This is a genomic window from Crocinitomix catalasitica ATCC 23190, assembly GCF_000621625.1.
Classification (GTDB): domain Bacteria; phylum Bacteroidota; class Bacteroidia; order Flavobacteriales_D; family Crocinitomicaceae; genus Crocinitomix; species Crocinitomix catalasitica.
This window is the reverse complement of record NZ_JHXV01000008.1, coordinates 1-115343: the sequence shown is the minus strand read 5'-3', so window position 1 is coordinate 115343 and position 115343 is coordinate 1. Positions and strand designations below refer to the sequence as shown.

100 protein-coding genes (1 of these 100 running past the window's edge) are annotated in these 115343 nt (G+C 34.9%); 48 read left to right on the top strand and 52 right to left on the bottom strand.

Annotated features, from left to right (window positions below; translation table 11 throughout):
- From T367_RS25545 to mutY, 7 genes are all read right to left on the bottom strand, one after another.
- A protein-coding gene (locus tag T367_RS25545) for a PKD domain-containing protein (RefSeq protein ID WP_157454144.1) crosses the window boundary here: on the bottom strand, positions 1-2802 show its 5' portion. 531 nt of this gene lie to the left of the window's left edge; only the first 2802 of its 3333 coding nucleotides appear in the window; the start codon lies at positions 2800-2802; its stop codon lies off the left edge, out of view.
- 21 nt (positions 2803-2823) lie between these two features.
- On the bottom strand, positions 2824-3225 hold the full coding sequence (locus T367_RS0106415) for a hypothetical protein (protein WP_027419100.1): 402 nt from the start codon (positions 3223-3225) through the stop codon (positions 2824-2826).
- A 96-nt stretch (positions 3226-3321) separates the two neighbouring features.
- Entirely contained in the window at positions 3322-4365 is a 1044-nt protein-coding gene (locus T367_RS0106410; protein WP_027419099.1) for a sensor histidine kinase, read from the bottom strand.
- Position 4366: 1 nt separating this feature from the next.
- The gene (gene gldD, locus T367_RS0106405) at positions 4367-4939 is read right to left on the bottom strand and encodes a gliding motility lipoprotein GldD (protein WP_027419098.1); all 573 of its coding nucleotides are present in this window, start codon (positions 4937-4939) and stop codon (positions 4367-4369) included.
- Entirely contained in the window at positions 4929-6275 is a 1347-nt protein-coding gene (gene gldE, locus T367_RS0106400; protein ID WP_027419097.1) for a gliding motility-associated protein GldE, read from the bottom strand. Before gldE ends, gldD begins: the two co-directional genes overlap by 11 nt.
- A 21-nt stretch (positions 6276-6296) precedes the next feature.
- Positions 6297-6740, bottom strand: a complete 444-nt coding sequence (locus T367_RS0106395; RefSeq protein ID WP_027419096.1) for a single-stranded DNA-binding protein — start codon at positions 6738-6740, stop codon at positions 6297-6299.
- Between the two features lie 31 nt (positions 6741-6771).
- Positions 6772-7806 carry an A/G-specific adenine glycosylase gene (gene mutY / locus T367_RS0106390; RefSeq protein ID WP_027419095.1) on the bottom strand — a complete coding sequence of 345 codons (1035 nt, stop codon included), beginning with the start codon at positions 7804-7806 and terminating at the stop codon, positions 6772-6774.
- Between the two features lie 52 nt (positions 7807-7858).
- Here mutY and T367_RS0106385 point away from each other — a divergent pair, with 52 nt between their 5' ends.
- The 3 genes from T367_RS0106385 to T367_RS0106375 all read left to right on the top strand — a co-directional run bounded on the left by T367_RS0106385 (position 7859) and on the right by T367_RS0106375 (position 10556).
- Positions 7859-8197 (top strand): HU family DNA-binding protein, encoded by a 339-nt coding sequence (locus tag T367_RS0106385; RefSeq protein ID WP_169736035.1) that lies wholly within the window; start codon positions 7859-7861, stop codon positions 8195-8197.
- Positions 8198-8582: 385 nt separating this feature from the next.
- Entirely contained in the window at positions 8583-10088 is a 1506-nt protein-coding gene (locus T367_RS0106380) for an Rne/Rng family ribonuclease (protein WP_051568411.1), read from the top strand.
- A 6-nt stretch (positions 10089-10094) separates the two neighbouring features.
- On the top strand, positions 10095-10556 hold the full coding sequence (locus tag T367_RS0106375; RefSeq protein ID WP_027419092.1) for a regulatory protein RecX: 462 nt from the start codon (positions 10095-10097) through the stop codon (positions 10554-10556).
- 9 nt (positions 10557-10565) lie between these two features.
- Here the strand turns inward: T367_RS0106375 and T367_RS0106370 are convergent, their stop codons facing one another.
- Entirely contained in the window at positions 10566-11885 is a 1320-nt protein-coding gene (locus T367_RS0106370) for an amidohydrolase family protein (RefSeq protein ID WP_027419091.1), read from the bottom strand.
- A gap of 7 nt (positions 11886-11892) precedes the next feature.
- Positions 11893-14940, bottom strand: coding sequence for an amidohydrolase family protein (locus T367_RS0106365; RefSeq protein WP_027419090.1), 3048 nt, complete (start codon positions 14938-14940; stop codon positions 11893-11895).
- Positions 14941-14993: 53 nt separating this feature from the next.
- On the opposite strand from T367_RS0106365, the gene T367_RS0106360 reads away from it, so the two are divergent.
- Positions 14994-15446 (top strand): hypothetical protein, encoded by a 453-nt coding sequence (locus tag T367_RS0106360; protein WP_035842770.1) that lies wholly within the window; start codon positions 14994-14996, stop codon positions 15444-15446.
- 19 nt (positions 15447-15465) lie between these two features.
- Positions 15466-16665, top strand: a complete 1200-nt coding sequence (gene hflX / locus T367_RS0106355; RefSeq protein ID WP_035842767.1) for a GTPase HflX — start codon at positions 15466-15468, stop codon at positions 16663-16665.
- Between the two features lie 21 nt (positions 16666-16686).
- Here hflX and T367_RS0106350 read toward each other — a convergent pair whose 3' ends face one another.
- The 3 genes from T367_RS0106350 to T367_RS0106340 form a co-directional block, all read right to left on the bottom strand.
- Complete coding sequence (locus tag T367_RS0106350) at positions 16687-17949, bottom strand: LETM1-related biofilm-associated protein (RefSeq protein ID WP_169736034.1); 1263 nt, start codon at positions 17947-17949, stop codon at positions 16687-16689.
- 188 nt (positions 17950-18137) lie between these two features.
- Positions 18138-19373 carry a T9SS type A sorting domain-containing protein gene (locus T367_RS0106345; RefSeq protein ID WP_027419086.1) on the bottom strand — a complete coding sequence of 412 codons (1236 nt, stop codon included), beginning with the start codon at positions 19371-19373 and terminating at the stop codon, positions 18138-18140.
- Between the two features lie 103 nt (positions 19374-19476).
- Positions 19477-21126: a helix-turn-helix domain-containing protein gene (locus T367_RS0106340; protein WP_027419085.1), complete on the bottom strand. Its 1650-nt coding sequence runs from the start codon at positions 21124-21126 to the stop codon at positions 19477-19479.
- A gap of 442 nt (positions 21127-21568) precedes the next feature.
- On the opposite strand from T367_RS0106340, the gene T367_RS21610 reads away from it, so the two are divergent.
- From T367_RS21610 to T367_RS0106250, 19 genes are all read left to right on the top strand, one after another.
- Complete coding sequence (locus T367_RS21610) at positions 21569-22255, top strand: hypothetical protein (RefSeq protein ID WP_072032170.1); 687 nt, start codon at positions 21569-21571, stop codon at positions 22253-22255.
- 148 nt (positions 22256-22403) lie between these two features.
- Positions 22404-22955 (top strand): DUF1572 family protein, encoded by a 552-nt coding sequence (locus T367_RS0106330; protein WP_027419084.1) that lies wholly within the window; start codon positions 22404-22406, stop codon positions 22953-22955.
- Between the two features lie 380 nt (positions 22956-23335).
- Positions 23336-24325: an SPFH domain-containing protein gene (locus T367_RS0106325; protein WP_245593025.1), complete on the top strand. Its 990-nt coding sequence runs from the start codon at positions 23336-23338 to the stop codon at positions 24323-24325.
- Positions 24322-25239, top strand: a complete 918-nt coding sequence (locus tag T367_RS0106320; RefSeq protein WP_027419082.1) for an NAD(+)/NADH kinase — start codon at positions 24322-24324, stop codon at positions 25237-25239. The genes T367_RS0106325 and T367_RS0106320 overlap by 4 nt, the downstream gene beginning before the upstream one ends.
- A 24-nt stretch (positions 25240-25263) precedes the next feature.
- Positions 25264-25983, top strand: a complete 720-nt coding sequence (locus T367_RS0106315) for a trypsin-like peptidase domain-containing protein (RefSeq protein WP_027419081.1) — start codon at positions 25264-25266, stop codon at positions 25981-25983.
- A 4-nt stretch (positions 25984-25987) separates the two neighbouring features.
- The gene (locus T367_RS0106310) at positions 25988-26950 is read left to right on the top strand and encodes a hypothetical protein (protein WP_027419080.1); all 963 of its coding nucleotides are present in this window, start codon (positions 25988-25990) and stop codon (positions 26948-26950) included.
- 23 nt (positions 26951-26973) lie between these two features.
- The gene (locus T367_RS24840; protein WP_157454143.1) at positions 26974-27462 is read left to right on the top strand and encodes a hypothetical protein; all 489 of its coding nucleotides are present in this window, start codon (positions 26974-26976) and stop codon (positions 27460-27462) included.
- 113 nt (positions 27463-27575) lie between these two features.
- Positions 27576-27950, top strand: coding sequence for a hypothetical protein (locus tag T367_RS21605; protein ID WP_051568400.1), 375 nt, complete (start codon positions 27576-27578; stop codon positions 27948-27950).
- Between the two features lie 229 nt (positions 27951-28179).
- Positions 28180-28818, top strand: a complete 639-nt coding sequence (locus T367_RS0106300; RefSeq protein ID WP_027419079.1) for a type IV toxin-antitoxin system AbiEi family antitoxin domain-containing protein — start codon at positions 28180-28182, stop codon at positions 28816-28818.
- Entirely contained in the window at positions 28815-29678 is an 864-nt protein-coding gene (locus T367_RS0106295; protein ID WP_027419078.1) for a nucleotidyl transferase AbiEii/AbiGii toxin family protein, read from the top strand. Before T367_RS0106300 ends, T367_RS0106295 begins: the two co-directional genes overlap by 4 nt.
- Positions 29679-29746: 68 nt before the next feature.
- Positions 29747-30604: a hypothetical protein gene (locus T367_RS0106290; protein WP_035842764.1), complete on the top strand. Its 858-nt coding sequence runs from the start codon at positions 29747-29749 to the stop codon at positions 30602-30604.
- Complete coding sequence (gene hxpB, locus T367_RS0106285) at positions 30601-31257, top strand: hexitol phosphatase HxpB (protein ID WP_027419076.1); 657 nt, start codon at positions 30601-30603, stop codon at positions 31255-31257. Before T367_RS0106290 ends, hxpB begins: the two co-directional genes overlap by 4 nt.
- A 2-nt stretch (positions 31258-31259) precedes the next feature.
- Positions 31260-31949 carry an AAA family ATPase gene (locus T367_RS0106280; protein ID WP_027419075.1) on the top strand — a complete coding sequence of 230 codons (690 nt, stop codon included), beginning with the start codon at positions 31260-31262 and terminating at the stop codon, positions 31947-31949.
- Between the two features lie 315 nt (positions 31950-32264).
- On the top strand, positions 32265-32945 hold the full coding sequence (locus T367_RS0106275; protein WP_027419074.1) for a response regulator transcription factor: 681 nt from the start codon (positions 32265-32267) through the stop codon (positions 32943-32945).
- Positions 32942-34180 (top strand): sensor histidine kinase, encoded by a 1239-nt coding sequence (locus T367_RS0106270; RefSeq protein ID WP_027419073.1) that lies wholly within the window; start codon positions 32942-32944, stop codon positions 34178-34180. The genes T367_RS0106275 and T367_RS0106270 overlap by 4 nt, the downstream gene beginning before the upstream one ends.
- A 69-nt stretch (positions 34181-34249) precedes the next feature.
- Positions 34250-34615 carry a YgiW/YdeI family stress tolerance OB fold protein gene (locus tag T367_RS0106265; protein WP_027419072.1) on the top strand — a complete coding sequence of 122 codons (366 nt, stop codon included), beginning with the start codon at positions 34250-34252 and terminating at the stop codon, positions 34613-34615.
- A 10-nt stretch (positions 34616-34625) separates the two neighbouring features.
- Positions 34626-35876, top strand: coding sequence for a hypothetical protein (locus T367_RS0106260; RefSeq protein ID WP_027419071.1), 1251 nt, complete (start codon positions 34626-34628; stop codon positions 35874-35876).
- Between the two features lies 1 nt (position 35877).
- Entirely contained in the window at positions 35878-36762 is an 885-nt protein-coding gene (locus T367_RS0106255) for an SdiA-regulated domain-containing protein (RefSeq protein ID WP_169736033.1), read from the top strand.
- Positions 36763-36800: 38 nt separating this feature from the next.
- Entirely contained in the window at positions 36801-37313 is a 513-nt protein-coding gene (locus T367_RS0106250) for a DUF3124 domain-containing protein (protein ID WP_027419069.1), read from the top strand.
- A gap of 23 nt (positions 37314-37336) precedes the next feature.
- Here the strand turns inward: T367_RS0106250 and T367_RS0106245 are convergent, their stop codons facing one another.
- From T367_RS0106245 to T367_RS0106235, 3 genes are read right to left on the bottom strand one after another with little or no spacing between them, the layout of a single operon-like run.
- Positions 37337-37717: a group III truncated hemoglobin gene (locus T367_RS0106245; RefSeq protein WP_035842761.1), complete on the bottom strand. Its 381-nt coding sequence runs from the start codon at positions 37715-37717 to the stop codon at positions 37337-37339.
- Complete coding sequence (locus T367_RS0106240) at positions 37701-37985, bottom strand: hypothetical protein (RefSeq protein WP_027419067.1); 285 nt, start codon at positions 37983-37985, stop codon at positions 37701-37703. The genes T367_RS0106245 and T367_RS0106240 overlap by 17 nt, the downstream gene beginning before the upstream one ends.
- Before the next feature lie 54 nt (positions 37986-38039).
- Complete coding sequence (locus tag T367_RS0106235) at positions 38040-38474, bottom strand: RrF2 family transcriptional regulator (protein WP_027419066.1); 435 nt, start codon at positions 38472-38474, stop codon at positions 38040-38042.
- 91 nt (positions 38475-38565) lie between these two features.
- Between T367_RS0106235 and T367_RS21600 the strand changes: the two genes are divergently transcribed.
- From T367_RS21600 to T367_RS0106180, 10 genes are all read left to right on the top strand, one after another.
- Positions 38566-39114 carry a 5-formyltetrahydrofolate cyclo-ligase gene (locus tag T367_RS21600; RefSeq protein ID WP_051568399.1) on the top strand — a complete coding sequence of 183 codons (549 nt, stop codon included), beginning with the start codon at positions 38566-38568 and terminating at the stop codon, positions 39112-39114.
- A gap of 60 nt (positions 39115-39174) precedes the next feature.
- Entirely contained in the window at positions 39175-40281 is a 1107-nt protein-coding gene (locus T367_RS0106225; protein ID WP_027419065.1) for a sensor histidine kinase, read from the top strand.
- The gene (locus T367_RS0106220) at positions 40274-41599 is read left to right on the top strand and encodes a sigma-54-dependent transcriptional regulator (RefSeq protein ID WP_027419064.1); all 1326 of its coding nucleotides are present in this window, start codon (positions 40274-40276) and stop codon (positions 41597-41599) included. The genes T367_RS0106225 and T367_RS0106220 overlap by 8 nt, the downstream gene beginning before the upstream one ends.
- 159 nt (positions 41600-41758) lie before the next feature.
- Complete coding sequence (locus T367_RS0106215) at positions 41759-42070, top strand: hypothetical protein (RefSeq protein WP_157454142.1); 312 nt, start codon at positions 41759-41761, stop codon at positions 42068-42070.
- A 10-nt stretch (positions 42071-42080) separates the two neighbouring features.
- Complete coding sequence (locus tag T367_RS0106210; RefSeq protein WP_027419062.1) at positions 42081-43367, top strand: Glu/Leu/Phe/Val family dehydrogenase; 1287 nt, start codon at positions 42081-42083, stop codon at positions 43365-43367.
- 6 nt (positions 43368-43373) lie between these two features.
- Positions 43374-44489 (top strand): Rossmann-fold NAD(P)-binding domain-containing protein, encoded by a 1116-nt coding sequence (locus T367_RS0106205; RefSeq protein WP_027419061.1) that lies wholly within the window; start codon positions 43374-43376, stop codon positions 44487-44489.
- 7 nt (positions 44490-44496) lie between these two features.
- Positions 44497-44808 carry a proton-translocating transhydrogenase family protein gene (locus tag T367_RS0106200; RefSeq protein WP_051568398.1) on the top strand — a complete coding sequence of 104 codons (312 nt, stop codon included), beginning with the start codon at positions 44497-44499 and terminating at the stop codon, positions 44806-44808.
- Positions 44805-46199, top strand: a complete 1395-nt coding sequence (locus T367_RS0106195; protein WP_027419059.1) for an NAD(P)(+) transhydrogenase (Re/Si-specific) subunit beta — start codon at positions 44805-44807, stop codon at positions 46197-46199. Before T367_RS0106200 ends, T367_RS0106195 begins: the two co-directional genes overlap by 4 nt.
- Before the next feature lies 1 nt (position 46200).
- Entirely contained in the window at positions 46201-46632 is a 432-nt protein-coding gene (locus T367_RS23740) for a GreA/GreB family elongation factor (protein ID WP_169736032.1), read from the top strand.
- Between the two features lie 126 nt (positions 46633-46758).
- Positions 46759-47658: a YitT family protein gene (locus T367_RS0106180; RefSeq protein WP_084274328.1), complete on the top strand. Its 900-nt coding sequence runs from the start codon at positions 46759-46761 to the stop codon at positions 47656-47658.
- Positions 47659-47719: 61 nt separating this feature from the next.
- Here the strand turns inward: T367_RS0106180 and T367_RS0106175 are convergent, their stop codons facing one another.
- The 8 genes from T367_RS0106175 to T367_RS0106140 form a co-directional block, all read right to left on the bottom strand.
- The gene (locus T367_RS0106175; protein ID WP_027419057.1) at positions 47720-49570 is read right to left on the bottom strand and encodes a CHRD domain-containing protein; all 1851 of its coding nucleotides are present in this window, start codon (positions 49568-49570) and stop codon (positions 47720-47722) included.
- A 150-nt stretch (positions 49571-49720) separates the two neighbouring features.
- Positions 49721-50542 (bottom strand): anti-sigma factor, encoded by an 822-nt coding sequence (locus T367_RS0106170; protein ID WP_027419056.1) that lies wholly within the window; start codon positions 50540-50542, stop codon positions 49721-49723.
- Positions 50533-51084 carry an RNA polymerase sigma factor gene (locus T367_RS0106165; RefSeq protein WP_262485454.1) on the bottom strand — a complete coding sequence of 184 codons (552 nt, stop codon included), beginning with the start codon at positions 51082-51084 and terminating at the stop codon, positions 50533-50535. The genes T367_RS0106170 and T367_RS0106165 overlap by 10 nt, the downstream gene beginning before the upstream one ends.
- A gap of 16 nt (positions 51085-51100) precedes the next feature.
- Positions 51101-51679 carry a PhnA domain-containing protein gene (locus tag T367_RS0106160; protein ID WP_027419054.1) on the bottom strand — a complete coding sequence of 193 codons (579 nt, stop codon included), beginning with the start codon at positions 51677-51679 and terminating at the stop codon, positions 51101-51103.
- Positions 51680-51827: 148 nt separating this feature from the next.
- Positions 51828-52529 carry a hypothetical protein gene (locus T367_RS0106155; protein ID WP_027419053.1) on the bottom strand — a complete coding sequence of 234 codons (702 nt, stop codon included), beginning with the start codon at positions 52527-52529 and terminating at the stop codon, positions 51828-51830.
- A 22-nt stretch (positions 52530-52551) separates the two neighbouring features.
- Complete coding sequence (locus T367_RS24485; protein ID WP_027419052.1) at positions 52552-52716, bottom strand: DUF1328 domain-containing protein; 165 nt, start codon at positions 52714-52716, stop codon at positions 52552-52554.
- A 152-nt stretch (positions 52717-52868) separates the two neighbouring features.
- On the bottom strand, positions 52869-53897 hold the full coding sequence (locus tag T367_RS0106145; protein WP_027419051.1) for a type IV toxin-antitoxin system AbiEi family antitoxin: 1029 nt from the start codon (positions 53895-53897) through the stop codon (positions 52869-52871).
- 215 nt (positions 53898-54112) lie between these two features.
- Positions 54113-54517: a Fur family transcriptional regulator gene (locus T367_RS0106140; protein ID WP_027419050.1), complete on the bottom strand. Its 405-nt coding sequence runs from the start codon at positions 54515-54517 to the stop codon at positions 54113-54115.
- Positions 54518-54581: 64 nt separating this feature from the next.
- Between T367_RS0106140 and T367_RS0106135 the strand changes: the two genes are divergently transcribed.
- The 6 genes from T367_RS0106135 to T367_RS0106110 all read left to right on the top strand — a co-directional run bounded on the left by T367_RS0106135 (position 54582) and on the right by T367_RS0106110 (position 69541).
- Positions 54582-56834: a TonB-dependent receptor gene (locus T367_RS0106135; protein ID WP_027419049.1), complete on the top strand. Its 2253-nt coding sequence runs from the start codon at positions 54582-54584 to the stop codon at positions 56832-56834.
- Between the two features lie 2 nt (positions 56835-56836).
- Positions 56837-57043 carry a hypothetical protein gene (locus T367_RS0106130; RefSeq protein WP_027419048.1) on the top strand — a complete coding sequence of 69 codons (207 nt, stop codon included), beginning with the start codon at positions 56837-56839 and terminating at the stop codon, positions 57041-57043.
- 143 nt (positions 57044-57186) lie between these two features.
- The gene (locus tag T367_RS25660) at positions 57187-60567 is read left to right on the top strand and encodes a T9SS type B sorting domain-containing protein (RefSeq protein ID WP_027419047.1); all 3381 of its coding nucleotides are present in this window, start codon (positions 57187-57189) and stop codon (positions 60565-60567) included.
- A gap of 66 nt (positions 60568-60633) precedes the next feature.
- Entirely contained in the window at positions 60634-63951 is a 3318-nt protein-coding gene (locus T367_RS0106120) for a PKD domain-containing protein (RefSeq protein WP_027419046.1), read from the top strand.
- 29 nt (positions 63952-63980) lie between these two features.
- The gene (locus tag T367_RS0106115; RefSeq protein WP_084274327.1) at positions 63981-67397 is read left to right on the top strand and encodes a T9SS type B sorting domain-containing protein; all 3417 of its coding nucleotides are present in this window, start codon (positions 63981-63983) and stop codon (positions 67395-67397) included.
- A gap of 200 nt (positions 67398-67597) precedes the next feature.
- The gene (locus T367_RS0106110; RefSeq protein ID WP_027419044.1) at positions 67598-69541 is read left to right on the top strand and encodes a SpoIIE family protein phosphatase; all 1944 of its coding nucleotides are present in this window, start codon (positions 67598-67600) and stop codon (positions 69539-69541) included.
- Between the two features lie 210 nt (positions 69542-69751).
- Here T367_RS0106110 and T367_RS0106105 read toward each other — a convergent pair whose 3' ends face one another.
- A complete protein-coding gene (locus T367_RS0106105) occupies positions 69752-70150 on the bottom strand; it encodes a hypothetical protein (protein WP_027419043.1) in 399 nt (132 codons plus the stop codon).
- 222 nt (positions 70151-70372) lie between these two features.
- Here T367_RS0106105 and T367_RS0106100 point away from each other — a divergent pair, with 222 nt between their 5' ends.
- Complete coding sequence (locus T367_RS0106100) at positions 70373-71257, top strand: DUF6268 family outer membrane beta-barrel protein (RefSeq protein ID WP_027419042.1); 885 nt, start codon at positions 70373-70375, stop codon at positions 71255-71257.
- 160 nt (positions 71258-71417) lie between these two features.
- Here the strand turns inward: T367_RS0106100 and T367_RS0106095 are convergent, their stop codons facing one another.
- Both T367_RS0106095 and T367_RS0106090 read right to left on the bottom strand, forming a co-directional pair.
- Positions 71418-73283 carry a LamG-like jellyroll fold domain-containing protein gene (locus T367_RS0106095; protein ID WP_027419041.1) on the bottom strand — a complete coding sequence of 622 codons (1866 nt, stop codon included), beginning with the start codon at positions 73281-73283 and terminating at the stop codon, positions 71418-71420.
- Between the two features lie 302 nt (positions 73284-73585).
- Entirely contained in the window at positions 73586-74686 is a 1101-nt protein-coding gene (locus T367_RS0106090) for a glycosyl hydrolase 53 family protein (protein ID WP_051568393.1), read from the bottom strand.
- 212 nt (positions 74687-74898) lie between these two features.
- Here T367_RS0106090 and T367_RS0106085 point away from each other — a divergent pair, with 212 nt between their 5' ends.
- The 3 genes from T367_RS0106085 to T367_RS0106075 all read left to right on the top strand — a co-directional run bounded on the left by T367_RS0106085 (position 74899) and on the right by T367_RS0106075 (position 77334).
- Entirely contained in the window at positions 74899-75717 is an 819-nt protein-coding gene (locus T367_RS0106085; protein WP_027419039.1) for a universal stress protein, read from the top strand.
- 70 nt (positions 75718-75787) lie between these two features.
- Entirely contained in the window at positions 75788-76756 is a 969-nt protein-coding gene (locus T367_RS0106080; protein ID WP_027419038.1) for a formylglycine-generating enzyme family protein, read from the top strand.
- Positions 76757-76818: 62 nt separating this feature from the next.
- The gene (locus T367_RS0106075) at positions 76819-77334 is read left to right on the top strand and encodes a GNAT family N-acetyltransferase (protein WP_027419037.1); all 516 of its coding nucleotides are present in this window, start codon (positions 76819-76821) and stop codon (positions 77332-77334) included.
- A 13-nt stretch (positions 77335-77347) separates the two neighbouring features.
- Here T367_RS0106075 and T367_RS23735 read toward each other — a convergent pair whose 3' ends face one another.
- The 20 genes from T367_RS23735 to T367_RS21575 all read right to left on the bottom strand — a co-directional run bounded on the left by T367_RS23735 (position 77348) and on the right by T367_RS21575 (position 104694).
- Positions 77348-78370, bottom strand: coding sequence for an energy transducer TonB (locus T367_RS23735; protein ID WP_051568392.1), 1023 nt, complete (start codon positions 78368-78370; stop codon positions 77348-77350).
- 67 nt (positions 78371-78437) lie between these two features.
- On the bottom strand, positions 78438-79589 hold the full coding sequence (locus T367_RS0106065; protein ID WP_027419036.1) for a glycosyltransferase family 4 protein: 1152 nt from the start codon (positions 79587-79589) through the stop codon (positions 78438-78440).
- 2 nt (positions 79590-79591) lie between these two features.
- A complete protein-coding gene (locus tag T367_RS21585) occupies positions 79592-80812 on the bottom strand; it encodes a DUF1972 domain-containing protein (protein ID WP_035842798.1) in 1221 nt (406 codons plus the stop codon).
- 128 nt (positions 80813-80940) lie between these two features.
- Positions 80941-82068, bottom strand: a complete 1128-nt coding sequence (locus T367_RS0106055) for a glycosyltransferase family 4 protein (RefSeq protein WP_027419035.1) — start codon at positions 82066-82068, stop codon at positions 80941-80943.
- Positions 82069-82070: 2 nt separating this feature from the next.
- Entirely contained in the window at positions 82071-83312 is a 1242-nt protein-coding gene (locus tag T367_RS0106050; protein WP_027419034.1) for a glycosyltransferase family 4 protein, read from the bottom strand.
- A gap of 2 nt (positions 83313-83314) precedes the next feature.
- Positions 83315-85981 carry a nucleoside/nucleotide kinase family protein gene (locus T367_RS0106045; protein WP_157454141.1) on the bottom strand — a complete coding sequence of 889 codons (2667 nt, stop codon included), beginning with the start codon at positions 85979-85981 and terminating at the stop codon, positions 83315-83317.
- A gap of 148 nt (positions 85982-86129) precedes the next feature.
- Positions 86130-87416, bottom strand: a complete 1287-nt coding sequence (locus tag T367_RS0106040; protein WP_027419032.1) for an O-antigen ligase family protein — start codon at positions 87414-87416, stop codon at positions 86130-86132.
- The gene (locus tag T367_RS0106035; protein ID WP_027419031.1) at positions 87403-88515 is read right to left on the bottom strand and encodes a glycosyltransferase; all 1113 of its coding nucleotides are present in this window, start codon (positions 88513-88515) and stop codon (positions 87403-87405) included. Before T367_RS0106035 ends, T367_RS0106040 begins: the two co-directional genes overlap by 14 nt.
- Entirely contained in the window at positions 88506-89732 is a 1227-nt protein-coding gene (locus tag T367_RS0106030; protein ID WP_027419030.1) for a lipopolysaccharide biosynthesis protein, read from the bottom strand. Before T367_RS0106030 ends, T367_RS0106035 begins: the two co-directional genes overlap by 10 nt.
- Complete coding sequence (locus T367_RS0106025) at positions 89722-92001, bottom strand: exopolysaccharide transport family protein (protein WP_027419029.1); 2280 nt, start codon at positions 91999-92001, stop codon at positions 89722-89724. The genes T367_RS0106030 and T367_RS0106025 overlap by 11 nt, the downstream gene beginning before the upstream one ends.
- A 10-nt stretch (positions 92002-92011) precedes the next feature.
- The gene (locus tag T367_RS0106020) at positions 92012-92740 is read right to left on the bottom strand and encodes a polysaccharide biosynthesis/export family protein (RefSeq protein WP_027419028.1); all 729 of its coding nucleotides are present in this window, start codon (positions 92738-92740) and stop codon (positions 92012-92014) included.
- 19 nt (positions 92741-92759) lie between these two features.
- Positions 92760-93191 (bottom strand): response regulator, encoded by a 432-nt coding sequence (locus tag T367_RS21580; RefSeq protein ID WP_169736031.1) that lies wholly within the window; start codon positions 93189-93191, stop codon positions 92760-92762.
- A gap of 4 nt (positions 93192-93195) precedes the next feature.
- Positions 93196-93600 (bottom strand): hypothetical protein, encoded by a 405-nt coding sequence (locus T367_RS0106010; RefSeq protein WP_027419027.1) that lies wholly within the window; start codon positions 93598-93600, stop codon positions 93196-93198.
- Positions 93601-93738: 138 nt separating this feature from the next.
- Positions 93739-96564, bottom strand: coding sequence for a PAS domain-containing hybrid sensor histidine kinase/response regulator (locus tag T367_RS0106005; RefSeq protein ID WP_027419026.1), 2826 nt, complete (start codon positions 96562-96564; stop codon positions 93739-93741).
- A gap of 2 nt (positions 96565-96566) precedes the next feature.
- Positions 96567-97103, bottom strand: a complete 537-nt coding sequence (locus tag T367_RS0106000; protein WP_027419025.1) for a heme NO-binding domain-containing protein — start codon at positions 97101-97103, stop codon at positions 96567-96569.
- 10 nt (positions 97104-97113) lie between these two features.
- Positions 97114-98466 carry a sigma-54-dependent transcriptional regulator gene (locus T367_RS0105995; protein ID WP_027419024.1) on the bottom strand — a complete coding sequence of 451 codons (1353 nt, stop codon included), beginning with the start codon at positions 98464-98466 and terminating at the stop codon, positions 97114-97116.
- Between the two features lie 159 nt (positions 98467-98625).
- A complete protein-coding gene (locus T367_RS0105990; protein ID WP_169736030.1) occupies positions 98626-99933 on the bottom strand; it encodes a TolC family protein in 1308 nt (435 codons plus the stop codon).
- A gap of 10 nt (positions 99934-99943) precedes the next feature.
- Complete coding sequence (locus T367_RS0105985; RefSeq protein WP_027419022.1) at positions 99944-103096, bottom strand: efflux RND transporter permease subunit; 3153 nt, start codon at positions 103094-103096, stop codon at positions 99944-99946.
- Between the two features lie 3 nt (positions 103097-103099).
- Positions 103100-104224, bottom strand: coding sequence for an efflux RND transporter periplasmic adaptor subunit (locus T367_RS0105980; RefSeq protein ID WP_027419021.1), 1125 nt, complete (start codon positions 104222-104224; stop codon positions 103100-103102).
- A complete protein-coding gene (locus T367_RS21575; RefSeq protein WP_051568390.1) occupies positions 104221-104694 on the bottom strand; it encodes a MarR family winged helix-turn-helix transcriptional regulator in 474 nt (157 codons plus the stop codon). Before T367_RS21575 ends, T367_RS0105980 begins: the two co-directional genes overlap by 4 nt.
- 363 nt (positions 104695-105057) lie before the next feature.
- On the opposite strand from T367_RS21575, the gene T367_RS0105970 reads away from it, so the two are divergent.
- The 3 genes from T367_RS0105970 (at position 105058) to T367_RS0105960 (ending at position 107898) form a co-directional block, all read left to right on the top strand.
- Complete coding sequence (locus T367_RS0105970) at positions 105058-105822, top strand: T9SS type A sorting domain-containing protein (protein WP_027419020.1); 765 nt, start codon at positions 105058-105060, stop codon at positions 105820-105822.
- Between the two features lie 355 nt (positions 105823-106177).
- A complete protein-coding gene (locus T367_RS0105965; RefSeq protein WP_027419019.1) occupies positions 106178-106945 on the top strand; it encodes a hypothetical protein in 768 nt (255 codons plus the stop codon).
- Between the two features lie 278 nt (positions 106946-107223).
- Positions 107224-107898 (top strand): NRDE family protein, encoded by a 675-nt coding sequence (locus T367_RS0105960; protein WP_027419018.1) that lies wholly within the window; start codon positions 107224-107226, stop codon positions 107896-107898.
- Positions 107899-107937: 39 nt separating this feature from the next.
- Here T367_RS0105960 and T367_RS0105955 read toward each other — a convergent pair whose 3' ends face one another.
- The 5 genes from T367_RS0105955 to T367_RS0105930 form a co-directional block, all read right to left on the bottom strand.
- Entirely contained in the window at positions 107938-110445 is a 2508-nt protein-coding gene (locus tag T367_RS0105955) for a T9SS type A sorting domain-containing protein (protein WP_169736029.1), read from the bottom strand.
- Between the two features lie 351 nt (positions 110446-110796).
- On the bottom strand, positions 110797-111711 hold the full coding sequence (locus tag T367_RS0105950; RefSeq protein WP_027419016.1) for an oxidoreductase: 915 nt from the start codon (positions 111709-111711) through the stop codon (positions 110797-110799).
- 152 nt (positions 111712-111863) lie between these two features.
- A complete protein-coding gene (gene trxA, locus T367_RS0105945) occupies positions 111864-112220 on the bottom strand; it encodes a thioredoxin (RefSeq protein ID WP_051568410.1) in 357 nt (118 codons plus the stop codon).
- A gap of 252 nt (positions 112221-112472) precedes the next feature.
- Positions 112473-112865, bottom strand: a complete 393-nt coding sequence (locus T367_RS0105935) for a hypothetical protein (RefSeq protein WP_027419013.1) — start codon at positions 112863-112865, stop codon at positions 112473-112475.
- Positions 112866-112990: 125 nt separating this feature from the next.
- Positions 112991-113752, bottom strand: a complete 762-nt coding sequence (locus tag T367_RS0105930; RefSeq protein ID WP_027419012.1) for a hypothetical protein — start codon at positions 113750-113752, stop codon at positions 112991-112993.
- A gap of 145 nt (positions 113753-113897) precedes the next feature.
- On the opposite strand from T367_RS0105930, the gene T367_RS0105925 reads away from it, so the two are divergent.
- Entirely contained in the window at positions 113898-114758 is an 861-nt protein-coding gene (locus T367_RS0105925) for a DUF6159 family protein (protein ID WP_027419011.1), read from the top strand.
- A 125-nt stretch (positions 114759-114883) separates the two neighbouring features.
- Here the strand turns inward: T367_RS0105925 and T367_RS0105920 are convergent, their stop codons facing one another.
- Positions 114884-115180, bottom strand: coding sequence for a GIY-YIG nuclease family protein (locus tag T367_RS0105920; RefSeq protein WP_027419010.1), 297 nt, complete (start codon positions 115178-115180; stop codon positions 114884-114886).
- Positions 115181-115343 lie beyond the last annotated feature (163 nt).

Sequence of the window (115343 nt, the reverse complement as noted above, 5' to 3'; positions counted from 1 at the left end):
ACACTCATCTACCGTACCTGTTAAAGTATACGTTCTTGTAGCAGTTGGCGTGTATGATAAACCATCTTCAACCTCCATATCCCATGAATAAGTATCTGCACCTTCACCATAAAGAACGGTTGTTTCACCTAAACAAACAACAGAATCAGTCGCTAATGCAATTAAAGTATCCAAAGTAACAACTTCGGCAGTAATTAATATCCTACTACTTTCGCAGTTCGCTTCTCTAATATCCCAATCGAAGAAGTAATAATAAAAATCAAGTTCTTCCCCTTCAACATTTGACCCTGTTAAAGCAACCAAGCCCGGAATTTCATATGGATAACTTGGTGACCCATCATTAATTCTGAACAAATCTACAAGCGCACCAGTAACTTTTAAATAATAACCATCGTGCGGTAAAATATCAAAATTCAAATCAATTCGACTTTCACCTGCGGGAATATTTACAACAGTTGAATGTACAACAGCTCCACCTTCACTATCTAAAACTTGAATTGTTCTATTTCCAGCAGAACCTGCATAAACGCGCACTGATTCAAGAACGAAAGGTGCAACAGCGTCAAAAAACAAACCACGTGTATCATTAGCGGTAAAGAATCCTCCACCACCGAAAGTATTGTCCTCAGGACCTACAGATTGTAACGGACTTACAAATGTTTGTTGCACATAGAAATCACGTGTATCCATTATTGGAATAAGATATTCGTCACCAGTAAAAATTGGGGAGCCACCAACTTCATCATTAAACCATTCCAAATCACCACCAGTACCTGTCACATTCATTGTAACCAATCCAGGACCACAAATACTTACATCCTCTCCAACAGGTGCTTCAGGCTTATCAACCACGATATAAGAAACAATTATTTCACTATCATCACCAGCTTCGTTCGACACAGTTAAAGTTACAGTATAAGTACCACTTAATTCATAAATATGCGTTGGATTCTCTTCAGCTGAAGTTGTTCCATCACCAAATTCCCACAACCATTCAGCTGGTGAAAAATCAGACAAATCAGTAAATTCAACAATACCCGTACATGTTGAAGTCACATTCGCTATAAAACCAGCAATTGGCGGGAATAAAACATTCTCACCAGCACTAAAAATTAAATCAGAAACCAGTACAGCACCACTTGCTGATTTATCGAATAAGAATTTCACACTTTCAACTCGTGTAATATCGACATCTTCAAAATCAGCTAAAGGCAAACTAATCGTATTGTGCATAATACGCGGTAAAGTTGTACCATAATCACCAGGAGGAAAAAATAAAGCATCGCTATAATCTTCAACCGCTAAATCATAAGTAACGCCATCCAAATCTTGCAATACAACGCTAAAATTCAAGGGCACCTCAAAAGGTGATGATTGAAAATTAACGGAGGTTCTAAATTGTATCGCATCAAATTGAGATAAGTCCTGCATATAAACGGGCAAATCATTCTGATAAAAATCGTCCGGCGAATTCCAAGCCATCTCTATTTGCGACAATCCTAAAGTAACTACTCCACCATTTTTATTGTGTGGTTCTTGTGCTGTCCCAACTCCAATACAATATTGCTCACCAAAGTCATCGCCACAGATATCATAAGTAACTAAACCAGATTCTGAAGCTGCAGCACCAAGAGAATTAATATCTTCAGTTTCTTCGGTATCCAAGCGATTCAAGTCAACACGTTTTTGCATTGGTGGGTGAAAAGACATATAAATATCATCACCACTCAATGTTGAAGAGACAGGAGGGACGACATCCTCTACTTTAAGAATTGGATCAAATTCATCTTCACCACCAATATAAACACGATAAAATGCAGACGAATATGCTAAAAGTGCATTCCGTTGAACTTCGGGTGTATATCTTCTATTATCTGGACTTGAAGAACCGCAATGCGCATCAGATTGACCACCGTCGACATAACCCCAATCATCTGCTGCACCTGCTGGAAAAAGTCCTGGTGTCCAAACCGTATTAAAGTAATTGTGATTGGCACCCAACATTAGAATATTATGTTTTGCCGTCGTATCATCGGGATCATTATATCTCGCATCGTCATAAAAATGCACCCCTTGTAAATCACTAACATCTCCATCACAATAAGGAGCAATATTCATTAAAGCAATTCCATTTAATACCGGTCGATTAAAATCAACTGGTGCTAAAGTTAAAACAGCATGAATTCCATAAGGACTTCCTAATTCACGATTGTATAAAGCATGCTCAATTACGCCTTCACCTCCTCTAGAATGGCCCATCGTTCCGATATTATCCATATCCAATTTATCAACAAATAACTCATCAAAAGGATCACCACCAACGGTATTCCATTCGTCCCATAAATCTAAATGATATTGCAATAATTCACCCCGCGCACGCATTCCTCTATCACCTACACCATTGTCAGTCGAACTGATACTATTTGCAGAAACTGAAATTACGATATAACCATGACTGGCAAAATGTTCTCCTAAATAATCATATCCTTGGTAACTTGGAATCGGTTCGAATCCTCCGGTACAAGGCCAAGAAATATTAGTTGAACCCCCACTATAACAAGTAGAATGACGACCGTGTAGGATCAAAATCACAGGATATGGACCTTCACTCATATCTGTTGGATAATGCACAGAACCTGTTACTTCAATTAAGTCAGGAAAACTAGGCGCATCAAATTCTTCATCCCCAAAATCATATTCCAAATAAGAAACATCTAAATCACCGGGAAGACCAGGATCAGGTGTTTGTGCAAAAGAAATAAGCGCAAAAAACACTAAATAAATTGAGGTGATATTTTTCATAAAGTAAGCGTTAACAATCAATTATTTATTTTTAAAATCTTGCAATTGACCCAATATCCAATGCATGCCAACATAGCCATTGGTCAAATTCCCTTCTCCGTCTTGTTGTGTATTTGAATGGTAAAACCCATAAACCAATACAATTTCTGCATTCATTTTTAAGGCCTCAAAATCGTTGGTTGGAACTTTAAAGATTAGCCGGCTTAAATTACCATTGGGATGTTCGTTCAGTAAAAATGGTTTCGCACCAATATGTAGCACATATGAATTGGCACCGGCAATAAAAGATTCGTTTGAAGAAAAATAAAAATAAGTCTCATCACTATTCGATTGGATAGAATCTAAAAGGACGGTATTATCAATTTGGCTAAAAGAATAAGAAGCATTGAATAAAACAAAAATTACTCCTAAAATAAATTTCATGTAGGTTAATTAAGTATCGTTAAATGGTAACGCAAACTACACGTGAAGGGTTGTCAAATTACCAGACCAAAGCTTTAAATTACAAAAAAACTACAATTAAATTCTATCGAGCGTGAATGAAAAAGTTGAGCCAACACCAATTGTGCTCCGAACATTTATAGATTGTTCGTGTGCTTCAATAATATGCTTTACAATGGCAAGGCCTAATCCTGAGCCACCTACGTTTCTTTCCCGGCTTTTATCTACACGATAAAAACGCTCGAATAATCTTGGAATATGTTGTTCATCCATTCCTACCCCATTGTCAGAAACTTCAATTAAAATTTTACCCTCTTCAATCCGTTCGAAACGCACTTTAGTATATCCTCCATCAGTTCCGTAAGAAATTGAATTCGATATTAAATTGATAAAAACCTGTGCTAATTTATGGCGATCCCCATTAATAAAAATAGGATCATAGTGTTTGACAAAAGACAATTTTATATGTTTATCGTCAGCTTTACCTTCCAATTCTTTAAAAGACTGTTTTGCTAAGTCAACGATATCAATCTTCGTTTTATTCAAAGCAAAACGATCTCTTTCAAGGGTAGAAATATGATCAAGATCTTCCAATAAATTCGAAATACGATCAACACCAGTTAAAGCCCGTTCTAAAAAATCTCTATTCACCCGCTCATCTTCCAATCCGCCTTCTAATAAAGTTAAAATATAACCTTGTATACTAAAAACTGGGGTCTTCAATTCGTGTGCTAAATTTCCTAAAAACTCTTTTCTAAACTCAGCTTGACGTTGAAGGTCAATAATTTGTTTCTTCTGTGTTTTTGCCCACTGCGCTGTATCCTCAGTTAATTTTGTTAATACATCAGCGCTGATACTTAATTCATTTTTCTCTTCGTCCTGTAATTGTTTTTTACTGATGATACGATAAATCACTTTAATCTTATCATTAATAAAACGACCAACTAAATAAGTAAAGACGCCTAAAGAGAGTCCAAAAGTTATAAGAGGAATTAAAAATAGGGACCAGAGGCTAAAATCTAGCTTTGTAAAAGATTCAAATAATAACAAAGTAGAAAATACAAGTACTGAAAGTAGTGTACTCCCAATCAATATTAAATGTATGGGTTTTGACAGATTCATTTTAATTCCATTTGGCTGTACCAATCATATGATCAAAATCCTCTATCAAGTATTCCAAACTTGTTCGAATAGAATCATAATTCGGTTTAACATTAAAGTAAAGCGCACCTCTTAAGAAATGATTGGTACTATCCGTTAAGTAGAATTGGTAGGGAGAAGCTGCATCTCCGACAATCATATAATTGACGCCATAAATATCCCTTGTGGTATCGATTGTTTGTTTTTCTAAAATTTCATCTGCTTTAATACTATGATCATAGACCAATTTACGGGCATATTCTAAATGCATAAACAGATTGGTATCAATCGGTTGATATGTTAAAAATAAGGTGGCATTAAATCTTTTAATTTCAATATTTTTATTACAGTTCTCTTTATCAACGACTGAAAAATAGTCTGGCAATTCGAATGAATAATGGCAACTATCGTCTTGGTAGCTTTGGTAAGTCCGCTCTGGAAAGTCCAACCTCATAAATCCACGCGGTTTAGGATAATAATCCACCTCTTCGTCACAAGCTAAGATGCCGAAAAAACTCAAGAATACTATTCCTATTATGGTTAAATTAATTTTCATTTGTTTGCTGTTGAATTGTTAATTTGACACGTTTTATTTTGCGACTATCAGCAGCTTCAACGGTGAAAGTATAATGTTCAAAAACTACCCTTTCATTTTTCTTTAAAATTTTCCCTGCTTGCTCAATAATGAATCCTGCAATTGTATCAGACTCAGCTTTTGCCTCTTCAAATCGATCACCATCAATTTCAAGTACCTTATACATATCAATTAAGGCCGTTTTCCCTTCAAAGATGTAATTATTGTCATCTAATTTAGAATAAGTCAAATCCTCATCGTCGAATTCATCAGAGATTTCACCAACAATTTCCTCCAACACATCATCCAATGTCACAATTCCCGATGTACCTCCATATTCATCAACAACAATAGCCATGTGCATTTTTCGCTCTTGAAAACTTTTAAGTAAATCGTCAATTTTTTTATTCTCTGGAACAAAATAAGGTTCCCTTGCCAAGGCTTTCCAATCGAAATTTTCTTTCTCTTCAGCATAGGGCAATAGATCTTTGACAAATAGTACACCCACAATATGATCAAAAGACTCTTTATAAACTGGCACACGAGAAAAATGCGAATTCCCTTTTTTACCAACTACCCTATTTAGTAATTCATGAAAATTAAGATTCACTTCAACAGCCTCTACATCCATCCTAGAACGCATTACTTGTTTTACATCTTTTTTCCCGAATTCAACAATCCCTTGATATATTTCTAGATCTCTTTTATCATCCAATGCCTCACTCGCCAATTCGATTGCACCTGCTAAATCATCTGGAGACAAATCTTTTACCCTTTTTTTAACTTTTTTATTAATCAACGACGTTCCTTGAACAAGTCCCTTTTTTAATAGATTGATAGGAAAAGTATTCCCAATTACTTTTAGAGGAACAGCCATAAACAAGGCTACTTTTTGACCATTTTTAGCAGAATATACTTTTGGTATTACTTCACCAAACAATAAAAGAATAAGAGTAATTGCAACAACATCTATTAAAAACTTGATTAAAGAATCGACTTGATCAGGCGGAAATATTGTACTCGATAGATAAGAGCATAATATAATGATAGCGACATTTATAAAGTTATTCGTTATTAAAATAATAGCCAATAGACTTTTAGGTTTTTGCAAAAGCAAAATTGTTGTTTCAGCTGCTTTACCAGGTTGTTCGCCAATTTTTTCCTGATCGGATGGAGTTAAGGAGAAGAAGGCTACTTCAGCACCTGACACCAATGCTGACGCAAATAATAGGAGAATTATAAATACAATACTAAAGCTAACTGTTAACCAGATATCACTCCACTGAATTGTTGCAAACACTAATTCTAAAGAATCCATCAAAATTCAGTTTTTGTACAATTAAAACGGTAAATCATCTTCAGGCTCCGAAGTTAAATCCGCTGCTGGCGGCTGTACTGGGTTATTTTCAACCGAACTAGGATATTCAGTTTTTATATTATTTGCTTCAGCTCTCGATAACATTGTCATTTGATCCGCAACGACTTCAGTTGAATATTTCGTCTGATTATTTTCATCTTGCCAAGAACGGGTTTTCAATTTTCCTTCAATATAAACCTTCATTCCTTTTTTCAGATATGATTCAGCCACTTTAGCCAAACCTCTCCAACAAACAATATTATGCCAATCAGTAACATCACGACGTTCACCTGTGTTTTTATCAGTAAAAGTCTCAGAAGTAGCAATTGAGAAACGTGCAATAGAAACGCCACTTTCGAGGTGTCTAATTTCCGGATCACGTCCTAAATTTCCAATCAATATCACTTTATTCACACTACCTGCCATAACGTTTCAATATTATCTACAAATATAAGTATTATAGGGTGAAAATATCACGGTCCTCCATATATCTTATTAACAGTTGTGGCATTCCATAATCAATCAAGTCGATGTTTTTTACAAGAATTTCACCTTTTAATGTTTGATATTCGTCCACAAATACACGATGAAAAGTTGCAAATAAAGTCTGATGTGTTAACTGATGCTTCAAGGTAATATCAGTTATTGCGGTAATATCTCCAAAACGATTTTGAACTTCATCTCCAGATAAAATTTCCGAATCCGTTTCAATTAATGGAAATTGATATAAGCCTTTCCAAATATCGTTCTCATCACGTTTTAATAACACAACCTTATCTTTAACACAGAAAACAAAAAAGTGTAAGTAGCGCTTTCTCACTTTAATCTTCTTGGTTTTTATAGGAAATGACAACTGCGTACCTTCCTTTCTAGACTGACACATTAAGGCGACTGGACAATTTTCACAATCAGGAGATTTAGGCGTACAGACCAAAGCCCCTAACTCCATCAATGCTTGATTATGATTCCCAGGTTGCTCACGATCCAACAATTCGTCCGCTAAATCTTGAAACACTTTCTTACCGATTGTACTATCAATAGGCGTATCTACAGCAAAATACCTAGCCAAAACGCGATAAACATTCCCATCCACAACCGCATAAGGCAAATTTGACGCAAAAGAACAAATAGCCGCTGCAGTATATACACCTACCCCTTTAAGCGAGAGAACATCTTTATATGCTGTAGGAAAAACGCCATCATACTGATCAACAATCAATTTTGCGGTAAAATGTAAATTTCGAGCTCTACTATAATAACCCAAACCTTGCCAAAGATTGAGGACTTGATCTTCAGACGCTTCTGCTAAATCAAAAACGGTAGGAAAGTTTTCTACGAACTTTAAATAATAATTTAAGCCTTGATCTACCCTCGTTTGTTGCAATATTATCTCCGATAACCATATTTTATATGAATTATTAGTCTTTCTCCAAGGTAAGCTTCTTGAGCTTTGTCTAAACCATTGGTGTATTGATATTGAAAAATAAGCCATTAGTATAAAAAATACAAAGTTCTTTACTTTTTATTAAAACAATCCAAAGAATATGAATTATTTTTGTCATGATTTACAAAAGATTAAAAATAAAGAAGTTATGACCAAAGCAGATATTGTATCACAAATCTCAGACGAAACAGGAATTGAAAAAATCGCTGTACAGGCAACTGTAGAAGCTTTCATGAACTCAGTAAAAACATCATTAAGTAGCGGTGACAACGTGTATTTAAGAGGATTCGGCTCTTTTATCGTAAAAGAACGTGCAGAAAAGACAGGTAGAAACATTTCAAAGAATGAGTCTATTATTATACCAGCACATAACATCCCAGCATTTAAGCCTGCAAAGACTTTTATTGAAGAGGTTAAAGAGAAAGTTGCAGTAAAATAAGCAACTTTTGCATTTAGTAAATAGTTTTACTATCTTTGTCCTCCAATTTAAGGATGAAAAATTAAAAACTTCCTGATTTTCAGGGAGTTTTTTTTACATATTAAATAAAAGTTAAAGTATTAATTCATAAAAAAAATCTTTGTTATGCCAAGCGGTAAAAAAAGAAAAAGACATAAAATGTCTACTCACAAGAGAAAAAAGAGACTTAGAAAAAACAGACACAAAAAGAAAAAATAGTTCTTTAATAGAACTTTCATTTTGTATTTAATTCTTGAAAAACTTAACAGTAATTACTGTTAAGTTTTCTTGGTTTATTCTAATTTAAATTTTCAAGTCAGTGAGTTTTGAACTTATAGTAAATTCAAAACCCAGCGGAGAAATAGAAATGGCTCTAATGCGTGATAAAACGTTGATAGAGCTGCACGAGGAAAAAGTAGAAACAGACTTTGCCGTAGGCGATATTTACCTTGGTAAGGTTAGGAAAGTAGTTGGAAGTCTAAATGCTGCATTTGTAAATGTTGGTTATGAAAAAGACGCATTTTTACATTATTTAGATTTAGGCCCACAATTCAACTCCTTAGATAAATTTACTCAGGATACATTACGTGGTAAACAAAATGTAGCTGATTTACTTTATTTCAAGTCTGAACCAGACATTGAAAAGGATGGGAAAATATCCGATATTCTTTCTAGTTCTCGTGAAATTTTGGTGCAGGTCGCCAAAGAACCTATTTCATCAAAGGGTCCCCGACTCAGCTCAGAAATTACTGTTGCTGGTCGTTTTTTAGTGCTTGTACCTTTTTCGAATAAAATATCGATTTCTCAACAAATCAAGGATCTTGAAGAGAAAAAGAGATTAAAAGAAATAGTGAAAAGCGTACTTCCGAAAAACTTCGGAGTAATAATTCGAACAGTTGCCGAAAACAAGAAACTAGCGGAAATTGATAGCGATCTTAAGGATCTGTTACAACGTTGGCGAAAAATGCACGGCAATTTAAGGAATTCCAAATCTCCAAAAAGAGTTTTAGGAGAAATCAATCGTGCCTCTTCTTTGTTACGAGATACCTTAAATGCGAACTATTCAAAAATTCATGTCAATGATCCTGTATTATTGGCTGAAATGAAAGATTATGTTCAATTAATTGCACCTGAAAAAGTTGCAATATTAAAGGAGTACAAAGGAAAAGTTGACATATTCGAACAATTCGGGGTCAACAAAGAGATAAAGATATTATTCGGTAAAAAAGTGCCATTACCTAGTGGTGGTTACTTAATCATCGAACATACAGAAGCCATGCATGTGGTGGATGTAAATAGTGGAAATAGAAGTGCGAAAAATGATACGCAAGAAGACAATGCGATCACAGTTAATCTAGAAGCCGCAGAAGAACTTGCACGTGTATTGCGTTTACGTGATATGGGTGGAATTATTTGTGTTGACTTTATAGACATGCACAAAAGAGATAACAATAAGATGCTTCATGCTAAGATGAAGGAATTATTGAAACAAGATAAAGCGAAACATAGTATTCTTCCTCCAAGTAAATTTGGTGTCGTTGAAATTACTAGACAAAGAGTTAGACCGGTTACCAATATTGAAACATCTGAAGGATGTCCAACTTGTGGTGGAACTGGAAAAATTCAAGCGTCAATTATGTTCGCTGATGAAATTGAAAATACTTTGGATTACTTATTGACAAGCAAAAAAGAACCAAAAGTCACTTTAGTTGTTCATCCTTATCTCGAATCGTACTTTAAGAAAGGAATCATGTCTATTCAAAGAAAATGGTTCTTTAAATACAAAAAATGGATTACCGTTCAAGCCAATAATTCGAACCATATTTTGGAACATAAATTTTTGGACAAAAACGGAGATGAAATTGTAGTATAACTAATAGTGGTTCCTAAGTATACTATATACGAAGCGAAACAAAAAATTGAGGCATACTGTGCCTACCAAGAACGTAGTGCTTTTGAAGTTAGTAAAAAGCTTACTGAATGGGGAATTTATAGTGAAGACATCGATCAACTTTTAGCGGATCTGATTGTCAACAATTTTTTAAATGAAGAAAGATTTGCCCGGGCCTATGTCTCGGGCAAATTTCGTATAAAGAAATGGGGACGCAAGAAAATTCTCCCCGGTTTAAAGCAAAAGCAAATCTCAGATTACTCGATTAGAAAAGGAATGGAAGAGATTGATGAAGATGATTATTTGATTACTTTAAATGAGTTAGCAGCTAAAAAGAATTCAAAACCAACAAATACCCTCACTTGGGACGAAAAAGCGAAACTAACACGCTATCTGCAAAGTAAAGGATACGAATACGAATTGATTAATGCTGTTGTTTTTAAAGAGTAACGTCTTAATTTATTCCGTAAGCTGAATTTGGTACTTATCCGTATACTTTTTCGCCAATTGTTTTTGATGATTGTTGAGATCGATAAAACGGCCTTCAACCATTCCAATTACCACACGATTCGAACGCATATCAAGTGCATTCCCTTCCGATACAAATAGACTTGCATCTTTACCCACCTCTAACGATCCTATTCTATCATCAACGCCCATTATCTTGGCAGCATTTAAACTAATCGCTCCAACAGCTTCTTCCTCTGTTAAACCATACGCCCAAGCTGTTCCAGCTAAAAACGGCAAATTCCTCGCATTCATCGCTTCCATATCTCCAGCACCTTGTAAACAAAATGGAATACCTGTCATAGCTAAGACTGATGCTTTTTGATAATAACTATAAGTCATATCTTCTTCAAACTCCGGTAAATCATGAGCACGACCTAACATCACAGAAAAACCATTCTCTTTTAATCGATCAGCTAATAAATGGGCATCATAACCGCCAATAATAACTGGATTGTTAATTTTAAATTTTCTACCAAAATCAATTATATCGTTAATCTCCGAAGCGAAATCAGCATGAAAGTATAACCTAGCTTTTCCGTAAATTAAATTCCGCATTGCTTCATATCGCAGATCAATCTCCGCAGGATCTTTCTCATTTAAATATGCACTCGCAGCTTGATAAAAGTCTTCTATCTTTTGCTTGCTCTCAATATACTTTTCATTGACATTACTCGTTCCAGGTTCAGCCCACCAACCCGTTCGTTTGTATTTTTCTGGCCAATTCAAATGAATGCCATCATCCATTTTTAAAACTGCATCTTCCCAATTCCACCCATCTAACGCCATAATTGACGAAGAACCTGAAACAATTCCACCTCTTGGTGTTGCTTGGGTATACAGAACACCATTCGTCCGAACGGTATAGATTAATTTAGAATCTGTATTAAAAGCAGTTAAAGCACGTACATGTGCATTAAATTCTCCAACTTCTTTCGAATCAACCGTAGCGCGAACAGCATCAATCTCTGTTAAACCCAAAGTTAAATTCGTTGCAATAAAACCAGGATAAATATGCCGACCATTGATATCAATAATTGTATCCCACTCCGCTTTTGTTATTTGGTAAGTCAATGCATTTTTTACCAGTACTATTTTTCCTTTTTCTACACCAATGCATGAACTTGCAATCACCGATCCGTTACCGATATGTGCAAATCCGCCTTTGAATAGAATACGGTTATGTTTTTGTACTTGAGGCGAAGGAACCTGTGCCATCGCATGAAATGAAGTACAAAATAAAAATGCTGCTAATAAAAATCTAAGTCCCATATGCTTCTTATTCTCCTACTGTATCACAGTGATAATGTCTATTTTCTTTTCTTGTTGGAAGTTTGGTCTCCGCCCCATTTTTCTTTTCCTCCATCATCAATTTCATAATTCGACTTCGGTCCAATTGATCACGCGTGTTTAACTTAGCACTGCGGTTGATATCATAATATAAAACTCCTTCAATAAATGTTTGCTCCGCCTTAGCATGAACGGACAGTGGATTGTCTGACCAAATAACGATATCCGCATCTTTACCTACTTTAATACTTCCAATACGATCGTCAACATGTAAAAGGATAGCAGGATTTAAAGTCACCATCTTCCAGGCCTCAGTCTCAGAAACACCTCCATATTTTACAATTTTCGCTGCTTCATGATTCAATCTTCTTCCCATTTCAGCATCATCCGAATTGATTGCTGTTACAATCCCCATACGATGTAACATTGCAGCATTATACGGAATAGCATCATTCACCTCGAATTTATAAGCCCACCAATCTGCGAAGGTTGATGCACCTGCCCCATGCAATTTCATTTCTTCAGCGACTTTATATCCCTCTAAAATATGCGTAAAAGTATTCACTCTAAAATTCATCGAATCCCCTACCTTCATCAACATATTAATCTCACTTTGAATGTATGAATGACAAGTAATGAATCGTTTTTCATCCAAAATTTCATTCAATGCCTCTAACTCCAAATCTTTTCGAGGTTTAATTACTGCCGCTTTCTTTTTATTCGATAATTCATTAAATGCATCCCATTCGATTTTATAAGCTTTCGCTCGAATAAACGCATCGTAAAATACTTGTTCCACTCCCATTCTTGTCTGCGGAAAACGAACAGTATTGTGATCACCCCAATTCGATTGTTTTACGTTTTCCCCCAAAGCAAATTTTATAAAACCAGGTGCATCCTTCATTAATAATTCTTCAGGTGCAGTACCCCATTTTAATTTGATCAATGCTGACTGTCCGCCAATAGCATTTGCCGAACCATGCAACAACTGAGAAGTTGTAACCCCACCAGCCAATTGTCTATAAATATTAATATCATTCGATCGCACAACATCAGCGATGGATACTTCAGCCGTAACAGATTGCCCACCTTCATTCACACCTTTACTAATTGCAATATGTGAATGTTCATCAATAATTCCTGAAGTTACATGTTTACCTTTTGCATCAATCGTAATTGCTCCGTTCGGAATTTGCACTACCGACTTATTAACGGCTTTTATTTTTCCTTCATGAATCAATAACGTCGCATTCTTCACTATTCCTTCAGCCTCGTTCGTCCAAATTGTCGCATTGGTAATGAAATAAGATTTAGCAGCAGGAATCGTATCAAAGCCATAAGCCATATTCGGGAAAAAGATATTATTCACTGCAGAGGTATCTACCGTAAAAGGTTTTTTCTTAGATAAATCTTCAACAAATGGTTTACTTCTAATAGCACTCCAATCCACCCAATCACCTGTTGGTAACATTGCTTTACCGTGATAAACACCCAAAGTTGGATTAAAAGAGCCGTTTAATTGAATAAAACCGTCATAATGACCTTGCTTTTCAATAAAACTAAAACTGCATTGTAAACCGTCAAATTCCATTTTTGTATCCATTGAAACAGTATCCATCTTAACAGTTCCATTGGCTTGTGTTGTTTTATCATATCTATTAACCTTTGATTTTAACTTGTCTAAATCACCGGCAATAATTAATTGATAAAGATTATTATCAAGGTTAATATCATAAGTCCCACGCACTTCAACTTCTTCAATATTCTTAAGTCGATGTCTTTCTCCACGAATCCAATTTTCATAGATTTCACCATCCTTAAATACATCACCTTTCACTAGAATCAAATTCGCCCATTTTCCAACATCAATTGTACCTACCGCATCGGCAATATCCAAGAAATTTGCAGGCTGTTCAGTTAAAGCTTTCAAGGCATCCATTGGAGATAAGCCATGCTTTACTGCCAAACGTAAATTTTTAAGAAAGTCACTTCTATCTTTTAATCCTTCTGCAGTCAAAGCAAATTCAATATCATTCTTCGCGACGATATAAGGATTATACCTTTTCATCTCCCAATCCTTTAGATCCGCCAATGTCACAAATCGCGATAAATAAGGATCAGACATATCATAAGCAACCGGGAAATTCAACGGTAGAATCAAACGAACTCCACTTGCTTTAATTTCAGCGATACGTTCGTAATCATCACCACCTGTACGAACGATTGGCTTCAATTTCAATTCGTCCGCTAATTTTGCGATTCTTAAGACCTCTAATTTATCTGCCGCCTCAAATATCTGTGGTAATTTTAAGTTTTCAATTCCTGCTCTATACGAATCATTATCCACTTGCACAGCGTCATTATTAGCATACCAATCAGCATCTAAATTAAACTGTCTGATTAAAGCTATTGCCCCCATTTGAGAAGATGGATAAGTCTGTTTAGAACTCCCTTTAGAAAAAGAATAGTGATTGGCCGCTTGATTTTTTATGAATTGATTATACCTTTGTTGATCATCCAAGGTTAAACAAGCTGCCGTTCCGCGAAGAACACCATCATTATGATGCGTAGATATCGTTCCAAAACCTTGCGAAATATATTTTTCATGATCCTTAATTTCTTTAATTGAAATGGCAGAAAAAGCATCAAACTCAGGATGAATAGACTCGTTCCAATAGAAAGGACCAATTTTCAACGTATTTAATTGCGGTTTTCTCGTTTTATTCGGCACTACCTTTTTAAACCCTTCAGTTGCATAAGCATCAATAAAGGAAGGATAAATAGTGTATCCTTTTCCATTTATTTTCACAGCATTTTTAGGTATAGCAGGATTGGTTCCAACGGCTAATATTTTACCATCCTTAACTACTACGGTACCTTTTTCAATTGTAGTAGTGGATGAAACAATAATTTTAGCATTCGATATTGCATATACAATATCAAGCTGAGCTACACCATTTTCAGGTTCGGTTTGTTGCCCTATTGCAAATACTGGTAAAAGCGCGATTACCAATATTAAAATAATATACTTCTGCATAAAATGTTCAAATAAGCCGATTAAACAGTAAATTTGTCCAAAAATAGTCAATTATGAATACATTGTACAAGATATTAAACCCTGCACACTCTGGCTGGAGATGGATTGTTTTGATCCTATTGGTTTTAGTTATAATTGAAGCGCATAAAGGTTGGAAAGGCAATAAAACTTTCACTGATAAAAATAAAAAATTAGCATTGTTCGCAATGATTGCATTCCACATTCAATTTTTAGCGGGCCTTGTACTATATTTTGTTAGTCCAAAAGTTGCTTTTATAAGTGAAACAATGAGCAATAAATTATTGCGTTTCTTTACAGTTGAGCATAGTTTAATGATGATAATTGCGATGATTTTGATCACTATTGGTCATTCAAAATCAAAGAAAGCGACACTTGACACACAAAAATTCAAATCAATTGCTGTATATTATACCATCGCATTCATCATAATCATGATTGCTATTCCATGGCCGTTCAGAACGGCGCTTGGTGGAGGTTGGTTTTAATTAAAAAGAGAGGAAATACATGTCTACAGGATTTGCACCCATTGAGTCAGCTCAGGAATTTGCAGTATTAATTGGAGTAATCACTTCGCGTCAAACCGAAGAGTTAGCAAATGAATATCTGGATGAATTAGAGTTTCTTGCAGAAACTTCTGGTGCTGAAACAAAAAAGAAATTTTTACAGAAAATAGATCGTCCAAATCCCAAGACCTATATTGGTTCTGGTAAAATAAAGGAGATCAAAGAATATATTGATGCCAATGGTGTTGATATTGCGATTTTTGATGATGAGTTATCACCATCACAATTGCGTAATATTGAGAAAGAATTCGAAATTAAAGTTCTTGATCGTAACAATTTAATTCTAGATATTTTTGCTAGTAGAGCAAGAACTTCACATGCCAAAACGCAAGTTGAATTGGCACAATATCAATATTTATTACCGCGTTTAACTGGTCTTTGGACACACTTAGATAGAACAAAGGGTGGTATTGGAATGCGTGGACCTGGGGAAACGCAAATTGAGACTGACCGTAGAATCATTAAGGAGAAAATCTCTCTACTACAGGAAAAGTTGAAAAAGATTGACAAACAGATGAGCGTTCAACGCGGCAACCGTGGCCAATTGGTTCGTTCTGCTTTGGTTGGATATACCAATGTTGGTAAATCTACAATCATGAATCTCTTAAGTAAATCGGATGTATTTGCGGAGAATAAATTATTCGCAACTTTAGATACAACGGTTAGAAAAGTTGTGATAGACAACCTTCCTTTTTTGATGTCTGATACCGTTGGATTCATTAGAAAACTGCCGCATCAATTAATCGAATCCTTCAAGTCTACTTTGGACGAAGTTAGAGAGGCAGATATTTTAATTCATGTTGTTGATATTTCACACCCTAGTTTTGAGGACCAGTATACTGTTGTAAATGAAACAATTGCTGAGATAGACAAATCGGTAGCTGATAAACCAATGATTGTTATTTTCAATAAGGTTGATGCTTATAATCCAAAACCAGCCGATATTGGATATCATCCGGATGGTAAAGATTTCGCCTTAGATGCATTGAAGAAGACTTGGATGGCGAAATTAAATGATACGGATTGTTTATTTATTTCAGCTCAGGAGAATATTAATATTGATGAATTAAAAGCATTGCTTTATAAAGAAGCCAAAGCGATTTTCCAGGTAAGGTATCCTTACCATAATTTCTTGTATTAAAATTTGAGTTGGATTTAACCCTTATTCTTCCTCGTCGTCAATCTGATTGTTTCTAAAAGCAGTCGGTACTAAATCTGGAATAATTTTAAGGATAATTGGTAGCAATAAACTTCCGCCAGGTAACATAAACAGGGTCAATGAAGGAATGGTTCGCGCTAAATCCTTTAATTGATTTTTAGCTTTTTCTTTTTCCTCTTTCGTTAATTCTTCAGTCGTTGATTTTGCAATCAATGCCAATAGTTCTTTGCTGTCTTTTAACTCGGTAGCCAATTTCTCTTTATTTCTCCCTAGAATATTTCGCCAACGTTCAGTCGCACCATCCATTAATAATGTGCTGTCTTTTTTCCCTGTTAAATAAGGAACAGCTTCGTGGTTCTTCATCACAAATGATTGAATGGCAATAAAGGAAGCATCCTTTTCTTCTTCTGCAATACCTAAACGTTCAGTTAAATCATTCAAAAATTGATGCTCAGCTTCGTTCACTTGTCGATCACCCCAAACAGTAAGTACTGCCAATTCTAGAATATATCGGTTCAATGCCCATGAGCGGTCGAATTTAAAATCAATATCGTCCAATGTTTTTTTCTGATCCCAAAAATCTCTTGCTTGATCTCTTCCACTTTTACTAAGATCAGCAGATGCTAAAAACACATCAAAAATTGCTTTTTCAGGCTCTTTTATTTCATATCCGGAATGAGCAGCTGCAGCAACAACCTTCACTAGCTCAAGAGCAACAACTTCTCGCTTAATTTTAATCCGATGCGTATCATGACCTTTATGATATTCATCGTAAAGAATTAAATCATGAAAAATCAAACTATTATAAAGATAAGTCGTCCAAAGTTTATTAGAAAAACTTGTTTTAATATCAATTCGTTGATTGATGATGGACTCTAGCTTTTCGTAGACCGTTGCATCCTTAAAATTCAACCAACTTTTTTTTGAGCGTTCAATTTGTGTCTTCTCATAAAACTCAACGAATCGGCCCAAAGAAGCTTCGAGGCTTTCAATATCGAATTCACCTTTTTTAAGATGATCAACCAAGATTAACCCTTCCAATAAAAGCACACGAAAAGTCTCATCCTTCGACCAGCCTTTCATGATTTTCGCATCCAGAAATAGTAAGTTGGCGGGAAAGCCATACATGATTCCTGTAGGCTGTAAATAGGCATAGAATAATTCCTCAGGCGAAAGTAATGCGCCTGGATATCTATTCAAATTCTCTTTATAGTTTACGAGGATGGAAAAATACTTCTTAATCCATCCACGTTTACCTGGACTCATTTTCATTGATTATACCTGTATTTCATAAGGCTAATCAAAAATAAGTAAATATCGCTTAGCAAATCACAACATTTTTTATAATTGCGTTAAACTTTCAACGATTTAATTGCTTAAACCATCTTTTTATAATAGAAAACGAGACAGTCAAAGGACAGTCTCGTTTCTGACAATTTTATTTAATTCTTAGCTTAATTGAGTTGAACCTTACTATTTCCAACAACCGTACCATGCTGATTTTGAAATTCAACTAAATACAAACCTGCACTATAATCAAAGAGTGAGATTTGAATAGTATGCTGGTGGTTTGTTTCAATAATCTCCACAACCTCTCCTAAAATATTTCTTATTTTGATCTTTTCTACAGAACTAGAAAAGTTAAAAGTAAATACACCATTTGAAGGATTAGGGAAAGCATTAATATATTGCACTTCATCCGTTTCTGGTAAACCGACAAAAGATGTATTTTTCAGTACCATTTTATTAGACCCAGCAATAAAAGGTGTACCATTTGGAGCAAAAGACAACTCATAAAAACCACGTAGTTGACCTTCTAAAGGATGTGCATTTGACTCCCATGTTTCACCGCCATTTTTTGTCGATAACAAAACAGGAGATTGAAGACAGCTACCATCTCTACAATCTAGTCCGCCAATTGCATATCCAAAATCCTCCGTTAAAAACTCAATATCATTGAATTTAATACCTTCAAAGTCAGTACTGACATATTCATAAGTCAGCCCCCCGTCCGTTGTTTTACCGATTTCACCATAGTCATTCACACAAAAACCCGTTGTTGGAGTGATAAAAAAGAAGTTTAACAAACCCGCATGATAAGTATTTGTCCAAGTTGCACCCCCATCATCAGTACGAAGCAATTTATAATCTGTATTCAGTGCAAACCCATTATCTTCATCAAAGAATTGAATGGAATAGACATTAACATCCAGATAAGGCGTTGGGAGAACCACCCATGATACACCCGCGTTTGTCGTTTTAACTAAAACTCCTTGCCAAGTACTGACATAACAGATTTGATCGTCGATCCAATGCATATCAGAATAAGCATAACCAGAATGAGATGACGTCCATGTTACTCCCCCATCTGTAGTTTTTAACACATCTCCTCCATCTCCCATATCGTTACTTGTAATAATCCAACCATTATCTGCATTAAAGAAATGTATACTTTTGACCCAATCAAAAGACCCTATGGATAATGCATTCCAAGTTTCCCCTCCATCAATAGACTTCACTAGAGATCCTCCATATCCTCCAGCATAAATAACATCATTTGTTACTGCGTCAATTCCATATAAATGATAACTCGAAGGTGTTTCTGATATGGTCCATTGAGCATGTACCCCGACATTGCAAATGAGTAATATCATTGCCAATAATAATTTTGTAAAGTTTGCTTGTTTCATGTTGTTTAGTAATTAAGTTTGAGAAATAAATATACTTACAAACCACTTGAATTTAACAGTTTAGTGCACCTGATGTATAAATCAGGAAGTATTAAAAATAAAATTAACGTTGCTTTACACCCGCATTTTTTCTAAAATAAGAAGGTGTAAGCCCTGTATTTTTCTTGAATGCGACATTAAATGCACTCAATGATTTGAACCCAACCAATTCCGCTATTCCTTGAATACTATATTGTGAATAATCTGAGGAAACCATATATTTTTTTGATAATTTAATTCTACAAGAATTTATATAAGCATTAAAATTTTGCTCATATGTTTCATTAATCACTTGAGATAAATAAGTGCGACTAACGTCTAATCTTTCTGCCACAACATCTAACTTCAATGCTTGATCTTTAAATATTTCTTCCTCCACAATTAACTGCAAAAATGCAGACAAAATTTGATTCTTTTTTTCATCTTTTAAATTAGAATTTGCATATTTATCCGCCTGACTCAATTCTTTATCATTGAGCATTAAGTTCAAATCCAATAGATGTTGATTTGAACGATAGTATTTTCGTAAGAGAACGAATAAAAAACCGCCAAAAATTAAGGTTAATAGACAAATAAAGAGTAGACCATAGAGTCGCGTATTTATTTTAACAACTTCCCTTTCGGCATTTTTTTGCTCTATTAGAGAAGTAGAAAGTTCATTTTCTAATTCGTTAACATCATATAATACTTGAAAAGCGATTAAATCTTGTTTGCTCTTTTGGTCTGATATAGAATCCATTAAACTGTTGTACTCTTGAAGAAATGCCAATGCAATAACTTCATCGCCCTGACTTTCATAAACCTCACTTAACCAATGTACAAAGTTCGCTTCAACACTAATATTATTCATTTCATGACTCAATAAAACACCTTTATTAAAGAATTGTATGGCAATGGATATACTATCAACGTAATAATAGTAAATACCTAATTTTCGTATTAAGTATGTACTGTCAATTCGGCTCCCTTCTCGCTCTATAAACTCCTTAGACTTGAAAAGGTAATAACGACATGAATCATAAATACCTTGATCTAGATAAATATCGGCATATTGCATATAATTAATATTGAGCCAATATTCATTTCCAGTTTCTTTATTAATAGCTTCAGCTTGACGCACATAATATAAAGCACGATGAAAAGAGTCTATTTCAACAAAAAGTCCAGCAATATTATTAGATATAGCAGCCATTCCCTGTTTGGATTTCAATGCGACAGATAAGTCTAAAGCAGTTTTAAGATGTTTATAAGACAAACTTCTGTTGTGCATATCACCATAAATTGAGCCTATTAAACTATGTGTTTGTGCCACTTTTAAGGTATCGTCTTTTTGCTCATAATACCTCAACAATTGATAACTCTTGATTAAGGCATTATCATATTCTTGATTGTCGTAAAATGCATTGGCGACTAATTGGCTAAGCCTTACAACATCTTCAATTTGACCCAACTCCCCGCGTAATTCAATTGCTTTTTTGTAATAAACTATCGCAGCTGCCGAAGAATAGGATTTCAGGTGATCTGCTTTTCTTTCAAAACTATTCGCCAAATTAGCAGAATCGTTTAAGCTTCTATACAGGTCAATAGATAAGTCGAATTGATCAGGTTTAATATCTTCATTTTCAATTGTTTGAAATAAAACACTATCCCTGACTTTAGAGAACGAATTAACATTAATCCCAATTAGGAAAATTAGAACAATTATGATTTTCATGTATTTATAGTATTGAGTAACTAATAAATAAGTATGTCAATAAATATAACTAATATTCCTTAAACACCTCTTTACGATTAATTTTCAGATATCAAAACTAACATGAACAAAATCCATCACTAATTATTTTCATAGATATAAAACATCAACCACCACCTTAATTTGATTCCTTTTTAATTGTAATTCCAGCAAATAAACCATTTAATATTTCTGACCTTAAAGTAGGCGCTAATGTGACTTTTGAACAAGATGAAGTTTTCGACTACATTTTTTATTATACTGTTGGAACAAATGACGGAATTAAATGGGAAAGATTATAACTGAAGAATAATAAACATATCACTTTATTCCGAATACAAATGAAGCCAAGCCCATTTAGAAACCTGACCAATGTCATAGGAAAGCGTGCAAACCCTTTATATATTTGGTAAAACCAAAAAAAATGGAAATTCTAAAACTTACCGATAAGAATATTCAAGACGAACATATTTGCTGCGCTATAAGCGACAAAAAATGTCAGGATGGATATGACGCGAAAAAAGACTGGCTAAAAAAAGAATTTAAAAACGGTTATAATTTTCAAAAAGTTGATGTTCGAGGAAAGGTTTTTATCGAATACGTTCCGATAGAAAATTCATGGCTTCCATTAACAGGAAAGAAATTCATGGTCATTAATTGTTTTTGGGTCTCTGGCCAATTCAAAGGAAAAGGTAACGGCAAAAAATTACTCGAACAATGCATGGCTGATGCCGAAGGAATGGACGGAATTATTGCGGTTTCAAGCGACAAGAAAAGACCATTTATGACCGATCCCAAATTCCTTAAACATCACGGATTTGAGATTATTGATGAAGCCAAACCTTATTTTAAACTGTGGGGATTAAAAACAAATCCCAAAGCTGAATTCCCAAAATTTATTGAAAGTGCTAAATCAGGAAAGTGTCTCAATAATGGTGGAATCACTGCTTTCTATTCTAATACTTGTCCTTTTACAGAATTTTACACCAACACGTTGTTGCGGACTTATGCAAAAGAGAAAAATATTCCCATAGAAATCCATCACATTCAATCTCAAGAAGACGGCCGAAAGATGCCCATTCCTTGGATCATTAATAGTGTTTTTTATTAAGGAGAATTTGTCAGCTTAGAAATGAAAGTAGAAAGACATTTAGATAAGCTAATTGGATAAGTGGAGTAGTGATATTTTATTGTTATTTTTAGGAAGCAATGGCAATAATATAGCCTTAAAATATTAGAATCATACTATTACAAGAAACATGAATAGTTATTTAGAAAGCGTAAAAAAACAGTTCGAGTATTATAAAATGCTTGGAGAAAAATCTTTTGAGCAAATACCAGAAGAGAAATTGTTTTGGCAACTGAATGAAGAAAGTAATAGTATTGCAATGATCGTAAAACATCTACACGGAAATATGCTTTCCCGCTGGTCTGACTTCTTAACAACTGATGGCGAAAAAGAATGGCGGAAAAGAGATGAAGAATTTGATAACGACATCAAAACCAAAACAGCATTATTATCCAAATGGAATGAAGGTTGGGCATGTTTATTCAATGCAATTACTCCATTAACGGACAATGACCTTGAAAAGGAGATTTACATTCGAAATATGGGACATTCAGTAGCTGAAGCAATCAATAGACAGTTAGCTCATTATCCTTATCATATCGGCCAAATTGTGTTTATTTGTAAAATCATCCAAAATGACAATTGGACATCACTCTCTATACCCAAAGGAAAATCAAAGGAATATAATAAAGACAAGTTTTCTAAACCAAAAAGGAAAGAACATTTTACAGATGATTTATAGCGGTAAGTATAGCCATCAGTGAAAACAAGCCATTCATGCATCCTAAACCATCCTGGAATAACAGTTAAGTTGATCCAGTCCTGAACACACCCGTCAATTACAGACTAACCTTCATTTATTTTTTCCATATTAAGCACACTGTAGTTTAGCAATATTAGATAGGAAAACTTATATTTGAATATACAACCCGAATACCTAACTTGAATACTTTTTAGCGACGATCAATTTTTTCAAGCTTTTACAAATGAATATTAAAGTTAATTTAGTTTAACGGGTAACCATTTTAGCATGTTTTATTTGGGTGTTATATGTCATTAAAAAACTGTAATTAAAATATAGAAAAGACCATGTTTGGAATTAAACACATAAAATTTGACTCAATGACCTATGTTCTTCATTTCATAAATGGGAATATAAAGAAAGAAGGAAGAGGCCTATCCTTTTTCTATTTTGCCCCTAAAAGTTCTATAGTTGCAATACCAATGGGAAGTAATGATTTACCATTTGTTTTTAACGAGTCGACTAATGACTATCAAACAGTAACAATTCAAGGCCAGATTAGTTATAAAATAAGTAATCCAAAAACTCTAGCAGACGTTTTAGATTTTACTGTTCAAGACAATGGACAATACAAGAAAAATGACATTGAAAAACTAAATCAACGAATTATTAATGAAGCGCAAACTGCTACATCCGCATTCATACATGGCATAAAACTGAAAGAATCTATTCGATCCGCCAAATCAATTGAGGTTAATATTACTGAAGGCCTTAAGTCCTCAACAGCAATTGGAATGTTAGGTATAGAGATTCTTGGCGCTAATATTCTAGCTATTCAAGCAACACCTGAAATGGCTAGAGCGTTAGAAACTGAAACGAGGGAAAAGTTACAACAAGAGGCTGACCAAGCAGTTTATGAAAGACGAAATTTTGCGGTAGAACAAGAACGTATAATTAAAGAATCCGAACTAAATACAGAAATCGCAGTTGAGGAAAAACAGAAGCAAATTGCAGAAAAGAAAATGGAATCGGATGTTCAAAAATCTGATAATCAAAGAAAATTGAGAGAAATGAAGCTAGATGCCGATATCTCGGTTGAAAATCAACGAAAAGAACTAATTGAGCAAAAAACCGACAACGATAAAAAAGAAGCAGAAACAAAAGGTTATGTTTTAGAAACAACCCTAAAACCTTATCGAGATATGGATTGGAAAACATTAACTGCTTTAAATAATAACGCAGATCCACGATTTAACATTTCACTTGCTTTTAGAGAATTAGCTGAAAACGCAGGTAAAATCGGGAATTTAAATATAAGTCCTGATTTACTAGATTCCATTTTAAACGAAAAAGGAACTCCTAAAAAATGAGTTTCGAATATGCTATAATTGTAAAGAGTAAAACGCGTTTAGAATCACTTATAGAAAGATTTAACACAAAAGCTCAAGCCAAGTTTTACATAGAAAGACTGGGAGGCAATTTTGAAGAATATGAAATTGAAGATGACATATTTAAAAACGCATTAAATTCTTTGCAAACTCAACTTTCAAAAGTAATTAAAAACAAAACGATTGATAGGCAGTTTGTGTCTTCCTATATTTTCTCGAGCAAGAATATTATAATTGTTATTGGACAAGATGGACTTGTAGCCAATACGGCAAAATACTCAAACAACCTTCCTATAATTGCAGTAAATCCCGACACTGAAAGATATGATGGCGTATTGTTACCTTTTAATACAACGAATTTTATTGAAGGCGTTGAAAATGTGCTTACGGATAATTACAATTCAAAAATTATGAGTTTTGCCGAAGCAAAATTAAATGACGGACAAAAATTATTAGCCTTTAATGACTTATTTATTGGGGCTTCTTCTCACGTTTCAGCGCGATATAAAATAACTTATAAAAACAAAACTGAACAACAATCCTCAAGTGGCATTATAGTTTCTACACCGGCAGGTTCTACCGGTTGGTTAAGCTCAATTTTTAATATGGCTTATGGCGTGACAAATATGTTTGAAAAAAATCTGACATTGAAACAACCCAAACTAAAAGAAAACGATTTACTTTTTGCCGTAAGAGAACCTTTCAAAAGTATTAGAACACAAACCGAATTGACTGCTGGAGTTTTAAGGAGTGATACTTTGACAATAGAATCATTTATGCCGAATAATGGAATAATTTTTAGCGATGGTATTGAAAAAGATTTTTTAAATTTTAATAGTGGTTCGATTGCAACAATCGGCATCGCTAAGGAAACAGCTAATATTGTAAAAAAATAAAGCCACACTTTTCAAATACAAATTATGAAATACTTATTTATAATATTCCTTATACCTTTTATTAGTTGTAACAATTCACAAAAAAAAGCCGAAAAAGAAAACTGGAAAACTGACGATTACATCAATCAAAAGCAAATATTATTGACCAATGAGTACAGATTTGGACAATCAAGTAGTTCAGGTGCAAGTGCATTTTTAGTTGAATCAAAAAACAATACATCAGTAATATGCACTGCCAAACACTTGTTAGGAGATGCAATGGGAATTTCTCCTGAAGTAAGCAGTGAAGATTTTAGTGAAAAATTAGATTATTGGATCACTTACCCTCGTAACAATAAGCTTTCAAATGACACGTTTAAAATCACTGAACTTATTAATAAAGAAATTAATTCTACTGATATTATTTTAATGGAATATGACAATATCGATGCTAACACAATACAGGTTTTAAAACCTCGGTTAACTACTATAAAAAAAGGAGAGAAGCTTGAAATAATTGGATGTGAACATTCAGATTTCTCATGCCATCAAAAAGAATATAATGCTGTAATGAACGAATATGACATTAACGGTGTAATGATTATTAAATCCACAAAAACATTTGATGCAAGCGGGTTTAGCGGAGCACCTGTAATTGATAAAGATGGCTTTGTTGTAGGTGTTTTGTCTGGAGCGGCAGAATTTGAAGGAGAATATTTTCTATGGGTCGAACCTTTGACTAAAGTTAAACAGTTCTTTAATTAAAAATATGAAAAGACGCATTACGATTGTATTCCTATGCATTGTATCAATAGGCTATGCTCAAGACTTCAACTTCAAGCCTGTTTGGGACAAAGGAGACGAAAAGCAAATTACAATAACGCAAATTGAAAAAGAATATGAAGATGATATTTTAATCTCTGACACTACCATTTATAATAGCGCTAGTCTTAAAGTCCTAAAAGTGGATGAGGAAAATTACACACTTGAAATTCTTTTAGAAAATCAAGCATTAAGAATTGCAATAGAATTCTACGACAAACTAGATGAAGAATTAAAAGATTATCAAGATTTGAAATTGATATACAAGATTAATAAAGAAACATCAGATGCTGAACTTCAAAACTGGAAGGAAGCCCAGAAATTCATGAATGAAAGCTTCAAACAAATAACAAACGTCCTTGCGGACAAAGCATCAGATATTGCCCCATATATGAACATAATGCTTATGCCTTTAATGGAGGTATTTGAAAGCAAAGAAAATATTGAGGCATATATGGAAGATAATATTGGCTATATATTGATTCCTTTTAACAAATATTTTAAAGTTGGTGAGACAATCACCACGACTGAAACTGGAGAGAATCCATTTAATCCGATGCAACAAATTTCAGCAACGACTTTACTTACTCTTGTATCAGTAGACAAGGAAGCAAAAACTTGTCTGATTCATCAAGAAGTTGAACTTGATCTAACTGAATTCATTGAAATGATGAAAGGAATGATGCAACAAATGTCTCAATCTTTCGGAGCAAACGACAGTATTACTGCTGTAAAAGCCAAAGAAATGGATGCGTTTGAAATGGATATCGAGAACCTTCAGGTTATCACTTTTGACTACCAAACGACCTGGATTACAAAAGTGGTCGGCACAAGTATGGTTTCAGGGACCGATCCTAAAAAGGGAATAAAGACAAAAACGGAAGTTATCACGACAACAGAAATAAAATAAAGTCTACAACATCGAGCAACATCTTGAAAAAGTCATTATTCATATTATTCATCACACTTACTACCCATTTGTTCACTCAAACAGATAGCCTAAATTGGAAGTTAAAGTTAAATGAGTGCTCCGCCTCTTTAGGTTATATTTTCCAAAAAGAACATGTTTTTGAATTTGGGATAAAGTTTGATTATTACAATCAAAACAAGAAATTTAACATACGTCAAAGCCTTTCTTTAATAGCCGGCGCACAACTGACTAGCCATACCAAAACAAAATACATAGCCCCATTTGGAACATTACGGTACTTACATCCTTTTAGTGATATGATTGGTGGAGTTATCACCACCTCCTACTCGTTTAGAAAGGAACTTGGTGTAAATAGCAATATCATTACACCTGAAATCGGAATCAATATCAACCAAGTCGCAACTTTTAGTTATGGTTATAATTTTTTCATAGACAATAGCAATCCTTGGTTATCCCATCACCGCTTTGCGTTGCGATTGATGTTTCAATAAATGCTTTCAATCGATCATTTAGAGAACTAACTTGCCTGTTTGATGACGTTTAAGTGAGTCAAAAATGCAAATATTTAATTAGTTTAGTCTTAATAAATTACAAGTACTAACAGATGAATAAAATAGAATCCGAAATAATAGATAGCACAGATAACAAAAATCAAATATTGTTAAGTGCAGCAATTGCGTGGTGGGAAAAAAAGCGCGTCTTGTTCAATCTTTTTGTTGGTTTAACTGGAGTATTCGCAATGACATTGGTCATCACTACTTTTGGAATTATTGACCTTATCGATTTAATCTTTTATGGAATTGCGGCTAATATTTTTTATTGTTTAGGTTTTGTGCTGGAAGCTTTAAACTTGCATTACTTGAAAGGAAAGTTCAAAATTGACAATTACAGGTTATTCTTATTTATAGTTGGAACAACCTTTAGTTGTATAGTAACATTTTTGGGCTGCATTATATTTTATACGATTCAATTTCCTTAAAACTAGTGGTATTTTAGAGCGATCCTTTATAGCACACAAGTAACAACGCTCACACACGGAATTCGGCATTACGAACAAGAATAATTTCGATATATAAAGAATATTAGTGTAGTTTTATTAGTGCATAAACGGAATAATTCCGATTATAGAGTCGTTTTTTCGCACAATTTTGCTATATTTGTATAGGTTAATCGGAATTTTTCCGATTTTAATATGCAATAATCACAGTATGAATTTTAGAAAGGCCATAAAGGAATATGCTGAAGCTCCTATATCTAGACATTTAGTTTTAGAATTACTCAGTGTGTATAAACGTCCTAATGATAAAATTAGTGAGCTCATTAAAAGCGAAGAACTTATTCCCGTTAGAAGAGGTCTATATATTACAGGGCCAATATTGGACTTACCAACACCAGAACCTTTTTTAATAGCAAATCACCTTAGAGGGCCGAGTTATGTATCCTTAGAGTCGGCTTTATCATATTGGAATATGATACCTGAAAGGGCATATGAAATCAGTTCTGTTACCATAAAAACTTCTAAATTATATCATACGCATTTAGGACGGTTTAATTTCCAACAATTAAAGATTCCTTATTATTCTTATGGCATAAAAAACATAACATATTCACCTAAGCAAACCATGTTAATTGCTTCACCCGAAAAAGCTTTATGCGACAAAGTTGTCTTAACCCCTAAAATCTATCTTCGAAGTATCAAACAAACAAGAGATTTTTTAATGGAAGATCTTCGCATAGACATTGAAGTATTAAGCACATTAGACATAAAAATGATGGAATTATGGATCGAAAAAGCGCCTAAAAAAAATAGTCTTAAAATGCTGATTAAAACATTGAAAGCATTATGATAAAGGAATGGATAGAGGAATATAATCCTCAAAACGAAGAAGAAATATTAGCGGCATTACGGGAGATAATGCAAGAAATTACTTTAGCCGGTTTATCAAGAACTAATTTTTTTGAAAAAGCGGCATTTTATGGAGGAACAGCGCTCAGGATTTTTTATGGATTGGATAGATATTCAGAAGATTTGGACTTTTCATTACTCAAACCTGATCCTAATTTTTCAATTGAGCCCTATTTCGACGCCATTCTTGATGAGTTTAAATCACTTGGACTTACTGTTAATATAAAGGAGAAGAAAAAAACGAAAAAAACTGCCATTGATTCTGCTTTTCTAAAAGCCGAAACAATTTGGCAAGAAATTGTACTTGAAGACCTCATCAAAGAAATTGGAATTCGTTCCAACAGGACTTTGAAGATAAAATTAGAGATTGATCGACAGCCACCGTTAAATTTTAAAACCGAAGAAAAGTTATTGCTCCGTCCATTTTCATTCTACGTAAGATGTTATACAAAACCAAGTTTATTTGCAGGTAAAATGCATGCCTTGCTATTTAGAAAGTGGCTAAACAGAGTCAAAGGAAGGGATTGGTATGACTTAGAATGGTATGTCAAAAAAGGAATTCCTTTGGATGTCAACCATTTCTTAACAAGAGCAAAAGATTCAAAAGATTGGCACGGCGATAGTATTTCTGATAAAGAGATAATCGATCTATTAGACTCCAAAATCAGATCAGTTTCTTTCAACAGTGTCAAAGATGATGTTGTAAGGTTTATTCAAAATGATAATGTTTTAAATATTTGGAGTCCAGAATATTTCAGAGATCTAATAGAAAAAATTAAGTTTGATAATACCTTAAATTAAAGATTATTCAACTTATTCACTGCCCTTTCGCTAAGAATTCTCTAATTTTACAATCATCTTAAAAAAGCATGCACAAAAAACTCATTTTTATCTTATTTACGCTTTGCCAATTCGTTTTATTCGGACAGGCCAAAATGACTAAAATTGCAGAATTGGATGATGATTTAGAAGAAACATCAGGATTGGTTTTGTATCAAGACAATTATTTTATTTCACATAACGATGGTGGGAATAAAGCGGAATTATTTATTCTCGATCTATCTGGTAAATTGATTAAAAAAATCAAGATTACCAATGCTGATAATGACGACTGGGAAGACATTGCACAAGACAACAAAGGAAACTTATACATCGGTGATTTTGGCAACAATGACAATAAGCGCAAAAAATGCCAGATCTATATCCTCAAAAAAGGGTTTATCAAGAAAGGCGAAGTTGAAGTCGATAAAATAAGTTTTAGTTATGAGGATCAAAAGGATTATCCCCCTAAAAAAAAGGATTTGAATTTTGATTGTGAAGCCATGATTTGGAAAGATGATCATATCATTTTATTTACAAAAAGTCGTGCGAAACCCTATAAAGGTCGAACAAATATCTACCGATTGAAAGCTGAACCAGGCAAACAAGAAGCCAAACGCATTGGTAATATGAACCTCTGTCAAATGGGCTGGCGCTTCTGCTCAATTACAGCAGCAGACTACGATAAGAAAACAAATACATTAGTACTCTTAACCTATTCTAAAATATATGCCTTCACTGATTTTGAGGAAAATGATTTTTGGAACGGTAATATCCAGAGTTATACATTAGAAAAACCCCGCCAAAGAGAAGCCATTTGTTTTGGAGGAAAGAATGAATTCTTCATCACAGACGAGAAGAAAAAAGGATTTGGCGGTGGAAACTTATACAAAATAGACATTAAATGAAGGCAATAATATTTGATATGGACGGCGTTTTGATTGATTCAGAACCGTTGTGGAAAATTGCAGAAATTGAGGCCTTTGCAAAGGTGGGACTCGACTTAAAAACGACAGACTGTGAAGAGACCGTTGGTATGAGAATTGACCAAGTGGTAGAGATGTGGCACAAACGTGTAGGTTGGACCAATAAGACAGTTGAAGAAGTAACCAATGATGTTGTTGATATTGTTGTGCGAGAAATCAAGAAAACGGGAACAGCTTTGCCAGGCGTAATTGAAACCTTAAAACAAACTGTTGACAGTGGTTATAGAATCGGTTTGGCTAGTTCGTCATACAATAGAATAATAGATGCGGTAGTGGATCAACTCGATATTCGTAGATACTTCGACATCCTCTACTCTGCCGAAGACGAACCGCATGGAAAACCTCATCCTGGTGTTTTTATTACTTGCGCGAGTTATTTAGGTGTTCGACCGGAAGAATGTATAGTGATTGAAGATTCTTTTAACGGAATAATTGCAGCCAAAGCAGCACGCATGAAGGTCATTGCCATTCCAGAATTAAGTCACCAAAAAGATCCACGAATTAATTTTGCTGACCATGTTTTAAAAAGCATGGAAGAAATCAACATTCAAGAAATTAATAATTATTTTGCATAAACATGAGTAGTTTATACCTGACAAATATTGCACCTGTCGATTTAGCGGATGTGGTTTTCGAACCTAAGATTGAAGAATTGATCAATACTTTTATTGCAGAGTATGATGCTTCAGAAGTACTGGCTAAGTACGAATTACCTGTATCGAATAAGCTATTTTTATACGGCGCTTCAGGTTGTGGTAAAACAATGACCGCAAAAGCATTGGCTAAAAGGTTAGATAAAAAGATATTCATTATCAATTTGAGTTCAATTGTCTCATCAAAACTAGGTGAAACGGCAAAGAATCTCGCATCATTATTCAATAGCGTACAACATAAAAAAGCAGTATTGTTCTTTGACGAATTTGATTCGTTGGGTCGCATTCGTGACTATGACAATCAAGACAGTGCTGAGATGAAACGAATTGTGAATACGATTCTACAGTTAATTGATTCTTTTCCTGCAGACAGCATACTTATTGGCGCAACTAACCAAATTGATTTAATTGACCAAGCACTCCTTCGAAGGTTCGACATGAAAATCGAATTTAAAAATCCTTCAAAAGAGATACTCGATGCGTACTACGATAAATTATTAGCCAAGTATCCAAAAAAATATACCGAGATTAAACGCATCTACAGCATATCATTTGCAGAAGCCAAAACAGTTGTTTTGACCGGCGTTAAAAAGAATATCATTAAAGCGATTTAGGCTCATTAGCTAATCTAGCCATTCATTCCAGTGCTAGAAATAAAGCAATACTTTTTGCGACTAAAAGGCAGTTAAATTGAATTGAGTAGCGAGTTAATTCCAGACGCACTGGACTTAGTCAAGCATTTTAAAGCATTGGAAATGAAATGTAAAATCTTGTTTGCTGTTTAAACTATTTTCTTTTACAAAAATGCTAAATGTAGTTCGACTGATTTGTAAGCTACCTTTTATTATTGTCAATTTTGAAGTAAGAGAAACTATGTTTCTCCCAAATTCCTCCTAAATTTAAACTTAGTTTCGTAAAAAATTAAAGCAATGAAGATTTTACTTGTCGAAGACAATCATAAATTAAGTGAAGGAATTGTGCAAGCTTTAATGAATGAAGACTTTGTCTGTGAAGCTGTTTATGATTTTCAATCGGCTGAAGAAAAAATTGCATTGTACCAATATGATGTGATGATCATCGACATTAACCTTCCCGACGGCAGTGGATTAAATCTGATTAAAAAAGCGAAAGAATTTCAAAGTGAAGCTGGAATCATAGTTATCTCGGCAAGAAATTCTTTAGACAATAAAATTGAAGGATTAGATTTAGGTGCAGATGATTACCTCACCAAACCTTTTGATTTGGCGGAATTGATTGCGAGAGTAAAATCAATCATGCGCCGAAGAAAATTTGAAGGATCTAATTTAGTGGAATTCGAAAGTATCAGCATCGATTTGAGGCAACATACGGTAAGCATCAATAATAATGCAGTTAACTTAACAAAAAGTGAATTCGACATCTTGTTATTTTTCATTTCAAATACCAACCGTGTATTAACTAAAGAAAGTATCGCTGAACATATTTATGGTGACAATATGGACATGGCAGATTCGTTTGATTTCATCTATTCTCATATCAAAAACTTGCGTAAAAAAATGATAAATGCTGGCGGAGCGAATTATATAAAAGCCGTGTACGGAATTGGATACAAAATGAGCGCGGCAGAATGAAATTAATTCAACGTACATATCTCCATACATTAAAATGGTTAATTCCTGTGATGTTAATCGGTTCTGTTTTCTGTTTCTATATGATAGAATATATAGCACATGAAGAGACAGATGAATTTCTAACCTACGAAAAGGTTCGTTTGATGGAATATTATGATGCCAACCAGAGTTTACCAGACTTCCATAAAGTAGCGGACTTATACGAAACAGATAAACCAATTCAAACCTATTTCCGAGACACTTTATTACTCGAGCCATTGGATAACGAGTTAGTTCCACACAGAGAATTACACTTCACACTACAACACAAAGACAAATATTTCCATATTGTATTGCGCCATTTAATGTTGGGCAGTGACGATATTCTTGAAGGCACAATTATGATTGTTGCAGGTGTAATGTTATTGATGGCAATTGTTATTGCTTTAATCTTAAGAAATATTACCGGTCGAATTTGGCGACCATTTTACAATACAATTACGCAATTAAATCAGCATCAATTACAACAACCTGTTCCAACTTTTAGCAGCGGTGGAATTGATGAATTTGAATCCCTCAATAAAAGTTTAACAGACATACTCGGTAAGATAGAGCGAGACTTTACGAATCACAGGGAGTTTACCGAGAATACATCACACGAATTGCAAACTCACCTGGCGTTAATTCGTAACAATACAGAAGCTTTAATTAATCAAATTGAGGATAAAAACCCTGAAGAGGTTGCGCATCTTCAGAAGATCTATACAGCTGTAAATGATTTAACACAGGCCCAAAAATCATTGAATCTATTGACAAAAATATCCAATCACGAATTTCAACAAAACGAGTCCATTGACTTCAAAGAAACGATTGTACAGTCCCTTGATAAATTTGATGAAATGGTGAAAATGCGATCCATTCGTGTGGATAAAAAACTGGCGCAATCGACACATGACATAGACAAAGGCTTGGCAGACATTCTGATCAATAATCTTTTAAAAAATGCGGTAAAACACAATATTGAAGGTGGATTTATTGAAATTGAATTAAAACCGAACGTTTTAGTAATTACTAATTCCGGTCAAAGCTTTCAAAAAAATCCGGACGAATTAATGAACCGTTTTACCAAAGGTAGAGATGGCAATATGGGCATTGGCTTATCCATTGTGAAACAAATTTGTGATCGATATCAATATAAAATCACCTATACCATTTCACCGAATAAAATTCACCGTACAGAAATTCATTTCAGCTAAAATTCATTTCTCCCAAATTCCTCCTAAATCACATTGTAGATTTGTTGTATAAATAAATAATTATACAAAATGAAAAATCTAGCAATCATCACAATTAGTTCAATTATACTATTATTCAATAGTGCTAATGCACAATACAACGGACCAAGTAACACATCTAAAACAACTACTGTTGAAGCGATTAAAAAGAATGCGTCACAATTAGACAAGACAGACGCATTAGTTAAAGTAGAAGGATTTGTAATTCAAAAAATAAACAAAGACACCTATTGGTTTCAAGATGCAACAGGAAAAATTTTAGTGGAAATTGACCAAAAAGACCTTCCTTCTTTCCCTTTTGACGACAAAACGAAGTTAATCATCATCGCAGAAGTTGATTATGATTTATTGGAGGAAGTAGAATTAGAAGTAGAAACAATACAAATAGCTCAATAAAAACATCACAATGACTAGAATATTTTTGCTCGCACTTATAGGCTTTATTGGTACCGTTCACGCACAACAAGACAGATCTAAATACATCAAAAAAGTATTGACCTTTTGTCCTGATGCAGATATCACCGAATACGAATCTAAAACAGATTATGTAGAGGTAGAATTCTTATGTGACGGTGAAGTATTTGAGATGGGGATTGATCAGAATTTCAATATTATTTTCAGAGAAAACGAAACAGAAATTCAACCGGTGATTATGGGAATTATTCAGAAAAAATTGAATAAAAAGCATACGGGATGGTTATTGGACGAACATGTTTTAGTCACAACAGAGGACACGAGTTATTATCGATTCGAAATCATTAAAGAAGGAATAGAACAGAATGTTTATTTCAGTTTAGAAGGTAAGAGTTTTAAACCTAAAGGCATTGTAAGTTTAGAACCTTGGAATGAAGAGAATTTAAAGTCAGCTGTTATTATGCAACAGTCACCTTACCCCTTTTTAACCCCTACAACAACCTACGACTTACCCGATTTATTGCGAGAAATATCAGGTTTAGCCGTTTTAAATGATTCGATTATTTACGCTGTTCAAGACGAATTAGGGATTGTCTTTAAGTATAATTTAAAGAGCAATCAAATTGAGGAGATGAAGAAATTTACCGACATTGGTGACTTTGAAGATTTATATCTAAACGGTGATGACCTTGTTGTACTCAGAAGTGATGCAGCCGTTTTCAAAATCAATAAAAACAAAAATGCATCACAAGTATTGCCGATTTTCCTTCCGATAAATTCAATGAATGTAGAGGGAGTTTATTTCGATAAAACAACCGGAAGAACACTAATTGCATCGAAAGAAGCACTGTTGAATAGGGCAGCAAATGAACGTCATATCTATTCGTTTGATTTAACGAATATAAACAATAAGCCTAAAATTGAACTAACGATTAATATTGATGATATTGCATCGTTTTTAACTGAAAAATACAATTTTGATCACAAACAACCCGTTCAATTCAACCCTTCTGCGGTTGCCATTCATCCCGTTACTAAAAATCACTTTATTCTATCAGCGAGTCATCGTTTATTGATCGAATATCAGCAAGGAAAATTAATTGCGGTTTACCCGTTACCTGCAACAATTTATTATAAACCAGAAGGTTTATGTTTTACGAATAATGGTGATCTATATATCTCAAGTGAAGGATCCAAAGATGGGTTATTCGCTGGGCAAGTATTTTACTTTAAATCAAAATAAAATGAAGAAGACTATTATAACAATTTTTGTCTCTGCAGTAATGTTTACTATATTTATCGGCATGTCAAGCAATGTTGATAAAGTTTCCAACTATAAATTACATGCCCCCTCAAAGACTTATAAGTTACCTAAAATTCTACATGAAATTTCAGGACTGACCGATATTAGTCATGATGAAATTGCCTGTGTACAAGATGAGCATGGCATTATTTTTATCTACAATTTAACGACTGGCGAAATCACTGATCGCATTAAATTTGGCGAGGATGGTGACTATGAAGGAATCACACATATCGATGAGGACATATACATCCTGCGAAGTGATGGTGCAATCATTGAAATTAAAGATTATAAATCATCTTCAAAATCAGCAAAGATTATAGAAACCAGTATTACAGCAAAAGACAATGAAGGTCTTTGTTACGATCACAATACAAATCAACTTTTAATCGGTTGTAAATCGAAAGTGGGGAAAGGAAAAGAATTTAAAAACCTGCGTGCGATTTACGCTTTTGACCTCACCAAAAAGAAATTAAGTAAATCCCCATTCTTGGAGATAACCCTGAGCGATGTGATTGATTTTGCAGACAAGAACAAGATAAAGTTGCCGACAAAAACGAAAGATAAAAAAACAAAGTCAGCGTTAAAATTAGGAATTTCAGCTTTAGCCGTTCATCCACAAACAGGTGATTTTTACATCCTATCAGCAGTCGACCATATGATACTTATTTGCGATAATAAGGGTAAGATTAAAACGGTAGAGATGTTAGATGAAAAATTATTTCCACAGGCTGAAGGCATTACATTTATGCCAAATGGTGACATGTTAATTTCTAACGAAGGTGTGAACAAAGAGCCAACCATCTTTTGTTTCAACAAAGTATAAATTAATTTTTTGTATTTTTAGACAAAATAACGACCTAAATGAACCAGAAATTAATCATTCCATTATCCGTTTGCTTAGGGTTTCTAATTAGTTGCTCAGGCAGCCTTCCCACGGAACCTAACCTGCATGACTTTTGGTCTAATCGAGTTATTGAGAATAAAAATATAAATGCGCTTTATCAAGCCAGTTCATACCTATCTGTTTATTCCGAGATATACAGTAATAACGAAAAAACTACGCATAATTTAACGGTTACTTTAAGTATGCGGAATACTTCATCTATCGACACAGTATTTATTCTAAGCGCGAATTATTTCAATACAGAAGGACATTTAATTAAGTCTTATTTTGATCACCCAATTTACATTCTTCCACTTGAAACAGCCGAACTGGTCGTAACAGAAAAAGGGGGTACAGGTGGCAACTTTATTTTTGATTGGGCGACAGAAAACTCAAAATTAGAACCGATATTTGAAGCCGTGATGATATCAACTTCCGGGCAACAAGGAATTTCATTCGTTACCCAAGGAATAAAAAGAACGAGCGAATAAAATTCTATAAATTAAAGGTTGCGTTATTTTTTCAAGAATGCCAACTTTAATTGAAACATTTCCGCCATTTTTTCGGCACGTAGTTTCGCTTCTTCTGCGATTGTTCCTGCAAAATTTTCATCAACCGTTTTTGTAAATAAATCCAACCAAATTTCAAAATGCTCAGTGCCTATTGGTAAGGATTGATGTTTATTAAAAGGACTTCCGCTATAACTGGGCACATGCAATAAAATTGTTTGCCAAAACTTATACATCCTTTCTAAATGTATTGGCCAATTATCTTTTATAACCCCATTAAAAATTGGACCAATAGTGGTATCGTTCCGAACCTTACTATAAAAAGTATCCACCATTAATTGAATGTCCTTTATATCTTTGATATCCGACCTATAAGATGACAGCATGCGCAATGATTAGAATAATATTAATGAATGTTGCAATATAAAAAGTGTATACACATAATTTAGGCGACCCTTGCGCAATACAAACAGCATTCGATGCCATTGTAGCCACCGCACTTATTGCTAAAAAGAACGGACCCGAATCGACCTTTAGAATCAACAAAGCAGCTGCTGAACCTATACATGACCCAATCACGAGATACGCAGACATCACGCCATATCTATATCGGTCAAAAAATTTGATTTGATTTTCGAATATCATGGTTTTCATTTTTCGTAAATAATATATTAAGACCTTTTTGTCCTTTATTTAAATAATTTTTTTTTATCGCCTTAAAAAAGCAGATCCATCAACAATACCTTCTGCCATTTCATAAATTTTTGTGGTGTGTAACATCAGACTCAATTTATTTCTAACCTCTAAAAATTGAAAATGTAATGGACAAGGATTATCTGCATCACAAGCCTTTAAACCAAGTCCACAACCTTGATAAATCTCATCTCCATCAATTGATTTTACAATTTTATCCAACGTTAAATGATATAAATTTTCAGGTGCAATTTCAAAACCTCCATGCGGTCCTTTCGTTGAAAGAATTAGATTATGTCTTGCCAGTTGCTGTAAAATTTTTGCCGTAAACGCTTCTGGCGAATCAATCTCTTTTGCAATAACTTTCAAGCTTGCCCTGTTTCCAGACAAAGACTCCTGTGCTATATATACCGTAGCACGTATTCCGTATTCACAAGCTTTTGAAAACATAATTAAAATTTGAAACAAATTTAGCACTTTTTATAAATCGGACAAAACTATCCGTTAATTTTTTAATACATTTGAAACAAATCTCAAAAACATGATTGAAGACAGCAAAAAACAAATACGTGAATCAATGCTAATTCGCCGTGCTCAATTCAAAAAAGCCGATAAAATCATTTATGATTCATGGATCTGCGATCAAATCGAAGCCATTATAGATGAACAAGAATATCAAACCGTTCACGCCTATTTACCAATGGGCAAAGAAATCGATATCTCCCCTTTACTTGAGCGTTTATTAGCAAAAGGAATTAAAATAATCACACCAAAAACACTTCCCAAACGCAAATTAGAGAACAGAGTACTGACCTCTTTAAAAGATATAGAAAAAGGTGTTTTTGGCACTACGCATCCAGCAGAAGCTAATATATATGACGGACCATTTGATTTAGTGATCATCCCTGGATTAGCATTCGACAACGATTTATTCCGTTTAGGCTATGGCGGAGGGTATTATGACAATTTTTTAGACAATCATCCTGAGAGTTTTAAACTGGGTATTTTTTACCCGTTTCAAGAGATTGACAAAGTACCAACTGAGCCACATGACATCAAACTCGATAAAATTCTAGTTAACAGAGATTAATTTATCAAAAGTAGAAAGCAGGCTTTATTAGAATATTGTATTTTTGATAAAAATGAATTCATGCTAGACAAAGAAACGAATAAAGACGACCTTACATTAAAATTGCAAGAACGTGTCAAAGAATTGACTTGTCTTTATAGAATTTCAAGGATTGCTAGAGAACACCGCGACTCATTAGATGAGATGATCAATCAGATTCTCAAAGAAATTCCAGAAGGTTGGCAATATCCAGCTTTTCTTGATGTCAGCATTAAATTATTGGATAAGAACTACGGAAACGCTAGAAAAAAAGGTCATTTTCAAAAAATGCCTTTAGCCATTGATGGCAAAGAAGCCGGAGAGATTATCATTTCATACAAAGAACATATAGACACCAATAATATTGTTCCTTTTTTAAAAGAAGAGCAAGATTTAATCGAACAAATTGGTCATGAAATAGAAGCCATTGTTGCTTTATATCAAAAGAATCAACAAGAAAAAAAGATGAACGATCAATTGCGTAGAAACGATCGTTTGAATCTTCTTGGTGAAATTACTGCAGGTATCGCACACGAATTAAATACGCCACTCGGCAACATTCTAGGCTATGCCGAATTAATGCAGACACAAGACAAAAAGAATGCAGACTTAGGGAAGATTATTAAATCAACTTTACATGCCAGACATATTGTAAAAAAACTAATGTTCTTTTCATGTGATATGCCATCTCAATTTAAGATGACACAGATCAATGCACTAATTCTTGAGAACATAGATTTATTACATCTGCAATTGGCAGAAGCGAATGTTCATATCGACTTTAACTTAGAAGAAAATTTACCGCAAGTAAAAGTTGATGCCATCCAATTTTCTCAAGTATTATTCAATTTGATTTTAAATGCGATTGCAGCCATGCCGAATGGAGGACCGATATCTATCAAAACAACACATACTAAAAAATATATATCATTAAAAATAAAAGATAGCGGTACAGGGATCGATCCTAAAAATATGCAAAAAATATTCGAACCTTTTTACTCTACAAAAGAGGCCGGTTCTGGAACGGGATTAGGACTTGCCGTTACTTATGGCATCGTTCAAGCACATCAAGGTGAAATCAGTGTTATTTCAAACCTAGGTGAAGGCACTGAATTTACAATCCAACTAAAACTTAATAAAGATGCTTGATCCCCAACTTACGGTATTGGTTGTCGATGATTCAGTCGACATGCTTGAAATTTTGAGGAGAAATCTGAACGACCTTGGATTGAACCCGATTGTTTGCAGTGGCGTTGTAGAGGCGATTGACATCTTAGAGTCAACAAAAATTGATTTAGTAATCACCGATTTACATATGCCTAAAATTGATGGGCGACAATTGGTCAAATACATTTCACAACATTTTAATATTACGCCAGTCTTGGTTGTTACAGGTTATCCAGACGTGCGCGCAGCTGTTGATGTAATGAAATTAGGGGCTTTAGAATACTTGATTAAACCATTTACCAATGACGAACTAAAAGAGGCAATAGAAAATGTATTGGGTAATAAAATACAAGAAATTACAACTGCTATTAGTACAGAAAAACTAAGCTCTTTTCACGGTATAATTGGTGTGTCTGACGTGATGCAAAAATTGTATCAAACTATTGAACGAACAAAAAATAACAAAGCCACCGTACTAATTACGGGGGAAAGTGGAACGGGTAAAGAAATGGTTGCAAGAGCCATTCATTATAATTCGAACTTCTCCTCTGCCCCATTTGTTCCTGTAAATTGCGGCGCTATTCCAGATCAACTTTTAGAAAGCGAATTATTTGGACATATAAAAGGAAGTTTTACGGGCGCCTTTACAACGAGAGCCGGTTTTTTCCAAGCGGCCAATACAGGAACATTATTTTTAGATGAAATTAGCAATGCATCACTAACCGTTCAGGCTAAATTATTACGGGCTATTCAGGACAAAGAAATAACCATGTTAGGGGCAACAAAGTCTCAACAAATAGACGTTCGTATTATCACTGCATCCAATAGTAATTTATTAGAGATGATCGATAAACAAATGTTCAGAGAGGATCTTTATTACCGTTTGAATGTGGTAACTGTTGAAATTCCACCATTGCGTGATCGAAGAGAAGACATTCCTCATTTATTCGATTATTTCAATAAAAAATACAGTAACGAACAGAAAAAGGCTGTGCTTAAAATCAGCAAACCTCTACTCAAAATATTGATTGATTATGCCTGGCCTGGAAATGTTAGAGAATTAGAAAACTTCGTATATCGTTTAGTTATTATGACTGATAAAAAGATAACGATAGAGGATATTCCTAATCATATGAAAATGCAATCTCCAACGAATGAAATTCCAGACACAATGATGACGTTAGCCGATATGGAGAAAAGGTATATCCAAAAAGTATTGAATGCGACAGGTAATAATAAAACAAAAGCTGCGCAAATTCTGAATATCGATCGAAAAACACTTCGGGAGAAGCTAAAATAGACTGGTACGAAAAGTACCACCCGAGGAATTTCACCCCGATTTAATTCAAAAAAAACACTTCTTCTAAAAAGTACCTTCGTTATCGTGCCAATTTATTAACAATTGCTTAACAGGTACTTACCCGCAATTCTCAACTATAATCGCTACAACAACCATTGTTTGGCATCCATTTTGAATAATGGTAAAGCAATGGAATCGAACACACAGCTCATCACACAATCTGGACTCTGTCCAAATTGCACTGCACACCAATTTTGTCTATTCGAAATTGCGGCATCTGCACCTATCCATCAATGCGAATCTTATGAATTAAAAGCAATGGATAAAATAGAACGAATTATAAAAACTGCAGCGCCAAACATAGCAACTGCCAATACAATTCTTGGACTATGTGGAAATTGTGAATTAAAGGAGACGTGTAATTTAAGAACGCCAGAGATGGTAATTTTTTCTTGTGAAGAATATAAATAATAAAGAAATAATGGAAGTAAAAGAAGTAAACGCTGCCAATAAAAAGGGCATGTATGAAAATGTAATGAGACAATTTGATCACGCTGCTGATACAATGTCTCTAAGTCCTGGAATTAGAAAAATTTTAGCTTCAACTAACAACGAAATCGTTGTACATTTTCCTGTGAAACTTGACAATGGCGAAATTGAAGTATTTACTGGATACCGTGTTCAACACAATAATGCATTGGGACCATACAAAGGAGGTTTAAGATACCATCCTACGGTAGATATAGACGCTGCTAGAGCTTTAGCAATGTGGATGACATGGAAAACAGCTTTAGCTGGACTTCCTTATGGAGGTGGCAAAGGTGGAATTCAATTGAATCCAAAAATCTATTCGAATAGTGAATTAGAGCGAATCACAAGACGATTCACTTTTGCATTAGGAGAAAATATTGGACCTGATCATGATATTCCTGCACCAGATGTAAATACCAATGCACAGATTATGGCTTGGATTTCTGACACTTATTCTTCCACTAAATCTACGTCGATCAGACAAAAAAACTTACATGTTGTTACTGGAAAACCAGTAGGATCGGGAGGTTTAGAAGGTAGAGATAGAGCAACTGGATTTGGTGTTGTTTCTACGATTAAATCATGGGCGAAAGCACATAACCAAGACTTAAACGGTAAAAGATTCATTGTACAAGGATTTGGAAACGTTGGATATTGGGCTTCGTACTTCCTTGAAAAAGAAGGTGCAAAACTAATCGCTGTTCAAGATGCAAGTGGAACAATGATTAATAAAAACGGAATTAATCCTGACGAATTAAACGCACACTGTACAGAGACGAACGGTTCTATATCGGCTTTTAAAAATGCAACATTCATTGATTCAGAAGAATTCTTTGGTATTGAGTGTGACATTATTATTCCAGCTGCATTAGGCAATCAAATCACAATGGACAATGTAGACAAAATTAATACGAAGCTAATCGCTGAAGGTGCAAACGGACCATTAGATACTGAAGCTGAAAAAGTATTATTAGAAAAAGGTATTGATATCATTCCTGACATCCTTTGTAATTCAGGTGGTGTAATTGGTAGTTACTACGAGTGGTTACAGAATAAAAGAAGCGAGAACTGGAAAATGGATGACGTTTTAAACTTAATTCAAGACAAAGTTTCAACTGCATATTTTAAAACTGTTGACATGGCAAAACTTCATTCAACAGATATGAGAACAGCAGCTTATGTAGTAGCATTAACGAGATTAGAATTAACATATAAAGAACGTGGGGTATTCCCATAATTTGAAATGAAGAAAATAGGAATCTTAAAAGAAACCGAATTAAAAAAAATTGTTGCCTTAACCCCTGCAAATGTTAAGCTTTTAGATAATCAGACCATCATATACGTTGAAAGCGGTGCGGGCCAGAACGCTGGATTCACCGACACTGCATATGTGGAGGCTGGGGCAACAATAATTTCGGACAGAACAAAACTCATTGAAGCAGTGGACATCATTGTTACTTTTTCTAGTCCTGTCCAATTTAAAAACATTAATAAAAATATAACCGTAATCGGATTTTTCGATTGCTTGAATGATTTTTCTGTTCTGTTACCCTTCAAAGAAACTAATGTTGATCTTTTTAGTTTAAACTTTATACCGAGATCCTCAATAGCGCAATCCATGGACATACTGTCAACAATTGCTTCAATTGCGGGGTATCAGGCAGTATTGCGGGCATCATCCTTTTTCTCTTCGGTGGTGCCCATGATTACTAGCGCAGGAGGCACTTTGCCTCCTGCTAATTTTTTAGTTATTGGTGCTGGTGTTGCAGGTCTTCAAGCTATTGCAACAGCAAAAAGACTAGGGGGACGTGTAAAAGCTTTCGATATTAGACGAGCAACAAAAACTGAAGTAGAAAGTTTGGGTGCAAGTTTTATTGAAATTCCAGGCGCGACTGAAAATGAAGCTAGCGGAGGTTACGCTGTTGAACAAGATCCAGAGTATTTAGAGAAATTAAATGCGCAATTAGCGATTGAAATCGGCAAAGCTGATATGATTATAACTACAGCTCAAATTCCAGGGAAACGCGCACCAATCTTGATAAAAAAAGAAGTAGTAAAAACAATGAAACAAGGTTCTGTAATCGTCGATTTAGCCGCTTCAAATCAAGGTAATTGTGAACTAACTGAACCAGGAGAAATCGTCATTAAACACGGTGTTACAATTGATGGGCGTGTTGCACGTTTTGCTGAATTCAGCGTAGCAACTTCAACTACTATTGGCCAGAATTTCACATCCTTTATTCAATACCTATTAAAAAATATTGATAAAGAATCAGACGAAATTTTAACCGCGACTAAAGTGATCAGCAACGGTCAAATTATTCACCCGAGGCTATTAGAGGCAATCGAACAAATTTAAAAACAAAATGATAGAAGAGTTTTACTTATCCCCAATAGACGGATGGTATATATTAGTATTCAGTATTTTCATTGGAATTGAGGTCATTAAAAATGTACCTGCAGTTTTACATACACCTTTAATGTCAGGTGCAAATGCAATCAGTGGAATTATTCTCATAGGCGGAATAATTCAACTGCTTAGCGCACCAACTGATGCGTATATGACAATCGCAATTTCTAGTACAGCCATACTAATTGGTGCAATCAATGTTGCCGGTGGTTTCTTTGTAACCCACCGTATGTTAGCCATGTTTGCCAATAAAAAAAGTACAAAATGATCGGAATATTAAATTTTTCATTTCTAGCTTCAGCAATTGGTTTCATTCTAGGTTTAAAACTAATGTCCGCACCAAAAAACGCAAAGTCTGGAAACATTGTAACTGCAATTTCAATGGGCATCGCCATCCTGAGTACTACAATTGCTTATAAAATTGGTATTGACAATTTTCAAAACCTAATTATTCTTGTTCTAGTATTAGGAATAGGAACATTTATCGGCCGCTTTTTGGCTTATAAATACCAGATGACTGAAATGCCCGAATTGGTATCCTTATTTAATGCCTTAGGTGGTTTATGCGCCGTAATTATTGCAATAAACGAAGGAATAATAGTTGGATTGATCAATTCCAGCTCAATGAATTTAACCGTTTTATTATTGAGCATCGTTTTAGGCGCTGCATCTTTCTCCGGAAGTATTGTTGCTTATCTAAAATTAGGCGGAAAATTCAAATTGAAATTAGGCAATACAAAACTATGGTCAAACATTTCAGTCTTATTAATAATAGGATTGATAGTTTCCTTTTTTGTTCTGACCAATTTTATAGGTGTAGCTACATTTTTACTACTACTCAGTGTTATTGCTATGCTGTATGGTGTATTCTTTGCAAGTGCAGTTGGTGGAGCAGATATGCCAGTACTGATTTCATTGCTTAACGCGGTAACAGGTGTCGTAACTGCATTTTCGGGACTACTATTCGAAAGTCCGATTATGTTGTTAGGCGGAATATTTGTTGGATCAACGGGCGTATTCTTAACGGTACAAATGTGTAATGCAATGAATCGTTCGTTACTTAAAGTATTAAGCGGTCAATCAAGTACTGGAAACATTCCAACAAAAACAGGCGAACAAGATGTTGCACTGGTTACCCCTATGCCAGCATCACAATTGGCTTCCGTTCTCGCTTATTCAGAAAACGTAGCAATCATTCCAGGTTTCGGTATGGCTGTTGCTCAGGCGCAAAAAATATGTTTTGAACTACAAAGCAAACTACAAGAACAAGGCACAACGGTAAAATATATCATTCACCCAGTTGCCGGTCGTATGCCTGGTCATATGAATGTTTTATTGGCTGAAGCGAATATAGATTACGATCATATTGTTGATATGAATGATGTGAATGACAATATGAATCAATTTGATATGGCACTCGTTATAGGAGCAAATGATGTTGTAAATCCTGCAGCATTAACAAACCCTAATAGTCCAATTTATGGAATGCCTATCATCAAAGCATTTGAAGCGAAACAAGTATGCGTGCTTAAAAGAGGTATGTCTACGGGTTATTCTGGTATTGAGAATCCTTTGTTTGAAAAAACCAATTGTAAATTATTATTTGGAGATGCCAAAGAGAGTTTACAAGCAGTATTAAATGAACTTAAAAAGATTTAAAATGCAAAGCGGTAGATTATGTATAACAAGAGAAAATAAAAATTTGATCATTAATTTGATTGAAAACTCATTCACTATTGATCCTATCGAAAAGCGAAGCCATCAATTATTTTTACGTGAATTAGAACAAGCTGAACTTTTATTCGCTTCAGAAATTCCAGCGAAAACAATTCAATTTAACAGTATTGTATCCATCAAAACATCATTTGGTATAAAACGAGGTTTAAAAATTGTACTACCTGAAGAAGCAGATATCAGTAAAAACAAGCTTTCGGTTTTATCTCCTGCTGGAGCAGCCATTTTTGGCAAGAAAGAAGGTGATCAAGCATTGTGGTACTTCAACTCAACAAGTGAGGAACTAACTATCGCAAGAGTTGACAATAGCAACAATGCAGATAAAAACTTCTTAAAAGATTGCTCCTATTATGAGTAAATGAATTCCAAAATGGGAATGGATTAAAATCCATTCCCATTTTTTTTCATAAAAAACTCGATTATATGGAGTAAAAAACCAAAAATATTCTTTAATTCATTAAAATTTAAATCTTTTACTGAATTCATGGATAATTATCTCACCGCAAAACAAAAATTCCGTCGCCGTATTTCTAATATGAAAATATTGCGAGACATCTTTCTAGTCTCGGTAGGAATTATTATAGCTGGTTTCGGTCTAAAAGGCTTTCTATTACCAAACGGATTTATTGATGGTGGTGTAACTGGAATTTCATTATTAACTCAAATTCTGACTGGCGTTTCCCTATCTTATCTGATTATCCTTATCAATTTACCTTTTATGATATTGGGTTATTTTCAATTCGGTCTGAGATTCGCTGTTAAAAGTTTTATTGCCATTATTGGCTTAGCATTGGCTTTACATTTTATCGAATACCCAATTATAACGGAAGACAAATTATTGATTAGTGTATTTGGCGGATTTTTTCTAGGCGCAGGAATCGGATTAGCCGTTAGAGGTGGTGCGGTATTAGACGGCACAGAAGTTTTAGCTATTTATTTAGGTAGAAAATCAGGTCTAACAATTGGAGATTTAATTCTGATGTTCAATATTGTTATCTTTTCAACCGCTGCTTACTTCTTATCAATAGAAGTGGCGCTCTATTCAATCTTAACCTATCTAGCAGCTTCAAGAACAGTAGACTTTATTATTGAAGGGGTTGAAGAATACATTGGTGTTACAATCGTTTCCGTACATTTTGAAGAAATTAGAAAAATGATTACGGAAGAATTAGGACGAGGCGTAACTATTTATTCAGGCCGCAGAGGATTCGGCAAGCAAGGAGATAGCAGTACTGAAACTGACATCATTTATTCGGTGATTACGCGTTTAGAGATTTCAAGGATGCAGACTGAAATTCAAAAAATTGACATCAATGCTTTTATCGTAATGAACAGTGTAAAAGATTTAAAAGGTGGGATGATTAAAAAAAGAAGGTTGCATTAAAAAACCCATCCAAAATAAATTGAATGGGTCTTAACACAACTAACCTATGAGAATAGGTATTTTAAAACTTTGTAATTTTTTGAACAGCAACTATTTCTTTTTCAGACATTGCATAAACAACATACAAACCTCTTTCTAAATTAGATAAATCAATTTGCATCGTTGAATTTTGGTTACCAATAGTCTCTTGATAAACAATAGCACCAGTCATATTTCTAATTTCTAAACTGCCAGTTTCTACAGATTGGTTTAAATTAATATTTAAACTATTCGTAAATGGATTAGGATAAACACTTATCACATTTTCTAAATCGATATTCTCAAGACCTAAAGTTGGTGCATCATAACAACCCATTCCACGATCTACTTGACCTCTTATTTCACCACTTGGATTTAGGTCCGAATGTAGATTAACATACACTGCTTCATTTCTAAACATTAAAGATTGAGTCGCTGAGAACGGACTATCCATATCTTCATTTGTCCAATATCCAAATGCAGCATCTTCAGTTGCACCACCAGTAAAAAACGAACTTAAATTAAAGATCACATCTCCATCAACATCTGCAGCAGCATTGTGAAAATGTGCAGCCGTTACCGGTCCTTCTAAATTTCCAACAACATACATAAAGTGCACATTAGATTGGTTTCGATCAATAGAAACAATTCCTGATCCATATCCCGTAGAAGTTGAAGCTGTCACCTCTTGTTCAGCATTCACTAACGAAGTATAACCTTCTCTTGCTAAACGATAAACCTGACCTCTAATTTCTCCACCTGGATTTAAATCAGTATGCAAATTCAAATATCCTTCTCCATGTAATAAAGTATTGATCATATCAGCTGTTAAATCGGCACCAGTAATCATACCTTGAATTCTGTTTCCTGCTATATCATCAGTTAATCCAATTATCACATCACCCGACTCACCTGCAACCGCTTCATGAATATGTGCTCCTGTTATTTCATCACTCAATCCTGAAGCCATCACATCATACCATAAAGTATCTAAAGTAGCACTTATACTAAGTGAAGCGACTCCCATCGCGTCTGTCATCACAGCGGGAACTTCTTGCTCGCCATTTAACCACGCATCGAATGCAAATGCTTTCATTGATAACTGAGCTCTGATCTCACCGCCTGGATTTTCATCCGTATGCACATTCAAATAAACTTCATTCGACATTAATTTCTCCAATAACAATTCAGAAGGGACAAAATTCCCTACAATAGAATTACCCATAATATCCATTGTTAAATTTTCTTCAACATCACCAGTTTCACCAGCTGCTGCAATATGAAGATGTGCACCCGTAATTACACCACTTAAACCGTCAGCAATAAACTGATAATTAATCATCGATTGATTTTTAGACAATGTAAACACACCTAATCCTTGTGCATCTGTAATTACCATTGGTACTTCCTCACTACCTGAAGCATCTGCTACAAAACTCCAATCGGTCTCTAAAGTAATTTGACCTCGAATTTCTCCACCAGGATTTGCATCCGTATGAATATTTAAGTAGACTTCTCCATTAATCAGCATCGCGATTAATTCAGTTGTCAATTCTGCACCGCTCACTGAGTACATAATTTGATTACCTGTGATTCCAGTACTCACATTAACAACTGGATCTCCATTCACACCTACTGCACCTGAATGAATATGAGCAGCAGTAATTGGACCACTTAAATTATTTACAGCGATATTGATACAAAGCTCATCTCTGTCTTCATTCAAACTAAAGCTACCTACACCAACTGCGTCAGTAACTACTGCAGGCACTTCTTGATCCCCTGTCATTTTTGCTGTAAATAACAAATGACCTTCAAGGTGACTTGCGAATGTTGAACTGGCAAATACAGCCAATCCTAAAATTGTAAAAATAGAACGTATAATATTTTTCATCATTTAAACTTTTTAATTATTAATATTGATTTCAACATACCTACGCCTCATCTTTAGTTACGGATTGCACACAACTAAAAAAAATGTAATAAAAAAAATAACCCGCTCAATTTGAGCAGGTTATCAGTAAAACTAATTTAAAATAATTTTTTATACGTTTCCGATTACCATTAATTGATCTAATGATGGTGCAATACTTCCGCCTTTAGGCTCGATTGTAATTGCAAATGCTTGACCACCATCTACTGCTTTCATTTCTAATAAAGCAATACTAGTTTCATCGTCGATATTAAAAACGCCCATATCCTGAGGTGTACCATCGGCAATAACCCATAATTGATAATCTTTACCAAGACCAGCCTCTGGTAGTTTGGTTGCATCTAATAATACTCTCTTATTCGATTTATTCCAATAAACACTTGCTAATTTATCTGGATGCGCTTCCGTACCATTCATTACAACTTTCACTGTTTGCAAATCACGTAAGAAATCTAATTCTTGCGTAGCAGCCAATTGTTTTGATTCAATGTCAGCAAGCGAATTTTGAATCGTATTTATTTCAGTAGCTTTTTCAGAAAGTTTCGCGTTCACCTTATTCATATCACTGAATAAAAAGGCACTATAAAAACCTAAACCGACGAGTAATAGAATACTTGCAGCAGCAAGGTTTCTATAAATTTTATTCGTTTTTAAAGGAATAATATTATCCTCAACTTTTGATAGTGGCGTATTTTTATGTTCCTGAGGTGTACTTTTTATGGCTTGCATCAATTTAACTTTCAATCCATCAGGTGGATTTACAGCTGCTTTTTTTGCCAATAATTCAATTGTATCTTGTAAAGCTGTTAATTCAACTTTTATTTCAGGATAAATATGAGACATACATTCGACCTCTTGTCTTTCTTGACCAGATGCCGTTCCGAAAACATAGTTCTCTAATATTCCCGATTTTATATATTCTTTTATATCCATGTTGCAAGTAATATAAAAAGCTCCTTCAAATTTTTTATCGCTGTCCTCGATCTAGTTTTCACTGTTCCAAGAGGAATGTTTAATTCATCGGCAAGTTCAACTTGTGTGTATCCCTTAAAATAAAGATATTCAATTATTTCTTGCTGATCCTCAGGCAAAGCCTTTAGTAAATCTTTAATTCCGATATGATCCGTCTTTTGAGAAGATTTTTCTTCGTTACCAAGATCTACGATATTTTCACTTGTTTGGATTGGAATGGTCGATACTTTAGATATTTTACGGTATTTATCAATAGCTGTATTTCGAGCAATATTAAGGATCCACGTAAAAAATGTTCCTTTTGATCTATCAAAGGATCCAATTTTTTTCCAAATCTTTATAAATGTCTCCTGTACAACATCTGCAGCGATATCATCATTCTTAACAATTTTTGAACTTATACCGAACAAAGCAGGGGAATATGCATCATATATTTTTTCGAAAGCAGAATAATCTCCTTCTTTCATTTTCAATAAGATGCTATTTAAAGTTTCCTCCGTCAAAATTGAATTTTATAATTTACGTCTTCTTTACGTATTGCGTTAAAATAACTACTTGTTGGCCTTCAACACGTCCTTCTATATGCTCTGCATTATCATGTACCAATGAAATTCTTCGAACTGCTGTTCCACGTTTGGCAGTAAATCCACCACCTTTAACATTTAAATCTTTAATCAAAACAACATTGTCTCCTGATTCTAATTCTACTCCATTAGCATCAACATGTTTTATCTTATCTTCTTCCGCATCGGCTTCGCCTGTAGCAGCTGCCCATTTTAGTGCTTCATCTTCCAAATAGATCATGTCTAATAAATCTCTCGCCCAACCTTCGTCAGTTAATCTATTCAACATTCTCCAAGCCATCACTTTTACAGCATCAACTTCACTCCACATGCTATCATTTAAACATCTCCAATGATTGACATCCATTGGCTCTGTTTCTTCAATTTGTCCGTGACAATTTTCACAAACAATTATCGTATCATCTATTGTTCCTTGCGCAAAAGGTGGAACTTCGTATGCTTTTAAATTCTCTGCACTTGTGCAAAGTTCACAGCTATTTCCTGAACGTTCTTTTAATTTATCTTCTAAACTCATAATCGTATTTTTAAACTAATTTCTAACACTCTAGGCTAGCAAAGCTAATATAAAATTTAGCTTAAAATTCAAGATACGAGCATATCGTTTAAACAATTTATCCCCATTTAAGAGATTGAAGGAAGTTATGGTCTACTTGTTTAAAAATCTAGAATAGTTTTCGTGTCAGAACGACATTCCCATTTTCATCCTTTATAACAGCTAATGAAATATTCCCATTTACGCAAGTGTTAAAGGGTATTGATTCCTGTTCAGACAGATTCGTTTGTTCTAAAATTATTTGTCCAGTCAAGCTGTATACTTCCAATGAAGCCCCAGAAGGAACATTGTTCAACATTAACAATAAACTTGATTTATTCCAATGAATAGCTGGTGTATTTAAATCTACAACATCGTCAATTCCTGCACCAATAAAATCCGTCATGCGGAAATAATATGTAAGCCAAATTGTGTCGTTTGGAAAATCCAAAGGAAATACTTTAAACCGTGCAGAACTGGTTCCAGCAATACCCTTATGATCCATTCCATAAATCAACTTATTTGCCCAACCGGGTGGATAAGTCAATAAAAAATCCGCACTATCATTATGCTCAACAATAGGGTAGTAATTCTCAGGGTCTGTGAATACTAAATCCCAATCTGATGGCCAATCTTCGGCTTTCTGACAAATCCATCTCATCTCCAAGTCCCTTTCAGCATAATTAAAAATCTCAAAATAACCATGTACAACACCCACATCTGTAGTTCTATCTACAAATACTGTTGTATCAGAAACACCCCAAGTAGCCGTAACAATCTGTCCATTAACTAAAAAAGGCAAGAGTATAAATACAGATATTAATAATTTCATATTTAAAATTACTTAAATATTTCTAACCTTTCCTAAAATAACCGGTCAATACATTTATAGCTAATAAAATGATAGCAATAAAGAATACGATTTTCGCAAAATAAGTTGCACTTGCAGCTATTCCACCAAATCCAAAAATTGCAGCTACTATTGCCACGACGAGTAATACTATTGATAATCTAAACATAATTCTAATTTTTATGGTTCGATTATACTAATACATCAATCAGTCCAAGCTAATGGATAGCTAATTATCAATAAGTTAAAATAAATAAAGATCTTAAATCGGGCTTATATTACCCGAAAAATGTGTCGAAATTCCCCAATTTTCCATTGGAATTATACTGCTTTTAATATTTTTGAAGGATTTGTACTTTCTTCGATATCTGTAACAATATCTTTTAAGATTAGATTCGCTTTCTCAATAAACTTACCTTGTGTCTTATCCATTAAATCGGCATACATTAATAATTGAGAAGTTATTTTTGACTCCGTAATTTCTTTCCAAAACTTATCGTAAACATGAATTTTACCTAATTTATCTGGAGTTAGTTGAAAATAGGAATTCACCGCATTTTGCTTTTGATTCGAATATATAGTAAATGTAGAAGGTTTAATAGTAGTATCGTCCATCGCTAAAGCACATTCCCCACCAAAAACAGTTTCTTCTAATTCGGTTAAATTGCTCCAATCTTGATTAAAAGTTTCTGATGTAGATGAAAATGATTGTCTATAAAGCAAAGGTTTAAGATTCGTTAAATAAGCTTCACACCAATGTTGAACAAGCTCTTCCACTTTTGCCAATTCCAACCGGTCTTGATCATTCGACGTTAAATAATTCTCCGCTTTTAAAGCTGCCATCACGTTTGGAATGGTACCTAAGGCAACATCTGAAGAACGCGCTATTTCGCGATAAGGTTTATTTAATAATTCTGGCTGATTTAGAAACTGGAACAACACTTTTGTACCTGTTTTGGTAAAAGCTTTACTCGAATAGGTTTGTGTTTCAGATTGATTCAACTTCCCTTCAACATGTACATGAATTGAATTGTGTTTAAAAGAAATATTTCCAGCTTTATCGATATAATTAATGCCTTGCTCAATTAGTAACTCTTTCGCATTAGGAGCAATGTAATTCGCAATGATTGTCACATTTCCTAATTGCTTTTTTTGGTGAAATATTTTGTCAATTTGTGTAGCTCGCACTTCATTTTTGGTCTCCACATACACCATTGCACGATTCAAATCAAAATAACTATTTAATCCTGAAGCTAGCTCCCTTGTGGAATCCCATGATAATTGTGAACCGAGGATTGAACGTAGATGTTGAAAACCAATCTCAATTATTTTTTTTTCCTGTTGTGGCATACAGTGTTGAATTACGTGAACAATGTTGAATTTTAAACAAATAAATATATTTATTTGCAGTTATACAAGCGTTTTTATGTGTTCAAGTGATTAGTTTTCAAAAGCATTATGTTATTAACCAAAAACTTTTGTATACCAAGTAGGGACTCACTGGATTTGCTAAAATAGGTAGCTTGACCTGTAAAAGCATAGGATAAATATACAATTATTTATTTTCAAATACAAGTATTACAAATACCCACAGCTTGTATTTCTAACGCGTCGATTTTAAATCCCTCTAAGTCAATTTTCGGAAATTGTTGAACATCTAAACAGAATACCTCATCACAAGATGTACATTTAAAATGAAGATGATTGTGTGTATGTGATTTCTCAGAACAGTCATTACTACAGAGTGCCATCTTTTTTTCGTCGTTCGGCAATGTTATCTCATGAATAACACCCTTATTTTTAAACGTTCGCAATGTACGATACAAAGTAATCCGATCAAAATCACCCAAATTTGCTTCAATTTGTTCTAACGAAATAGCATTGTCAAACTGATCAAAAATGGCCAAAACCATTAATCTAAAATCAGTAACGCGTAGTTTTTTATTCTTTAAAAGATTTAATTTATCCATTTTTGCAACTTTGTTGCATAAATTCATATATTTGCAACATCATTGCAAATATAGCGATTATTAAATGACAAATTATAAACTAATATATTCCTTTTTCCTATTCTTCTTAACACAAACGTTGTGGAGTCAAACGTATAATGGCGTTGTTATAAGTGCAGAAGCAGAAAATCAACCCATTCCATTTGCGGAATTACAGTTCATTCAGCTGGATACCATATACAAAGCAAATGAAAACGGTACATTCATTATTACTAATCTTGCACCTGGTAAATATTTGATTGAAGTTACTGCCAAGGACTTCGAAACAAAAACATTTACAATTCAGTTAATAGAAAATTTTCCGTTAACAATAGAACTATATGAATTCCATAGGCATTTAGACAAAGTAATTGTTTCAAATTATGGTGTTTTACAAGGAGACAATATCACCAATATCGAATCGCATAAATTAGAAGACCTGAATGGTATTGAAACAAGTAATTTAGGTGATGCACTCAACAACATCCCTGGAGTCACTCAAAGTGGAATTGGCAATGGGGTGAAAAAGCCGGTAATCCGAGGCCTTTCGAGTAGTAGAATCGTGACATACGTGAATAATTTACGGATACAAAATCAACAATGGGGTGAAGATCATGGATTGCCTATCACATCACTTGGAATAGGAAAAGTGGAGGTTATTAAAGGACCAGCATCCTTATTATATGGCGCTGATGCCTTGGGAGGTGTACTTTACTTTATTGACGAGCCTTATGCCGTTGCAAATACAATTAGCGGCTATGCCAAAACAAAATTTGATTTAAATTCACTCGGATCGAGTAATGAATTGGGATTTAAATGGGCTAAAAAACAATTAAAACTCAACCTTTTCGCTGAATACGACAATTTTGCTGACTTTACCATTCCTTCAGGTTCGAAAATTTTGAATTCAAGATACAATCAAGCCTCTATCAAAACAGCTATAGGTTATCAATTAAACAAATGGACACTAAACATTCGTTACACATATTATAGCGGGCGAATAGGTTTACCCGGACATAGTCATGAAGCCAACCCCGACCCTACTTCTTTTCAAACCGCAACACAGAATAGGACTGACAATGCGCCAGCACAAGTCGTACAAAACCATTTTATTTCCGTCGACAATAATTTTTATCTCGGCAATCATACATTATACTTAAACTTTGGTCAAACATTAAATGCTTTAAAGGAGTATGAAGAAAAAATAACCGTTCCAGATATTATTCTCCAACTCAACAACAGTCTAATCAATTTAAAATGGAAATATAAAATCAATAAAGCGTTCCAACTTATTTCTGGAGGCCAAGGCATGTATCAAAATTCGATCAACGGCAAAAATGCAGTCGAGTATATCATTCCTGACGCGACAACAACAGATATAGGCATCTATAGTTTACTTCAATTCGAACATAAAAAATGGAAATTCCAAACTGGTGGAAGAATTGACAATCGCCATATAACAACGAATGCTACATTTACAAATTTTAATGCCTTTAACGGAAACTTTACAGGTTATAATTATTCGGCTGGCGCTGCACGAATTACAAAAAAGACAAACTTAAGGTTGAATATTGCTTCCGGTTTTCGAGCACCGACAACTTCAGAATTATTATCAAACGGACCACATCACGGTGCCGTTAGATATGAGATTGGAAATGAAAATTTAAAAATAGAACAAGGCACACAAATCGATTTTAGTTTTGGCATACATTTAAATGATTTCGAATTTATTGTCAATCCATTTTACAATCAAATTAATAACTTCATCTATTTAGAAAACACCAATTTAAAAGAGGATGACCTAACAATCTATCAATACAATCAGGCAAATTTCGCTCAGCTTTACGGAGCAGATATTGGCATTCATTTCCATCCACACATTGCACATTGGCTTCATTTTGAAAGTAATTTAACCAATGTATTCGCTGAAGATAATCAACGGAACCCTATTCCGATGATCCCACAAAGCAGAATCAATTCTCAAATCATAATCAATCCGAATATGGCTTCCTTTTTTAAGGTGACCGCTATTACTTTACAGCACCTTTATTATTTCAAACAGAATCGAATTAGTCAGAACGAAAACATTACAAATGATGCCCACATTCTAAATTTTGGCATTCAAACAAAATTCGGTAAAAACGAAAACCTATTCTTTTCAACGGGTGTAAGAAATATGCTTAACACGACCTATTATAACCATTTATCCGCGATAAAAGATCTTGGCATTCCGAATCCTGGAATCAATTATTATTTCGCACTCAAATATGCTTTTAATCATAAACTAAAAATAAAATAAAAATGAAAACTTTAATTTACACTGCAAGTATTATTGCTTTAACAACATTTGCTTCATGCAAAAAATGTGCAGAATGCCATTATGATTTCAATGAGTCGGAAATAGAGTTAGGAGAATTCTGTAAAGATGATCTAGAATCAATCGAACATGACGGTTACTATGACAGCGCTACAGACAGCACATATGAAGTTCATTGTCACGAACATTAACATAAAAGCTTAAATATTCTATAGCTGCGTCAACTTTTCCGCCTTAATTTTCGTCTGTTAGCTAGAATAGGTATTCATACTACTTATTTTTAACTACATTTAAGTTTAGAAAACCTAACTCTTAGCGAGAAAATTAAATAATCATGTCTAAAATTCTATATAGAATTTCGGTACGATCACAACGACAGCCAACTATACTTTTATGGTTAATTTTTTGTTGTATATCCAGCACACTTCATAGTCAAGTTGTTGCCGGAGATGCTTATTTAATTGGTGCACAAGTAGAAATCGGAATAGACGGAGACGCAGGACATGAAGGCGCCGCAGATTGGCCTGATCATAATTCAAGAGGAGGCGTAACAGATGTTATATTTGGATTTGTTGCCAATCCAACTGATGACGGTTGGGTCAATTATAATGGTGATTATTTTACAGCAGGTACTCCAGAAAATGGATTCGGTGTTGAAATCAATGGGCGAAATTATAGTAACAATGCTTGGAATCATAATACCACTTCAACGCATTTACAAGAGATACCCAAACGACCTGGCACCAACATAACCCATTCGCAAGTTGATTCGTGTTTAACAGTTTCGTGGGAAGGCATGGTAGCTGGCGTTGTAATAAATGTGAAATATCATTTGGTAAAAAATAAACTTTATTACAATACAGAAATCACCATTACTAACGAATCCGGTAGTGATATTAACGATTTTTATTACTACCGTAATTTAGATGCTGACAATAACGAGCCTTTAACAGGTAACTTCAATACAACAAACACAATTATTGCACAGCCCAATGACGAATGCCTAAAAGCATTGGTTTCAGCAGAACAATCAACACCGTGGGATTCTTATGTTGGTATTGGTAGTTATGGTGAAAATTTCCGCGTAAGTCATGGCGGATTTTCAAATAGAAGCGGTTCTGACATTTGGAATGGCATTGGTTTAAACAGTACAGTGGGCTTAATAGAAACTGGTGACTTTGCTATTTCCTTGGCTTATAAAGAAGCGATATTAAGTGCGGGGGAAACGATAAATTTCAGTTATGCTGTCGTACTTGCTTCATCACAGGTTGATGCCTCATTAGCCAATTTATATTATGTAAATTATGAAACGCCATTTGTAAGTGGTGGCGAAGTAAATTGTTTAGAACGAATCATCGTCACTTCTTGTTTAGGCGCTCCGATCACACTAAACGTTGAAGGACCGGCAGTCGACGAATATAATTGGACATGGTCAACTGGTGACGAAGGAGAATCTATATTATTCTACCCAGAAGGAAGTGGTCCTATCTATGTAACAGGCGTTCCAATTTCCCCTTGTCTTTCAAGCTCTATTACCAAAGAAATATTTATTGAACTAAGTGAAGGTCCTATCATTCAAATAGAAGATCCAGGACCAATTTGTGAAGAATTCAGTTTAGACACATTGGTCATGTACGATGTAAACGGAGGAACAGACATTACGTGCATTTTTCTTACAGAAGAACCTGATTCTGCAACCCAAGTCGAACCATTATTCCCTGGACCAGTTGTTTATCCTGACGATGAAGTCTGGCTTTTATGCAGAGATACGATTACAGGATGTTATTATACACAATTAATTGACTTAAATTTTATTGGTATTGATCCCGCAGGAAAAGATACAATAATGGAAGTTTGTGGAGGTTTTGGTGCCATATACAATTTACACTTTATACTCTCTGATACGGATAATTCAAAAGGTAGATACGTCGATTTAAGCGGTACGGGAAAACTAAACGATTCGACAGGTATTTTTAACGCCGTCACACTTGAGGGGACTTTCGAATTTTTATATATAGTTGATGGCGTCGGTGACTGCCCAAGTGATACAGCGCATTACATCATAACTGTACTCCCCAACCCAAACGCTTTATTTGAATATGAGGTTGCTGGACTCTCATCAAACGATGGCATTGCAAGTGCCTGTATAAACGATACAGTATTTTTTACCAACCTCTCCTGGGTTGACCCGCCGCAATATATCGAATCCTTCCAATGGTCTTTGGGTGAAGGCGAATTTTCGGAAGAACTCCACCCCTGGAAATTATACACAGAAGACGCCAATCATTCAATATCCCTCGTTGTAGTTAGTGACAATGGATGTATCGATAATCACTCATTGCCAATAAAAATATTTGACTCTCCTAAAATCACACCATTAATCACCGATCCGCAATGTTTTGGGTTCACAAATGGATCGATTGAAGTAACAACTGATGTGAATATAGAATTCTTTAGAGTCGTCATTACAGACGAAGACAGAAATATATTAAGTGACGGCCCAGCTTTACTCGAAGGCTTAGGTCCAGGAACATATTATATTGATCTTTATCATGATAGAGGCTGTAATGGTTCCGACACTGTTACCTTATACGAACCCATTGAACTTGATATTTTACTACATTTTGCTAACCCACCATGTGCTAACGATTCAGGTTATGTTGTTATTGATTCTGTAACCAATCAAAGTTTTAATAACCCAATCTATTACGAATGGGAACCAAACCCTGCTGGAATTGAAGGATTTGAAGCAGATTCGTCCTATTGGATGAAAGCAGGTGATTATACGGTCACCATAACAGATTCGAAAGGCTGTAAACAATCGGCGGACATAACATTAATTGATCCTCCACCATTCTACTTTACCGAATGGGGATGGGACACAGCATATTGTAGATTGTACAATTATCAAAGTGGAAACGGAATTGTTTATGCTGCCGCAGCTGGAGGCGTCCCGAATTACCACTATGAATGGACTTATGATTATGATGGTACCACCTCAAACAACACAACATGGGGCGGTCGAAATCCAGGCAACCACACCATTCGAGTCACAGATGCCGGCGGTTGTGTTTTAACAAAAGTAATCTATGTTGACTCTGTAAACCCAATAGCATCATTCACAATGTATTCAACGGATCTGAATGAAGATTGCGAAGGAACAGCACCAGTAGAGGTTGAATTCACCAATACCTCACAATATTATGCCAACCCTAACAACCCAATTTCTGACACAACTTTCTTTTGGGATTTAGACCGAGGAATTGAAGAAGATTGGATAATTACACATGATTTTTACGAAAAATTCGATACAATTTATGAAGCAAATGGTGAATCTTATACCGTTAATGCATGCTTGATTGCAATGAACAAAAATGGTTGCCGAGACACGACATGTAAAACGATAACAATTTTTGAACCACCAATATTTACACCGATAAATGTATTTTCTCCAGATGGCGGAGGCGAAAACGACTATTTCACATTCGAACATTTTTCGAAAGGCATTGATGAGTTTAATTGTATAATTGTCAATAGATGGGGAGTACAAGTAGCTGAAATTAATGACATTCGAGGACATTGGAATGGACTTGATTATAGAGGCGTTAAATGTACCGATGGTGTTTATTTCTACACCTATTTAGCAATTGCCGATAATGGAACTAAGTTCGAAGGACAAGGGAATGTTACAATTATTAACTCCGGAAGAAAATAAGTTCAAAAATTGACCGAAAATCACAAGAAATATCAATTCAATTGTAAGTCGATTTTAATAATCTTAGTGTGCTGTTTTTCCATAACCAACCTCACCGCACAAATTGTAGATGACAATGCTTACTTAATTGGCACATTCGCAGAAGTAGCAGTACACGGTGAAGCTGGGCATGAGGGAACCGCAGATTGGGCAGACCACAATTCGAGAGGCGGGAATGAGGATGTACCATTTGGTTTTGTTGCCAATCCAATTCCTGATGGATGGGTCAACTACAATGGTGAATATCTCACAGCAGGAACACCCGAAAACGGATTCGGCATAGAAATAAATGGACGAAACTACAGTAACAATGCGTGGAATCCTGCGACATTATCGGCATACATGCAAGAAATTCCAAAACGACCTGGAACAACCATAACCCATACGGTAGACGCTAGTTGTAGAATTGTCGAATGGCAAGGAGTCGTCGAAAATGTAATCATCACTGTCCGCTATCAATTGAAGACGGGTAATAGCTATTACAAAATGCATATTTCATTAGAGAATACTGGACCATCAACCTTAAGAGATGTGTATTATTACAGAAATATCGATCCCGATAATAACCATGCACTAACCGACGAATTCAACACCACAAATACTATTATTTCACAACCAGGACCAGACTGTATAAAATCATTAGTTATTGCCCAACAAAGCGCTCCATGGAATTCTTTCTTAGGGCTCGGTTCATTGGAGGATAACTTTAGAGTAAGCCACGGTGGATTCGCAAACAGAAGCGGATCTGACATTTGGAATGCAACGGGTTTAAATGGAGATGTTGGAGATAGAGAAACCGGAGATTTTGCTATATCAATAGCTTATAAAACAGACATTGCAGCAGGAGAAACAGTAGACTTCAACTATGTAGTTGTAACCAACGAAAACGCTGTTGAAGATGCTTTTAAGAGTATGTACTACTTGTCTTACGAAACAGAAAACGAATCAGGAGAGGCTGCTTATAGAGGCTGCATATACGAACCTTATGGAATTGTTGTCTGTCCAGAATCATCGTTAACTGCATATTTACACGGACCTTTTATTGATCAATATGAATGGAGTTGGGAAGATTCAGAATCAGATTCGACTTCAGCTGAATTCGTCATTTCCGGCGCTACAAATATCACAGCAGTTGGAACTCCAATTTCCGATTGTCTATCAGGAACTATTGTCGTAGAAATTCGAGTTGCAATGGCTGCTGGCCCACCAATCGATTATGACGATCCAGGACAACTCTGTGGTTTTCTGGATTTAGACAGCTTGTTTATAAATGTAGATGGAGATAATAACTCATGTGTATTATTAACCGAACAACCAATGCAGGCAAATCAAACCGAACCCGCATTTTTAGACACAGTTATTCGAAGTGGTGATATTGTTTATATATCATGTACTGATACACTTACAGGTTGTTATAGTTTCAAAAAAATTACGTTAAATTTTACAGGTGAAGGCAGCGCAGGACCTGATTCGAGTGGAACCTATTGTAGTGGAGCGGGAACAATGGTAGACTTAAGTGGTCTTTTGGGTGATACCGCAAATCTTTATGGGAGATATGAAGCTTTGGATATAGGTGGTACACTGAATGATAGCACAGGAATTTTCAGTGGAACAGGCTTACTTGGTGAATACAGATTTTATTATATTGTTGACGGAAAAGCACCATGTCCAAACGATACTGCTCTTTTCACAATAACACTCGTACCATCACCAAATGCAAGATTTTATTACGAAGTGAATGGTTTATCATCCCTTGATAGTGTATTAGAGGCATGTATTAATGATACCGTTGATTTTTTCAACACCTCCTATATTGACCCTCCTCAAGTCATCGATCGGTACAGTTGGGATTTTGCCGACGGGACGAATTCCGCAGAAGAAAATCCGAGGCATCGATTTACTGGTGCTGGAAATTTTGCCGTCACCCTTTATGTTTTCAGCGAAAACGGTTGCGCTCATGCGTATGTGCGATCCATAAAAATATATAGCAAACCAAATATTGAAACAATTATAGAGCAACCACAATGTTTCGGAGACACTAACGGAAGTATTCTAGTCACCTCTGATATCGATATTAGTCTATTTGACTGCATAATAATGGATGAGTTTGGTACAATCATTAATGATGGAAATGTTTTCATGGACAATTTAGGTCCAGGCAAATATTATATTGAATTGAACGAAGACGCAGGTTGCAATAATGTCGACTCGGTTTTATTTAGAACTCCAAATGAATTAGATATGCTATTCCATATCGGTCAACCTAAATGCTTGGGAGACTCAGGTTATGTAGTAATTGATTCTGTTAGTTACGAAAGTTTGAACAATCCAATCACCTACGAATGGATTCCAAATCCTGCTGGTATTGGTGGTTTAGGTGCTGATTCTTCTTATTGGATGAAGGCAGGCGATTATTCTGTAATCGCAACCGATGCCAAAGGTTGTACAATTTCAAAAGATTTTAAACTAGTCGACCCACCTCTCTTCTACTTCACTGAATGGGGATGGGACACAGCTTATTGTAGATTGTATAACTATCAAAGCGGGAATGGTATTGTGTATGCAGCCGCTGCCGGAGGCATACCGAATTACCATTATGAATGGACTTATGATTATGATGGAACAATATCTAATAATTCTACATGGGGTGGCAGGAACCCTGGAAATCATACCATACGAGTTACTGATGCTGGTGGTTGTGTTTTAACAAAAGTAATCCATGTTGACTCTGTAAACCCAATAGCATCTTTCACAATGTATTCAACTGATTTGAATGAAGATTGCGAAGGAACAGCACCAATAGAGGTTGAATTCACCAATACCTCCCAATATTATGCCAATCCTAATAACCCAATTGCTGACACAACTTTCTTTTGGGACTTAGACCGTGGCATTGAAGAAGATTGGATAATTACACATGATTTTTACGAAAAATTCGATACAATCTATGAAGCAAACGGAGAATCCTACAACGTGACCGCTTGTTTGATTGCGATGAATAAGAATGGATGCCGTGATACAGTCTGTAAAACCATCACTATTTTTGAACCACCAATATTTACCCCCATCAATGTATTTACGCCGAACGGTGGCGGTGAAAACGATTATTTTACTTTCGAACATTTCTCTAAAGGAATCGACCAATTCAATTGTATAATTGTGAATAGATGGGGCATTCAAGTTGGAGAAATAAATGACATTCGAGGATATTGGGATGGACTAGATTACCGTGGCATGTTATGTACAGATGGAGTCTATTTTTACACCTATGTAGCCATTGCAGACAACGGCACCAAATTCGAAGGTCAAGGCAATGTTACAATTGTAAATTCCGGAAGAAAATAGTACATTTATAAAACCCTTTCAAAATAAAAATGATCAAGCAAATACTCATAGCAAATATTAAAAACGCACGCAATATATCGGTGCTAATTTGCTGCTTGATTATTCCCAACGTTCAGAGTCAAATTGTCGCTGGAAATGCATATATGATTGGTGAATATGTTGAAGTTGGTATTGACGGGGAAGCTGGTCATGAAGGAGCAATTGATTGGCCTGGAAACCATTCAAGAGGCGGGGTTACAGATGTAAAATATGGTTTTGTTGCAAATCCTCAAATTAATGACTGGGCTACTTTTGATGGAGATTTTTTCACCTCCGGCACACCGGAGAATGGATTTGGAATGGAGATCAATGGAAGAAATTATAGTAATAATGCTTGGAATCATTTAACACTTGTAACGCATCTACAGCAAATTCCAAAACGACCAGGCACAAGCATTACCCACACTAAAGTCGATTCGTGTATCACGGTTGAATGGGAAGGCAAAGTTGCTGGCGTTGCTATAAATATAAAATACCACTTAATTATTGATCAAGTAACGTTTGATGGTCCCGAATATGACCCATTATATTACACAACAGAAATCACCATTACAAACGAATCTGGAAGTGATATTGAGGACTTTTATTATTATAGAAATTTAGATGCCGATAATAACGAAGCCTTATCGAGAAACTTTAATACAAAAAACACCATTGTTGCACAACCTGACGAAGACTGCTTAAAAGCATTGGTTTCGGCCGAACAAACAACACCTTGGGATTCGTATGTTGGCATAGGAAGTTATGGTGAGAATTTCCGTGTAAGCCATGGTGGTTTTTCAAATCGAAGTGGTTCTGACATATGGAATGGTACAGGATTAAATAGTGATGTTGGCGATATTCAAACCGGTGATTTTGCCATTTCTTTAGCCTATAAAGAAGCGCTTTTATCAGCGGGTGAAACAATCAATTTTACTTATTCAATCGTACTCGACGAATCAAAAGTTGACGCTTCATTATCAAGTTTATATTATATCGAATATGATTCTTATTTTGGTGCAGGTGGAGAAGTAAACTGTCTTGAATACCTCACGCTTGACGGATGCTATGGAAATCTAATGCAATTCAATATTACCGGTCCTGGAGTTGATGATTATAGTTGGGAATGGAATGTTGATTATGACAATGACACATCTTGGTTAATGCCTCAACACCCTGTTACCTATCCATTTGATTGGGTAACTGTGGAAGGAACTCCTCTTACTGAATGTTTAACTACTCCAATAAAAAAAGCAATAAAGGTGTTTCCATATGGCGGTTTCTTATTGGTTATAGAGGATCCAGGTCCAATTTGCGATGAATTTAGTTTAGACACTTTCGTTGTGTACGATGATTATGGAAGTGAGCATATGGAATGTGTTTATTTAACGGAAGAACCGGATTCTGCTTGGCAAATGGAACCAGCTTTTGACGGCCCAGTTGTCTATCCGGGTGATGAAGTTTGGATGCTCTGTAGAGATACTGTAACAGGATGTTATGCTTATGAATTATTAGAATTTTATTTTATAATAGATAATGCCGCGGGCAGAGACTCTTCTATTGAAGTTTGTTCTGGTTTAGGCGCCATATACGATTTACACATGCTCCTTCAACCTGACGACAACAACAAAGGGCGATATGAAGAAATCACATCCTCCGGAAGGTTTAACGATTCAACCGGTGTATTAAATGCCATAACTCTCGAGGGAACATTCGAGTTCTTATATATTTTAGATGGCGTTGGTCATTGTGCAGGTGACACCGCACATTACATCGTTACAGTTTTACCTGCTCCAGATGCTTTATTCGAATTCGAAGTTGGTGGACTATCCTCCAACGATGGTCTTTTAGATGCTTGTATTAACGACACGATTTACTTTACTAACTTGTCTACTATTGCTGATCCGCAGTATATAGAATCATTCGAATGGGACTTTGGTGATGGCACATTCTCGGATGAATTACATCCGCGTAAAATATTCGACGAACCAGGCCTTAAACTATTCGTTTTAAAAGTAATTAGTAATGCTGGTTGTGAAGACAATTACAGCTATATGGTTAACATCTTTGATGTTCCTGAAATAACAACAATCATTGCCGATCCACAATGTTATGGTTTCACAAATGGATCAATAGAAGTTACAACAGATGTAAATATCGATCTTTTTAGAATTGTCATTTCAGACGAAGACAGGAATATATTAAGTGACGGTCCAAACTTACTTGAAGGCCTTGGCCCAGGAACCTATTATATTGATTTATATAATCGAGGTGGTTGCAACCAATCTGACACTGTCACTTTATATGGTCCGGTAGAACTTGATATTCTATTGCATTATGCCAACCCGCCATGCCTAGGTGATTCAGGCTATGTGGTCATTGATTCTGTAACCAATAAAAGTTTAAACAATCCGATATCATACCATTGGGATCCAAATCCGGCTGGAATTGAAGGTCTGGATGCCGATTCATCTTATTGGATGAAAGCAGGAGATTACACAGTCACTGTTACAGACTCAAAAGGTTGTATTCAAACAGCAGACATCACTCTAGTGGATCCTCCTCTATTCTATTTCACCGAATGGGGATCAGATACTGCTTATTGTAGATTGTACAATTATCAAAGCGGAAATGGTTCTGTCTATGCGGCTGCCGCAGGTGGTCGTCCGAATTACATTTATGAATGGACGTATGATTATGATGGAACAACATCTAATAATTCGACATGGGGTGGCCGGAATCCTGGTGAACACACCATACGAATTACTGATGCAGGTGGTTGCATTTTAACAAAAACTGTTTATGTTGACTCAGTTAATCCAATTGCCTCGTTTACGATGCAATCAACTGATTTGAATGATGATTGTGAAGGAACTGCTCCAGTAGCAGTTGAATTCACAAATACTTCTCAATATTTTTCGAATCCTAATAATCCATTAGCTGACACAACTTTCTTCTGGGATTTAGACCGTTCAATTGAAGAAGATTGGATGATCAGTCATGATTATTTTGAAAAGTTCGACACGATGTACCAAGAATTAGGAGAATCTTATCATATAAATGCTTGCCTGATAGCGATGAACAAGAATGGATGCCGTGATACAGTCTGTAAAACCGTCACAATTTTTGAACCACCTGTATTTACACCTATTAACGTATTTACGCCAAATGGTGGCGGTGAGAACGACCATTTTACTTTCGAACATTTCGCAAAGGGAATTGACGAATTCAATTGTATAATTGTGAATAGATGGGGCGTGCAAGTTGCTGAAATAAGTGACATCAGAGGACAATGGGATGGACTTGATTACAAAGGTGAAATGTGCACGGATGGCGTGTATTTTTACACCTATATCGCGATTGCTGACAACGGAGACAAATTCGAAGGCCAAGGCAATGTCACCATTGTAAGTTCGGGTAGAGAATAGACAAAACGAACATAGAATTACTTTATATCCGAATAAATATTTAATTCGAACATTATTTGCTCCCTCAGCAAATCACTGAGCAGAAAACACTTAGTTAGGTTAACAAATTGTTCTTAAAAAATTAGTGAATCAATTAATATTCGCTTAACACACATAACGTTGATTCGACTTTACTTTTACATCTAATATTTAAAAGATGTATGCTAAAAAAATTGACGATAAAAGGTAAAATCCTGCTATCAATGTTATCGCTTGTTGTTCTAGGATTTATATTAATTTTCGCTTTTATTGTCTATGAAAAAAAGAAGGATTCAATTGACGTTTTATCTACCCAACTAAATACAATCAGTAATTATTTCCATGACGCGTTACAATTTAAATCTGACTTTTTACTTTATGAAAGAATTAATCCTGAATTCTTTATAAGTGGCCGGAGTCATTATATAGACAGTTCTAAAAAAGCTATCAATAATTTTTCGCAAAAGCTTCATAATTTCTCAATTCACCGCAAATATTTAACGCACGAAAACGATGAAATATTAGTTAAAAAACTGAAATCCTACATTTCAAAATTCCAGGTAGAAATGGACTCGTTGGTCATATTAACCTTAAACCGGGGATTTGAAGACTACGGTATCGAAGGTAAAATGCGATGGTTTGCCCATCAAATGGAAACAGAATACAAAGAAATAGTTGAACCCGCAGACATTCTAACACTAAGAAGACATGAGAAAGATTTTATTTTAAGAAAAGAATTAAAATATAAAACAAAATTCGAACAACAATACCAACGAATTTTCAATAAAATAAATACAAATTCGACCATTAATACGAATAAAGAAACCCATTCTCTTACCACTTTAAAAATGTATCTCACCTATTTCGATTCGTTGGTAAAATTAGAAGGAGCAATCCGTCTTAAAAATGGCGGCTTATTGACAAAAATAGATAAAACAGGAAAGGTCATTCAAAAGAGTTTACAGCAAATACAAACACTTGCTACAGCTGAACAAAATATGCTCCTTGTCAATTTACGCAGTCAATTTGTATTAGGAATAACACTCTATTTTATATTCATTATTGCAGTCAGTTTTAAACTGTCTAGCACCCTTACAAAAGGAATTAAAAAGCTATCACAGAATGTCAAAAGTTTTGTTGAATCGAATTATAAAATAACCGCTAATTACAATGACTTTAAAGGACAAGATGAAATTGCTCAATTGGCAAAGAACTTAAAACTATTAGAAGATGAGATTGTCATCCATTTTAGCAACTACAAAACCAAAGTGAAAGAGCGGGCAAAAAAAATACTTACTCAAAAAGCAGCAATCGAATCTAAACAATCCGAAATCAAGCAAAAAAACAAAGATATTCTAGCAAGTATTCGTTATGCTCGTAAAATCCAAGACACCATTTTACCAAAACCAATTGCGCTTGATGAATTATTACCGAAACACTTTATTCTATATAAACCTAAAGATATCGTGTCAGGAGATTTCTATTGGGTAAAACAGGCTCAACAAAAGGTATTTATAGCAGTTTGTGATTGCACTGGACACGGTGTTCCTGGTGCATTTATGAGTATAATCGGCAACAACTTTTTAAACCATGCAGTGAATGTAAAAAAGATGGTTGAGCCGAATGAAATTCTACAATTCTTAGATACCGAAATGTCAAATGCTTTAAGCCAAAGCGATAATAACCAACACAATTACCCAACAAAAATCAGGTTAAATGATGGAATGGACATTGCATTAATCAGTATAGATTATAAGACTAAAGAATTAAATTTCAGTGGTGCCCAACGCCCATTAATTATGATCCGGAACAATCAAATCACCGAGATAAAAGGAGATAGATCACCTATAGGTGGACACATCACTAGCGCAAAAAATAATTTTCATTTACACCGATTTAACATTGAAAAAGACGATCAATTCTATCTCTTTACAGATGGATACGCGGACCAATTCGGTGGACCAAACAATAAAAAATTTAAACACAGATATACTAAACAGCTACTTCATTCTAATCATCAAAAAACAATAAAAGAACAAGGTATTATTATACAAGAAACGCACGAATTGTGGAAAGGACAAAATGAACAAGTCGACGACATTTGCATGATCGGACTACAGTTTTAATCCCCTAGGTTTAATTTAGATATATTTTTCCTCAAAATTCGAATGTCTCTTGGTTTAGAATTTTAAACCCAATTCGACAATTTTAGTTTTACCAAATTTACATCAGATACCGCAAAGAAGTTTCTAAAATAATGATTCAATGAATTGACACAAAACAAAAAGCCCCATCGATCAATTGACCAATGGGGCTTTTCTGTTAAATCTAAATAATTATATTTTCTTAAACTCAGAAATTGTTGGAGATCCAAATAAATTTATTTCAAGTTTTAAATCTGTATCGGTTAAATCAAGAATTTTACTTGACAATTCGAATGATGCACCTTCAAAATCAGTTTTAATAACTAAAGTTTCGCCATCGTCTTCAATCTTATATTCTTCAGTAATCGTTGATTCAGCATCAGTCATTGTAACATTACAATACTCTTCTTTTCTTAATTTACAATTATCAAAAGTATAAGTCACTTCATCTTCAGCTTCTATAGCTTCTCCATCAACTTTTACTAGCTCCCATGAACCATCTAAAGTTTTAACGGCTTTTTGATCTTTATTACAAGCTGCAACGATTAAAATCAATGCAAATGGAAGGATTAAAAATAATTTATTTTTCATAAGTTTTGTTTTTTGCAAATTTACTTAAAATAAAAAGAACGAAAATTTAAATATTTGTTAAAAAATCTAAATCCTATTTCCTTCTATCTTTAAACATTGTCGTTCATACGATTTAAAAATTCATCAGCCATTTGCGAAAATCGCAAATCCCTTCGCAAGCGCGCTCTTTTCAATTCCTAAACCCTCTGATCATGATCTACTTTTACATCAAACAAAAAGATTATGAAAACTTTATTAATCGTTATTATAGGATTTATTTTTACAAATGGTTTCGCTCAAAACTCTATTGACTTGGCGAATGTATATTGGAGAACTTCACCAGCTAATAAAATAGAGAATTCTAAAGAGCAAATATTTATGAATATGGTAGCAATTGATTTTAAATTGCCAATTGTTTTAGACGATAAAAATATTTTAATTTTCGGGACAGAATACCAACAGACAACTTTGCAATCAACGAATAGAGAATTATATGCTGAAAATTTTAGTTCAACAGCTTTACAAATTGGATATGAACATAGATGGAATACAAAATCCAAAGTATTGTTAATGTCATTTACAAGACTTAATTCGGATTTCGGAAACTTCTCTATCAATCAATTACAACAAGGAGGTTTAGTTTTAGGAACAACAGCACGCACTTCAAATTTTGATTGGAAATATGGGATGTACTACAATGCCGAATTTTTCGGTCCAATGTTCGTTCCTTTATTCGGATTCAACTGGAAAATGAATGAGAAATGGAGATTAAAATTAGTGATTCCTTTAAATTTCGAATTGTCGTATAAGCCGAATACAACATTTATTACTGGACTTAGATTCGATGGGGTTAATGCATCATACCGAACAAAGCGGAATAATTATATTGACAAAGCAGACAATAATCTATGGTTTTTCGCTGAGAAAAACATCGGTAAAAACATATGGTTCCATGTAAAAGCTGGTTATTCAATATTGAGAAAATACAGAACCTATGAAGGTGATGAGCAAATGAATTTTAAAGTAGGACCAGTTAATTTCGGAGATCAAAGAACAGGTGCTACATCAAGATTTGAAAACGGATTGTCTTTAGAAGCTCGTTTCATTTATAGATTACCGTTGAAATAGGAGAAAGACGAAAAGATGTTAAATGATATATATTAGCGCGGAAACAATTACTTGAGCCCGTTAATGCTAAATAATCGTTTTGATTCGCATTGGAATAGGGATCATAAAAAATGGTGTGACTGAAAACAACCACACCATTATTTTATCAAATATAATATTGTCACTCACTTACTTTTACCAGTCTAAACACTGCAGTCTCTCGATCTGAAACGATATTTACAAAATAAACACCGACAGGTGCATCCAGATCAACAATAAATTGATTACTTGTAGTTTCAACATTTGCTAATACTTTACGTCCATTTACATCTGTCACATTTAATAAAACACCATTCAAGTTTTGCGTTCGTTCAATTATGAACTGTCCTTTCGTTGGATTAGGATATAAATTAAAACTATTCACCAATGTATTTTTGTCAATCCCTGCATTTACAACACTTTTACAATCAGAAGTATCACGGCAATCACCATTTGTAATGATTACGGCATAGCTCCCATTTTCATCCGCAATGAATTCTCTATCGTTTGCATCAATAATAATGTCAAAATCAGGACATGTTACCCATTGGTAAGAAACATCTTCTGCGTTAGCCGTCAAGATTGTTCCATCCTGGTTAACCGTCACATCTTGTTCGAACAGCGTTAAGTTTATTGTAATTACACTATCACAACCAACATGATTTGGAATAATATCTTCGATTGTGTATTCGCCCAATTCGGTATAAATTTCGTCTCCACTCGGAACAACATACGCGTTACATGTCTCAATTGTAATGGTACTTGAAGAGATCGGTAGAATTGTTAAATTAATTGTCAAAATACTATCACATCCTCTAAAGTTTCTAATTGTATCATTAACGACATAAGATCCTACTTCTGTATAAGTCACATCTCTACTCGGAACACTATAACTTCCACATTCTTCGACTGAAAACTCACTATAACTTGGACCAAAAATCGTTAAATTTATAGTTATCACACTGTCACAACCGAAAGTATTTACCAATGTATCCAATACATCATATGTCCCAATATCGGTGTAAGTTTCATCACCACTTGGAACAGTATAAGAAGCGCATCTTTCTCTTTCGACAGTACTCGTTGTTTCAGCCCCTTTAGTTAGGTGAATAAATAATATACTATCACAACCCTCTTCAGAAGCTAAAGTATCAGTCACAACATACCTTCCAACATCTGCATACGATTCATCACCACTCGGAACTGAGTATTCATCCTCACATGTACTCACAGAAATTATACTCGCTATAGCAGGACCACCTATTCCTGCTCCATCAACCCAATTCGAACTTTCACCAGTCAAGTCAAAAAATAAAAGGTCACCATCATTGCCATTCCCACTTGCATCTTCGGCAATCACAACACCAGCATTATCTGCTCCGCCCACACCTTCGTTCAGTTTATAATAAGCCATCAGACCTTCAGGAATCACACAGAATTCATTGTTCATCATTGCATTTATTTCCGCCTTTGACCTCACAATATTCCAAATACGCACCTCATCAATACTTCCATCAAAAGCACGATCAACGTCGGGATAATGCCAATTGCCGATTACTAGATTATTATCAGTACCGGCAATATCTACGGTAACATTTGAAGAATCAACAGGTATACCATTCACATACAATCGTAATTTCGCACCATCGTATGTCGCAGCAACATGTTGCCATTCACCCAAGACTAATGTGCCAGCATCTGTTGTCAACTCATTCCAAGCTCCTGAACCAATATTCACGTTCAATTTTCCATCGTCTCCACAACGAATCATATAGCCATGATTCACATCATCGTCCTCTTTTACTATGATTCCTCCACGCCACACTTCTGCTCTCCAAGCCCTAGGCTTTATCCACGCTTCAAGTGTTAGACTTGTCCCTGTAATTCCGACAGTAGCATCATTTCCACAATTAATACGATCATTGTCTCCATCTATATCGATTCCATTCTGTGCAAAAAGCACAGGGAAAGCCAACAAAAAGGAATAAAATAAAATAATTTTTTTCATAATTAATAAAGTTTGGTAGCTTAAAACTAACCATTTAAAACGATTTAGAAATTATTTTAACATAAATAAAGCAATATGAAATATTATAAACTTTATATCTGATGATTGACAGAAACGGATAGCTAATGCTAAATAATTTTATTCATTTTTTAGCATCAAATAAAACTAAAAATCTTATACTCCTTAAGGTTTCATTTCGCCATTTATGATTACATAAAAAACACGATTAGATTCATGGACCTTCCACAAACTATAATCATAAAAACTCAAGACTGGGAATTAGAAACTATACACTCTAAAAACTATGATCCATAAATTGCCGACCACACTTCTTTTGCTGGTCTTTCAACACCATCTTCATTTAAGAGACCAGTATCACGCCAAATCTTACCTAAATCTTTAATATCATCAGGAAAAGTTTCCCATAAAGCATCAAAATCGCGATGTGCCCACCAAATAATAAATTCATAATCATGATTATTAGCATTGACCAATAAAGTCTCTAGATACGCAGCCTGCTCTTCCGGATCACTTTCTATAGACAAACTTAAAGCAGCCACCTCCAAATCGTTCGCTATATGACACGTTTCTACAAAAGCGATTGGTTTAGCTGTGTGTTTATGCAGAAAGTCGAACGCCTTTTGAAAATCCTTTTGCTTACTCATCCCTATAAAAAATGGATAAAAACTAATAGCAGCAAAGTCCATTTGCGCGACCAAAGCATCCACCTGGGTAATATATCCTTCATGATCTGCTAGATTTGATTCATACCAATTATGTAACGTAACTGATTCAGCAATTTTTATATTTGGGTATAAACTTTTTATGCGGACCCTGACATTATTCATAAGCGCTCTAAAATCATCCCAGAGATCGGGAGAATTAAGCAATAAATCGTTCGATTCAATAGATGCGACTAAATAATCAGGACGAAACTGATCAATTAAATATATCAGATATGCCACATATGCATCTTCAATATGAACATCATTCATAGCGGAATAAGTGGGTGATTCATTATCCATCCCAACTTGAATATCATCCCTTGCCGAATTCAAAATACTAACGGATAAAAGCATATGCTTATCAATTGGTCGTCTTGCCGCTTTTCCTTCAATATTGGCTCTAAAGTCTTCCGGTAAAAATGTACCTGCAATCAGTTCATCCCAAGGAATTCTATCGTCGACATGTTCGGTATAAATATCTCCATTTGCGAAGATAAAATCGTAAGTATCATTTACTGCCTCCACTGTAGGTCCATAAGGCCAAGCTGTAAACCCCATTTTAAAGTTTCGCTCATCTATAACCTCCTCTGGACTATCCTTTTTACAAGCAGTCAACAATAAGACCATTGCAAATATTATGAAAACTTGTTTTCCTTTAAAATTCTCTATTATTATCATGATTTTTAACGATTTAGTCACAAAATACCATTTTCATCCTTAAAAAACAACTCAATTAGTAATTCCAACCTCTTTACACTGAAGTACTTTAATAAAAATTGAAGCGGCTTTAAGGTAGGAGAACTGATAAAAATCATGCTGAGAAATGATTTCCATAAAGTTGATCTATAAGAAATAACCTAACTTTATATTAAACTTTAAAGTAAGAAAAGATGAATGTAGTTTTAACAACAGATTTTTCATATGGCGCAAATAAAGCCATTCAATATATTATACAATTATTTGGGACTGAGCATGTAGAATATGATTTATTAAATGCTCTTGAAATAAAACGAGCAGGTGCTACTTTCAGTCGAGATTTTATTAGCGATGTAGATGATTATCATGAAGATGCTTTAAACGAATTGAAAGCATCTTTGATCAAAAAAAACCCAGGATTAGTCATAAATTCGAGTGCTTTACCGGGATCATTAGTTGCGGTAATTGATCGATTTACACAATTAAAAAAGATTGATGTTATCAGTTTGGGTGCGAATGGATCGAGCAATATATATGAAGAAGTATTAGGAAGTAGCACCAAAGAAATTATTGAATACAGTAAAATCCCAGTCCTTGTTGTACCTGTTGTTACACCAATAAAGAATCCAAAAAACATATTAATTGGCATTGATTCGAATATTGCCAAAACAAAAGATTCATTGCTGAAATTTATTCAAAACATCAATCTAAATGATGTAAAAATCACACTGATTAATATCCAACTCAAAAATCAACTTCCTGCAGAATTAATGGAAGCATTAAAATATGATTTACAAAATATTGATCAATCGTTACAAATCGATATTATCGAAAAAGCGAGTAATGAAGCAAGTATTGATAATCAAATATTAGAATTTGCAGAGCAAAATGATATGGATTTAATTATCACGAGTCCTCATAATCACTCACTTTTTCAACGCTTATTTATGAAAAGCACTACTAAAAACCTTGTAGAGAAAACACATTTGCCTTTGCTAGCATTAAAGGGGTAAGAAGATTAAAGATCCAACTTTTGTAACCAAATAAATCTCAAGCATTATAGCATTAACCAAAATCCTATTTATGCTTAGACGACTACTTTACAGTGGTTTAATATTTGTTTTACCACTACAATTATCCGCGCAAGCCCCTGTTAAAGAATTATCAAAGACAGCTGAAAAGCTAGAGAAAAAATTCTTGAAGAATGATATTTACGTAAAGATTCCGGCAGGCACTTTGACTAAAAACATAGAAGCAGGAGAAACTGAGCTGGTTGAAATCGATAACTATTTCATGTTAAATAGAGAGGTCACCAATATAGATTACCGCGAATTCCTTCATTATTATAAAGAACGAGACACTGCTAAATACAGTGCATACATGCCTGATTCGACAGTTTGGCGAACTAAAAACACATATATGGAGCCTATGGTGAACCTCTATTCCAATCATCCGGCTTATTACAATTATCCTGTTGTTGGCGTAACCTATAATCAGGCGAAAGCTTATTGTGCTTGGTTAACAGAAATAATCAATAATAATACTGACAAAATTTTCAAAAAAGTACTTTATCGATTACCAACCGAAGATGAGTGGATATATGCTGCCAATGGCGGAAAGGACAATTCGATTTTCCCTTGGGAAAGTGATTTTTTAACAACTGCAGACGGGGATTTCAAAGCCAATTGCATCACTTTCTCACCAGAAAATATTTACCGTGATACCTTATTCCAAAAAAATGAGTTTGGAGCATTTGAAGAAGTTTATATTTACCGCACACATCCAGGCGGATTCAATGGTGTGCGTGGCGTTTTAAACGATGCTTCAGATTTAACAGCACCAAGTAAAAGTTATTACCCTAATGGATTTGGTTTGTACAATATGGCAGGCAATGTCGCTGAAATGGTTGCAGAACCCGGAATTACGCATGGTGGTAGTTGGAAAGATCCGGGGTACTATTTACAAAACAGCATTTCACAATATTATACCGACGTGAATAAAGGCGCCAATAATATTGGTTTTAGATACATAATGGAAGTCATAGAATATTAACCCGCTTTGGACAGTCTATAAATCATTTAATACTACTTATGTTTGCAGTATAAACATCAAGAATGATTCGCATAGCAAAGCCCAAAAGTCAAGACATACAAGCTTTAACAGCGCTTGCAAAGAAAACCTTTATAGAATCGCACGGTCATAGCGCACCTGAAAGCGACATTAAAAACTACCTCAGCAACCACTATACAATTGCAAAATTTGAAGAGGAATTAGCTGATCTAAAAAACAATTATCACTTACTATTTATTAATGAGGAATTGGCTGGATTTTCTAAAATCATTTTCAATCAACCTATTGCTGCGGTGTCGGATGACAAAATCACAAAGTTAGAGCGAATCTATATTCTTGAAAAATTCCACGGGCAAAAACTAGGTCTTTCCTTATTCAATTTTAATTGCGAATTGGCAAAGGCGAATCAACAAAAAGGCATTTGGTTATTTACATGGATTGAAAATAAACGCGCCATTAATTTTTACGAAAAATTAGGATTCGTTGTTGTTGGCGACCATAATTTCAAAGTCTCCGAAACCCATTCAAATCCGAACTGGCAATATTATTTGGCTTTTTAACTGAGATCGACACTTAGCCCAAACGAAAACTCAACGGCATTGTAAAACGTACCCTTACAGTTTGACCTTTAGAAATACCTGGTTCCCAATTCGGCATTTTATTCACTACCCTTATCGCTTCCTTGTCAATAGACTCTGAAACACCTTTTATTACTTTGGCATCCGATATCTTTCCACTTCGTTGCACAACAAATTCCACATAAACCATTCCTTGTTCACCTGCTTCCCTTGCCTTTGATGGATATTGTACATTATCGCGGATAAAAGTAAACATCGCCCGTTCTCCTCCGGGATAAACAGGATCTTGAAATTCTATTCCATCAAATTCTTTTTCATTCCCAGCTTCATCCCACCAAGTTGATTGCGGTTCATTCTCTCCCTTATAAATATGATTAGCTGAACGATTGCCGTTTTCGTAATAATAAGTCCATTCACCCGAACGACTGCCATTGCTAAAACTACCTTCGTAAGCCAATTCACCATTCAAATGCCATCCTTTCCAAGCGCCATCTTCTTTACCTAAAAGAAATGAACCTGATTCAGTTTTGCGCTTGTTCTCCCATAGTTCATAAGAACCGTTCAATGTATCTTCCGAATAATTACAACGCTTAATTAAAGCGCCATAACTTTCCCAATATTCCCAAAGTCCATCTTTCAAACCTTTTGTATAACTGCCCTTCACAGTTACTTTCCCCCATTCGGGTTGCGTTTCCCAAACACCAACTTTATAGTTATTCTCATAATATCCTCTTGAAAACTCTCCTTGATACGAATCAAATTCAACAAAATAGCCATTTTTAATCTCCATTTTATCCGATAAATAAGTACCACTCAACAATATTTTCCCATCCATTTTTGATTTTTCCATCCAAAATGATCCGTCTGTGTGGCGAACTGTTCTAACCATCCGACTTGCTTTCCGCTTACTTGTTTTTTCGCCGTAATAATCGGTATACTTTACAGTCGTATCCGACTTGGCAGCTTGAACAAAATGAGGAATTAGCAGGATTAAAAAGAGTATAAGAAAATTTTTCATGGAGACAAAGATAGTTGGTATTCTTTCACTATCCAATTACATATAGAGCAACATAGAAATCGTAGGATTAAGAAGACTTTTTCAAAACACCCAAGCTCATTTGTTTATTCAACTCCATTAAACGATAGGTTTTGTTTTCATTAACCTCAAGGACTTCATCATAATAAGCAGCAACTCTATTGGCATGTACTTTTATATAATGATTAAAAATCACCCCATAACAAACTATGGCTGCAATAATGAGCATGATTAAGACATTGACAAACGTAAACTCCAATTGAATCAGTGTAAAAGTTAAAATCAAAAACAGTGCAGACAAGCTCACAAAAGTCAATGCTATTTTAACAGAGTTAAAACCACAGTTTCCTAATATATGATGAAGATGAGTCCGATCTGCTTGAAAAGGGGATTTTTTATGAGTAATACGTTTAAACATTACCCGCAACGTATCCAATACAGGCAATAAAAGAAGTGCTGCAATAATGAGTACGATAAACTCGGTATCCATTCCCATTGCTTTGAAAATAGATTTGCTTTGTACTATATGTAAAGATAAAAATGCAATTGTAAATCCTAAGAAAAGTGAACCTGTATCCCCCATGAATATCTTTGCATTTTTAAGGTTAAACTTCAAAAAAGCCAACACACCTCCCAACAATGACAAGACATACAACAATGTATTAAAGTCACTACCTATTGCTAATATCGCCACAAAGATGACCAAAACGAATACTGCAAAAGTTCCTGCTAAACCATCAACGCCATCTATTAGATTAAAAGCATTCGTAAAACCAATTATAAAAAAGAAAGTGATCATATAGTTGCCTATAAAACTAGCATCTGAAAACACTGGCACAACACCAATATAGTTGATGGTTAAGACCGCTGCGATGATTTGAAATAAAAATTTAGTCTTCGCAGTTAAGTCTTTTCTGTCATCAATAAATCCAATCATCAACAAAACTAAACTACACAAATAGGGAATTACAAGACTTGAATGTTGCATTAAAAAGTAGGCTCCAATCAATGACAACAAACCGAAAACAAGTCCTCCAGAAGATGGAATTGGAGCTATGTGATGCTTTCTAAAATCTGGAATATCCATAAGATTTCTAACTTTCAAAAAGGCGATATACTTAGGATAGAACCAAAAAGCCAGCAGCAATGAGGAGACTAATACTCCTGGAATTAACAAATAGATGACGTTCAAATTTTCCATGGTTACGAATTAGAGGATTCATAAAACAATTTTGATCTGTCGAGATGCGCATATCCTCTCTCTAACAATTCAGGATATTCGATAGGCATCTCATTTTGTAAATTCGGCTTCTCGTAGGCAAAATCAAAAGACTCTATAATACCAGCATACCTTTGACTAATGTGATGCCAAGTATAATTCACCATTGCAATTTTATATAATTTATCAGCGATTTCAGCATAAGCATCAGCTGAAGTATTTTGCATCAAATCAATCAGTTCCTTTTCATTTCTAAAAAACAGACCTTCTTGTTTCATTGTTGCTTTATTAAAAGAAACATTAAAAGCCAAGACTGGTAATTTCAGATACATGGCTTCCACCAACGAAGGATTTGTTCCTCCGGCACTGTGGCCATGCACATAAACATTACAATTCGAGCGCAACTGATCCAGTTCTTTTTGATTATAAATTGGATCTAACAAGTGGATATTCTTGTATTTTTCAAATAAATTTTTAAGATTTTTACCGTAATCACTATTCTTCCAATTGCCCACAATCACCAATTGCTTATGCGGTATTTTAGAAAAGGCATTTAAAATTAAATCCAGATTATTCTCCGGTTCAATTCGCGCCACTTTAAAAGCATAAGGTTCTTTGATAAAGGGATATTTCACATATTCCTTTTCCGTTAATTCTTGTCTCGATGTATGATCTGCACCATAAGCGATTAAATGACTTGCCGTTTTATAATTTTTTGCTGTATATACCTTAATAGATTCGTTGTCCGTTATGTCGGCATCCGAATATTTTACAGCGACTTTTTCAGACCATTTCAAAAACCACTTCGCAAACCTGCTCCATTTATTCCTTCTCCATTCTAGCCCATCAATATTCACAACAACTTTTTTCTTTGTAAACCATTTGATAAAAGGGACAAATAAACCTCCTGAAACACCTAAAATGACAATATAATCAGCATACAAAATCGCATGCGCCATCGACAATATATCATAAGGAATACTGGACACACCATTCGCATTCAAAGGAACATAATGCACGCGTGCTTTATTCCAATGCTTAACACGTTCTTCTTTGGCGTACAATTTTGTACTTGCATATACATGCATATCGTAAGTTTCGCCAAGATTTAACACCAAATGATGTGCTAAAGTCTCAAAACCACCATATCGAGCAGGAACACCTGTTGTTCCAATAATTGCGATTCGTTTTTTTGCGTTTTTCATGTCTGCGTTTTCATTCTTATTTACCAAAGTCTTGCCACAAATAAAAAAGCACTGATAAACAGCGCTCTAGACAACCTTATATAAAAACAAAAGTCTTAAACTGGGATGTAAATCCCAATTTGGGACGACTAACATTCAGGAATTGCATTCCGCCATCTACCATTAAAATGTTCGATTGTAAAGCGATTATTGAAAGCTTTTTTGGCTTGCTCACCAACATTAGGAATAAGCTCTTTATTATTGATTAGGGCACGAATAACTTCTGCAAATACAGTTGGATCATTTGCGGGTATTATAAATCCATTCTCACCATGTGAAATTGCTTCTTTTGCTCCACCAGTATCAGATGCGATTACAGTTTTTGCTGCAGACATTGCTTCCAAAACAGTGGTTGGAAAAGGATCCTTCATTAAAGAAGGAATTAAACAGATATCGGCTTTTTTCATTTCATCTTGAATATCGTTCATAAAACCATGCAGCACAATAGCATCTTTCAAACCATAAGCCTCAATTTTCGATAATAAATCACTTTTTAAATCTTCACGACCACTTAAAACATCACCTACAAAATTGAATGTAACCCCTTTCAATTCAGCTTTTGGAATTTGCTTTAGCGCTTCGAGTAGATACCATTGACCTTTTTCGGGTTTGATTCTGCCAAACAAATAAAAAGACAAATCTTCATTTGCTGATTTGTTTTTCTCTCCGGGCATGGCTGGAATTCCGTTATGAACGATACAGCTTTTCGCCTTTTGATGTTTAACCAATCGATTTAAATTATCACGCACCGCTTTAGAAACACTGATCACCGTATGACTGTATTTAAACACCATTTTGGCGGTTAGTTTTGCAATTATTTTTGGATCCTCTAGAATTTCATGAACGTGCGTAAAAACAGGCACCTTCAATCGACTTAAAGTTGGCAGCATTAATGAACAAGCCAATGTATTGACATAAACTTGCTGGAAATTATAGACTTTATTTTCTTGCTTTATAAGTTTCTTAAATACCCTATAAGACCTACCAAATCCTACCAAACCTTTTGGATTAAATATTCCACGACTTATGATTGGCAAGTCCTTTATAATTTTCACTTCAGCTGAAGGTAATTCTTCACGAATTAAATCGATCAAAGGACCGTGAGAAGGCAAATAAATTATAGGTTTAAAATTGACCATTGCTTTTAATGCAATGACAAGAATTCTGTCTGCACCATACAATTCAGTACTTGGATGGAATACCGCTAAGTTTTTCATAATTATTTTATTAATGCGTATGCTTTGCTGATCACATCAGCTTTTGATGACCATTGGAAATTTTTAGCTGCGTATTTTATCGCATTTTCAGCATGAGAATTGTACATCTCTTTATCTTCATAAAGCACTTTAATTGCGCGACTAAAATCGACAATTGACTGGTTGTATTTACCATAAGGAATTCTGATGGCACATGAATCGTCACACAATTCACCTGGACCATAATTATCAAAACAAACCACAGGCAATCCATAACTTAATGCTTCGGGAACCACCATGCCAGCACCTTCGTGCGAACCGAATAAAAAGACAGAGGCAGAACGATAAATCGCATCCATTTCTGATTTGTCTACCCATTTAATAATTTCAGTAACACTTTCAATACCTTCTTCACGAATTAATTGTTGCATTGTTGCTAGCTCCTCACCTTTACCCACTAATTTCAATTTAACATGATCGCGCTGGGCTGGCTTTAGCTGATGATAAAATTTTGCAAAACCCCTTATTGTCACATCAAAACCTTTCATATAAACAAATCGACCAATACTGAGTAGCGTAAATTCTTCCTTTTTGACCTCTTCCATTACTGGTACTTTCTCATTCGCCACAGCAGGTAGAACAATAATTTTATTTTGATTTGCACGAACCGCATCATTGATTCCAGAATTGATAACAAAGATTCTTTTAGCCGTCCATTTAGAGATATAATAAAAAGGATCAGCATTCCGCATCACAAATTTGACGGCATTATACATTCTATCTTTCATATAATTCTTCCGACTATAAACAGGTGCAATAAAATCCTTTGGCACTGGAGGGTGATGTCCGATTGGCCCCCAAAAAACAGGTTTTCCGAGCATCCATAAAAATTGAGGATGACTATCACTGTGAAAATTTACAGCATGCGACAAATCAGGTTTTATTCCTTTCATTTTAACAAATAACGGGAGGAACATTTGCCAGAGGTAGAAGTACAAAACATAACCTCTTTCACCTAATTTATGTTTCCAAAACATAGCCCATTTTGGCAAGTCGTAATAGTAAAACTGCATGTTCTTATGCAAGGGATCCGGTTGTTCTTTAAAAAACCGATCAATCTCTGGTTGATTGTTCTTCCGTGTGACTACAAAAACATTGTGTGACTTGGCCAATTCTAACGAAATATTCCACCCCGTGCCATCTTCAGAACCTTTAAAAGGATTTACTGCATAAGCCGTCAATAATACATTTTTACGTTTTGTCATGATTAGGCTGTTTTATTGATTGCTTTAAAAATTGTTCCTACGGTAACCGACTTTTTATCATTTTTAACTTGCATATAAATCTCATTCCGAGAAGATTTCAAGTCGACAAAAAGCGTATTGTACCGTTCGTTAAGCTGATTGATATCCGCTGCATTTAACTCTTGTTTTCTTTTTAAAATAGTTTCGGCATCATTGTAGAGGTAAAAATTAAAATCTGCTTTGTAAATTAGGCGGTATAAGTATTTCGTAAATCGTCGGTTCAATTGAATATTCGATCGTTTTGCGTCATTAATAAAATCGAAATAATATCGATCGTAAATCACCACTTTGCCTTTCAGTATATATTTAAAATAGACGTAAAATTGGCCCAATATATAATCGGTATAATAATAACTGAAGCGCAAGAAAGAAGACAATGTACTCTTATTCGTTCCTTTCCTAGGCAATTGCGTTCCCGCTCTTTCTTCAGCATTTTTTTTCCCTCCATATTTTGCAGCACTTAGAATTGGAAGAATACCCGGTCGGTGACGCAACAATACCACCTTTTTTCTATATTTCTGTTCGAACTGTTGTTTAACTTCAGAGATAATGGTTGTTTTACCTGCACCATCTACACCTGAAAAAGTGACCATAAAACCACGATTTGCGGTTATATCAATGCGTAAATCATTTAAATATTGTAGTTTTCTATAGAAACCCTTGAATATATTGCGGTTGAATTGATACATTAAAAATCGTTTTGTTTGAATTAGTTTTTCTGTACTAAAATCGAAAGTTTCAAAGATATTAGTTGCCCTGAGATCGTAATTATTTCTAAACATATCGAGATAGCCATTAATTGCGCCTTCTTGAAATAAAGCTTCAGCAAATATTTGTTGATATTTGAGCGGCATTGCTGTTTTATTTAGGGTGTAAAAATGTTGGGTATACGCCAAGTCATGCACAAGTGCAGGAAGTCTCACTCCATTGACTAAACGAGAGTGATAGAGAACAGATAAACAATTTAAATACCTTCTCCCTTTCCTAACAAAATCATGAATCAAATCAACACTTAAAAATGCACCATTGATAAAATGAATTTGAGCAGTGCTCATGAATGATTTCTTTACAATAACACATTTAGCCACTAGTTCATGACTTTTAACAAACTTCAAAACCGATTCAATTTCATCTTTGGCTATAGCAAAATCCAAATCTGAATTCAACGGCAAGTCACTAAATTGATTTAAAAAGTATTTTAAAGCCACATAATTTTTCGGTAATAAATCTGCTTGAAATTCGATAAGAAATTCTCTACGACAATCCGTTTCTAAATTTGGAAAATTAAAATTAGACAGTGCTTCTTGCCAACCATTTAACAGTTCGATATGGTCCAAACTTAAATTGCCTTGTTGGTCAAAAAGAATGATATTCTTTCCGATTACATCTAATAAATACAGCTGATGACAGCGTTCAATATTGACCTTGTGTTTAAATGTAAAATCTTTAATCTGTGGATGGTTGAACATGCGTTTAATTTCCTTTTCAACACCACGCAAACCATTTCTATTCACCAATAATTCTGATTGATAAATAAAATGGAACAAATCGTATAAAACCGGCGCATCAAACCTTGTCATTTCCCAATCAAACACTTGCAAAACATCTTCACCAACAGCTACATTCCACGGTGTAAAATCACCATGATTGATGGCAGTATAAACATATTGATGGCGGTAAATATTCGTTTTTAAAGCATTTAATTTTGCACTTAAATTGAATAAATTTTCAGACTTAATTCCCTTCAGTGTATACATTTGCTCAACCACATCTTCATAAAAATCAGTTTCACTTAATTTTTTATATTTCAAACTCACTTCAGTCAATTCTAAAACAGCTTCAATATGTTGTTCTGTTAGCGTTGAAGAATTAGTTTTATTCGAACGATCAATAGCTTTTTGGATTAAAATACCAGCTGATTGATTCATGTTTGTAATTGGAATATTCATTTGTTTCAAGTCCAGATTAGACAATCGTTTTAAATTAATTTTCTCTGCTTCAATACAATTGTATGTTTGAGTGGAATTGGCTAATTTTAAATAATTCGTTGCCACCCCTTTTGTACTCACTTGTACAACTGGTTTCCTGTGATGACCGGGTGTTCCTAAAAAGACAGCAAATGAATCATGCATTACATTTTCAGTCTGCTCAATAAAATAAGGCTTCACTGTACTTAATAATTGAAAAGACTTGCCCACCCAATTCACTTTATTCAATTTCAAAACCGTTTTAAGAAGACCCTTTTTAATTTTTGCTTTGAGTGATATGCTTGGTAAAAAATCTAAAACACGCATTGATCGATCACCTTTTTGAAAAATATAGCGCGCGTGACCATTCGGCGCCTGAATTAAATTCAATTGATACGATTTGTGAGGCGCACTGATCATCTTTTCACTAAAATCGATGATATGGTCAAAGTCAGATAATTCGAATTCCTTAAACCGCATCAATTCATCTCCAAAATTGAAAAGTATTTTAACATCTGAAATGGTTGTAGCGAACTGTTCATCCATATCCCATTCAATTTTCCCATAAGGATCGAAAGTATAGATATCTATTGGATCAATTGAAAGCAATTTTGCAATTGCAATTAAATCAGAATACTTTATAGCGCGTTTAAAATTAAGCATGGTCATCATTTTTGATTTTCCTAGACCTTTGTAATAAACATGCCATGAAATTACTTCACTGGTTTTAAGCGATTTAAAAAATATACAATGAGACGGTTTATCCTAAAAAGAATCAAATTTCCCATTCTGGGAGACTCTTAATCATACCTTAGCTCAATACGTTGTGGTTGAATTTGCTCATCCATGCTTTTTCAATGGAAGTTAAGAATGTTCTTTTTTCAAACAAGAACAAGAAGATAAGGAATTGCCAGAAAAGAATACCATAATTGGCGTCTCCGAATATGCCGAATTCCGTAAAAGAATTGATCATTACAGGAATCACCATTGCGATAAAGAAATGGCCATAATCATTCCCTTTATTAATAAAAAAATTCCGGATGGTAAAAATCACCTGAAACAGCGCGATAAACAAGCCTACAAATCCTAAATTCATTAGCACTTGCATAAAAGTATTGTGGGTCATTTTACCCGGATAGGTATTCAATCCTTGAAAATAATCAGTATAATTAATCCGCATAAAACCATAGCCAAAAAATGGTTCTTTGATAATACCTTCATTCAATAGCGCAGTCCAAAACGGCAATCTACCGGTCATACTCATCACCTCTTCGACACCTCCACCATCTTTAAAAATGATCATATTGATAGCCAGTGGAGCGACAATAATCATCATAGCGAAAAGGGCAATTTTTAATTTTTTATTCTCAGATTTAAAGATTAACAAACCAATTATGAGCAGAAAACCAATTAATGAAGAGCGGCTAGAAGTCAATAAAAGAATAACCAAGGCACCGATCATTGCAAGGATCGGAAATATTTTTTGTTTACCCTTCACATCAATTAAATAAACATAAGCCAATGCTCCCAACATACTAGCCAACATCCCCAATTCATTTGGATTCATAATCCAACCTCCCAAACGAATCTCTTCCCCGCCTCTCATTTCACGGTAAAAGAAATCAGGCAGCACAAAAGAACCGATAATAAAGATGAGAATAATGGGGAAAATTGACTTGACAAAAAGTTGAACGAGGTTAATTTTCTTATGCGGATAAAAGATATTAACGGTATAAACAACAACAAAAAAGTAATAAACAAACACAAAACTCTCGAAGGTCATAAACCATTGTAATGCCGAATATTTTGGATCAGTTGACCAAGCAAAAGAAGCAAATCCAAGAATCAAATACAAAACGTATAAGATAAGCCCCATCGAATTCTTCAATTGCAAAATATTTACACATCCGTAAGACTTGAGTTTTCTTAAAATTAGGATGACAGTTAATGTCATTCCCACACGTAAAATCACCTTAAATATTTGTGTGATTATTTTAATATCCGTAATAGAAAAATAACCCGCAATTTTAATGAACAATACCAAACTTAGTATGCCGCCAATATTTCGAATAAGATATGGTTCCCTATCTTTTAACATAAGATGCCAACAAAGTATTTGCTATATTATTCCAATCGAACTCGGTTGCGACCATCTCTTCAATATTATTCTCTAACCTTTTTATCTCACCGCTTTGCTTCTTACTTTTCAATTCGTTTAAAGCCGCCACAAAATCAGTTACGTTTGGCGCGTCCAATATCCAGCCCGCGTCATATTTACGCAAATAATCACCCATATTGGTTTGTTCAGTTACAATAACGGGCACACCTACACTTCCAGCTTCAAGCACTACACCTGGCATGCCTTCATTACGAGAAAGTAAACACAATGCATCCCAAGTTGCAATTTGTTTTAATTTTTCATCACCAAACAAAGCTCCTTTAAATATAATCGCATCTTGCAACCCATAATCAGCGACCATTTTTTTAAATAATTTCTCTTCTCCTCCAGCACCAATCACCTCTACAATTATGGGCGTTTTTTCTACAAAGACTTTAATCCCTTTCAAAAAGACATCTAATCCTTTAGTACGTATATCAATTCGACCGATAAATCCAATTTTCAAGATACTTTCAGCCTCTTTAGATTGTTTTAAATGCCCGTACATTTTTTGTCCATTCGGCACCAACACCTCATTCGTTTTAAAATACTTATTCAAACCTTCCAATTCGGACGGCCCTAAAATCTGAGTACCAACAGCATTGTTCACGATACTTTTCTCACAAAACTGAATGAATACCTTTTTTTTAATGCTAGACTTTTTGAGTGCTATTAAATTATAGGCGCCATGTGGAGTGAAAAAATAAGGAATATTTAATTTCGTTAAATAACGTGCTATTTTCACAAATTGAGGAATAAATCCCCCATGAAAATGAATAATTGTCTCCCCTTTTTTTATTTTTTGAACAGCCGCTCTAATTGAAGAATTCATTTGAAACCAACCTGTATCCAAATATAAATTTGTTTTATAATTCCGCGCTGGATAATCGTGATAAAGATTATTCGTCAATCCCCAATAAGAAACATCAAACCCTAATTTTGATTGAGCAGAAGCGATACTATCAATCACCTTATTGACACCATTCAATCGATTAGGATTGGCTTTACCCAAACCAATATGTATTATTTTTAGGCCCATAATTTATCGCGTTTAATTGTTAATAGATACATTGATATATTCACAATTTGAAGTATTCCAAATCCCAATACAATACCATAAACTCCGAAGTTCATCAGCAATGGATAAGCAATGATCAACGATGTAATTGATGAGAGAATATATGCTTTAAAAATCCCACTATTTAATTGTAAAGTTTTAATTAGTATCTGTAAAATGGTATTGACAAACACCAAAATATACACCCCAATAAACATGTAAAATGCGTTGAGATATGTTAGATAAGTTGAGCCGTATAAGAACGCAATGATTTCAGCTCCAAAAAACGAAATCACTAGCAATAAAATTGCGTAAAGAAATCCAGCAAACAATGTTACTTTCTTTAAATAAGTAAACATGTGTACGCTGCTGTGATTTGACAATAAAAAAGATGCTTTAACAGGCACAACATTTTCTAACGTTAAGAATAGCACATGCAGCACACCCATAATATTCTGTAAAATTCGAACCGCACCTACTGCACTCAACCCTATCAAACTAGCCGCCATGGTTAACATGATATTTCCTGAAAACCACTGCAATAATGATGTTCCAATTAAGTACTTTGCATATTGCCAATTTACTCGAACAGGCATTTGATAAAAACTAAATGAAGTCGTTGCTTTCTCTTTAATTAAATAAAAGGTGATTTGCCCGAGAACAGCAGCGCCAGTCATCACAATCAAAATTGTATACAGCGTAAGCTCACCTTGTAGTGAAAGGATGAAAATTCCAAGAATTTGACTTAGATAGGTCACAGCATCAATAGTCACTACTTTTTGAATCTTCTCTTTCGCATAAAAATATTTACGATTCACTTCCTGCTTAACATAAAGCACAATTACAAGCGGGAACAATACGATCCCATTCGACAATTCAATATTAAACCAAGTTGTATACACATAGAACCCCAAATACAACAGGGGTAAAATGATCAATAACAAAACTGTCGCCAAGTGATTGTTTCGCGTCAAATATTCTGTTTTATTCGGTTGAGAATTCGATAATACTTGCGCTGGTAAACCGATAAAGGCATTAAATAAGCCGTGTAAAAAAAGGAAAATTATCCAAAACATGGTAAATTCTCCATACCCTTCCACACCAATATTCCTTGTAATAAGAATACCTAATGTGAAATTAGCACCACTTACAATCAGCTGATCAGCCAAGGGCAATATTTTTTTTCCCTTATTTAGCATACGTCGCAAAGTAATATTTCAATTTATTCCAAATCCCTTTTGGCACCTCACGGTAATGCAATTGCGCTCCATTAAAATTCCCTGAAAAACTTGTGGACTTATGCGCTCCATTTAAGACAATTTGCATTGCATTAAAATTAAAATCTTCTTGAATAACATCTACATTTGGCACATACTCTGCGTTGGTCACTTTGGTCCGCATCATGTATACACAAAGCTTCGAATATTTCAACATTGAAAGCGCTTCAGAAGAAATTATTGAGCCTGGTGTATCAATTAATACGATATCAAATTTAGATTGAATATCGTCCATTACGGCATCCATTTTTTTATGCGCAAGAACAAGATTTGCATCCTCTCTTTGTGGATCAATAGCAAGTGTATAAATTCCATTTTGAATTAAAGGAGCTGCTTTAAATTTCGCGGTTCCATTTTGCAATAAGTCCTGTAAAATAAAGTCTGCATCATTGATAAAATTCGCATTCATTGGATTTACATCTAGTATTGCGACATTATACCCCATACTTTGGAAAGTTTGTGCGATATTTTCTACAAAAAAGGACTTCCCTTCGTTCCTTGCGGCAGAAGTTACCGTCATGGTTAACTTCTCACCCTTTTGTTTCATTTTAAAAGTCGTAGCCAAAGCGATAAAATCCTTTTTGCGCACTGCTAAATCTTTTGTTTTTGTGATAATTCCAGCAAATGGTGTTGCCGTTAATTTTTCGATATCAACTTTATTGTGAATCTTACCACTTACTGCTTTCGATCCGAAGACAATTAAAATTCCGCCAAAAAGCCCTAAGAATCCACAGACAAAAGTGATCAACACTTTATTCGGCGAAACAGGTTCTGTAGCAGGTGTGGCAGGTTGAATGATACGGTGGAATGACATTAAAGCCGAAGATGCAATTTGTGCTTCTAATTTTTTCTGTGCTAAAAAAGTATAAACAGATTCGTTGATTTGAAAATCGCGTTCCAAAATTCGCAATTCCTTTTCTCTTGTTGGAATATGTGCGAATTGACCGCTCATTTCATCAATTGAACTTTCAATTTCCGCTTTTTTGGTTTGTATATTTCTTTTGTTTTGAACGATTGCTTCCTTCACATAATCCTCGATATCGTCAATTTTTTCTTGTACATTGATTAAACGCATATCATTCTCGGTATACTTCATTGACAAATCTCTCTTCTCATCCGTATACAATTTCAATTTCTTAACCAACTCTGTTAATAATAAGTCTCCAAACCCAAAATTAATGGCTGTTTTCTCGTAATAATCACCATTTGAAATGTAGCCTTCCAATTCTATTATCGACTCTTCTTCCATTTCTAGATTGATCAATTGCAATTTTAATTTAGAGATATCACGCAGACCTGTTTCAGTTTCTTGCAATGTATTCACTACATCGTGCGATTTCTTATATCCTTCTAATTTGTTTTCTGAAACACTTAGTACTTTTTGTAATTCGCTCATTCGTTCATCAATAAACGAAAGTGTTTTTGTTGCTGCAACCGATTTTGTATAGATATAATCATCTACATATACTTCACATAATTTAGTAGCAAAGTCAGCTGATAATTGCGCATCTTCAGATGTAATAACGACACGAATTACAGGAATTTCTTTATCCACTGCCTTCACATCCAATCGTTCATTAATAAATGAAATCCATTTATTTCTCGATTTAAACTCGAAGCTAAAAAGGCCATTTATTTCTAAATCCTTTTTAGCTAATATATCGGCATTCAATAGAATCGTCATTTCCTCACCATTCAACATAAACTTTTGACCAATTTTACCTTGTGTTAAACTTTCCTTTTCCTCATTTAACACTTTAAAATCAGCTTGATTCACTTCGATTAAGAATTTTTTATCCAATAAATTTGATCCTTCACGTTCAAATTCAAAAATAAAAGGGTTGTCTTTATAAAGACAAGATGTTTTAATTGAACCTACACGTGCTACTAACACATCCATTCTTAAAGCATCAACCGTTTTACCAATTAGCATTGGCGATTTTAAAATCTCAGCTTCTGTTTCAATTTTATTTTCCGAAGAGAACACATCAAAGTCCTCGTATAAATTATTCCCCGACATCCCATATTTTCTATCATCCAATTTAATTTTAGACATACTTTGGTATTTCGGTGTACTGTATTGAATTGCTTTACGTGCAATCAATAAACTCACGATCAAACATCCAATAATAATCGGCAAGCCTTTAAGCAAAGGAATAATCAATCGTTTTATGCGTTGCAATTCTTTCATAGCGCTTGTTTTATTCTGGCAATACAGAAATTAGTACACCCAACGAAGTAATTAAAGAGGCGAATGGAATCAAAACGGGCGCTTTCATTACTAAATTTTTTCCGCGTTTCGCTGGAATATATATGATATCGCCAGCTTGTAAAAAAATGTTTTTGGTTGAAAATTCTTTCAATTTTCGAAGATCCACTGTATAAGAGATCTCATTTCGAATGATCTGAACTTTTTTGGTATTGGCATAATATGTAAGACCTTGAGCTTTTCCTAAATACTCAACTAAGGTTGAAATTTCTTTTTCTAAAAGATAATTCCCTGGAGCATTCAACTCACCTAGCATCGTCACCTCTCTATTTAACACCCGCAATTCAACGATGGGATTCTTAATGTAAGTCCCTAAACTATCTTTTATTAATTCCTCTGCTTGATTTAGCGACATGCCACCAACAATTGTGGTGCCCATATAAGGAATTGCAGCGGTAGAATCCGATTCAATCAATACCCATTTTCCAAATGCCTCATTTGTATTGTAAATACTATAAACCGATCCGATACTTAAATCGTCATGGTTCCATATACTCACAGACAACTTGTCGTCTGGCGAGAGAATATGCTGATAATTATGCGTTAACAATTCGAATTGTAAAGAATCAGATTCTTTATATTTTGAAGCTTTAAAAATCTGCTCAGTCTTGCAACTTGAAATTAAAACTAAAGTCGTTATAAGGACAATTAATGTTTTCATGGGTATCGTTTTTTGAAGCTTAAAGTCCTAAGAATAATCCGCGGAATTTACTTTTAGCAACCAACTTAATTTTTTTACGAGCATTTGAAATTTGCTGACAGTCTTGCACAATTTTTTTCAATCTTATTTCTGTATCATCTGTATCCTTCAGCAAATAATCAGTAGCACCGAATCGCAATGAATTAATTGCAACCTTCATTTCTGTTTGACCAGACAACATTACAACATGAATATCTGGATAGGTTGATTTGATTTCTTTCAAAACCTCAAACCCGTTGGTATCACCCAAATGATAATCTAGAAAAATTATCTCAGGCTGTTTAAAAGCGTTATTAATACAATCCTGACCTGTTAAATACTTCTCAATTGTATAACCGCTAATTTCTCTCAATTTAGCTTCAACAATATTGGTGTAAAATTGGTTGTCGTCTACGATGAATATTCTTTCCATTTGATTAAGCTCTTTTTGCATCATTTTTGTGATTATTAATCTTGATTTGATTCGAAATTTTAACTAATTCATCTAAGAATTTACCCGAAAAGTTTACCCCATTCAATTGCGTTGTATCCGCAAGAATTTGATGTCCATCAGCAAATAATTGGCTTAGTATAATGACACGTTTAGTATAACCCGATTCTAAAACTTGATGTTTGATTGCATAAATCATCACGTTTTTTTGATGGTTTAATAAATCGTCAAAATAGAAATCAATGATTAAGTAATGTTCATCTTGCGCGATTTCCGCTAAGATTTGGTCTAGATCAATTGGTAAACGAACTACGCTTCCTTCAAGATCAGTTTTTAATTCCCAAAATTCTTGGGTAAAACTATTGTTACTGAAAATTTTTAACTCTTGCATATCGATTGTTTACATCGACATAGGCTGATATTGTGCCAACAAGATAAGTAACTGATTACCAGAAGTAGAATTCCAAACCTACACTTAAATCATTCCCAATATGGGACATTTTTCTAATTTCTGGAGCGAAAGATTTGGCTATGATTGCTTTAAATGATTTTTAGCTGCTGCGATTATATCTCCTAACCCTTCTAAAAAGGCATCTAATAATTCAGGAGATTGAACGAAATCCATTTGTTCAATTTTTCGAACGAGGTCTTTCATGTGAACATTCGACAAATAATCGATTGACGGTTTTATTTTATGTGCCAATTTACCGAGGAGATCTGCATCTTGTTCTGTTCTCATTTTTGCTATTGAAAGTTCGCCATCTTCAATAAAAATATCGAGTAACTTATTCACAAATTCACTATTACCCCGAGACATTTCAAACAACCTATTTACTGTAAAGATGGTTGAATCTGTATTTTCTTTACCTACTTCTTTAGATAAAATGTATTTTTCTGACTCTACATTTAATTTAAGTTGTCTAGATATTTTCTCTTTCAATTCTTGTTCTTTAAATGGTTTTGAGATATAATCATTCATTCCGATCGCCAAGCATCTTTCCTTTTCATTAGAAAGCGCATTTGCTGTAAAAGCAATGATCGGAACAGATGATTTCAACTCCCTTCGTATGATGTTTGTTGCTGCAAAACCGTCCATTATCGGCATCTGCATATCCATTAAAATGATATCGTAATTTTTTTCTAAAAGAATTTCAATCGCTTCCTCTCCGTTTTCAGCGATATCGGTTGAGGCATTCCATCTTTTAAGTGTTTCTTTAAGTACAAACTGATTTAAATGATTGTCCTCGACGGTTAAAATCTTAACATTTTCCCAATTCAATTCATCTTCAAAATCAACAGACTCTTCAATTAAATCATATTGTTGAATCGGTTCGAATCCCAGTATAACTGTAAATATTGAGCCTGCTCCCAAAGTCGATTCGACATAAATATCACCACCTAGAAAAGCAACTAATTTTTTACAAATACTTAGTCCCAATCCAGTACCACCAAATACTTTTGATATCGTATTATCTTCTTGATTAAAATCTTCAAAAATAGACAAAAGTGCATCTGGAGCAATCCCTTTACCCGTATCTATTACTTGGAATTTAAGCGTATGTAGTTCGTTTTCGTCGGCTATTTTTTCAATTCGAATTTCAACCAGACCTTTGGCAGTGAATTTAACAGCATTATTGACCAGGTTGGTTAAAATTTGAGTCAATTTTAATTCATCACCTTTATAATAATCAGATAAATCATCTTGAATATTCAAACTAATCTGAAGCCCCTTCTCTTCGGCTAAGTATGCCGATGATGAAATAATGGTAGACATTGTTTGCCTTAAATCGAAGGATTCCATATTCAATTCGAGCTTACCACTTGCTATTTTAGAGAGATCCAAAATATCATTCACCAATAAAAGCAATCCTTGCCCTGCATTGTAAATATTGGACGCAAAAGCCGTTTGTACATCATTTAAATCCGTATCTCTTAAGAGACCCGACAATCCAATAACTGCATTCAAAGGCGTTCGAATTTCATGACTCATATTTGCCAAGAAAAGCTCTTTCGCTTTAGAAGACTCTTCCGCCAATCGATTGGCTTGTTTCAAGTCTTGTTCAATTCTTTTACGTGAAGAGATATCAAGATGAATGGCTATTGCTCCAATAATTTTTCCATTTCTATTTTTAAAAGGCGCACCACTCATAATTACCCATGTATAGGAACCATCTTTCTTTTTAATCTGGACCTCGTATACTGAAGCTTCACTTTCTCCTCTATTGATCTCTTGCGCTTCCATTTTTTCAGGCGAATCAGGATGCAATAAAAATTGGCTGTGATTTTTCCCTATTAAATCTTCCTTTTTATAACCTGTCATGGCGCAGAAAGAAGGGTAAACCTTTGTAATATTCTCTTCTACATCAACCTCTAACAAGCCTAATTCTAGATTTTCGAGAATACTTCTATATTTTTCTTCGCTATAAATAATCGCATCTTCAATTGTCACCCTTTCACTAACATCTCTGACATTATCAATTGAACCTGATATCTCACCGTTTTCATAAGTTGCAGTCGAATTCACTTCAACATTTATTATGCGGTTATTCTTACTTATAATGCGACCGTTATAATTGGTATAATAACCTTCTTTTTTCAATTTTTCAAAATACGCTTTCGACTTTTCTGCGTCATCGGGATGTATAATTTGTTGAACTGACATAGCGCTCAACTCCTCATTCGTATACCCTAACATTTTTATCATTTTCGAATTCCATTCAACGAAATTTCCATTGACATCGACACGCATCATTCCATCGAATGCGCCTTCAAACATTTTCTTGTACTTCTCTTCACTTCTACGCAGTTCATTATCACTTTTAACACGCTCCGTAATATTCCTTGAAACCGCTAAAAAACCTATAGGTTTATTGTTTTCATGGATGAGTTGTGTATTCTGACCCAACCATATTTCTTCTTCAGTCTTCGTTTTTAATTTGTACTCAAAATAAGCGCTCTCTATATTATTTTCAACTTGATTGTGATACAATTTGGCCATCCCCTCATGAAAAGCTTCATCGACAAATGCCGTATAATGCGTTCCTATAATTTCACTTACAGTAAGACCCGTAATGAGTTCTCCGGTATGATTTACAAATGTAAAATGACCATTGATATCCGTTTGAAAAATTATATCATTGGCCGATTCGACCAAATGGCGATACATTTTCTCTGTCTCTTTGATTTGAGCTGTTCGTATCTCAAGTGTTTCTTCGAGATTGGCGTTGCTTGTGATTAACTCATTATTCGCTTGGTACAATTCAAGTGCTTTATCTTCAAGAATTTTTTCGGCTGCTTTACGGGCAGCTTTTTCCCTTGCGAGTGCGAGTTTATAATATTTTATATCGTCCTCCAAAACTATTTTCTTTGAAGACTTATTATTACTTTTTTTCCTCCTTCTTCTTCCTTCACAATCGCGACTTCCATTTCCTCTTTATAATAAGCAGATGCTCCGAGAATCAGTCCAATTGCAAAGTGTGCCATTTTTCTGGATGATTCATAAATTAGTTGCATTTCATCATTACCTTTCAGGGCAGCTGTAAAACGTGGTAATTCTGCATCAGGATAGAGTTTTAATACCTCTGGATGAATATAACCGTCAATGGAATTGAGGAAAGTAAACAAATCATTTTTATCCATGAATTGCGGATAGTTCACGCTTAAAACCTTGAAGAAAAATCGTCCATATTCGGTCAATAAGTCTGGAACAGGTATACTTTTCAGTTCGGATAGTTTTTCAACCATCTCAAACATTTCTTTATGATTATAGGTTCCAACAGCAGTATATACACCGTTTGTTGCCAAATTACAGCTGTCGATAATTTCTTGCACGGTTTTTAGTCCGAATTTTTCCTCTACAAGTTCTAAAAATTCAGTGAATACAATTCCTTTCATAATCTACTCTTTAAGCTTTAATTTCATTCGCTTGAATCATTCGATAAATCGTTGACTTACCGACATCTAATGCAGCTGCTGCTTTGATAACATTCCCATTAAATTTATTCAGGTAATGTTGTACAATTTTATTCGTATAATCTTTTAAAGTCCTTTCAACATCCAATAAATCACCTAAATCACCACCACTTGTATGCAACATAATATCAGTTGCATCAATTACATCACCTTCCGTCATTACAGAACTTAATTCAATCAAAGCTTTTAGCTCTCGCACATTTCCCGGGAATGAATAAGCCAACAATTTCTTCTCAGCTGAGGGACTTAATTTTTGAATTGGTTTGCCATTCTTCTTACAAAAATCTTCAAGAAAAAATTCGGCTATTAAAACGATATCCTTCCCCCTATCTCTCAAAGGCGGCAATTCGATTGGTAAACCAAGAAGACGATAATACAAATCTTGTCTAAAGTTTCCTGCTTTAACCTCTTGCAATAAATTTTTATGCGTTGCGACTACAACCCGCAGGTTCAATTTTACTTTTTGCGTACCACCAACACGAATAATTTCTTTTTCTTGCAATGCTCTCAGTAATTTGGCCTGCATATTCAAGTCCATTTCACCAATTTCATCTAAGAATAAAGTACCATTATTCGCTTCTTCAAATTTCCCAATTCTTCGCGTGGCAGCTCCTGTAAAAGCGCCTTTTTCGTGGCCAAACAATTCACTCTCCACCAAATCCCTAGGAATGGCAGTAACATTAACAGCAACAAATGGTTTATCTTTTTTTGGAGAATTATAATGAATGGATTTAGCAACAACCTCTTTACCTGTTCCTGTTTCGCCAGTTATGGAGACCGTTATATCTGCATTTGCTGCCTTTTCTATCATCTTAAAAACAGACTGCATTTCAGCGCTCTCTCCGATAAATGCATTTTTAGGCGCAAATTTCGATTGAACTTCTGCTTTTAAGGTCTTCAATTCAGACTTTAAGGCATCTTTCTCTTTAACTTTAAGGACAGTATTCCACAATCTAGTAGTCGTATCCTCGTCTTTAATAATATAATCGTATGCCCCAAGTTTTAATAATAAAACGGCCGTTGCAACATCTTCTTGACCAGAAATTATAATGACTTCTGTATTGGGAAATTTGGCTTTAATCTTGCTCAACATTTCATCCCCTTTTAAACCTGGCATTGAGTAATCTAAACAAATTAAATTGGGTTCAATTTTAACCTTATTCAGGAAAGTTAAACCATCCTCATACCATTTAACAAGGTATTCGGGATTTAATTCAAGATGATGTTTTAGCACTTCAGCGTACCATCTATCATCTTCAATTATTACAATTCTATAATCACTCATAATCTAATTTCGGGTCAATACTTAGATCTCTAAATTTACAATTAAATTTTAAATTCAGTTACCAAAAAGGTTGATTGAACGAACTAAATCGACGAATGACTCAACGACAGTATTTTAGCAAAAAGAGGATGCAATCAGATAATACTCAACTATAAACCTTTATAATACGACCAAAGATCCTTCTAATTTTTTCAATTGCATTTCGGCAATTTTCGCATCAAACATGGCATTTGTTAGGTTCACTCTTGCATTTATCAAGTTCAATTGAGCCTGTCTAAAATCAATTGAATTAACCTGTCCTAAATTGTATTGTTCTTGCGTTTTTAAGAAATTTTGATTGCTCACTTCGACATTCATTTCTTCCGAATTAATAATGATCAATTGGTTGAGATAAGTTGCCCAAGTATTTGCCAATTCGTTGTTTAAATTTAACTCAACTTGACTTTTATATAAGACTTGATTTTCGGCTAGAATTCGCGCATTTTGAACCTTAGTACTTGTTGCACCACCATCAAAAACATTCCAGCTTAAACTCAAACCTGCATTCAAGCCCGTTGCATTTTGCGTCGCAAATAACGAAGTAGGTCCGTAATTACCATTGTTTAAACCGTACCCAACATTCGTAGAGACTGTCGGCATCCAACCTGCTTGATTAATTTTCACATCGTAAAGCGCCAATTCTTTATTCAATTCGTATTGCTTAGCCGTATTGTTATTTTGGTTCATATTTTCATTAATCGTCGCCAAATTCAGCTGAGCATTTACGGCTACCGTATCTTCTACAGCAAATGACTGGTCAATAGGAAGACCCAATAAATAATTCAAGGTTCTTTTCGCGTTATCCAAAGCAATTTGACCATTGACTAAATTCAGAGAATCATTGTTCACATCCACCTTTGCGTTTAGCACATCCAAATTCGTTTTTTGACCATATTTCATTTGATACTCGGTACGTACTAATCTGTTTTTTGAAATTTCAAAAGACTCTTTAAAGATGTTCAGATTCACCGTGTATTTAGCAATATTATAATAGGTAGTATAAACATTTAGAATGGTATTGTCAATTTGAATTTGCTTTTGAACCGTTGCCAAATCGTAAGCTGTCTTGAGTTTATCAAAATTATGTTTCCGTGACATACCTTGATACAAGACATAATTCAAACCAATGGATGCATTATAGGTTGTAGACTCAATTCCATCTATATCCTGTTCTTCCCCAGTTTGGGTAACAACATGTGCATTGTTATTGGCATAGTTCCCTCCTGCGCTGACCGCAACAGTTGGCAGAAAACCAGTATTTTTTATGTCTTGATTATTGTCTGCAACCATCAAATTATTTTCAGTAATTTGTATGTCGTAGTTTTTTTCCAAAGCGATGGCAATCGCATCATCAATAAGTAAGACTTCTTGTGCATTTACCGTTATGCTTAGGCATAAAATAAAACAAGTTTTTATTATATTTTTCATCATCTGAATTTTAATGTTCTTTTTCTGATTCAATTTCTTTTACTGCTCTTTCAACCGACTCGTTCGTTGGTCTTTTACCTTCCCAAAAATGGATCATATTCACTTTAAATCCGTTGGTATAAGATAATAAAATCGGCAATAATATTAATGTCAATACAGTAGCAATAGCAATACCATAAGCGATAGAAATGGCCATTGGAATTAAGAATTGGGCTTGTAAACTTTTCTCAAAGAAGATTAAAGGTGCCAATCCGGCAATTGTGGTAATAGAGGTTAAGAAAATAGCTCTAAATCTCGATTTTCCAGCCTCCACTAGCGCAGCATCAAAGGTCATTCCTTCTTTAAGGTTGATATTAAATTTACTGATCAATACCAATCCATCATTCACCATAATTCCAATTAAGGCGATAATACCCAACATGGATAAGATATTAATTGGGAAATCGTGGATATAATGCCCCCAACCAATACCAATTAAACTGAATGGTACCATAAGCAATAAAATGATTGGTTGTGAATAACTTCGGAAAGTAAAGGCAATCACAAAATAAATTAATAACAGAATAACAGGGCCGGCCACTTTAGCTGAATTCATCACCTTGGCAGCTTCTCTATTTTGACCTTCATAAGAGGCAGAAACGGTAGGATGTTTTGCAAAAATTTCAGGTAATATTTCATTCTTAATATTGCTCATAAAGTCAGTCGCACTGGCTTTACTATTCTTCATATCTGCCGAAATTTGAATTTCTCTTTGCCCTTCTAGGTGATTGATTGTAATCTCACCCCGTTCGATTGTATAAGATGCAATTTCACTGAAAGGAATTCGTTCACCTGCACCTGTTAGGATACGCATATCATCAAGGTTTTTAATTGAAGTTCTTTCACTCTCCAAATACCTCACCCAAATTTTAATTTCATCTTGTCCTCTTTGAAAACGTTGCACTTGATTACCAAAGAAAGCAGATCGCACTTGAAACATTACATCGTTTAAAGTCAAGCCTAAGAGATAAGCATTGGGTTTTAAATCAATCTTTATTTCCTTAATCCCTTGCGGGTCGTTGTCCGTAATATCTTTTAATCCTTCTATTTGCAGCATTGCGGACTTCAACTCATTCTTTGCTGATTTCAATTCAGCTACATTATTCCCCAATAAGGAAACAGAAACTGGACTTCCACCAAATTGAGAACCCGAACCGAATACCAGCGACTCAACTCCGTAGAATTCACCTGCGAGATCTTGAATTTCCTTCGTCAATTCTGGCGCTGAAAAATCCCTCAACTCACCTTGCAAAAGGTTGATATCTAATTTTGCCGTCGCACTTCCTGGACCGATTGATTTAATAATATTTAGCACAACAGAATCACCTGTACTTTGCAAGTCCAAATATTTTTCATTCACTTCCCAAGCCTTCTCTTCGATAATAGAAATGATAGAATCGGTAGTATTCACATTCGTTCCCTGAGGCATGGTTAAACTGATAGATATTCTATCACTCGCAATCTCTGGGAAGAAAGTCGTACGAATAATGCCACCACTTATACCACCTACAGTAATTAGAAATAGCGCAATTAAAATCGTTAAACTAATGAATCTATTCTTTACTGTAAAATTCAATACAGGCACATATAAAGTATCCCTTAGATAAACCATTACCTTTTCTGCAACAACATTAAATTTAAACGGCTTTGCGTCTCTATTTAAAGTTTTAGAATGTGCAATATGGGCGGGCAGAATGACCAGCGCTTCCAATAATGAGATTCCTAAAGTTAATAAAACAATGATGGAGACCTCGCCGAAGAATTGCCCGAGTCGACCATCCAAAAACAAGAAGGTGGAGAAGGCGAGAATAGTTGTAACAACGGCAGAAAAAATAGGAGGAACAACCTCTAAAGTTCCATCAATCGCAGCACGAATTGGGGTTTTACCTTTTTCGTAGTGGGCATAAATATTTTCAGCAATCACAATTCCATCATCCACTAAAATTCCGATTACGATTATCATTCCGAATAAAGACAATACATTAATCGTTACATCAAATTGACCGGCGAAAGTGAACATGCCTAAAAAGGAAACTGGCAGACCAAATGCTACCCAAAAAGCCAATCTCGGCTTTAAGAAAAGTGCCAATATAATCAATACCAACAACATCCCTTGCCAAGCATTTCTAAGCAATAATTCTGTTCGTTGATTCAAGGTAATTGACGAATCTGAAATTACTGCCAATTTAATCTCTTCATTGTTTTCGTTATAATCAGCGATATATTCAATTACTTTTTCAGCGGTAGAAATTAAATCCTCACTATTGGTATTATTGATTACAATTCGAACGGAATTATTCCCATTAAAAGCTAGACTATTGGGTGTATCATTAAATCGATCTCTAATTTCAGCGACATCCTTTAATCTAATAATGTTGCCATTTTGATCGGCCTTCACGACAATATTATTCAATTCACTTGCATAATAAGCACGATGTGAAGCTCGAATTAAATACTCCTCTTCCACTGTTTTGATAGAACCACCCGTCGTTAAAAGCGTATTATTTGAAACAGCGCTTGCTACTTGCGAAAAACTCAAATTATAAGCACGCATATCAGCTTCTCTCACGGCGATTTCAATCTCTTCGTCAGGATAACCACTGATTGTAACCATGGAAATGCCATCCATTAATCGCAATTCCTTTTCGATGGCTTGCGCCTTTTGCTTCAGCGTGAATAATGGTACGTTTTGACCTTCTACTACAAAGGAAATAGTTTCCCTTGAGGCTTCTTGTTTTGCAATAATGGGTGGTTCCATTCCAGATGGAAAACTTGGTACTTTATCCACCGCATTTTTCACATCTGCTAGAATGATATCTACATCATATTCTCGGTAAGTTTCAACGGTAATGACTGCCGCATTCTCATTCGATTTGGACGTAACTCGATCGATACCTTCCAAACCTTTAAGGTTGTCCTCAATTTTCAATACGACCCCTTCTTCCATTTCTTGAGGAGATGCCCCAGGATAATTTAAAGTGATCACAATAATATTCGATTCGGAAAGAGGGAAGAAAGAAGAAGTCAAAGATTTGTATCCAAGGATACCAAAAATTGCAAATGCAATAATGATAATATTTACACCAATAGGATACTTGATAAAGTAAGATATTATTTTTCTCATGACTTAGTTTTCGCTTACAATTGTTTCAATAACTGTCACATGCATTCCTTCAAAAGCACCAGGCAAAGGTTTCGCCAACATTTTAACACCATCAGTAATTCCTTTAACAATACTTGAATTTGATTTGTCAAAAATTATATCAACCGGTAAAAGGCTCAATTGATTGTCTTGAATAATGAAGATACTTTGATTATTTACCAATAAATTTCTTGGAATCTCAATTGCATCAATCACATCATGTGCATCAATATCAGCTTCTATAAATTCACCTTCATTTAAATCCTTCGCGACTACTTCAACAAAAATTTGAATGGTTTGAGAACTCGTATTTATTTGTGGATTAATTCTTGTTACTGAACCTGTCCAAGATTTTGATTTATCGATATTGGTTAAGCTTACTTCTTTACCAACTGCCAATAAGTCTTTCAAAGTCGAATTCACATTCAGCTCTAATTCAAAAACACCAGGCTTAATAAACTCACCCAATTTTTGTCCTTGATTCACCAAAGTTCCAGGCGTAACATTTGCAGCAACCAATACACCACTATATGGTGCAGTGATTGTGTATTTATTCAACCTCGTCTCTAAATTCTTGATACTATAAAAGGTTGTAGAAATATTCTTCCCTGTTATATAATGCGACTCTTGTTCTGACTTTGCTTTTGGCAAACTAGGCAGATTCTTTTCAATGTCGATTGAACTCAAATAATCCTTCCACATTTGCAAAGACCCTGGATAATCAAATTGAATATCCGCTAAGATTCCCGTCACCGCATTTTTAAAAGCAGCTCTTTGAGAAACGACAGATGCATTATATTCCGCATTATTAATTCGAATTAAGGTTGAACCCGACGAATAAGCCGTTCCAGGTTTAAACGATTTGCTGCCACCTTGAAAAACCCCAGTAACTTCAGCATAAATTTCCATTCTATCTTTTGCAACTACACTTCCGCTTGTTGCGATTGTAACTGGCACTGCTTTATTTTCAGCAATTTGAACATAAACTGAATTTACAGTGTTTTCAATCTTTTTTTCTGGTTCTTTCTTGCTATTTGTCAATAGACGATTTCCTAAAAAACCTAATGCTAAGATGGCGATTCCGGATATGGTAATTATAATTTTTCTCATTGGTCTTTATTTGATTGTGCTTGATCATTAAATCCTTCCATTATGTTTGATTGGATTCTTTTTAAAATATTAATTGTTTGTTCTATTTCTTCTGGACTGATACCTTTTTGAATAATTTCAAAAACCTCCATAAAAACTGGCGTTGCATCTTTTATAATAGCTAACCCTTTTTTGGTAATGAATAATTGATTTACCCGCTTATCTTCTTCGGAAGGGATTCTTGCCAAATAATTTTTCTTTTCTAAGGTATTGATTGCCCGTGCAAGTGATGATTTATTTCGATTTGAAAAAAATGCTAAATCATTTTGACTAACACCGATGTGGTCTTTCAATTTAAGCAATAGTATAAATTGCATTTTAGTAAGGTCAAAACCGTTGCTTGCTAACATATCATCTACCCGATGCTCCATTAACTTCACCGTTCTTCCTAAGTTTGGCGCCAATGCATTTTGAAAATCTTTTGGTATCATGCTGCAAATGTAATACAATTATTAGTTGCATACACAACTAATTAAGAATTTTTTGAAAATTAACCAGACTAAAAACAACTAAAAAGGACTATTTCAATAGATCATGAAGGTAATTTAAATAAATGTAAATCTTTTTTAGTTGCATATCAAACTATTCTATTTTACATTTTAACTTTTTTAATTACGAGCTTAGACTATAAGCTTATAGAAAGGTTTAAAATGGCATTAAAAAATGTATAAAAAATTGATTATCATATCAATAAGTGTCACAAGTATAACTTTCAAAGCCAATAATGCTAACTTATTGTTCCTCAAGGCTTATTAAAAATCCGTATATTCACGAAAACATAAAAACATAAAAACATGAAACAAATTTACTTTTTACTAACATTATTAATATGCAACTTCAGTTTTGCACAACCAGATTGGACGCATACATCATGTGGAGACGATCCTGTTGAGTATAATATGTCATCTTTATTAGCAGATGGTAACGTAGTTATTCTTGATTTTTCTGCCGTATGGTGTGGACCATGTATTGCAAATGCTCCAAGACTTGAAGAAGTATGGACAGATTTTGGATCTGGTGAAGAAGGTGTATATGTATTTGATTTTTTAATTCAAAACGCTAGTTATGCTGCAACAGATTGTGACGACGTATTAGCTTGGGAGGAAGATTTAGATTTAACTTACCCAGGATTCGCTAATTGTATTCCAACTTTTTCAGCTTATGATGCAGAATATGGTGAAGGATCAATTCCATTAATTCTTGTTTTTGTACCAAATCCAGATGCACCAGGCGAAGGAACATTGGTTTACAATTATATCACAGGATTAGGATCTGTAACTGGAAATGTACATACGGACATTACTAAAATTCTTGAAGACAATAATGTAGTTGCTGGATTAGAAAACACAATTACAAAAGAACAAATTGTTGCTTTCCCGAATCCTACAAATGGTCAAGTAACTTTTACTGGACAATTGAACAATGTTGAAGTTTATAATTCAACAGGACAAATGGTAATTAATATGACGAATACTTTAGAATTAGACTTAACTGATTTACCTGATGGTTTATATTTAGTTAAATCTGACGAAGGGATTCAAAAATTGATTAAGGAATAATATTGCTTTAAAAAGCTTTTTAAAAGGGAATACGTGATACGTGTTCCCTTTTTTCATGCCATGAAAACTGAAGTTCTCCTACTTAATTAGAAGACCGAAACACAGTAAAATTCTTGAATATTTTTAAAGAAATAAGCAATAAAACACAGCTAAAAATGGTTACTAAATACGCTTCAGTATTCGATTTGCAAACAGTGATAAAATAGGAATGAAACAAGGCTTAGCAATGACAATGGATGCCTTAGATAAAATCTACGAATCAATGAATAAATAGCTATGTAATCGCTTAGAAAAACACGAATCATCACCTATTTCTGCCATTTTTTTCGTACTATTAAGTCTAAACTTCCAACTTATGAAAAAAATATATGCAGTATTGAACTTAATTGTTGTGGTTACAGTTATCATCTGGAATTACGTTTCAAATACAGGTAAAATAAATGGTAAAACCATTGGAGAAGTTAGTGATAAAATTGACAATCTATTTACACCTGCAGACTATGCTTTTGCCATTTGGGGTGTTATTTTTCTTGGCTTAATTGCCAATGCGATTTATCAATTGAGAGTTGCTTATGGCAATGACGAGTCTAAACAAAGAGATGTATTAACAGGACCATGGCTCATTATTGCTAATATCGCTAACGGCACATGGATTTATTGTTGGCTCAATGACTATACAGGACTTTCTGTGCTGGTAATGATTGTTATTCTATTGTCACTCATTAGAATAACCTTCTTATTGCGCTTAGAAAACCATACCCCATCGCGAGAAGTGATTATGCTTTCCTGGTGGCCGAACACCATTTATTTCGGATGGATTTCTGTTGCTTTGATTGCTAATATCTCCGCTTACTTTGCTAAAATTGGTTGGGCAGACAATGTAAACGAAGTGAATTATACGATTGGAATGGTGATTGTTGCAACAATTGTAAATCTTGCTGTTTTATACACAAGAAATATGCGTGAATTCTGTTTGGTTGGTATATGGTCGCTAATCGCCATTGCCATGCGCAGTGAAATTAGTTCGATTTATTATACCGCCTTAATTTGCGCCGGACTCCTTGCTGTTTTGACAATGTTACATGCCATGAAGAATTATAAGCAGAATTCGTTATTGTGGTAGGGGCTTGTGACTTCGACTTCCACTTCGGCTTCGCTCAGTGCGCCTACTCAGTATGAGGAAAACCACCGCTGGAAGGAGACTGAATTTTGAAAAGGTATTAATTGATAATGAAGATGAAAGGTGACTGAGGAGGAACCAACGCCAGTTGGGTACTGGACTCGAAGGTACCGGAAAAACCACTGCTGGAATTTGTTCTGGCCATCTAGAGATTGATGAAAACTCCTGATAATTTTATAACTATTGGGTGGCGATCGTTAACTTTATAAAAATGAATTAATATGTGCACTGCAACCTATATCAAAGACAAAAACAACCGTATTATATTCACGACCAATCGTGATGAGCAAGCTGCGCGCCCAACCTCACCACCTCAAATTCATTCAGTAGGAGATTTACAATTATTATTCCCCCAAGACCAGTTGGCTGGAGGAACTTGGGTTGCTGTGGGTCAAAGCGGAATGATTTCTTGTATTTTGAATGGAGCCAAAGATGAGCTTCCATGGTTAGGCAAGACAGCCGATAAAAGTCGCGGGCAAGTATTATTAGATAGTTTTTTATTTGCTGATGCAGAAGACTTCTTAGCGAATGGAAATTTTGAAAAAGCAAATCCTTTTACCCTATTGCGCATTCAACCTAGGCAACCAAAAATTTTTGTTATTAAGTGGAACGGTTCAAAAAAATGGATGGAAGAATTTGATGCTAACCAACCACAAATCTGGTCGGCTTACACCCTTTATCCGGCCGAACAACGGCACGAACGCGAAATCATGTTTCAGAATTGGGCCAAAAACGAAAACAATTTGGAAGCTGCTAAAATTTGGCAAATGCACCAAGCATCCAAATCGAAGAATGGTTTATTACTTGAAAACAGTCCACATGTCAATACTGTGAGTACGACCCAAATCAAAATAGATACCGATCATGCGAGCATGCACTATTATCAAATGGATTAAGCATTAAATACTGAGGTTGTTTTAGACCTTTATTAAGGCTTAAATTTTCGACAGTTTTAAAACGTGTTTCTTATTTGCATTGTCCAGAATCACTACAAAATAATTCCCTTGCAATAAGCGCGTGCAATCCATGGTGATTTCGTTGCTTGAATTATTAAAATGTGAAACATCAATACTTCTTCCCGACACATCTGTTAACATAATTTCTGCAGTTGCTAAATCAATTTCAGTACTTTTAATTGTGATATAATTTCTCGCTGGATTCGGATAAAGTTCAATTTCACTTTGCTCATTAACAAGCTCACTCAAACCAGCAAAATCTCCAAACGGAATATCAGCGCCATACATACCTCGACCATGCGTACCAATAAATATTCTATTTGTGAAATATTGAATCTCAATATCGTTAACAGAAGTATTGGGTAAACATCCAAACTTTTCCCATTCGGTCATCGTGCTATCTCTATAATAAACAGCCCCATAAGTTCCAATAAAAACGCCCCCTGGTTTGTTTTCGTAAAGTTCTAAAGACATGACTGGTAAATTTGGTAAACCATCAGAAAGGTTAGTCCAATTCTCGCCTCCATCTTCAGACATATAAACCTTTCTTTCATTGGAATAGCCACCATAACTAATATAGATGATATCCTCATTTAAATGATCAACCTCCAAATCAGTGATTGATCCAAAATATGGCGTTCTTATAAATTCCCAAGCCTCAAGACCTGCTTCTTTCACATACAAACTACTTCCTCGGCTTACATATACCTTATCAGGATTCGATGGTGCAATTGCCAACTGATCTAAATCAGCTCCACCACCTAGAACAGGATCGCCAAGCGTTTCCCAAGTATCACCATTGTCTTCTGAAACATAAACCGAAGTATAACCAATCAATAAGCGATCACTATTACTCGGATCTAATTTAAAAGGCGCTTCCCAAGATCCACTTTCACCTTCAGGTTGAATATCTACATTCTCTCCGTCTTCCCATCTTCGAATTGCACCAAATTGGTACGCCCAATAACGCACACCAGCATCTGAGGGATCAATATCTTGTCCCATTCCATCTCCAGTTTCGGCATATCTCCACCACTCACTATCCTCTCCTCTAAAAACATTTCCATTGTCTTGCGATCCTCCTCCTAATACTTCGGTCTCTGTTTGTGAAACTGCAATATCGTAGAATTGTGTAATCAATAAATCTGTACTTAAGTTAGCAAATGTATTGGTGATTGTATGCTGACGAAAGACACCGCCATCATTACAAAAATAGACTTGATTATCCACCAAAGGATTCACAAAAACATTCCGTTGATCAACATGAATGAATGGCAAACCATCTGCTCCTAACCATTGTGTTACTGGCTCAAAACTATCACCAAAATCAGTTGATTGATGCACTTCAAAATTTCCTACATTCAAAACATCATCATTGCCAGGTGAAAATTCAATCACCATATTACTTTCAGGTAAAACCTTTGTTGCAAATGTTAATCCATTATCAATTGACGTATAAAGATTTCCAGCACTCGTGGCTACCACTCGTTCCGACCCTTCCATTAATGACACTGCGATGCGCACATCACTTCCTCCAAAATCTTGAATCAATTCAAAACTATCACCGCCATCTTCACTTCTGTAAAATTCGCCAGATCTCTCACCTGCATACACAATATTAGGATCCGTTCGACTGTATTTTACCGAATGAAAACTCCCTTCTAAAACACGTTCGTTCGTTGCAAAAAAGTCCTCACTCTTATACAGTCCATTCGCAGTAGCAGCCATTACACTTTCTCCATCCGAAGGATTCTGATCAAGATAATAAATGCGTTTATCATTTCTCAATTCCCACGTTAAATCCGTCGCTTCAAAAGTCACCCCTCCATCATTTGAAATATAGATACCAATTCCACCAGGACCATACCAAACAATATCACTCAAAGCCACTAAAATTCGATCGGTATCCTCCGGATCGATTATGATTCCACCCACGGCGGCCAGTGGCAAATCGTCATTAACAATGGTATGCGTTAAACCTCCATCAGTTGTTTTCCATAAACCTCCCCATGCCGCACCGACATAATAGGTGTTAGGATCGGTTGGGTGAAAAGCAATTGAACTCGTTCTACCTTGGTCAATTTGCCACCCCATATTACTGTTATAACTAATATTTTCCCAATCCACAGCAAAGTCGCTATCATCACATTCGGCAGCACGATCCATACCTTGTGCATATTTTGTAAAATCACCTAAAGTTCCATCCTCATTCAAATGATTCTTCCAGAACGAAGACCAACGTTGATATTTAACAAAAGCACCATCTCTGAATTCACCTACACATAAATCTGCCGGCGTTAAATCAGGATATTTCATTGCGAAATAAGTATCCGCTTGTTCTGTTATTGCAGCATAAGTTTGATTCGACCCAAATAGATCAGCTAAATAAACTTTCGCTGGTAGACTGGTATCAATGGTTGAACTGGTTTGAGCAAATGGTTGTGCAATTGTTAGACAAATTGCAAGGAATGAAAAAATGATTTTCATGCGAGTAACGATATTTTTTATGTAAGACATGTTTAATGAGACGTCTAAAATAATTAAAATTTAACCGTTGAAATGTGCTTTAATTATTTATTCTTGGAATCGTATTTGGAAAGTCTTGTATACTTTAGTTTTCGCTTGTGACTTCGAGTCCACCAAATCGATTACATCGATTTGGTCCTCAGTCACCGCTCACAAGAGACTGAATTTTGAGAAAGTACTGCAGGGCAGTTAACGCTAATATAATTTAACATATTGAGCATATACTATACCGAAGACAAGGTGACAGAGGTCTTGCGAGACGACAGGTTCACTTCGGCTACGCTCAGTGAACGGGCATCCAAGATATAATAACTATATGTCATATTCAAAACCGACTAGTTCTTCTGAGATCGACCATAATTTGCTGGCAATAGCCTCATCATAAGCCCTTGGTTTTGCTTTCACTTTTGCTGGTGGACCTTTCATTTCTTTGAAGCCGATTGGGCCAAAATAATCTCCACCTTGCACATCATCATCAAGCGCCGCCATTAAAGTTGGCAATGCACCTTTGGCGGGTTTATGCGTGAAAAATTGAAAAACAGGCATAAATACATAATAGAACACCTTATTCATATGTCTACCCAAATCGGTTGTGGAAACACCTGGATGACAAGCCACAGAAACCGTTGTTTTATTGGCTGTTTTTAACTTCCTATTCAACTCTTGCGCGAAGAGTAAACAAGCCAATTTACTTTGTCCATAAGCCGTCATTTTTGAATAAGATTTTTCGGCATTTAAATTCTCAAAATCAATCACACCCGTTTCGTGCGCTTTGCTACTTAAGGTTACCACTCTGGAATTTGGTGTGGCATTCAATAAATCGATCAATAAACCCGTCAATAAAAAATGGCTTAAATAATTCACCCCCATTTGGCTCTCAAAACCATCCTTCGTTTTTTGAAACGGAGGAATCATAATTCCAGCATTATTGATCAATAAATCGAGTTGTTGGTGCTGCTTTTTATACGTCTCTGCAAATAACCGTACAGATGCTAAATCCATTAAATCCAATGGAATTAGTTCAATTTTAGCAGCTGGAATCTCAGCAAGAATACGCCCCTTTGCTTCTTCCGCTTTCTTCGTATTCCGACAAGCCATAACTACTGTTATTTCTTTCTTCGCGAATTGCAGCGCTGTTTCAAAACCTAATCCAGTATTTGCTCCAGTCACAATAGCAATACGGCCATTCTGAGCTGGAATCTTATTTAAATCGAAAGTGCTTTCCATATCATTAAAGATACAAACTATAGTTGGGAAATGAAGGTAATTACCCCTGAACTATTTGCACTTATTACAGCAAAATTTAAAACAAAAAAAGTCCCCTAGGCAGATTTCCCAGAGGACTCATAAAAAACTAAGTTAACCCAAAAACCTAGTTACTAACTCAATAATTCTTTATCAATTGCTTCTTTTAAATGCGGCTTTGGCAATGCACCCGCCTGCATTTTTGGCTGCCCTTCTAATGGAATGAACAACATAGAAGGAATGCTTCTAATTTGAAACATCGCCGACAATTCTTGTTCTACTTCAGTATCCACCTTGTAAATCACTAATTTGTCGCCATATTCCGCTGCTAATTCCTCCAAAACAGGAGCAATCATTTGGCAAGGTCCACACCAATCAGCATAAAAATCAATTAATGCAGGTACTTCACCTTTAAATTTCCACTCTTTATCTTTTGTATAGTCGAAAACGTCACTCTTAAACTTCTCCGACGTTAGTTGTATTGTTTTCATTTCTTTTGCTTTTACACTACAAAGATACATGTTCAAACATACTTGCACGGTAACAATTGTTACTGAAGTCTTTATTCTTAAGAAAATTTATGACTTGGCCAGCTCCCGCAATAGGCATTGCGCGATCCCGCTATTCGTTATATCTTTTTTATTAGCTGCGCAAAAAAAAAAGGATGCCACTAAACTTGTGCTGAGCGACAACGGAAGCATCGGTGCAGGGTTCAACGAAGCACTTGTGCCTGCAACAAAGACCTAAACCTTTGCTTTATGCAATTGTGTTTCGCCTTTTTTATTCTTAATCGTGATTGATTTTAAATGCTCATGAGGGACGTGCTTAATTTTTGCTTTCCGGTCGTCTTCAGCATTCGACTTATCATTGTAAAAATCCAAATCCGCTAGTAATACAATTGGCCAATATTTTACCTCATTTTTTGTGAACGATCCTCCATCCTCCAATTCATATTCTACTGTATGTGAATCAAATGGAAGCAAACTACAAATTATTGCCTCAACAAATTCAACTGCGTCCTCACCCCCAATATCTATTGCCGTACTCAATTCCAGTTCAGCACTTGCTGCAGGTAAATAGAAGTTAACCTCACGCCAAAACATGGCGTCTTTGTTGAATAAATCCGTTTCGTTCATACGACAAAGGTAGCTATTTGTTTTTTTTAGGAGGTGCTAGATCCAACTAAGCGTAAAGCTTCGTTGGACAAAGTGCTAGCACGATGTACTGACTTCGCTCAATGCAAGAACATAAGGCACCGCTATTAAAAAACGATATTCCTAAACCTTGATGCAAAACTATCTAATATATGACCTTTAGATTTTTTAATATCCGCTTCAATTTCGTTTTCACTTATTTGTTTAATCTCAGCAGCATCTTTTGGAGTCACGCCATGTTCCACAACTAAATTCAACGTCACGGCCGACAAAGGCGCTAATTGGTTCATCACCAAATTCAAATGCGAAGCAATACCTTTATCCCCAACCTCATTCCGAATTTGCTCCAATTGTTGTCGTTCAGCATCCGTTTTAAAAATCTCAGCCAATACCTTTTCACCGGATTTTGTGATAGCACTGTCAGACATTTTCAATTCAACCTTACCCGTTTTATCCGACGTATCAATTTTATCTTCCAACGCTTGCCATTCATCAGTCGAATAATTGCCAAAATCATTGAAGAAAAAATCGTCAAAATCTTCCTCTACAATTTGATCTTCAATTAACTCATCCATTTTAATATACAACCAATTCGAAAACTCATTCGCCGTTTTAAATCGTGCAAATTCATCATAAGCCGCAATAAACAAGTCGTTCGTAAAATCACTCACCTCATATTTCCCTTCAGGCAATTGACCTCTATTATGCGCAAGCCTCAACCTACTCGCCACATACTTTTCCATCTCTGGCAAAGCGGCCAACATTAAATTATTGAAGCTTTTTTGATCATCTAAAGCCTTAAAATTTACCAAGTCCATCCAAACTGAAATAAACTTCTCATGAATCGATTGTGCGTGAATAGTGCTCATAATTATTGTATTAGTATACTCAAATGTACAACCTCCACTACAAATTTAATATGACGTATGTCAGGAATGGAGATGATTTATAGAAGAAGGTTTGAGGAGTGCGTAGATTAAAATAAAATCTGTATTTTGTAAAAAAAGAGCGTAAATGAGTGTATTTGATAGAATTGGCAAAGGATGGACATTAGGCATAACAAGTTTAAACGTCATTAAAAAGAATAAACAATTGGTATTATTCCCCATCATTTCTGGTGTATTCCTGGTATTGGTGATTGGAAGTTTTATGGGATTGGCTTATTCTCAAATGGGATTTGAAGCCATTGAAAGAATTGAGCAAGGCTCAGTAACTGACTATGCTATCGCCTTTGTATTTTATCTCATCGCTTATTTTATCATCATATTCTTTAATGTTGGTTTGGTCCATTGCACAAAAATCTACCTTGAAGGCGGCACACCAAAATTTAGTGATGGCGTTAAATTTAGCAAGACAAGAATTACTACCATCTTAGGTTGGTCTGCGCTTTCAGCAACTGTCGGATTAATCATTAAAGGCATTCAAGAAAACACTGGTACAATTGGCAATATTCTATCCAATATTGTTGGAATCATCTGGTCTATCGCCACGTTTTTTGTGGTGCCTGTTCTGGCATACGAAGAGGTTGGACCTATCGAAGCTTTGAAACGTTCAGGCGCTATCATGAAAGAAAAATGGGGAGAATCAATTGGCGCTTCATTTAGCTTTGGAATTTTAACTTTTCTAGGCATTTTGCTGATCGCATTACCGGTTGGTTTTTTATTGTCTTATCTCATTCATCCTGTTCTAGGAATTGGCACTGGGATTTTATTGGTGTTTTTCATACAAAGTATTGTCTCATCGGCTCAAATGGTTTTTATCACAACGGTTTATCACCAAGTTGCGGATGTCAGTCCTATTGAGAACAACGATTTTAATCCTGAGATTTTGGATAGTTTGTTCGTTGAGAAAAAGAAAAAGGGGATTTTTGGGTAGAGATTTGTGACCTCGATTGCCGCTTGTGACTTCGAGTCCCGCGCAAAAGCGCGCCTCAGCCACCGCTAGTAATTGTTCTGATTACCGTGAAGGCACCGACTACCATGCCACCGCTGGAACTTGTTCTAATTTTCGTCCTCCCAAAAAGCTTTACTCAATTCAACTAATTTATTGAGATCACTATTAATCAATGCTTCTTTCTTTGCACGAGACCAACCTTGAATCTGTTTTTCACGACGAAAAGCTTCATAAATTGTACTATGACATTCGAGGTAAACCAATTCAACAGGAAAGTATTTTTTAGTATGATTCGCTCCCTCTCCATTCTGATGTTGAGCTAGTCTTTTTTTAATATCAATTGTACTTCCCGTATAATAACTATCGTCTGAACATTTTAATATATAAGTATATCCTAGTTTCATAATTTCATTTGGGTGAAAAAATTAAGTGGATGTAATTTACTGAAAATTTGGTAAATAGATCCGCTTGTGACTTCGATTGCCGCTTGTGACTTCGAGTCCACCAAATCGATTGCATCGATTTGATCCTCAGCCACCGCTGGAATTTGTGCTGATTTTTTAGAAG

Excerpts from the sequence above, each read along its gene's own strand:
- T367_RS21575 (WP_051568390.1), bottom strand. The coding sequence starts at position 104,694 with ATGATACCAAAAGATTTTCAAAATGCATTGGCGCCAAACTTAGGAAGA.
- T367_RS0106140 (WP_027419050.1), bottom strand. The coding sequence starts at position 54,517 with ATGGATAAATTAAATCTTTTAAAGAATAAAAAACTACGCGTTACTGAT.
- T367_RS0106035 (WP_027419031.1), bottom strand. The coding sequence starts at position 88,515 with ATGGGCCTAAAAATAATACATATTGGTTTGGGTAAAGCCAATCCTAAT.
- T367_RS0106265 (WP_027419072.1), top strand. The coding sequence starts at position 34,250 with ATGAAAAATCTAGCAATCATCACAATTAGTTCAATTATACTATTATTC.
- T367_RS0106260 (WP_027419071.1), top strand. The coding sequence starts at position 34,626 with ATGACTAGAATATTTTTGCTCGCACTTATAGGCTTTATTGGTACCGTT.
- T367_RS0105920 (WP_027419010.1), bottom strand. The coding sequence starts at position 115,180 with ATGAAACTAGGATATACTTATATATTAAAATGTTCAGACGATAGTTAT.
- T367_RS0106195 (WP_027419059.1), top strand. The coding sequence starts at position 44,805 with ATGATCGGAATATTAAATTTTTCATTTCTAGCTTCAGCAATTGGTTTC.
- T367_RS21605 (WP_051568400.1), top strand. The coding sequence starts at position 27,576 with ATGAATAAAATAGAATCCGAAATAATAGATAGCACAGATAACAAAAAT.
- T367_RS25660 (WP_027419047.1), top strand. The coding sequence starts at position 57,187 with ATGTCTAAAATTCTATATAGAATTTCGGTACGATCACAACGACAGCCA.
- T367_RS0106350 (WP_169736034.1), bottom strand. The coding sequence starts at position 17,949 with ATGAGTCCAGGTAAACGTGGATGGATTAAGAAGTATTTTTCCATCCTC.
- T367_RS0106235 (WP_027419066.1), bottom strand. The coding sequence starts at position 38,474 with ATGTTTTCAAAAGCTTGTGAATACGGAATACGTGCTACGGTATATATA.
- T367_RS0105970 (WP_027419020.1), top strand. The coding sequence starts at position 105,058 with ATGAAACAAATTTACTTTTTACTAACATTATTAATATGCAACTTCAGT.
- T367_RS0106000 (WP_027419025.1), bottom strand. The coding sequence starts at position 97,103 with ATGAAAGGAATTGTATTCACTGAATTTTTAGAACTTGTAGAGGAAAAA.
- T367_RS0106200 (WP_051568398.1), top strand. The coding sequence starts at position 44,497 with ATGATAGAAGAGTTTTACTTATCCCCAATAGACGGATGGTATATATTA.
- mutY (WP_027419095.1), bottom strand. The coding sequence starts at position 7,806 with ATGGCTTATTTTTCAATATCAATACACCAATGGTTTAGACAAAGCTCA.
- T367_RS0105990 (WP_169736030.1), bottom strand. The coding sequence starts at position 99,933 with ATGAAAAATATAATAAAAACTTGTTTTATTTTATGCCTAAGCATAACG.
- T367_RS0106245 (WP_035842761.1), bottom strand. The coding sequence starts at position 37,717 with ATGCTGTCATCTTATAGGTCGGATATCAAAGATATAAAGGACATTCAA.
- T367_RS0106340 (WP_027419085.1), bottom strand. The coding sequence starts at position 21,126 with ATGAAAATCATAATTGTTCTAATTTTCCTAATTGGGATTAATGTTAAT.
- T367_RS0105985 (WP_027419022.1), bottom strand. The coding sequence starts at position 103,096 with ATGAGAAAAATAATATCTTACTTTATCAAGTATCCTATTGGTGTAAAT.
- T367_RS0106160 (WP_027419054.1), bottom strand. The coding sequence starts at position 51,679 with ATGAGTTTAGAAGATAAATTAAAAGAACGTTCAGGAAATAGCTGTGAA.
- T367_RS0106110 (WP_027419044.1), top strand. The coding sequence starts at position 67,598 with ATGCTAAAAAAATTGACGATAAAAGGTAAAATCCTGCTATCAATGTTA.
- T367_RS0106100 (WP_027419042.1), top strand. The coding sequence starts at position 70,373 with ATGAAAACTTTATTAATCGTTATTATAGGATTTATTTTTACAAATGGT.
- T367_RS0106320 (WP_027419082.1), top strand. The coding sequence starts at position 24,322 with ATGAGTTTCGAATATGCTATAATTGTAAAGAGTAAAACGCGTTTAGAA.
- gldE (WP_027419097.1), bottom strand. The coding sequence starts at position 6,275 with ATGGATTCTTTAGAATTAGTGTTTGCAACAATTCAGTGGAGTGATATC.
- T367_RS0106315 (WP_027419081.1), top strand. The coding sequence starts at position 25,264 with ATGAAATACTTATTTATAATATTCCTTATACCTTTTATTAGTTGTAAC.
- T367_RS0106385 (WP_169736035.1), top strand. The coding sequence starts at position 7,859 with ATGAATTATTTTTGTCATGATTTACAAAAGATTAAAAATAAAGAAGTT.
- T367_RS0106085 (WP_027419039.1), top strand. The coding sequence starts at position 74,899 with ATGAATGTAGTTTTAACAACAGATTTTTCATATGGCGCAAATAAAGCC.
- T367_RS0106090 (WP_051568393.1), bottom strand. The coding sequence starts at position 74,686 with ATGATAATAATAGAGAATTTTAAAGGAAAACAAGTTTTCATAATATTT.
- T367_RS0106295 (WP_027419078.1), top strand. The coding sequence starts at position 28,815 with ATGATAAAGGAATGGATAGAGGAATATAATCCTCAAAACGAAGAAGAA.
- T367_RS0106370 (WP_027419091.1), bottom strand. The coding sequence starts at position 11,885 with ATGGGACTTAGATTTTTATTAGCAGCATTTTTATTTTGTACTTCATTT.
- T367_RS0106255 (WP_169736033.1), top strand. The coding sequence starts at position 35,878 with ATGAAGAAGACTATTATAACAATTTTTGTCTCTGCAGTAATGTTTACT.
- hflX (WP_035842767.1), top strand. The coding sequence starts at position 15,466 with ATGTCTACAGGATTTGCACCCATTGAGTCAGCTCAGGAATTTGCAGTA.
- T367_RS21585 (WP_035842798.1), bottom strand. The coding sequence starts at position 80,812 with ATGAAAAACGCAAAAAAACGAATCGCAATTATTGGAACAACAGGTGTT.
- T367_RS0106115 (WP_084274327.1), top strand. The coding sequence starts at position 63,981 with ATGATCAAGCAAATACTCATAGCAAATATTAAAAACGCACGCAATATA.
- T367_RS0106130 (WP_027419048.1), top strand. The coding sequence starts at position 56,837 with ATGAAAACTTTAATTTACACTGCAAGTATTATTGCTTTAACAACATTT.
- T367_RS0106380 (WP_051568411.1), top strand. The coding sequence starts at position 8,583 with ATGGCTCTAATGCGTGATAAAACGTTGATAGAGCTGCACGAGGAAAAA.
- T367_RS0106010 (WP_027419027.1), bottom strand. The coding sequence starts at position 93,600 with ATGCAAGAGTTAAAAATTTTCAGTAACAATAGTTTTACCCAAGAATTT.
- T367_RS0106030 (WP_027419030.1), bottom strand. The coding sequence starts at position 89,732 with ATGCTAAATAAGGGAAAAAAAATATTGCCCTTGGCTGATCAGCTGATT.
- T367_RS0106275 (WP_027419074.1), top strand. The coding sequence starts at position 32,265 with ATGAAGATTTTACTTGTCGAAGACAATCATAAATTAAGTGAAGGAATT.
- T367_RS0106055 (WP_027419035.1), bottom strand. The coding sequence starts at position 82,068 with ATGAAAAACTTAGCGGTATTCCATCCAAGTACTGAATTGTATGGTGCA.
- T367_RS0106210 (WP_027419062.1), top strand. The coding sequence starts at position 42,081 with ATGGAAGTAAAAGAAGTAAACGCTGCCAATAAAAAGGGCATGTATGAA.
- T367_RS0106205 (WP_027419061.1), top strand. The coding sequence starts at position 43,374 with ATGAAGAAAATAGGAATCTTAAAAGAAACCGAATTAAAAAAAATTGTT.
- T367_RS0106250 (WP_027419069.1), top strand. The coding sequence starts at position 36,801 with ATGAACCAGAAATTAATCATTCCATTATCCGTTTGCTTAGGGTTTCTA.
- T367_RS0106145 (WP_027419051.1), bottom strand. The coding sequence starts at position 53,897 with ATGCCACAACAGGAAAAAAAAATAATTGAGATTGGTTTTCAACATCTA.
- T367_RS0106300 (WP_027419079.1), top strand. The coding sequence starts at position 28,180 with ATGAATTTTAGAAAGGCCATAAAGGAATATGCTGAAGCTCCTATATCT.
- T367_RS0106410 (WP_027419099.1), bottom strand. The coding sequence starts at position 4,365 with ATGAATCTGTCAAAACCCATACATTTAATATTGATTGGGAGTACACTA.
- T367_RS0106225 (WP_027419065.1), top strand. The coding sequence starts at position 39,175 with ATGCTAGACAAAGAAACGAATAAAGACGACCTTACATTAAAATTGCAA.
- T367_RS0106330 (WP_027419084.1), top strand. The coding sequence starts at position 22,404 with ATGAATAGTTATTTAGAAAGCGTAAAAAAACAGTTCGAGTATTATAAA.
- T367_RS21600 (WP_051568399.1), top strand. The coding sequence starts at position 38,566 with ATGATTGAAGACAGCAAAAAACAAATACGTGAATCAATGCTAATTCGC.
- T367_RS24485 (WP_027419052.1), bottom strand. The coding sequence starts at position 52,716 with ATGTTTAGATTATCAATAGTATTACTCGTCGTGGCAATAGTAGCTGCA.
- T367_RS0106075 (WP_027419037.1), top strand. The coding sequence starts at position 76,819 with ATGATTCGCATAGCAAAGCCCAAAAGTCAAGACATACAAGCTTTAACA.
- trxA (WP_051568410.1), bottom strand. The coding sequence starts at position 112,220 with ATGAAAACAATACAACTAACGTCGGAGAAGTTTAAGAGTGACGTTTTC.
- T367_RS0106365 (WP_027419090.1), bottom strand. The coding sequence starts at position 14,940 with ATGCAGAAGTATATTATTTTAATATTGGTAATCGCGCTTTTACCAGTA.
- T367_RS0106040 (WP_027419032.1), bottom strand. The coding sequence starts at position 87,416 with ATGTTAAAAGATAGGGAACCATATCTTATTCGAAATATTGGCGGCATA.
- T367_RS0106105 (WP_027419043.1), bottom strand. The coding sequence starts at position 70,150 with ATGAAAAATAAATTATTTTTAATCCTTCCATTTGCATTGATTTTAATC.
- T367_RS0106240 (WP_027419067.1), bottom strand. The coding sequence starts at position 37,985 with ATGAAAACCATGATATTCGAAAATCAAATCAAATTTTTTGACCGATAT.
- T367_RS0106095 (WP_027419041.1), bottom strand. The coding sequence starts at position 73,283 with ATGAAAAAAATTATTTTATTTTATTCCTTTTTGTTGGCTTTCCCTGTG.
- hxpB (WP_027419076.1), top strand. The coding sequence starts at position 30,601 with ATGAAGGCAATAATATTTGATATGGACGGCGTTTTGATTGATTCAGAA.
- T367_RS0106325 (WP_245593025.1), top strand. The coding sequence starts at position 23,336 with ATGACCTATGTTCTTCATTTCATAAATGGGAATATAAAGAAAGAAGGA.
- T367_RS0106290 (WP_035842764.1), top strand. The coding sequence starts at position 29,747 with ATGCACAAAAAACTCATTTTTATCTTATTTACGCTTTGCCAATTCGTT.
- T367_RS0106020 (WP_027419028.1), bottom strand. The coding sequence starts at position 92,740 with ATGAAAACATTAATTGTCCTTATAACGACTTTAGTTTTAATTTCAAGT.
- T367_RS23735 (WP_051568392.1), bottom strand. The coding sequence starts at position 78,370 with ATGAAAAATTTTCTTATACTCTTTTTAATCCTGCTAATTCCTCATTTT.
- T367_RS0106180 (WP_084274328.1), top strand. The coding sequence starts at position 46,759 with ATGGATAATTATCTCACCGCAAAACAAAAATTCCGTCGCCGTATTTCT.
- T367_RS0106415 (WP_027419100.1), bottom strand. The coding sequence starts at position 3,225 with ATGAAATTTATTTTAGGAGTAATTTTTGTTTTATTCAATGCTTCTTAT.
- T367_RS0105925 (WP_027419011.1), top strand. The coding sequence starts at position 113,898 with ATGAGTGTATTTGATAGAATTGGCAAAGGATGGACATTAGGCATAACA.
- gldD (WP_027419098.1), bottom strand. The coding sequence starts at position 4,939 with ATGAAAATTAATTTAACCATAATAGGAATAGTATTCTTGAGTTTTTTC.
- T367_RS0106155 (WP_027419053.1), bottom strand. The coding sequence starts at position 52,529 with ATGAAATTATTAATATCTGTATTTATACTCTTGCCTTTTTTAGTTAAT.
- T367_RS0106025 (WP_027419029.1), bottom strand. The coding sequence starts at position 92,001 with ATGAAAGAATTGCAACGCATAAAACGATTGATTATTCCTTTGCTTAAA.
- T367_RS23740 (WP_169736032.1), top strand. The coding sequence starts at position 46,201 with ATGCAAAGCGGTAGATTATGTATAACAAGAGAAAATAAAAATTTGATC.
- T367_RS0105950 (WP_027419016.1), bottom strand. The coding sequence starts at position 111,711 with ATGGAAAGCACTTTCGATTTAAATAAGATTCCAGCTCAGAATGGCCGT.
- T367_RS0105935 (WP_027419013.1), bottom strand. The coding sequence starts at position 112,865 with ATGAACGAAACGGATTTATTCAACAAAGACGCCATGTTTTGGCGTGAG.
- T367_RS0106065 (WP_027419036.1), bottom strand. The coding sequence starts at position 79,589 with ATGGAAAATTTGAACGTCATCTATTTGTTAATTCCAGGAGTATTAGTC.
- T367_RS0106345 (WP_027419086.1), bottom strand. The coding sequence starts at position 19,373 with ATGAAACAAGCAAACTTTACAAAATTATTATTGGCAATGATATTACTC.
- T367_RS0106080 (WP_027419038.1), top strand. The coding sequence starts at position 75,788 with ATGCTTAGACGACTACTTTACAGTGGTTTAATATTTGTTTTACCACTA.
- T367_RS0105965 (WP_027419019.1), top strand. The coding sequence starts at position 106,178 with ATGAAAAAAATATATGCAGTATTGAACTTAATTGTTGTGGTTACAGTT.
- T367_RS21580 (WP_169736031.1), bottom strand. The coding sequence starts at position 93,191 with ATGGAAAGAATATTCATCGTAGACGACAACCAATTTTACACCAATATT.
- T367_RS0105995 (WP_027419024.1), bottom strand. The coding sequence starts at position 98,466 with ATGAGTGATTATAGAATTGTAATAATTGAAGATGATAGATGGTACGCT.
- T367_RS0106045 (WP_157454141.1), bottom strand. The coding sequence starts at position 85,981 with ATGCTTAATTTTAAACGCGCTATAAAGTATTCTGATTTAATTGCAATT.
- T367_RS0106310 (WP_027419080.1), top strand. The coding sequence starts at position 25,988 with ATGAAAAGACGCATTACGATTGTATTCCTATGCATTGTATCAATAGGC.
- T367_RS0106170 (WP_027419056.1), bottom strand. The coding sequence starts at position 50,542 with ATGGATATAAAAGAATATATAAAATCGGGAATATTAGAGAACTATGTT.
- T367_RS0106050 (WP_027419034.1), bottom strand. The coding sequence starts at position 83,312 with ATGACAAAACGTAAAAATGTATTATTGACGGCTTATGCAGTAAATCCT.
- T367_RS0106220 (WP_027419064.1), top strand. The coding sequence starts at position 40,274 with ATGCTTGATCCCCAACTTACGGTATTGGTTGTCGATGATTCAGTCGAC.
- T367_RS0106280 (WP_027419075.1), top strand. The coding sequence starts at position 31,260 with ATGAGTAGTTTATACCTGACAAATATTGCACCTGTCGATTTAGCGGAT.
- T367_RS0106270 (WP_027419073.1), top strand. The coding sequence starts at position 32,942 with ATGAAATTAATTCAACGTACATATCTCCATACATTAAAATGGTTAATT.
- T367_RS0105955 (WP_169736029.1), bottom strand. The coding sequence starts at position 110,445 with ATGAAAATCATTTTTTCATTCCTTGCAATTTGTCTAACAATTGCACAA.
- T367_RS0106175 (WP_027419057.1), bottom strand. The coding sequence starts at position 49,570 with ATGAAAAATATTATACGTTCTATTTTTACAATTTTAGGATTGGCTGTA.
- T367_RS0106360 (WP_035842770.1), top strand. The coding sequence starts at position 14,994 with ATGAATACATTGTACAAGATATTAAACCCTGCACACTCTGGCTGGAGA.
- T367_RS0105960 (WP_027419018.1), top strand. The coding sequence starts at position 107,224 with ATGTGCACTGCAACCTATATCAAAGACAAAAACAACCGTATTATATTC.
- T367_RS0105980 (WP_027419021.1), bottom strand. The coding sequence starts at position 104,224 with ATGAGAAAAATTATAATTACCATATCCGGAATCGCCATCTTAGCATTA.
- T367_RS0106135 (WP_027419049.1), top strand. The coding sequence starts at position 54,582 with ATGACAAATTATAAACTAATATATTCCTTTTTCCTATTCTTCTTAACA.
- T367_RS21610 (WP_072032170.1), top strand. The coding sequence starts at position 21,569 with ATGGAAATTCTAAAACTTACCGATAAGAATATTCAAGACGAACATATT.
- T367_RS0106395 (WP_027419096.1), bottom strand. The coding sequence starts at position 6,740 with ATGGCAGGTAGTGTGAATAAAGTGATATTGATTGGAAATTTAGGACGT.
- T367_RS0105930 (WP_027419012.1), bottom strand. The coding sequence starts at position 113,752 with ATGAGCACTATTCACGCACAATCGATTCATGAGAAGTTTATTTCAGTT.